The following is a 115,343-nucleotide window of genomic DNA, read 5'->3' as shown; positions in this document are numbered from 1 at the left end:
GAGAAGAAGCCGCTAAAACTCAGGCAAAAAAAAGCGGCTGTCGATCAAGACAGCCGCTTCGTAGACATTCAGCCCTACTTACGGCTGGATCTTTCCATCATGCGGTTGGCACGCTGGTCGGCCTGTTCTGCCGCGCGCTGGGCAGCCACTGCTGCGGCCATGGCTTCTTCAGCTTTCTTGTAAGCTTCATCGGCACGCTTCTGCGCCTTGTCAGCTTTGCTGGATGCAGTATCAGCAGTGGACTGCGCGCTCTCGGCAGTTTGCATGGCTGAACCGCCTGCTGTTTCTTCGTCAGGTGTGCTGGCACAACCAACCAGTGCCAGTGAGCCGATCATCAGACTGGAAGCTAGAAATCTATTCATGAAGTATCCCCGTTATTTAGATTTTGAATTGGTGCTATTGAACTGTTCGAGAATGATACGTCGCTAACCCAGCAATGTATTATCGATCGATCCAGTTCAAGTTTAGACTGTTTTAACAGGATTTAAAGATAGTGAACAGGCGTTTTTATTGCGTAGGTATAAAGACTTAGGTAAAGCGGGTGAGCAGGATAGTGGGCGGGGGTAAGCGATTCAGGGACAGGATCGAGGATGATCCTGTCCGCTGTGGTCTTATGTCAGGCAACACCCTGATTCAGGGCTTTTCTGGGGGCCACTGCCTTTGGCAGCACTGGCCGGTCGCTATGGAAGGCTTCGTTATTCAGAGACCAGTGAAAGGTCGTCTGCAGGATACGAGCTTCCGAACTGGCACGCTGGCGGGTGAAGCCAAGCATTTGTCGAACCCGACGGGCAGTGGCAGGCCAGATATCTTTCTGACGAGTGGTGAGCATTGAGGCGAGGTCTACCACGTCAAACTCACGACGGATATCAGCTGCATCGAAGATCATGTCCAGCCAGGCCTTGTGTTGTGCCAGCTGCTCGCTATACAGGGTAAGACCGGAAAATCGGCGATTGAGGCCCTCGGCCACCGCTTCGACATTGACGCCGTGACGATCGATCAGTCCGGGTGAAATATAATGGACGTTGGATGCAGACTCAGGCAGCTGCTTCCAGCCTTTGCAAGGCTGGATAAGTGCACAGAAGGCATCGCCGTCAGAGCGCATGACTCCGATTTCCACCGGGTAACTGTCGTCAATATTCTCGCCAGGCAGAGCGCATAGGTCAGCGTCCTTCCGATCCTGTAAACAGCCATACATGACCAGAATCGAGGGTAAGTCACTCGCCATTTCATCGCCAAACAACGTCGTGTTCATTATAAACCTCAGCTGTACATGATGTGTCCGACATTTGCCGTGTGCCGTCAGGACGCGCTACAACTATAGAGAATGCCATCCGGATGGGATACGTAAATGTACTCTAAGGCCAGCATCTCTGAATTAAGACCACTTGGCAAGTTAAACCGGCATGATCTGTTCACCACATAAATCGGTGTCCAGAGAGTCCGCGGGATACAGCATCGGCAACCGGGCGAACAGGTGTAATTTCACGAAGGCGGACTCCGGCGTCATCAGGCCTGCAGACACTATCCCAAGCTCTCTCAGGGCGTGGCCCGTCTCATAATTCCCGCCAACGCCGCCGGCCAGGCACTGGGTGGTGTTGAGCATGAGCAGACCGCGTTGTCGTAGCCGGCTGAGGTGGCTAAGGAAAGCTGTATCAGTCGATGGAATGTTACCGCTGCCATAGCTCAGCAGCAGGAGTGCCCGGCAATCCGGCCAGAGTGCAGCGTCCAACTGCAGGGCGGCGGCGCCAGGCAGCAGGAAGCAGCTTGCGACGGCTGGCTGGTTCCAGGTGGCAGCGCTGTCGAGTGCTGCCATACGAGACTCGAGCGAGGCGCTGGGGAGGCTGCGGACAAACTCTGGATTGTCGCGATACAGCAAGGTCTGCTCAAGCTTCACCTGGCCATCGATAAGCTGTCCCACAGGCGGAAGGTTTGGGCTCTGAAAGGCTCGAAGGCGCGCTGAGTCGACCTTGCGTGCACAATTTCCGCGCAGCAGTAGACTGTCAAAGGCCAGAAACACACAGCTGAGAAAGATGTTTGGACGATTCAGGTCGCCGAGCGCGAAGCAGTACTGCAGCGCTGAGCTGACATTGCTCACGGCATCGGTGGGCTCGATCGGTTTTTTGGGTCTTGCCGGGCCAAGGGGGCGCTGGGCTCCGGTCAGCACAACTGGCAGCTCAAGGCCTGCTAACAGAAAGCTGAGCGCAGAGGCGGTATGAGCCATGGTATCCGTCCCGGTCAGCACCACAAAGCCCGCGAAATGCTGCCGATTCTGGTAGATGAGCTGAGCGAGGAGGCGCCAGTCGTCTGGCTGTGCATTACTGCTGTCCATCAAGGGAATGCTGGCATCAAGACGCTCGAATGCGGGGCAGTCCGACGGCAGACGCGCCCGCAGTCGTGCTTCGAAGTCGGCTGCATCAGCAGTGATGGCGAGCCCGCGCTCGCCAGGCTCCATGCCGATTGTGCCGCCGGTGTACAGTAGGCCGAGTGGCAGACGTTCAGAGTTCATCGAGAAAGCGCTTCACAATGCCGCTGAACAGATCGGGCTTTTCAGCATGTAGCCAGTGGCTGGCGCCGGGCATGATGCGGACCTGGGCGGCCGGAAACATTGTGTTGATCGTCGCCTGATGCTTTTTTTGAATATAGGCGGACTCTCCACCCTTGATGAACAGGGTTGGTCCGGTATACGGCGCTGCATAGACTGGCGCTTCCGCGAGCCGATCATAGCCGGCAATGATGGCGTCGAGATTGAGCCGCCATTCATAGCGAGGGGGTTGTCCGTCGGCGTCTTCGCTCAGCCTGAGATTCTTGAGCAGGAACTGACGTACGGCCAGGTTGGGCTCAAAAGCGCTCAGTGCCGCATCTGCGTCGCGTCGGCTACTGATATCGCTGAGTCTGATAGCCTTGAGCCCATCAAGAATCGCATTATGATGAGGCGGATAGGTCACGGGTGAGATATCGGCGACAATCAGGGCTTTTACCCGCTCTGGATGATCCAGAGCCAGCTGCATCATGACCTTTCCGCCCATTGAATGACCCAACACGAAAACGCGGTCCAGAGCCTGCTCATCCAGATACTGGAGTACATCATCAGCCATGGCCGGATAGCCCATGTCGTTGCAATGCGGCGACTGGCCATGGTTGCGGAGGTCGAGCAGGTGGATGTGAAAGTCTTCGCTCAGCTTGCGAGCGGGGGCGAGCAGATTTTCCAGTGAGCCAAAGAGACCATGGGCCATGAGCAGATCAGGCGCTGCCGCACTGCCCATTCTACGTGCATTCAGGGGGATCGACATGAACCAGTGGTGTCCTGTGCTGTTCGATTCGAAGGCACCTTATGGAAGGTGCGCTACTTCACATTCTGCATGAGATCGTCTTACGCCAATTAGACGGCTATCGGTACACAGACTATAACATTGAGTGCAGTCTGCCTATTGAATCGCTGACAGGTCGGATGATCGATAAGGGCAGTCCACCGAGTGGTTCAAGCGGTCTCTGAACCCCAACCCGCCGCCTGGCGTAGAACAGAACATTGACGAAGGAGATCGATTTGACTCAGGTAACGCCATCAGAGGGGAAAGAACGTCGCCGAACCTATCGCTATCCCTCTGCCGAGCTCCGAACGAAACTCCGGACCAAGCGCGGGCTCTTTGGTGAGTCCTGGGATGAGGTCTCCAGCAAGGACTTCAACCATCAGGGTATCTCGATCATTTCTCCAGATGTTCTGAAGGAAGGCGCTTCGATATTGCTCAGTATCGAGCTCGTCATGGAAATGGGTTCAGTCACTATCCCGAAGCTCAGCGGTATAGTTCGGCACGTGAAAACCGTGGGTCGGCAATATCGCTACGGCATCGAATTTGACAGTTCACAGAAAGGTCAGGGCAGCGAATCACTGCAGGCCCAGTTGCTGCGAATCGAGGAGCTTGTCGACCGCGCACAAAGCGTGGCGAAACGCATTCAGCAGAGAAACAGTTCAGACAGCTGATTCGGCCAGTTGATACAGTCAGGATAGTACATTGCCGCGAAGGCGCGTTGCGGGATAACCTGTGGGCAAACGAACAACAAGTTAGCCCAGGATACAGCTTATGCCCGCAACACATTTCAGAACCTGTACGCTTTGTGAAGCCATGTGCGGAATCAGGATCGAGACTGACGGTGACGCCGTCGTCAGTATCAAAGGTGACGACCAGGACAGCTTCAGCAAAGGTTTTATCTGCCCCAAAGCCATTGCACTCCAGGATTTGCAGCAGGATCCAGACCGGCTTCGTCAGCCGGTTCGCCGAACAGCCTCAGGCTGGGAGAAGATCAGCTGGGAAGCGGCCTATGATGAGGTGGCGAAGCGGCTCAATCGAATCAGCGATCAGCACGGCAGCAAGGCGCTGGGCGTCTATCTTGGAAACCCTAACGTCCATAATCATGGCAACATCCTCTTCTCGCTGCCTTTGCTGCGAGCATTGAAGACCCGCAAACGCTTCTCGGCGACTTCGCTGGATCAGCTGCCTCATATGCTGGCCAATCTCAAGATGTTCGGGCATCAGGCCATGTTTCCCGTCTCTGACATCGACAGAACCGATCTCTTCATCTGTATCGGCGGCAACCCCGCCGCGTCCAACGGCAGTCTCATGACTGCGCCGGGCATGCCGCACCGTTTGAAGGCCATCACTGCCCGCGGTGGACGGGTCGTCACCATTGATCCTCGACGCACAGAAACTTCGGCACTGGCGTCGGAGCATATCTTCATCAAGCCGGGCACCGACGTACTGTTTTTGCTGGCCATGCTCAACGTGATTTTTGAAGAAGGGCTGGACAATTCGGGGCATCTGAAAAAACATATCGAAGACCTCGATCTGGTGAAGCTGGCCTGTCACAGCTATACACCGGAAGTCGTTGAGGGGCCGACTGGCGTGCATGCCCACGACATTCGCAAACTCGCGGCAGAGTTCGCCAACACGCCTGAGGCCGTGCTCTATTCCAGAATCGGCACCAGCGTGCAGGCCTACGGGGCGCTGTGCACCTGGCTGGTGTACTGCCTCAATATAGTCACCGGTCACTTCGATCGCCGAGGTGGCATGATGTTTACCTTGCCGGCTGTGGACATGGTGGCTTTCGGCGCTATGGCTGGCCAGAGCGGGCACTTCGACAAGTACAAATCTGTGGTCAGAGCCTTACCCGAGTTCGGTGGCGAACTGCCGTCATCGACCATGGCCGAGGAAATCATGGATGCGGGAGACAAGCGTATCCGCGCCATGGTCATGATCGCGGGCAATCCGGTACTGTCGTCGCCGAACGGGCAGCAACTCGACAAGGCGCTTGCCAGTCTCGATTTCATGGTCAGCATCGATATGTATGTCACGGAAACATCGAGGCATGCGGACATCATTCTGCCGCCTACAGGGCCTCTGGAGCGCAGTCACATCGACGTCGTCTTTCCCATGGTGGCCGTGCGCAATATCGTGAAGTATGCAGGCCCCGTATTCGAGCCAGCTGAAGGCAGCCAGCATGACTGGGAAATCTTCCTCAATCTGGCGCGACGTCTTGAGTCCAGGGATGTGGCGAGCTCAGTCATGGCCAGGGCGAGATTCGAACTGATGCATCGACTGACTCCCGATGGGATGGTCGACCTGTTTCTGCAGTTAGGACCCTATGGGCGTTTGCCGCCGGGCAGCAAGCTGTGGGGCAATGCCGCCGGCAAACTTCTCGACTTGTTGGGCAAACGCACGCCCTTACGCAAGCTGCTGGAAACCGGTCCGCTGCTGCGCCGCAACAACAACGCCGAAAAGAATCTCTCGCTCAACAGGCTTCGTAATGAACCCCATGGGCTCGATCTTGGTCCACTGAAGCCGTGTCTGCCCGAGCGCCTGTATACGAAAGGCAAGAAGATCCGTCTCGCGCCACGGCTCTATTTGCAGGATCTGCCTCGCGTGGCCGATCTCCTCAAATCGTATGAGTCGCATGCGCGGGAGCCGCTGGATAATAGCTTCCTCCTGATTGGCAGGCGACACGTTCGCAGTAATAACAGCTGGATGCATAACAGCTATCGGCTGGTTAAGGGCAAGAATCGCTGCACGGCCATGATTCATCCAGAGGACGCTGAAAGGCTTGGTGTGGAAGATGGTCAGAGTGTCACAGTCACATCGGCTGTGGGACGGGTGGACATCCCTGCTGAAGTCACCGACACCATCATGCCGGGTGTGATCAGCATCCCCCATGGCTGGGGACATGCCAGGTCCGGCATCTCGCAGAAGACGGCACAGGCACACGCAGGCGTCAGTGTGAATGATCTGACCGACGAAATGCAGGTGGACCCGCTATGCGGCACAGCCGTGCTGAATGCCGTGCCGGTAACGCTAATGCCGACGGATAAGCGCCGCGTCAAGGCGGCTTGAGGCGTCATCAATAATGTCAGGAGTTCGGACATGATCAAGGTAGATGTTGTCGTTATCGGTGCAGGCACAGCGGGTCTGTCCGCTTATCGCCGTGTGGCCGCAAAGACTGACTCCGTCCGCCTGATTGAAGCCCATGCCTACGGGACCACCTGTGCCCGGGATGGGTGCATGCCCAGCAAGCTGCTGATCGCAGCGGCTGAGGCGGCGCATGCCATCGATGCGAGCCCGCTGTTCGGCATACGTGATGTGAACTATTCGGTCGATGGTCGTGCTGTCATGCAACGTGTTCGCAGCGAGCGCAATCGCTTCGTCTCTTCAGTGCTCGAGTCGATGGTGGATTTTCCGGAAGCGCATAAGCTGCTTGGCAGGGCCCGCTTTCTCGATGCCAATACCGTGGAAGTAGTGCCTGATGGTCAGCCTGCAGAGCCAGCGGTCATTCGCGCCGAACGCTTCATCATCGCGATTGGGGCGGCCCCTTATATTCCCGATATGCTCAAGCCGGCAGGTGATCGGCTGATCACTAATGAACATGTCTTCGAGCTGGAAACGCTGCCTGCCTCAGTAGCTGTTTTCGGTGCTGGCATTATTGGTCTGGAGCTGGGGCAGGCTCTACACAGGCTCGGTGTGCGCGTCAGAATATTCGGTCGTGGCGGAGGGATCGGCGGGATCGAGGATGAGCAGATCAGATGCAATGCCGCGAAGGTGTTCGCCAGCGCTGGGCTTCAGTTGCATCCGGCAGCAGAGGTCGCCGGGCTCGAGCGGGTGGATGAGGGAGTGAGTATCCGGTTCCGGGCCTTCGAGTCAGCGCCTGAACAGACCGAAACTTTCGACTATGTACTGGCGGCCACGGGTCGCCGTCCAGCCATGACGGCGTTGAACCCGGCCGCCGCCGGTATTGAACTTGATGAGCGAGGCCAGCCGGTATTCTGTCGCTACACGATGCAGACCTCGCAAGAGCATATCTTTATCGCTGGCGATGCCAGCACAGACATCCCATTGCTGCATGAGGCAGCAGACATGGGCCGAATTGCGGGTCGCAACGCCGCTGCATGGCCTTCAGTTCGGGCCGGCAAGCGCCGCACACCGCTTTCGGTGGTGTATTGCGATCCACAGATCGCCAGGGTCGGATCAGCCAAAAGCGAGTTCAGCCCTCTTGCGCCTAATGGCTATGCAGTCGGGCGGGCATCATTTGAGAATCAGGGCCGGTCCAGAGTACTTGGGCGAAATCAAGGCGAGCTCATAGTCTATGGCGCTTTCGGTTCAGGAAAATTTCTTGGCGCGGAGATTTTCGGCCCATCAGCCGAACATCTTGCGCATACCCTGGCCTGGGTACTACAGCAGGACATCACAGTCGACAATATGCTCGAATTGCCTTTCTACCATCCCACGCTCGAGGAGATTCTGCGTACAGCGCTTCGTGATCTAGACAGAGCGCTGCTCTCAGGTCCGGCTGTCGTCGTGGAGGAGAATATTGACTGCGGGCCAGGCTCATGAGTTTATTGCAACACACGGCTGACTGTTAGCCACTACCCCCGCCCTCACTATAAGGATTTCAGTTATGGATACTTCTACCCACCACACCATCAATGGTCTGTTCGAGCAACTGGGACTGGATAGCAGCGATGCGGCCATCGAGGCTTTCATCAAGGAGAAGCGCCCCCTGGACAAGAATCTGAAACTGGCTGATGCAGAATTCTGGAGCAAGTCTCAGGCAGCCTTTCTGAGCCAGTCCTGGCAGGACGACGCAGAATGGGCTGTAGCCATGGATGAGCTGAGCACCCGTCTCAGAGCCTAGGCCCAGCCAGGATGCAGGCCGGTGTCAGGCTTCGATGAAGCCACTGGTCTGCAAGGTCGAGGCGTGATTGCTCTCGATCTGTTTCAGCACACGCTGCAGGGCCGAATCGTCCTCATCGTCTGCCTCCGCCATGATGAGGACTTTACCCGCCTCCACAGCTGAGTCGACTTCCTCCAGTACCGGGCTCTGTTCGCTTACACCAATCATGGTGGCCGACCAGGTGCCAACGCCTGCACCAGCCGCCGTTATTCCAGCCAGGGCCGCACCCCCCAGCGCTATACCTGCGGGCGGAAAGGCGACCGCCGCCAGCCCTGCGAGAAGGCCTGTAGCGCCACCAACTGCCGCTCCACGCTTGGCTGCATCACCCACCTGACTTGTCTGTGTGATATCCGCGTCTGGAAGATTGCTCTCGGTCACGCTCTCATTCTTGCACACGACACCGATCTGCTCGTCGCTGAACCCTGCGTCACGAAGAGTGGCGACTACCGGTGCTGCTTCATCAAGTGTGGCTACGACTGCATATATTTTATTACTCATGATCCTCTGCCTCTTTATCGCTGTTGTTATGGTCTGGTGTCGAGAAAGTGTCCTACCTACCAGGTAAGTACGATCAAGAAGCGAATGGCGGTGCAGAGCAGCGGCACGGGATTTGCCCCATCTCATTGTATTTTCTACACGAATTGCTCGCCATTTCGCCAATTTGGCGAAAAGGTCTGATCTGGCTAGCTCGTAAGCAACTGATTTATATCGCGTAATAATTGGCTCGAAAAGTGCTACTCCCTTTCTGATGAGTTCGCCGTCAGGGCGCAAGGAATAATTCCAACAATTGGAGATCAGCTATGACCGCTGTTTCAGACGACACTTCAACTACCGAGTCCACACGAGCCGCTCGCCGGGATCTATTCGGCGAGGATCGCGACCGCCGGGCGACCGACGAGCAGGCTGCTTCAGATGGGACGGAACGCAAGGACTATGATTACATGAGGCATCTCAATCCCGTCGATCTGGTCCGTACCCTGAGTTCTGATGCCACTGCTTTGCTTGTCGATGAAATTACGCTGGCCAAGAAGGAAGGTTTGCAGGCTATCAGCGATGTCAAGAAGAGTATTATTGCCGTTATCGTGGCGGGTATTACGCTGTTTGCAGGTACGCTGTTCCTCATGCAGTCAGCCACCTATGGATTAGCGGAGACCATGCCGTTCTGGATGTCTTCATTGATTGTCGGAGGCGCGGTCACACTGCTTGGTCTGATTCTGGTGTTCTGGGCCAAGAGCCTGTCATCAGCGAAAAATCTGAAGCCGAGCAATACGGCTGACACCTTGAAGAAAGACAAGAATATGCTGGCCGATCACGTGAGCTAAGTGGCCGTCGCTAAAACACCAAGGAGAATCTGAATGAACGACCAACTGGACCAAGAGAATTTTGATCCCGAAACGGCGTCGATCGAAGAGTTGCGCGAGCATATTGCGCGCAAGCGATCGGCCATCGATGCCAACCTGGGCGAGCTTGAGCGTCGGGTTCAGCCTGACTACATCGCTGAACACCTGGTGGATCGGGGGCGGGAGCTGCTGACGGGACAGAGCGGTTCTTTCGCGCGGGAGTTTGGCCACATTGCCAGGGAAAATCCCTTGGGCACGGCCTTGACCTGCTTCGGTCTTGCCTTGCTAGCCAAGGGTTATCTGGATGCCAATTCCGGCTCTCGGACCGACAACAGCTCTGAATCACACGCGCAGCGCAGCACCGCTCTGGACGAGACGAGCCGCGACTCCGGGCTTGATTCAGGTATGCAAACCGACCAGTCAGCGATCAGGCGGCAGCTGAAGAACGAGCACCATTATGTACCGGCCTATTCACACTTGAACGGCGTTAACCGGTCATCTGACGATGACCATATGGATACGATGTTCAAGGGCGCTGCGATCGCGGCTGGCATCGGTGTGGCGGTCGGTGGCTACGTGGCGTATACCCGCCGGGAGTCAGAGCCGGTCGAATGACCGGTTTTGCCCAATATCTTCAGGGATTCGGCAGAATAAGGGCAATAGCGAAATAGCGAACTGCCTTGCCGGCAAAAGTCAGGCAATAGAACTCCCAGAATTTCACCTTCATGATGCCAGCCACCAGGGTGATGGCATCACCCCCCAATGGGCTCCAGGACAATAGCAGAGTCCATTTTCCGTATTTCTCGAACCAGCGCTGCGCCGGTTTCAAGTGCTTTTCCTTGAGTGGAAACCAGCGACGATCCTGATAGTGCAGCATGTACTTGCCCAGCCACCAGTTGACGCAGGCACCCATTGTGTTGCCGAAAGTGGCCATCAATGTGAGCCCTAACCAATGATCAGGATAGGCAGTCAGCATCTTGAGTAGCAAGAGCTCAGAGTAGAACGGCAGGATGGTGGCCGCTGCAAAAGCCCCTAGCCAGAGTAGCCCGTAATCGCCTAGAAGCGAGCCGGTAGTGAGGCTCTCGGACAGGCTGCTCAGGGTCGCAGTAAACGAATCATACACTGGTCAGTGCATCCTCCCGCCCCAGCCTGAATTCAGCCGCCGAGCTGATCAGATTGCGGAACAAACGTCGATGAGGACGCAGATAGGGAAGGTATTCGGGATGCCATTGCACGCCGATGATGAATTGCTCCGCATTCGATTCAACAGCCTGCACGAGCTGGTCCAGATCCCGCCCCGCGACCTCCAGCTGATTGCCGAGCTGATCAATTGCCTGGTGGTGCAGGCTGTTGATGCGGATCCGGTTCTCATAAGCGTGCACATCAATGATGCGTCCCAGTCGCGACTTAGGCTGAATCAGCGCCGTTTTCAGAGGAAAGGGCGTGCGCCGGTTCGAGGTGATCGCCCGCATGGGACGGATATCCGGAAACAGCGTACCACCCAAGACTACATTGATCAGCTGCATGCCCCGGCAGATGCCCATTAATGGCGTCTTACGTTCGATAGCCTGGCGGATCATTTCCACTTCGAAGGCATCGCGCTGAGTGTCAATCTTGGCCAGCTCGGACTCATCATCCCCGTAGAGCTGAGGATCGATGTCATCACCACCGCCAATGATGACGCCATCGAACTGATCTACCGCAGCTGGGTGTCTCGGCGTAAGCCTGACCGGACTACCACCCAGCAGCCGAAGGCAGATGGAGGTGGCCCACCAGGCGATCGGATAGCGGGTGTCGGGGCCGGTGACTGCAATTATCGGACGTCGAGCCATTTAACAATCTGCTCCTTCCATGGTTTGATGAAGTCCGGGGTAAAGCTGTCCAGATGCTCGAGATAGGCGTCGCAGGCCTCGCGAAGCCGTATCGGGTCTGCAGCCAGTGACTCGACCATTACCCAATCGTTCCAGGGCTCCCACAGGCCCCAGGCTGGATTGTCGATATCACAGTTGGGGAGCCTGTAGTGGAAGGTAGGTCGGGGCTTGACCAGAGGATCTGTGATCGTCCCCCTTACACGTTCCTTGTCGATATGGAGAAACATGGGCAGCATGTCCAGTGCCCTGTTTCGCGTTGGATTGAAGCGCATGTAATCATCGATCAGGGTATCCATGTCCGGTGTGTAGTCTTCACGCAGGATAAACTCGACATAGTCAGTTTCGAATGGATTGATATATGGCGTCACCCGACGGCTGATATCCACATCTCCATGTTCGACAAGCCAGTCGTGCACACACACGTAGGCCTGCAGATGATGCAAAATGGTTTTTGCATCCAGGGCGACGATTTCGGGATTGAAATGCAGTCCGAAGGCGTTCCAGATTGAGTCCTTGGTACCTTTGCCACCACGCTCCCTGACCAGGTCTATCAGCTTGTCCATGCGATCGATTTCATCGATTGGCAGCGGGGGCGTGACGATTTCGCAAGGCACCCAGCCCTTGGTAATGGAGCCAAGGGTGCTGGAAGTCAGTTCGTCAATCATGTTGCCAGTATCTTCATATTCTCGCGCGATTCGCTTGAGCAGCTGCGAATCGACCTCGACGGTAAAAGTGCCGTAGTCCTCGCTATGCAATAGCCATTCGCGTTCAGACAGACGCTCCATCTTACCGTCGAACACCTGCGCAACAAGTTCCACGAGATCCTTGACCTCGGGTCCGCTGAGCTCGACTTCGATACCGACCCTGCGGCGCTCTCCCTTTTCATTGTCGATGGATGGGGGCAGGAGATACTGCCCTTTCGACCGCAATTCGTTGCTTCTCTCGGACGGGTCCTTCAGCTCACTCTTGTTCATGACATTCACCTTTGCACATTCCCTTGATAGCGTTTCTTGATCTAGCTACGCCGTTTTGCTGGACTACGATTCAGATCGCTGTCTGAGCACAGTATGAGATGGAATCGTCGCAATCTGCCCACATGACCGCAGGTGACCGCAATGACCAGCAGCGTTGGCACTGCAATAAACAGGCCCGCCACGCCCCAGATCCAGCTCCAGAAGATAATGGATCCAAAAATGACGATGGGATTCAGTTCGAACTTGCGGGCATGGACCATGGGATCTATGAAGTTCCCACAGATGAACATGAGCACCGCAGTGATGGCCGGCGCAGCGATGAGCGGGCCTACCTCGAGGTTGGCCGTCGCCACTGCGGCAGTGACCGCGATCAACGACAATACGTTGCCAACATAAGGTATGTATCGCATGAGGCCTACGAGTATGCCCCACAGCATGGCGTATTCGGCCCCAAAAACCCAGAGCACAAGACCAATGACGACGCCGAACGACAGGTTCACGCACATGGTCACGAAGATATACTGCGCAAGACTACTGCGAAGTTTACGCATCAGTTTCAGCGCGGACACCCGTTGCGATCGGTGCCTGAAGGTCATCGAAATATTTCGTGCCAGTGGATCCCCGCCAACAAGGAAAAAATAGCACAGGATAAGCGTGACCGAAAGCGCCCACACGAAACTGGTGATCTTCGAAAACACCGTCTCACGCCAGTCATCATTTGGCTGATCGATCACTATGGTATCAGCTTCGACCTTGGAGTTTTCCGAGGGGATGGCACCGTCGACAATGTTCTCGACTTCACTGGTGCGGCTCTCCATCTCGTCGAGCGTTTCCTGAAGCCCGGGCGTCTGCGACTTGAGCTTCTGCATCACCGCAGGGGCCGTCTGAATCCAGCTGGTAGCGGGCTCCTTCAACAGAAGAAGGCCGCCGACCATAGTACCGAACACTGCCAGTACCAATATGAGCGCACCGATAGCCTGGGGGATGAACAGCCTGCTGAGCCAGATCATCGGCGCATACAAGAGTACGGACAGATAGAAGCCGAACAGTATGGGAATGAGCACCGAACTGGCAAAGACGAGTAGGTGCACGCCAGTGGTAGCAATAATCAATAACAGCGCGGCGGTGAGCAGCCAGGAGCGGCTCAGTTGCTGCCAGTCGGCCAGGGCAATCCCGGCCTCTCCTGGCCTTTTTTCATTATGCGTCAAACAGCAGTCTCCAGATAATCAGTCTTATACGGCGGCGGGGGTGGGTCAGACTCCACCGACCTGCGGCAGAGGCGTAGTTCAAGGTCGGCTCATCTGCAAGCTGGTCTGTAGCGTACCAGATTCCTGACCATCTTCTTCCCTGTCTTCGCTTACACACACTTCGGCAGCATTCTGCATGCCGGATCAAGCGCCCTGACTCTGGAGACAAGAATGACGCAATCAACTCACGAAGGCACCAACAACAAGCAGGTGCCTACCGGCAAGGGTGGCGAAATCCACCAACAGGCCGGTGGCAAGAATCCGACCATGACCACCGCACAGGGTGCGCCGGTCGCCGACGACCAGAATTCGCTGAAAGCTGGCGCAAGAGGGCCGACGCTGCTCGAAGATCAGATCATGCGCGAAAAGATCTTTCATTTCGATCATGAGCGCATTCCCGAGCGCGTCGTGCACGCAAGAGGCTACGGTGCTCGAGGATATTTCGAAAGCTATGATCCCATACCCGAGCTGACCAAGGCTGATCTGTTCCAGCGCAAGGGTGAAAAGACCCCCGCTTTCGTTCGCTTCTCGACGGTAGCCGGCAACAAGGGTTCATTCGATCTGGCGAGGGACGTTCGCGGTTTTGCAGTGAAGCTGTACACGCAGGAAGGCAACTGGGACATCGTCGGCAACAATATCCCGGTGTTTTTCATTCAGGATGCGATGAAATTCCCCGATCTGGTCCACGCCGTGAAAGAGGCGCCAGACCGTGCCTTTCCGCAGGCGCAGTCGGCTCATGATAACTTCTGGGACTTTATTTCATTCATGCCTGAAGCCATGCACATGGTGATGTGGCAAATGTCGGACCGCACCATTCCTCGGTCCTTCCGTTTCATGGAAGGCTTTGGCGTGCATACCTTCAGGATGGTGAATACAGAAGGGCAATCCGTGTTCGTCAAATTCCACTGGAAGCCCAAGCTTGGCATGCAGTCGGTCGTGTGGAACGAAGCACTGAAGATCAATGGTGCTGACCCGGATTTCCATCGGCGGGATCTTTGGAATGCCATAGAATCAGGCGATTTCCCTGAGTGGGAATTGGGCTTGCAGGTCTTTGATGAAGACTTCGCAGAAAAATTTGAATTTGATGTGCTGGATTCGACGAAGCTGATTCCCGAGGAGCAGGTGCCCATCCGCAAGGTCGGTCGGCTGGTTCTGAACGAGCGCGTTGATAACTTCTTCGCTGAAACCGAGCAGGTAGCGTTCTGCACCCAGAACATCGTGCCCGGTATCGACTTCAGTAACGATCCGCTCCTGCAGGGCAGGAATTTTTCGTATCTCGATACCCAAACCAAGCGTCTTGGCGGGCCGAACTTCACCCATATTCCTGTGAATGCGCCAAAATGCCCCTTCGCCCATTTCCAGCAGGACGGGCACATGGCCATGCACAATCCGAAGGGTCGGGCCAACTACGAACCCAACGGCTGGGGCGACAACGGTGGGCCAAGGGCGGATGCGAGAAAAGGCTTTACCAGTGTGCCGGTCGAAGAAGGTGGCGTGAAGCAGCGTTCACGTTCTGAGACTTTTGCGGACCATTACAGTCAGGCGCGACAGTTTTACATGAGCCAGACTGAAGTGGAGCAAATGCACCTGGCGGATGCCCTGATATTTGAACTGAGCAAGGTCGAGACGCCGGCCATACGAGTGCGAATGGTCGCCCACCTCCTTAACGTGGATAAGGGGCTGGCCGAAAAAGTAGCCAAGGGGCTGCGCATACCCGATATGCCAGCGCCTGCCGAAGCAGCCATGCCGACACGGGATGATCTGCCAGTGTCTGATGCGCTCAGCATTCTCAAGAATGCGCCCGGCACCTTCGCCGGGCGAAAGATCGGTGTGCTTATGGCCGATGGCAGCGACGCAGCCATCTTCAATGCACTCAAAGCTGCGGCCAAAAAGGAGAAGGCCATGCTGGCTGTGATTGCGCCGGAGATCGGAGGTGTCACGCTGAGCGATGGCAGTGTTGCGGAAGTGCAGGAGAAAATCGATGGCGGACCATCAGTGCTGTTCGATGCGGTGTGTCTCCTGCTGACGGCGGAGGGGGCTGAGCAACTCAGAGCCATGCCACCAGCACGTGACTTCGTGGCCGATGCCTTTGCTCACATGAAGTTCATTGGCTACACCAAGGCTTCTGCACCCCTGCTGAAGAAGGCTGGCGTGGACCAGACCGACGGCGGCTGTGTAGAAATGAACGCGGAGGCTGATGCCGAGACACTCATCCAGACTTGTCGCGCGCTGCGTTTCTGGAAGCGGGTGCCTTGATCAGCGTTTCTATTCAATGACCAGCAGTGGCGGGATCTTCCGCCCGTCCTGCGGCACATGAAGATAGAAGCCCTGAACGAAGTCACAGTTTCGCTCTCGTAGACACTCGAGCTGCTGTGTATTTTCAACGCCCTCGGCAATCACCTTGATGCCGAGGGCGTGGGCCATGGCAATGATGGCGGTGATAATGGCGCCGGTATCGCTGGTAGTCGATAGTTCATTCACGAAGCCCCGGTCGATCTTCAGAATATCGATGGGAAATTGACGCAAGTAGTTGAGCGAGGAAAAGCCCTTGCCGAAGTCGTCGAGCGCAATCAGCACCCCCAGTTCCCGAATTTCCTCGAGTACCACATCGATTCGGTCGATGTGTTCCATGAACGATGTTTCAGTAATTTCCAGACAGAGATGCGCCGGGTCCAACCCGGTTCGCGCTAATGTGTTCCGCACGACCTCCTGAAAATTGCCTTTTGCGAATTGAACGGCAGACACATTGACAGCCACCTTGATTGGATAGTCGGTTTCATCCAGCCACGCCACGGCCTGCTTGCAGGCCTGCTCCAGAACCCAGGTCCCGATTTCGACAATGAGTCCATTTTCCTCAGCAAAGGGAATGAAGGTTGATGGCGATATCATGCCCAATTCCGGATCCTTCCATCGCACCAGTGCTTCAACACCGATGACTTCTCCCGTTCTCAAATCAGCCTGCGGTTGATACAGCAGGAACAGGCGATTATCGCGAATGGCTTCGCGCAGCTTCGACTCCATGTTGGCACGCTCGACCATGGCACTGTTCATCGAGTCGCGGTAGTACTGGAAATTGTTTCGACCTTCACCCTTGGCGTGATACATCGCGATGTCGGCATATTTGATCAGCAGATCAGGCGACTGGCCATCGTCAGGGTAGATGGTGATACCCAGGCTGGCACTGACATAGCACTCATTGTTATCGACTGGTATGGGCTGGGAGATCGAATCCACAATTCGCTCGGCGATGATGCCTGGCAACAGCAGGTCGGGAATATCCTGCAACAGCAAAAGGAATTCATCGCCGCCAATCCGGGCCAGTATGCCGGGGCTGCTGTCGTGGTTTTCCTCGCCGTCGGAACGGGCGATGAAGTCACTCTCCCGCATGCAGTGCGCCAGCCGTTCGGCCACGATACTCAGTAGCTGGTCGCCAGCACGGTGACCGAGGGTATCGTTGACCCGTTTGAAGTGATCGAGATCCAGGTACAGCACAGCAAACCTCGCCCCTGTCCTTTTCGCCGTCGCAATTGCGCCAGACAGATGCTCGTAGAACATGAGTCGGTTGGGCAGCGCTGTGAGCGTGTCATGGTAGGCCAGAAAACGCACTTGTTCGTGCGACTTCTGCAGGCTCGAGCTCATGGCATTGATGGACTCGGCCAGTGCACCCACTTCGTCGTTGCCCTTGATGTGAATCTTCTTCAGCAAATGTCCCCTGCCAATAGCTTCCGTAGCCCGCTGAAGATGTCTGATGGGGCGGATGATGAGCATGTTCAGCTGAACGTAGAGAACGAATGAAATGACGAAGACCGATGCCAGGCAGATCAGCATGATGAACAGTGCCAGCTCACTCGAGCGCTTGATGAGTTCTCGGGCTGGCAACCAGGCGGCAAGACGATATGACTCAGCCACGGGGCGCGACCAGAGATAGCCGTCCTGCCCATTCAGGTTTATGGTGCTGAAATCCTGTACTGGTACACCGGCTAGCAAGGTTTCAAGCATGGTTCGCGAGGGGTGTGCCGCGGGTAGCTTCGAGTGGAGTTGCTCGGTAGCGTGGATGAAGTCGGTATTGCCGGAGTGAGTAAAGACCTTACCAGAGGCATCGGTGAGCATGAGCACAGCACCAGTCTCTGTACTCGCTTCGTCCATCTTGTCCTGCAGCCATTGCAATGATACAGCCACTGACAGATAGGCACGTAGAGTGGGCTTGGCATCAAAGGCTTCACGGGTATTGTCGCGAACCAGCAAGGGCTTGGTGAAATAGAAGGCTACCTGGTCGGTGTCAGGGTTCATTTCGAAGAACGAAGAGTCAAGTTCGCCAGCCGCAAGAATGCGTTCGAAAATGGGACTATTCGCCTCGTATTCTGTGGTGTTGATGATGTCGAGACTACTGAGCCGGACATCCTCAAACCCATTCGGCATCAGTATCCGAATTTCGAAGTAGGCTGGGTAAGCTTTCTGATAGCTGCTGAGCAGTCGCAGCAGGGCGGTCAGCAGAAGGTCGTAACGCGACTCTTCATCGGTCAGCACATACCGCTGTAGCAGGGTATCGGCAGCGAACAAATCCAGGTTGGAGTGGGTATTGGACTGGGTGGCGAGAATGCTTGAACGCAGGTCGAGCAGCGCCGCATCCACCTGCCTTCTGCTGTTGTCGAGCGAGGCTTCACTTAACTGGCTGTGCGCGAACCAGCCGGTACAGCCGATCGCGACGACCAGAAGCGGCAGGATAATCAGCAGAATTTTGGCATTGAGCTTCAATCAGGCGCTACCGTTCGTTCAGCAACGTTGGCGAAAAGCTGTTTCCGCAGCCGTGCCGCCCTCGGACTCAGCCTGGTAAAACGTTCCGCTTCCAGCAGGACTTCGGGCGGAGGGTAGACAATGGGGTTTTCCAGTATAGCTTCTGGCAACAACTTTTCCGCCGCCGCGTTGGGGGAGGCGTAATTGACGTAACTGGTGAGTCTCGCAGCCACTTCCGGCTCATTGATGAAGTTCAGGAATTGGTGCGCGAGCGCCTTCTCCCGGCTGTAAGTAGACACGACGAGATAGTCTACCCATAAGCCCGTACCCTCTTTCGGTAGCACGAATTCGATGGCGGGATGATGTTGCTGCAGCGTCAATGCATCGCCGCTATAGATCATCGCCATCACGATCTCTCCGGACACCAGCGCAGATTGCTCGTCGATGACCGGATAGGAGTAGTCCCTCACGAAAGGTCGCTGGGCGACCAGTACGGGCGCGACCTGGTGTATCTCTTCGACGCTTTCGCTATTCATGGAATAGCCAAGCATCTTGAGGGCCATCCCGACGGTATCCCGGCTGCTGCGGATCATGGCTATCTTTCCCTCCAGCGCAGGATCCGGCCGGTACAAGGCTGCCCAGCTATCAACCGCTTTCGGGTAAAGATCCTTGCGATAGGCGATACCGACGGTGCCCCATGTATAGGGCACCGCATAACTTCCGGACTCGGGAAAATAGTCATACCACTGGGGTGCGATCAGATCGCGGTTGGGCACTTCACGAGCAGAAATAGGGGCTAGCCAGCCTTCGCGAACATACTTGCCGACGGCTGTGCCATTGGCAACGATGAGATCGAAGCCGCGGCCGTCTGTTTCCAGCATGAGTTCATCGCGCCCATCATCGGTTTCGAAATGAATGAGACGAATGCGCGCCTTATAAGTCTTTTCAAATTCTGAGATGACAGCTGGATCGAAATAGTGCGACCAGGTGAGCAGTACGAGTTCTGCAGACAACTCCCTGGCGCGAAGAATCGGGCTCGCCAGGATGACTGCAAGGATGGTCGCAGTGAAGAGGACACAGATCGGTCTTAGTCGCTTCATCACCTTGGCCCGGGTTTACTGCATGAAGAATGGAAGCTGATATTACAAAGCTAGTCTGGCGGGGGCCGGATTACAAACGACCTTCGCTAGGCATTCAGACGCTATTATGCCTTGAGTAGCCTAGTTTCTGCCATAGAGGCGGGGGCGCTTGTAGCGAAAGAAGCCGATGGCCTCTTCCTTGGCGATGGTTGGGGCCTCGGCCCCGAAGGCTTCTTCGCGAAGATCGGCCAGCGCGGTGGCGAGCTGCTCGCCCTCCAGACGCGCTTCAAGGTCCTGACGGCGGGACATGTATGACAGCCCCTTGTCCCAGCGCTCATTGCGTTTGGCATCGGATTCACCCAGTTTCCGGGCTTCAGCCTCGGTGAAACCCATGCTCATACGCAGTTCGCGGATCTTGTCCTGACGTTCTTCATTGGGCATCTCATGCAGCACGCTCTGCACTGAGTCGAGATCGAAGTAAACCTGCGCAGTCTGCGCAGGTCCGATCGGTGCATGCGACTGAAGATCGCCGTAGGTGTCCTCCAGAGCCGTTTCCAGCTGATACACCTTTTCTTCCAGCGACGTGTCGTAAGCCTTGTCCAGGCGAGCTATGGTCGTCTGTATCTGTCGTTGCTGCTGCGCAGCCTGTTCACGCTCAGCTGTCCAGATTCGTTCAGCGGCATCGCCAAACAGTTCGCGGCGTCTGGTCCAGAGCATGGCATCCTGCTGCAACTGATCAAGCGCAACAAGTTCCGGTTGAACCTCGTAGAGCCAGTCCCGGTAGGTCGCCATTTTGCTGACGGATTCTGCGATTTCAGTGGCGAGATCGGGGAAGGCCAATTGAAGGATAGTGTCGAAGCGGGCAAGACCATTCTGCGGATCCTTGCGCAACAGGGCTTCGCGCAGTCTCAGCAAGCTCACCTGTACTGCAGGGTCGGAGATGCTGTCGCCATAGTTGTCGACCAGCTCCTGGGCAAGTCGACGGTTTTCGTGATCTATGGCATCAGCGGGTAAATTCGGTGTGGTCTGATCGATATCGACCGTGACGAGTCGTTCCGGGGCGTCGGCCACCGGCAAACTACCTGGTAGTGCCGGGTCCGGCGTGGGTAGCAGCAGGACCAGCAGTAATACTGTAGCGAGCACTGCGAGCGCAGCGATGAGGAAAATGCGTGCTTTCATACCCGTGTTTTCATTCTCTTTGTGCGCTCGCAGTCAAGGCAGGGTCAGGACCTACAACAGAGGCTGGAGCTTTGGCCAGATCAGGTCGGCCAGAATCCTCGAGCCTTCAGCAGTAGGGTGAATGCCGTCAATGATGATATTCCTGTCGCGAATCGACGAGCGGGGATCGACGAACTGACAGTCTATCGTACTGAAATTGCAAGCCTGGTTCAGCCGCAGATCACCGTAATCCACCGCTTCTTCCATACTGTCGAGCAGGAAAATGCCGTTCTTGGTGTAGTAGTAACCCAGGTAGATGACGTTGTCGATGCCATCTGCATCCATCTGGTTGAGCAGATTCACGCCATCGACATACACATCATCGATAAAGCGCTGGCACTTGGCGCTCAGACGACCGAACTCGTACCACTGAGTTTTACAATCATTCGGGTCGAAGGCGATGGCTGGAATCAGGATATCGTTGCCTCCGCCATTCATCACGATGGTGTCGATATCTGAATTGTCTGTCAGCGCGCGCTGATACTGATCTTCGATCGACGTGGCAATATTGCCATCGCTCAGCTCGGCGCCAGAGACGGTATAGCGGCGGAAGGTTTCGCCTGCCTTGGCTTCCAGCTCGTCCTGCAGCTTGCCTGACAGCGCGAAGATGGAGTCACCCAGCGTGACGACCTGGTCGTTATCTGCGTCAGCCACTCTGGCATTACTCAGCAGACCGCCGATGCCATCACAGCCAGCCAGGAGCGTTGCCATTGAGAGAGCCATGAATGTTCGGAACGAGAGGAGGGATTTGCGCGACAACAGGGTCTGTCGCAGTGCGTCTTTTTTTGTCATGAGTAAATGCTCTGTTGTTATTGAAGTTTTTTATTTGACCGCTCTACGTTAAGGTATAGGCAAGCGCCGAAATGAGAACTGGTTTGCGTTTTTGATGAGGTGTAAGTCGCCTATCGTACAATCGGAAAATTTACGGCACACCATCCAGGGAATTGGAGAGCACCGATATGGAAAAGACTTCTGCATTGGTTGTCGAAGGCGGAGCGATGCGCGGTATCTTTGCCGCCGGGGTGCTCGACGGCTTCATGGCCGCTGAGTTCTGCCCCTTTGCGTATGCCTTTGGTGTGTCTGCTGGCTCCACCAATCTGATGGGCTATCTGTGCAATGAATATGGTCGAAGCCAGAAGATCATCATGGAACACGCCTGCGCGCCGGAGTTCATCAACTGGCGACGCTTCATCAAGGGTGGGCATCTTTGCGACGTTCACTGGCTATGGCATCAGTCCTTCGAAGATGTTCCGCTCAATGTCGAACATTACCTCGAAGGCTCGACCCCATTGTGGGTTGGGGTGACGTCGGTGAATTCCGGTGAGCCGCGCTACATCAGGATTGATCGGGAGAACATGCACTCGGTACTCACCGCATCGTGCTCAATTCCTGTGGCCTATCGAGACTATCCACTGGTAGACGGCGAACCAATGAGCGATGGCGGGCTGATCGATTCGATTCCGGTAGAGCGAGCTTACGAAGAGGGTGCGCGTGATATCACCGTGATCCTGTCCAGGCCGCTGGGCTATCGCAAGAAGCCTTCTCGACTGCCAGCTGTGACCCGCTCGGTATTTCGCGGATACCCCGCGCTGGCCGAGGCGCTATTGTAGCGCCACGAACGCTATAACGCCTCGCTCGGCTTCATGACTCAACCCCCGGCTGATTGCCGCATAAGGATTATCGCACCGCCAGCCGAGTTTCCGGTAGGTCGTCTGACTCGCCAGCCGCAGAGACTGGCAGAAGGCTACAGGGCCGGGCGAGACGCCGCGAAAGCCTATCTGGATGTCGAGATAGCGCCTGAGGCAGTGCTCAGTCCCGCTTGAGCGCGGCCTTCAGTGAGAGCGCCAGCGCAGAGGGGTGCCCACCGTTCTGCTGCTGAGCCGGAGCCTTGCTGCTGCGATTCGAGCTGCCTCGATCCGGCCTGTCACGTCCTGAGTGGCCACGCGCACCCGCCGCCCGATCATCACGCGCGCCGCTTCGCTTGCCGTCGGACTCAGCCTCAATCGGGTCGTTCAGGCGCATGGACAGGCCGATGCGCTTGCGCTGCGTATCCACCTGCATCACCTTGACCTTGACGATGTCGCCAGCTTTCACCACGTCTCGTGGGTCCTTCACATACTGATCGCTCAGGGCGGAAATGTGCACCAGGCCATCCTGATGTACACCGATGTCGACGAAGGCGCCAAAGGCCGTCACGTTGGTCACCTGACCTTCCAGTTGCATACCAGGCCTCAGGTCGCTCAGTTTCTCGACGCCGTCAGCGAAGCGGACGGTCTGGAACTCCGGCCGCGGGTCTCGTCCCGGCTTTTCGAGTTCTGCCAGAATGTCCCTTACCGTCGGTACACCAAAGCGTTCATCAGTAAAGAGCTTCGCATCGAGACTGCGAAGATAGGCACTGTCGCCGATGAGTTCATTGATCGGCCTTCCGGCATGCGCGACGATTCGCTTCACTACCGGATAGGCTTCCGGATGAACCCCAGAGGCATCGAGCGGGTTGCTACTTTTTGGAATGCGCAAAAACCCAGCGGCCTGCTCAAAAGCCTTCGGCCCAAGACGAGGCACTTTCTTGAGTTCCGCGCGAGAGGTGAAGGTACCGTGTTCGTCGCGATAGCCAATAATACTGTCGGCCAGCGAGGATGACAGACCGGCCACGCGGGAAAGCAGTGCCGAGGAGGCGGTGTCGAGATCGACGCCTACGGCATTGACGCAGTCCTCGACCGTGGCTTCAAGACTGCGCCCGAGATCCGCCTGCGAAACATCATGCTGATACTGCCCAACACCAATCGCCTTCGGATCAATTTTCACCAGTTCGGCCAGAGGGTCCTGCAGGCGTCGCGCGATGGAGATCGCGCCGCGGATAGTGACGTCCAGATCAGGGAATTCCTGCTCCGCGAGTGCCGAGGCCGAATAGACCGATGCACCGGCTTCCGACACCATGACCTTGGTCAGGCCCGGTACCTTGGCTGCGTCTATGACTTCAAGCGCGAGCTTCTCCGTCTCCCTGCTCGCCGTGCCGTTACCGACGGCAATCAATTCGATATTATATTTCTGGCACAGCGCGCTGAGCGTGGCGACCGACTGCCGCCACTGATTTTGCGGTTGATGGGGGTAGATGGCTGTGTGGTCCAGTACCTTGCCGCTGGCATCGACGACTGCGACTTTGACACCGGTGCGGAAACCGGGATCGAGACCCAGTGTTGGACGTGGACCAGCGGGTGCAGACAGCAGCAGGTCGCGCAGGTTGGTAGCGAATACGTTGATGGCTTCAGCGTCTGCCCGGGCACGTAAGGCTGCAAACAGTTCTGTTTCCAGGTGTAATGACAGCTTGATGCGCCAGGTTGACTGGATGACCTGCGCGCGCCAGGTATCGGCTGGCTGGTTCCGGTCGGCAAACTTCAGGTGTGAGGCGATAGTCTGAATGAAACCGGCGTCACCATAGCTGGCTTCACCAGCCGCATCCCGCTCCGGAAGCAGGAGCTTCAGCGTGAGAAATCCTTCAGCCCGACCTCTGAACATCGCCATGGCTCGGTGGCCGGGAACCTTTGCGTAGCGCTCCCGATGTTCGAAATAGTCCGAAAACTTCGCGCCTTCGCCCGCTTGTCCCGCCTGCACATTCGCGCAGAGAAAGGCTTCGTCAAGCATCTGCTCTCGCAGTCGCGCGATCAGCGTGGCATCTTCAGCGAAGCGCTCCATCAGAATATAGCGGGCGCCCTCCAAGGCGGCCTTCTCATCATCCACGCCTTTTGCGGGATCGATATAAGTGCCTGCTGTTTTCGATGGATCATGCGAGGGCTGTTCCCACAATGTTTCAGCCAGAGGCTGTAAACCAGCCTCTATGGCGATCTGTCCTTTGGTACGCCGCTTCTTCTTGAAGGGCAGGTAGAGATCTTCAAGTTCGGCCTTGGTCTGGGCTGATTGCAGGCGGCGCTGTAGCTCCGGCTCAAGCTTGCCCTGATCAGCTATTTCCTTGGTAATCGTTTCCCGCCGTAGCTCGAGCGCCCTGAGATACACCAGGCGTTCGTCCAGCAGACGCAATTGCGTATCAGTCAGCCCTCCAGTGATCTCTTTCCGGTACCGTGAGATGAAGGGCACGGTCGCGCCGCCATCGAGCAGTTCGACGGCTGCCACCACCTGATGAACGCCTGCGCCAATGTCTTCGGCTATGCGCTGGTTGATAGTGTTGCTTGTAGCTGTGGTCACGTGGGGTCCTTGTTATCCGGTAAATCGGAGTCAATGGGAGGGGCCGGAGCGGATCATACACGCTTCTCGCAGCGGGGAGCCAATGGGAGGGGTGACTTCAATGGGCAACAGGGCGTGTTATAACGCCAGATCAGGTGGGCCGTCAGCTGACCTGAAAAGCTCAGTCGCTTTGGCGTTCAACGCAAGTCGAATGACGTTCCCACTGCGGCGGCATGCCGACGCCCGGCATCGTGCCAGTGGTCGGACGCATGGCTTGGTAGACTTCACCCTGATGCTTCACGAGCGCGCCTGGACTATATGACTGGCCAAACGAGAATTCATTGATATCAGGGCAGCGGCTTTCAGCAAGCTTTTTGAGGTCTTCTTCCGGCTCGCTGGCGGTGTTGGCTGCAGGTGTGGCGGGTGTTGCTTCCGATGAAGCTTGAGGGGCAGGCGCCGGGCTGCAATCTGGTGCAGCAACGACCTTCCAGCTGAAACCGCTACCAGGCTCATGCCCAGCCTGCCGCTCTCGGGACTGAAACCAGTGGCCATCATGAAAAACGATGTCCCCCTGAGCATAAGGTCGCCCGGAAATCCACTGTTCTGTCTCAGGCGAAGGGCACTCGGCTGCCGCCACTGTTGGGCAGAGAGCTAACGCAAGGACAAGGGCGGATAAGACACGAGGGCGTGCATATGAACTGCTAAGGGTAGAGGCGGTGCGTCGATTCGACATCGGGGCGATCCTGGGTAAACTGGTCAGTACTGAATGTAGCAGGGTGCGGCAGAGGACATAAGAGGAAGATCGTCAAACAAAAGAGGGCACCAAGGGTGCCCAAACACAGCAAGAAGACGCTTGCCTGAACAGGGGAACTATTCGGCGGGCTTTACAAGGACGACTGGCGTCTCCCCACTGTTATCGAAAAAGAAGGCATAGGTGCCCGTTTCCGGGGGTGTGAACATGAAATCCTCAAACACTGCTGAGCAATTAGCCTTGGCGGGTTCACCGAGCTTGATGGTCTTGAATTCTTCCGAGAGGTAGCCGCAGTTGGTGCCTGCACTCCAGGTAGCATTACCGAACTTGAAGCCATACGGTTGGCCGTCCGCTTTCAGCGACACTTCAGTGCGGTACAGATCGTCGCCGACCTTCTTGACCTTGTACTCTGGCGCAATATCCCACCAGTTGAACTGGCCGCGCAGGTAGAGGACTTCGCTGAAGTCACGTTTGCCGCTGGCAGTTTCCGAGGTCTCACTCGTGGTGGCGCAGCCTCCAAGGGCGAGCAGAGCGATGAGAGGAACGAATGCGATTCTGTTCTGCATGATGGGTATCCTTATCATTGTTTTTGGATAGCGCCCGGGGCTGGGTCTGAAAGGCGAGCCCCGGAATCAACTAAAGCTCAGAGTGCCCTACCACCAGGCTTCCATCTGAAGGCCTAGCTGGAGATCGCCGTCTACACCCTCACCACCCCGGGCTGATTCAGCCTGGTCACCGAAGAAGCTGGCGACATAGGCGCGAATGACCGGGCGTGCCCAGTAGCCAGGACCGGCAGACCACTGCTGAGCGATCGCAATTTTCTGAAGCTCGGTTGAATCATCCGAGAATGGCTGGTGCTCGTCGGCATAACCAAGCTCGATGGCTGTGCTGCTGAACGGTGTCCAGTTGAATACCGGGCGAACCACGACGCTCAGACGCTCAGGCGACTCCTGATTGATCACATCATAGGTATCGCCCTGGGCGTAAAGCGCTGAATAGCCGAGATCCCATCCGCCGCCAAGTTTGATGACACCGTGGTCGAGTACTCGCCAGCTTTCTTCAAGAGTTCCCGCGTAATACGGCGCATTCAGACTCACGCCTGCACCATGGTTGGCAAAGGCTGACTCGCCTAGCGAATCAGTGGCGTATTGCACCACAAACTTGTTGAAGCCACCCATGAATTCGGAAGCCAGCTCGGCGCTGAAGAACATGCCGTCTTCATCGTCAATGCCAGCATCTTCCTGCTGGTCGGTCAGATCGGCCATGCCGTAAACGCCGATGAGCGTGAGGTTATTGGAGCCGATAGGGAAGGCGTATCGAATATCAAACTTGTTGTTCTGAACGATATTCGTGTCATCTTCCTTCTTGTCGGAATTAAGCCAGGCCAGCGAGAACCTGCCGGAGCCCATCTGTATATTCTCGACACCACCGCCGTAGCCGGAGTTGTTGACGTAGAAGAGATCGAGCTGGTGTACATCGTGACGCTGGTAGTAGCGCTTGCCCGCCCAGAGGGTGGCGCCGGGCAGTGCATCAATGACGCCTTTACCGGACACATACAGTTGACGAAGTGCAACGTCGCCGCCACCGTAAGGATCGTTGTTGTTTCTAGTGACAGTGGTAACGGGTAAATTTGTGACTGGATCCAGCTCGACGCTGACGCCATTGACGTCGTTAGCGCCGTTAAAGGCCTGGTAGTCGTTACCCTGTCTCTGGGTTTCGTATGAAATCATGGAGTCGATGCGGAATGATTTGCCATCCTGAGCGAACAGCTCTTCCCCGATGCCGATTTCGGCGTACGTATCGCATTCATCTGCCAGTCGGCCGACATAATGTCCGTTTGCACCACTACCGAAACAGGTTTGTTCGCCGCCGCTATTTACGTTAGTGGACAGGCCGGCACGGGCATATCCGAAGAATTCGACAGCCACCGCGGACGATGCAAACGCGGCTGCCGCAACTGCCGCCGCAATGGCTGAAAGTCTTTTAACTTGAAGGTGGTTCATGAGGTGCTTCCTGTGTTTTTGTTGTCTTGTTCGATAGTCATCCAAGCGTCTACTCGCTGCATCATCCACCCCCGTTTTTTTAGGGGAGGGGGAGCAGGTGGGCTTGGGGCGTAGAAGGGTGTGAGTGATGCTCGGCAGATCATTGTTCGTCGTTACGGGAGACGCTGAATTGAATTGACTTCGTACCTGACTGTTCTCCCATCCACCAGAGGATTCTGCCATGTCACGATCTGTTTTCTACCCGATTTTTATTGGCTTTTTCATGAGCGCATCGGCGTCGGCGGCGCCGATTCCGGCGACAGATTTCGATAGTCTGAGCCTAGGCTCCAGAATAGTCGGGCCTGTGGGTCCGGACGTTGAAGTCTCTCTCATTCGGACCAACGGCGACAGCGTTGGAGATCTCAGCAGTAGTGTCAGCTGCCCAGCCGGAGTCACGGAATGCGTGCCGTCCGCCAATCCGTACGGGACGATATACACCTATGCCCATATAGTGACTCCAGGCGTAGATATGCCGAACGATCCGCCTTTTCCTGAGCCGGTGACCGTAGTCGACTTCGATGGTGTCGAGCTGTTCGAGCTTGGCTTCGAGGCCTACGGATTCAACGGTGTCGCTGGCTACGATTTCAGTGAGGCTGACCTGGCGGGCGTTAACTTCTCAATCGATCAAGGCGCCTCTGGATCGCTGGCCTGGATCGCCGATGGGCAGGGATGGGGCACCGGTGAGGCCATCACCTTCTTCTGGCAGTCGACACAGGCCCCGGCGGGACCGGGCGGACTGTATTCCATCTCGAACCCGACGGGCAGTGGTGCTGGGGCAGGGCCTGTGCCAGTAGCGACGGTAGTGCCTGAACCGCTGATGCCAACCCTGCTCATCACGGGGCTGGCAGCAATGGCGTTACGGCGGATGATCGGCTGATTCGATTTATTGTGATTATGGCCATCGGTGAATCCCTGGCTCAGCGAACGGGAAATCGAGTGGGCTGAAGGCTGTCCTTGATCTTTTTGAGATGGCCCTGAAAGTCGCTGCCCCGCTTGAGTGTGACGCCGGTGGTCAGGATATCGACGATCGCGAGGTGAATGATGCGCGAGGTCATTGGGACGTACACGTCGGTGTCTTCCGGAGCGGTGACCTCGAGGGCCACTGTACAGGTGTCGGCCAATGGCGACGCTGGAGCGGTAATACCAATGACAGTAGTGCCATTGCTGCGCGCAAGCTCTGCGATCTCCACCATCTCGCGAGTGCGACCGGTGTAGGAGATGACCACCATCACGTCTCCAGTGCTGGAGCCAGCTGCCACCATACGTGCCATGAGCGCGTCATTGTACGCGACCACGGGAATGTTGAAGCGGAAGAATTTGTGCTGGGCATCCAGTGCCACCGGTGCCGAACCGCCCATGCCGAAAAAGCTGATCTGCTTGGCCTGGATGAGGTAGTCGATCGCGCTGGCCAGCGCCCGGGTGTTCAGGGCCTGGCGGGCATGGTCGAGACTGGCCATCGTGCTGAGTATGATCTTGTCAGTAAAGGCCGCGACATCGTCGTCGATGTCCACATTCTGACCAACGTAGGGTGTGCCGGTCGCGATGCTTTGCGCCAGCCGGATCTTGAAATCTGGAAAACCACTCGCAGAGAAATTCCTGCAAAACCGATTGACTGTAGGCTCGCTCACGTCCGCCGCCTGCGCCAGTGCCGCAATGCTGGATCTCGTCGCTGCTGAGGGGTCCCGGAGGATGGCCTCGGCGACTTTTCTCTCCGACTTGTTCAACTGATCCAGGCGCTCCTGAAGCTGCTTCAGCAGGCTCGATGTCTGGGTGGCGGCAGCATTGGTCATGTGGAGATCCTGGTTCTGAAGTTCAGTAAAGAGTCAGCCTTGCGGGTTCGGCAGTCAAGCGACGGCAGCCAGGCACTATAGCGCCTTTTATCAATGAGCTGCGACCCCATTGGCCAGAATGATGACGGAGGCGGCGCTATCTGTGCCAGCGCTCATCGAGTGCGATACCCCGTGGATCCGTAGTAAAATAATTAACATGCGGCGCTATCATATTGGCATTGCTGCGAGAACGTGCGAATATTGTAGTAAGTTTACTACAATTCAACCGCCAATGTTTCTCTGGTGCCTTCTGATTATGATGAACAAGTCCAAGGTCTGCTGCGATATAGCCATGTTTGGCGCTTTGGGCGACCTCGCGCAGCGCAAGCTTTTCCCTGCCCTCTATCAACTGGATCGTGCAGATCTTCTACCACCCGAGACAAGGGTGCTGGCCCTGGGTCATCAGGACAGTGACACAGACAGAGTGCGAAAGCGTCTGGCAGTAAAGCTGATCGAGCACGTAGCACCGGATGAGCTGAGCGAAGCGGTGGTCGATCGTCTGCTGGCGCGAATCGAATATGTTCGCCTCGATTTCGCCAGCCCCGAGGGCTACGGCAGGATTCGGGAATGGCGTGAAGGCGCCACGGTGCCGCTGATGGTGTATATGGCTACGCCGCCCGCGCTCTATGGCGATATCGGCGGCAATCTTCGCCAGGCTGGTTGTATCGAGCCTTCGACTCGTGTAGTCGTCGAAAAGCCAATCGGGCATGATCTCGAATCGTCCAGAGTCATCAACGATGAACTGGCGGCCGTGTTCGAAGAGTCGCAGTTGTTCCGCATCGATCACTACCTGGGCAAGGAGACGGTGCAGAACCTGATCGCCCTGCGCTTCGCCAACAACCTGTTCGCCACTCAGTGGAATCAGGATCATATCTCCCACGTCGAAATCACCGTCGCTGAGCGTGTCGGTATCGAAGGACGCTGGGGTTATTTCGACAAGGCGGGTCAGCTGCGTGACATGGTGCAGAATCACCTGCTGCAGCTCCTGTGCCTGATCGCCATGGATCCACCTGCAGATCTCAGTGCCGACAGTATTCGCGATGAAAAACTCAAGGTGCTCAAGGCGCTGCGACCGATCACGCGTGATCTGGTCGACAGTCATCTCGTTCGTGGGCAATACACTGAAGGCAGTTGTGGCGGGCAGCCCGTGCCGGGGTATCTCGAGGAAGACGGCGCGGCTGCTGGCAGCAAGACCGAGACCTTCGTGGCCATCAAGGCCGAGATCAACAACTGGCGCTGGGCTGGTGTGCCGTTCTATATGCGCACCGGCAAGCGTCTGCAGGACAAGCTTTCGCAAATCATCATCCACTTCAAGCCTGCGCCCCACTACATCTTCGATCCGGATCAGGCGCACCTCGCCAATAACAGGCTCATCATTCGCCTGCAGCCCGATGAGGGCATGTCGCTGCAGATTCTCACCAAGGATCAGGGGCTGGATAAAGGTATGCGCCTGAGGCAGGGGCCGCTCGAACTGAGTTTCTCCGAAGCCTTCGACAAGGCGCGTATTCCCGATGCCTACGAGCGGCTGCTGTGGGAGGTGATGAAGAACAACCAGTATCTCTTCGTGCGCCGGGATGAAGTGGAAGCCGCCTGGCGCTGGGCGGATCAGGTCATTGCCACCTGGCAGGATCATGGGGGGCTGCCGAAGCGTTATGCGGCCGGCACCTGGGGGCCAATGGCGGCCATTGCCATGATCGCCCGCGACGGCCGCAGCTGGTACGAGGATGGCTGACGCTAGCCTTGCCTCACGACTTCCACATTACGCGCCCCGAACATTCATGCTGACTCACAGCGCCTCGCAAACAAGGAAAATCGACATGTTTCAGTCAAGTCTGCCCCAAGCTCACCGTGCCCAGATTCAGGCGGTGCTCTCATCCTGCCCGCTGGTGCCCGTCATCACTATCGATGATCTGGATCATGCGCTGGCCCTGTGTCGCGCGCTTGTGGCTGGCGGTATCAAAATTCTGGAAATTACGCTCCGTACCGAGCATGGTCTGGCAGCGATTCGTCAGCTGCGTAATGCGCTGCCTGATGTCTGGGTAGGTGCCGGCACGGTGACCACCGTCGAAAGTTACCGTGAAGCCGAAGCCGCTGGTGCCCAGTTCATCATCACGCCCGGCTCGACCCCAGCCCTGCTGGAACATGGTATCAACGCCACCGTGCCCATGTTGCCTGGCGTCTCTACTCTGTCGGAAATGATGGTCGGTTATGGTCTCGGCTACCGCGAGTTCAAGTTCTTCCCTGCTGAAGTGGCTGGCGGTGTCAGGGCGCTGCAGGCCTTCGCTGGTCCGTTCGATGACGTCAGCTTCTGTCCCACGGGTGGTATTCGGCAGGAAACGGCGCGTGACTATCTTGGCTTGGATAATGTCGCTGCGGTCGGCGGCACCTGGCTGACGCCCAAGAAGTTGGTCGATGCCAGTGACTGGGATGGCATTACACGGCTCGCAGCTGAGAGCCTGCAGCGTTGCCGGGGTTAAGTATTCAGTATTGAGGAATCTGATGGCAGGGTCGGGGCCGAGGCCGAGGCCCTGATCCTGCCAGGCGGCGAGCTAGCGAATGCTGTCGCCGACGCTGACGATTTTCAGGGTATTGGTGCCACCCTGGGCATTGGCATAATCGCCCTTGGTGATGATGACCAGGTCGCCATCTTCTACCACCTTGCGGCTGACCAGTTCCTCCACCGCCGCGGCATTGATGCGCTCATTCACCATTTCTTCCGAATCGAACGGCACGGTCTGCACGCCACGATACAGCGCGACCTTGTGCTGTGTGTCATGACGCCGCGACAGCGCGAAGATCGGCAGGCTGGACTTGATGCGGGACATCATCAGGGGCGTCGCGCCGGTTTCCGTCATACAGATCACGGCGGTGATCTGCTTGAGATGATTCGCCGCATACATGGCCGATAAGGCAATCGACTCATCTACCCTTGCCATGCTTTCGTGGATACGATGCTTCGAAGTCTGCGTCGATGGATGCTTTTCCGCACCGATACAGATACGCGCCATGGCTTCGATGGTCTGCACCGGATATTCGCCCACCGCGGTTTCTGCTGACAGCATGACGGCATCGGTATAGTCGAGCACAGCGTTGGCGACGTCAGACACTTCCGCGCGGGTCGGCATCGGGTTGTGAATCATCGACTCCATCATCTGTGTCGCGGTGATGACGATGCGGTTCAGCGTACGCGCTCGGGCAATGATGTGCTTCTGCACGCCGACCAGTTCGGCGTCGCCAATTTCCACTGCCAGATCACCCCTGGCGACCATGACCACTTCTGAAGCTTCGATCACCGCATCCAGTGCGGCTTCATCGTGCACCAGCTCGGCGCGTTCGATCTTCGCGACCAGGCCTGCGTTTGAGCCGCATTCTTTCAGCAGGGCGCGAGCTGTGTGCATGTCCTCGGCCGTGCGCACGAAGGAGACGGCCACGTAGTCCGCGCCTATTCTGGCGGCGGTCTTTATGTCGGCCTTGTCCTTTTCCGTCAGTGCGGGGGCTGACAGTCCGCCACCACGCTTGTTGAGGCCCTTGTTGCTGGAGAGCGGGCCACCGATGAGCACCTTGCAGACGATAGCCCGGTCCTCTATCCGTTCGATCTCGAGCTCGATGCGGCCGTCGTCCAGTACCAGGATGTCGCCGGCGCTGACATCGTCGATCAGCTGTTCGTAATCAATGCCGACCCGCTCAGCTGTGCCGCATTCCTTGTCCATGGCTGCGTCGAGCGTGAACTGCTGGCCAGACTGCAGGGTAATCCTGCCGTCGATAAATCGCGCAATGCGCAGCTTCGGTCCCTGCAGATCGGCGAGGATGGCGACGAATCGGCCCTGTTCCCGGGCTGCAGCACGCACGGCCTCGGCATTGTTGCGATGCTGCTCGGCGCTGCCATGCGAGAAGTTCAGTCGCGCGACATCGACACCGGCACGAATGATGGCGGCAATGGATTCGGGCGAGCTGGTGGCCGGGCCGAGGGTGGCGACGATCTTCGTGCGCCGCAGGGCAGGGGCGCCGCCCTTGACGCTCAGATTGGCGGCGCTCATGAGCGGGCGACCTTCATCAGGGCAATGGCGTTGTCGAGCATGCGATTGGAGAAGCCCCATTCGTTGTCGTACCAGGCCATGACCTTGGCGAGTCGACCAGTCACGCGGGTATGGTTGGCGTCGAAGATGCTGGACCGCGGGTCGTGATTGAAATCGATGCTGACGAGTTTTTCGTCGTTGTAACCAAGAATCGTCGAGCCTTGTGCAGCTTCTTTCAGGAGTGTGTTGATCTCTTCGGCACTGGTGTCGCGGCTGGTCACAAAGCTGAGATCGACCAGTGATACGTTGATGGTGGGCACACGAACGGCCATGCCATCGAGCTTGCCTTTGAGTTCGGGGAGCACCTTGCCAATGGCTGCGGCCGCACCGGTTTTCGTCGGGATCTGTGACTGTGTCGCTGAGCGCGCACGATAGGCGTCGCTGTGATAGACGTCGCTCAGATTCTGGTCGTTGGTGTAGGAGTGAATGGTCGTCATCAAGCCGCTTTCTATACCGATTCCGGCATGCAGGGCCTGAACGACTGGTGCGAGACAGTTGGTGGTGCAGGAGGCGTTGGAAATGATCTCGTGACCAGCGCCGAGCGTGTGGTCGTTGACGCCGTAAACGATCATGGCGTCGGCGTCTTCAGATGGCGCGGAGATGATGACCTTGCGCGCGCCGGCCTTGATGTGGCCAGCGGCTTTCTCGCGGCTGGTGAACAGGCCGGTGCATTCCATGACGACGTCGACGCCAAGCTCACCCCAGGGCAGGGCCTGAGGGTCTCGGATCGCAGTGATGGTGATGCGATCACCGTTGACGGTAATGGAGTCGGCATCACTCTCGACGGTGCCGGCAAATCGTCCGTGAACGCTGTCGTATTTCAGCAGATGGGCATTGCTCTTTGCGTCACCGAGGTCGTTGATCGCGACCACGCGCACCGCCTCCCGGTACTCACCTTCATACAGTGCGCGAAGGACATTGCGCCCTATGCGTCCAAACCCGTTGATAGCTATGCGAATGGTCATGTCGGGCCTCCTCGGCTCATTTGTTCTTGGGTGTGCTGGTTCTATATATAGTAAATATAACAAACAATATTGCGCTTGTTCAGCTTTTTCCGTGGAATGATGCTTAAAATTAAGTAAAATAACCACGAAATCGCACATCTGATGTCCCTGATCAGGCAGTACCCGATCTGCGCCGGGGCCCAACACGAGGAAAACCGTCATGAATCCCACCGTAGCCAAGGTCACCGCGCGCATTATCGAGCGCAGCCGCGCCACCCGTACCGACTATCTCGAGCGCATGGGTCAATTGCGTCAGCAGGGGCCTCTGCGCGGCACACTGTCCTGCGGCAATCTTGCCCATGGCTTCGCCGCCTGCGGCCAGGCCGACAAGAACACGCTCAAACTGGTGAACCGGGCCAACGTCGCCATCGTGTCGGCTTATAACGACATGCTCTCGGCCCACCAGCCCTATGAAGGCTTCCCCGACATCATCCGCAAGGCGGCAAACGGTATGGGATCGGTGGCGCAATTCGCCGGTGGGACCCCGGCCATGTGCGATGGTGTGACCCAGGGGCAGCCCGGGATGGATCTGAGTCTGTTTTCGAGGGATGTGATTGCGATGAGCACGGCCGTGGCGCTCAGTCACAATATGTTCGATGCTGCATTGCTGCTGGGTATCTGCGACAAGATCGTGCCAGGGCTCCTGATCGGCTCGCTCAGTTTCGGTCATCTGCCAGCGATTCTGGTCCCTGCGGGTCCTATGCCCTCGGGTCTGCCGAACAAGGAAAAGCAGCGAATTCGTCAGCTCCATGCCGAAGGCAAGATTGGCAAGGACGAGCTGCTCGAAGCCGAAAGCCAGTCCTATCACAGCCCGGGTACCTGCACCTTCTATGGCACTGCCAACAGTAACCAGATGCTGGTGGAAGTCATGGGGCTGCACCTGCCTGGCGCCGGTTTCGTTCACCCTGAAACCCCACTGCGAGATGCGCTGACCGTGGCCGCTACTGAACAGGTCATCCGTCTGTCACAGCCTAACGGTGGAACGCAGGGCCTGTGCGACGTGGTGAGCGAAAAGACGATCGTCAACGCGCTGGTGGCCCTGCTCGTGACCGGGGGCTCCACCAACCATACGATCCACTGGATCGCCATTGCGCGGGCTGCAGGCATCATCATCGACTGGTCCGACTATGCCGAGCTGTCTGCCGCCGTGCCCTCACTGACGCGCATTTACCCCAACGGTCAGGCGGATATCAATGCCTTTCACGAGGCGGGTGGCACCGGATTTCTTATTCGCGAACTGCTCGAGGCCGGGCTGTTGCACAATGATGTCGAGACCGTGATCGGGCATGGGCTGGAGCGCTACACGCGCATGCCGAGCCTCGACAACGACCAGCTGATCTGGTCTGCAGCCAATCCATCCAGCGGCGACCCTACCGTGTTGACCACTGCGGCCGAGCCCTTTGCGCCGGAAGGTGGACTGAAACTGCTCGAAGGCAATCTGGGACGTGGCGTGATCAAGGTCTCGGCTGTTGCCGAGGCGCACCAGGTGGTCGAAGCGCCAGCGGTCGTCTTCGACGATCAGAATGATCTCGCGGCTGCTTTCAAATCCGGTGCCCTGGACAAGGATTGCGTGGTCATCGTGCGGTTCCAGGGACCGGTGGCCAACGGCATGCCTGAACTCCATCAGCTGACCCCCTACCTCGGTGTGTTGCAGGACCGTGGCTTCAAGGTGGCCCTGGTGACCGACGGTCGCATGTCCGGTGCGTCGGGCAAGGTGCCTGCGGCCATTCATGTGTATCCGGAGGCGGCCAAGGGCGGTGCGCTGGCGCGAGTGAAGGATGGCGATATCGTTCGCCTCGATGCCCTACGGGGCGAACTGACTGTGCTGCTGAATGAGGCTGCGCTGGCAGAAAGACTCCCAGCCGTAGCGAATCTCCAGCCATCCCGCATCGGCTATGGCCGCGAGATGTTCGGCTGGATGCGTCGTGCTGCCAGCAATCCGGAAGAGGGTGCCTGCTCATTCTGGAATCATGAGTCATGACTTTGACAGAGGAGCTCGCGCTCGTTGGCGATATCGGTGGTACCAACGCCAGGTTGGCCCTGGTAAAGGCCGGCGAGGTCCGGCCTTCAGCGGTGGAAATCCTGCCCTGCAGCGAGTATGAGAATCTGGATGCAGCCGTGGTCGACTATCTGCGTCGCGCGGGCGTTGACCATGTGACCAAGGCCTGTCTGGCGGTGGCCTCCCCCGTACGCGGTGGACAGGTGCGGATGACCAACAATCACTGGCGCTTTACCATCGAAGACACGCGTCAACAGTTCGACTGGCGTGAGTTCAAGGTCATCAACGACTTTACCGCGATGGCCCTGGGAGTGCTGCACGTGAAGCCTGAGCATCAGACCCGGATCTGCGGCGGCAGCGGTGACCCCGCGCGGGCAAAGCTGGTGATCGGGCCTGGCACGGGCCTCGGCGTGTCTGGACTCGTGCCGATCAGAGACGGCTGGGTGCCGCTGATGACAGAGGGCGGCCACGTCGATTTCGCGCCCGTCGATGACAGGGAGATGGCGATTCTGCGAATTCTGCGCGCCCGCTTTGGACGGGTGTCGGTCGAGCGTATTCTCTGCGGGCAGGGGTTGCTCAACCTGTACCAGGCGCATGCTGAAATCGATGGCGTGGCGGCGCCGCTCAATTCACCCGAACTCATTACCGCAGCGGCACTGGAGGCTTCTGACCCACTGGCACGTGGAGCGCTTCGCCACTTCTGCGAAATGCTCGGCCGAGTCGCTGGCAATGCCGCGCTTACCATCGGTGCGCTCGGTGGCGTCTATATATGTGGCGGAATCGTGCCGCGCTTCGTCGAGTTCCTGGCTGAAAGCAATTTTCGCACGGCCTTCGAAGACAAGGGCCGGATGCGACCGCTGATGCAATCGACTCCGGTCTTCGTCGTCACCGAGCCGTACACCGGCTTGCTTGGCGCTGCAGAAGCGCTGGTGAACACGGAAGTCTGACTGGCTCAGGCCACTTCGTGGCCTCGGGCCGCCTCCAGCAGGCTGAACCAGAGCTCTCTTGGTAGCTCAGCATCGTCTACAGCGAAAGCTTCCTGAATTCGCTCAGGTTTCAACGATCCGAGCACAGGGATAGGGGCTCCGGGAATCCGCCCGATCCAGGCAATTGCGAGCGCTGTCGGTGACATCCCGGTCACTGCATGAGCGTCGGCCAGTGCGCGCCCTATCGTCCCCTGCATGAGGCGTCCAGCTGCCAGTGGAGACCACGCCAGCCACTGAAGTCCGTCGCGAAGCTGGGCTTCATGCGTGCCATCGAAGAGCGCCTGGCTGGTCAGCAGCGACAGCTCGCTTTGATGGTAGACAAGCGGTAGCCTGGTATTGTCCTGCAGCCAGCGCCACTGCTCCGGCAGAAAATTGGAGACACCAATTCGGCTGATCTTGCCTGCGCTGACCGCATCTTCCAGTGCCTGCGCCAGATCTTCAGTATCGGCGAGCGGATCTGGGCGATGAAGCAGAAACGTGTCGATCTGGTCAACCTTGAGCCTGGTCAGCGCATCATCAATGACTCGTCGAAGATGAAAGCCGGTACCCCGGTAGTGTTTGATACGCCAGGGTGAGCTGTCCTGATTGGGCAGTATGATCGAAGCCTTGGTGATGATTCGAACCTGTTGCTGCAAAGCAGCATCGCTCTGCAGAGCGGCGCCGAACAGCAGCTCACAGCGTCCATCACCGTAGATGTCAGCGTGATCGAAGGTGTCCAGTCCCTCGTCGAGTCGGGCGTGGATCCATCTGGCCAGAGCCGCCGGTGATGTGAGTTCCGGATAGTCGAACAGTCTCATCATGCCCAGGATCAGTTTGGGCAGGGGTGGGCCTGAGATGACAGTTCGTCTGGTAGGCGTCATTTCTGATCCTGCGCAAAGGCCACGATAACTCTATCGGTGCCCCTGTCAGTCTCTAATGTGCGAGCAAAGGTGTAAGGCTGTTGATCGAGCATCTGATGTACGCCAGCACCGATTGCCGGATGTCGATCGCGGAACTGACCGAGCTTGCGCCAGTGTTCCAGCATCTCGACCTTGTCACCAGCTTCGATGGCTGCCCAGTTCATGTCCGAACGCGTGCCCTGGTGGGGATCGGACCCGGTCGGTCCGAACTCTCGCCCGCTTTCATCGCCGTAGTAAATCTGCACCGTGCCCGGCAATAACAGCAGGGTGGACGCAGCGCGTTTCTGCAGCTGAGGATCGTCATGCATCTGGCTGAACAGGCGCGTGTCATGAGAGGACAGGTAGCTCATGACATTGAAGGGCTGGTCGCCGTGCAACTTCTGCGCATAATCGGCAAAGACCGGCTCCAGATTCGACAGACATCTGGCGCCATCACGCGCGCTCTCGCTCTGGAAGTCGAAATTGATGACGGCGTCGAAGCCACTCTGAAAGTATTCGCTGCGGGTGACTGAGTGCGGAAACACCTCGGCGACCATCCAGAAGTCTTCGGCCGGCAGCGGCTGATCCGGGTTGGCAGCTCTATACTCGTCGAGCGCCTTCTGACCAGCTGCCTTGAGGCCTTGCCAGGCTTCAGGCTCGACGTGCTTGGCGGTATCCACGCGGAAGCCATCGATGCCATAACGGCGCACCCAGTCGGTCAGCCAGGTAGTCAGGTAGTCGCGGACCGTGGCGTCCTCCAGGTTTTGAGCGCCCGTATCAGTCTTGTCCTGCAGGAAGACCGGCAGGTCGACAGGCTTGTCCGCCTCGGTCTTGAAGTCAGGCAGGAAAGCGAGCGAGCCGCGACGCTCGTCCATGCGCACCGTTGGTGGGTTGTCGTAGTCAGCGATGCCGGCCCGAACCCAGTCCTTGCCCCACCACTTGCTCCAGTCGGCATGATCGTAATCGAGCAGGGCATGGTAGGCGTGGTAATTTTCGTAGGATTCTGGTGCCCAGTCGCCCCAGTTTTCGGGCAGGTGCTGTGCGAAGCCGTCCTGTAGGCCGCCGTAATTGAAGGTTTGCATGTCCTGGAGTGTGCTGTAGCCCGGGTGATTCATGACCACATCCACGAGTACACGGATATCGCGGCTGTGCGCTTCCTGAATGAGCGTCTTGAGCTCTGCCTCGGTGCCAAAATTCTCGTCCAGCCGGGTAAAGTCGAGGCCATAGTAGCCATGGTAGGCATAGTGCTTGAAGTCACCACGGTCGCCGCCGCCGACCCAACCGTGGATCTGCTCGAAAGGCGGTGTGATCCAGACGGCATTGACGCCGAGTGCTTTCAGATAATCGAGTTTCTGTGTCAATCCCACTAGATCGCCGCCATGAAAGGTGCCGATCTCTTCCTCGCCGTCTGGTTTGCGGCCATAGCTATTGTCGTTGTCCGTTCGTCCATTGGCGAAGCGGTCTGTGACGACGAAATACACGGTTGCACCTTTCCAGGTGAAGGATGCTGTGGTGTTTTCGACAGGTTCGAGCAGGAGCAGGCCTTCTGCCGTAGCGGCTGGTGTCATGGTGACTTCGCCGTCAACGACCTCAGCCCGCATGCCGGAATAGAAGTCCCGGACCCACTCGCCGTCCTTGAACACCTCGCCTACCGACACGGTGACCGGGCCCTCACTGGCAAGGCAGATACCGTCTGCTTCGACTGGACTGTCGGTCGGCGGTGCGGGTGTCGCCACCGTCTTCGCTGGCGCTGGCGTCACACGGAAATGGGGGGCATCACCCTGATCAAGGCGAATCTGATAGCGGCCATCACGCGGCAAGGTCATGGTGTAGCGACCGTCGAGCGTCTCGATGGGGACCTTCACGAAAGGCTTTACTGGCTGCGCCGAGGCCTGGCTATCGCCCCCGAAATCCAGCGTCAGCGTACCGGCTGAAAAGCTGCCTGTCGCTCGTCGAGACTCGTTGTCACCGTCCGTATACTCGAGTTCGACCTCCCCCTGATCGGTGCTGGCGCTCACCCATTGGTTGGGGTAAGGGCCCGTACTGGCGCAGCCGAGCAGGGCGCTGAGTACGACGACCATCAATACGAGAAAGGGGTACTTGAATGCGGACGACAGCATGGGGCACGGGCTCCGGTTTATTATGGTTATGTCTGCCCTGATACCGTAAATACTGGGTGGGGGCAAATGGATGCAGCCTCCATCAGAACAAAAAAACCGGGTATTGAGTAGGTGGAAATCACGCTCAACCCTACTCCCCCAATCTACGCCTCGGGTATTAAAATCAGGGCTGATGCAGTCTCGGCGCTTTTCGCGGAGCATTCGGGGTATTCGCAGCAAATTTAAGCGTTCTGACCGGCATTGAATCAGACCAGCGATTGTTTGGCACTGGCACAGGCCGAAAACAAGAATAAGCACTCATCAGAGGTAAAGCCACATGACTCCACGTTATTTCATCTGCAACACTATCGCCGCTTCATTGCTCACACTGGGCGCCATCGCCCCCGTCCATGCCGAGATCGAAGAAGGCAAGCTGGTCGTCTGGATCAATGGCGACAAGGGCTATAACGGCCTGCAGGAAGTCGGTGAGTGGTTCACCAAGGAAACCGGTATTCCTGTCGAAGTCGCGCATCCCGACAGTGCAACCGACAAATTCCAGCAGTCAGCCGCTACGGGGAACGGCCCCGATATCTTTATCTGGGCGCACGACCGTCTGGGCGAATGGGCCAAGAGTGGTCTGATTGCACCGCTGAGCCCTTCGAAAGCCGTCAAGGACCAGATCTTCGATTTCACCTGGGATGCCGTCTCCATCGATGGCAAGGTCTACGGCTACCCAATGGCGGTCGAGTCGATCGGCCTGATCTACAACAAGAAGCTGGTCGCCGAAGCGCCCAAGACCTTCGAAGAAATTCCAGCGCTGGACGAGAAGCTCGCAAAGGAAGGCAAGAAGGCCATTCTGTGGGACTACAACAACACCTATTTCACCTGGCCGCTGTTGGCCGCCAATGGCGGTTACATCTTCAAGGACACCGATAAGGGCTATGACGTCAAGGACACGGGCGTCAATAACGAGGGTGCAAAAGCCGGCGCGAAGGTCTTGGCCGATCTGATCGAAAAGGGTGTGATGCCCCGTGGCGCAGATTATGGTGCGATGGATTCACGCTTCAACAAGGGTGAGCTCGCGCTGATGATCAGCGGTCCCTGGGCCTGGGCCAACCTCGAGAAGAGTAACATCGACTTTGGCGTCACGACGCTGCCAACCATTAACGGCAAGGCACCCAAGCCCATGGTCGGAGTCATGGCGGCTACGCTCAATGCAGCGAGTCCGAACCGCGATCTGGCCATCGAATTCCTCGAGAACTATGCGCTCTCTGTCAAGGGCCTGAAAATGGTCAACGATGATGTGCCACTGGGCGCTGTCGCCAACAAGGCTTTGATGGAAGAGCTGTCCAGTAATCCTCACATCAAGGCGACCTTCGAAAACGCCCAGCTTGGCGAACCCATGCCCAACGTGCCTGCAATGGGCGCGTTCTGGTCATCGATGGGACCTGCGCTGCAGAACATCACCGCCGGACGCCAGTCTGTCGATGATGCGCTCGATACCGCGGCCAAGCGCATTACCCGCTAGGCCACGTGCCAGCGCTCTGTAGATGAGGGAGACAGCTTGCGCGGGTTGGTGCGCGAGTCTGTCGACGATCCAGCCAGAACACCATTCTTCCCTGTTTCCTGCCGATGCCTGCAAGGCAAGAGGCAGGGCCGGTTCGGATACATCAAGCTCCCGCATCAGCCGTTAACAACGTACACTCAGTGGAGCAGTGCCTCACCATGTCTACTCAAGCGCTTTCCCATTCGGACTTTGCCAGCAGGCCGACCATGAAGCGAAGCATCATCAAGTTTGGTATCGCAGCCCTTATCATTGGGCTGGCGCTCTATCTGATCCTGGCCCTCTATGCCCAGGGTGAGTTCGTGTTCGCACTCTTGTTCCTGGTGCTGACCGGCTTCGCCGTCTTCGTCTTTTTTGACAAACGGCTCTATGCTCATCGCTATATCTATCCGTCCCTGGCGGGGATGACGCTGTTCGTCATCTTTCCGCTGCTGTACACCGTGGGTATTGGCTTCACCAACTACAGTGCGGATAACCTGCTCAGCTACGAGCGCGTGCAGCAGAACCTGCTCAGCCGAAGCTATGAGTCCGGATCCACTCGATACCAATATCAGCTTTTCGAACAGCCCGAAGGCTATGTCGTCTATCTCGAAGGCCCCACTGAGACCTTGCGATCGGCGCCGTTTTCACTGGACGCTACCGAGCCATCCGATCCCGTTCCTGTTACTTCGACTACCGATGCGCCGCTGGGTGAACCGCTGGCACTGCGTGATATTATCCAGTTGCGAAGTGCGCTAGGCGAGCTCGTGCTGGCCACCGAAGACGGCAGCGAGCTGCGACAGGCCAACTTGCGTGCCTTTGCTGCAGTGCACCCGCTGTACAGCTTTGGTCCGGACCAACAGCTGGTGAACAATCAGACTGGTATCAGCTATATCCCGAACCACGACACGGGGTTTTACGAAAGCGCAGAAGGCGAGCGTCTGGCACCAGGCTGGTCCGTTACCATCGGCTTTGGCAACTACCTCCAGGTGCTCACTGATCCGGGCATCCGTGACCCCTTCCTGCAGATTTTCCTCTGGACGATCGTCTTCGCGGTAGCCACCGTTATCTTCACTCTGGTGCTTGGGCTGCTGCTGGCAAACCTGCTGCAGTGGGATCAGATCAAGGGTAAAGCCTTCTATCGCACCATGTTCATACTGCCGTATGCCGTGCCAGCGTTCATCTCGATTCTCGTGTTCAAAGGTCTCTTCAACCAGAACTTCGGTGAAATCAACCTGATACTGGAGAACGTGTTCGGCATCCGTCCGGACTGGTTCAGCGATCCGGCGCTCGCCAGAACGATGATCCTCATCGTCAACACCTGGCTGGGTTATCCCTACATGATGCTGCTGACGATGGGTCTGCTGCAGGCTATACCGCGTGACCTTTATGAAGCGTCTGCGATGGATGGGGCAGGGCCAATCAGCAATCTGCTTAATGTGACTTTTCCGCTCATCATCAAGCCGCTGGTGCCTTTGCTGGTCGCGAGCTTTGCGTTCAACTTCAACAACTTCGTGCTGATCGCCCTGTTGACTGGTGGTGCGCCGGACATCATCGGCGCGGGTACACCGGCTGGTACGACCGACCTGCTGGTGAGCTATACCTACCGCATTGCCTTCCAGGATTCAGGGCAGAACTTCGGCCTGGCTGCAGCGATTGCAACGATCATCTTCCTGCTGGTGGGCGCCTTATCGCTGCTCAACCTCAAACTGTCCAAGATCAAGGTATAAGGAGACCACTATGGCCATGGTTCAACCCCCATCGACCAAATACCGTGTGTGGGCCTCCCACCTCGGCATGCTGTGTTTTATCGCCATCATCCTGTTTCCGCTGTTGATGGTCATCTCGATCTCGTTCCGCAGCGGTAACTTCGCGACGGGTAGCCTGTTGCCGGAGAATCCGTCGCTGGAACACTGGTCACTCGCGCTGGGCATCCCCTATACCGAAGCTGATGGTACCGTGCGTCAGCCACCATTCCCTGTGCTTCTGTGGCTGTGGAACTCGATCAAGATCGCGGTCGTGTCGTCGATACTGATCCTGTTGCTGTCCACCACGAGCGCCTACGCCTTTGCGCGCATGCGCTTCGGTGGCAAGAGCTTCATCCTCAAGTCCATGCTGATCCTGCAGATGTTTCCGCCGGTGCTCACGCTGGTCGCGCTGTATGCCCTGTTCAACCAGATCGGTAATCACGTCAGCTGGCTGGGCCTGAATACGCATGGCGCCGTTATCGTGGCATCGCTCGGTGGCATGGCCCTGCATATCTGGACCATCAAGGGCTATTTCGACTCGGTCGATCGTTCACTGGAGGAAGCTGCTGTGGTCGATGGCGCGACGCCCTGGCAGGCCTTCCGTTACATCCTGCTGCCCCTGTCGGTGCCTATCCTGATGGTCGTGTTTATCCTCGCCTTTATCATGACCATCATGGAATACCCCATGGCATCTATCCTGCTGGTGGATACCAACAAGCTCACCCTGGCGGTCGGGGCGCAGCAGTACCTCTATGAGCAGAACTATTTGTGGGGCGATTTCGCGGCGGCTGCCGTGTTGTCAGGTTTGCCGATCACGTTGGTGTTTCTCTACTGCCAGAAGTGGATAGTCGGCGGACTTACCGCGGGTGGGGTGAAGGGCTAACTGCCTAAGCCAGGCAAGCATTACAGGCGGCTCAGGCCGCCTTTTCAATCCCCGCGTTTCATCTCCCGCTTACCCCTCTCTGACATCACCAAATCACAGGCAAAAAAAGGTGATGATCATCAGACCATCACCACAAGCTCATCCCGCCTGAACAAGCTAAAACTTAAAGATCTACGCAGGGCTCCTTGTACAGACGGTGACAGGCGTCACCGTTCTCACGGAACAGATGACACTGGCGGGCGCTGAGGCCAAGCGCCAGGCTTTCACCTTCCTGTACCGGATTGCCACCGCTCGTACGCATTGTGAGCACCGAATCGACACCCTCCACATCCAGATGCACCAGCGTCTGGTAGCCCAGTCGCTCAACTACGGTCACCATGCCGTTGAATACCAGCTCGGCCTCGTCAGCAGAAGTGAAATGCTCAGGACGAATGCCCAGCGTGAGCTTTTCACCCGCGGTCACTTCCGAGCCATTTACGGCCAGCTTCAGGCTCATACCACCCGGCAGGTTCACCGTGACATGCTGGCTATCGCTGTCGAGCGCTGTGCAGGGAATGAAATTCATATTGGGCGAGCCGATGAAGCCAGCTACAAAGCGTGTAGCCGGGTAGTGATACAGTTCGAGCGGCTTGCCAATCTGCGCGATACTGCCCTGATCCAGCGCGACGATCTTGTCGGCCATGGTCATGGCCTCTACCTGATCGTGGGTCACGTAGATCATGGTTGCGCCGAGGCGCTTGTGTAGCTTCGAGATCTCGATACGCATCTGCACACGCAGTGAGGCATCAAGGTTCGACAGCGGCTCGTCGAAGAGGAAGACCTTGGGCTCGCGCACGATAGTGCGGCCGATGGCCACACGCTGGCGCTGACCGCCGGAGAGGTCCTTTGGCTTGCGCTCGAGCAGCGGCTCCAACTGCAGCAACCTGGCTGCCTCCGTAACCCGACGATTGATTTCCTTCTTGTCAGTCTTCGCCAGCTTCAGACCGAAAGCCATGTTCTCCGCGACGTTCATGTGCGGGTACAGGGCGTAGGACTGAAACACCATGCCCACTTCCCGATCCTTGGGCGCGAGGTGATTGACCTTCTGATCACCGATGAAGAGGTCGCCTTCGCTGATCTCCTCGAGGCCGGCGATCATTCTCAAGAGGGTGGACTTACCACAGCCTGAGGGACCGACGAAGACGACGAATTCGCCGTCTTTCACGTCCATGCTCACATTCCGTGTGACTTCGGCATCGCCGTAGCACTTGTAGATATTTCTAAGGGTGACGCTGGCCATATCCTGATTCTCGCTGTCTTGTTCTTATCTAGGCTCAGTTATCGCCAACTGTAGCGATACCGGCGCCGTACGCTGGTAAACGAACCTGACCCTGCTGCCATTCGCCGGACTCGACGCCTGGGCCATCGGTCACTGTGCTGACCTTCTGGCTAATCGGTATGGTGACCGGTTTGGCAGTCATGTTCAGCGCGATCAACAGATGTTGGTCGCCCATTGTACGGCTGTAGAGCAGCGTATCGGCAGGGCTATCGTGAAACTCGATGTCGCCCTGTGTCAGCGCTGGCTGACGGCTTCGCCAGGCCATGAACTCGCGGTAAGCCTGCAGTACCGAGGTCTCAGCGGCCTCCTGAACATCCACAGCCACGTTGTAATGCGCATGATGCACTGGCAGCCACGGCTTGTTGTTGGAGAACCCGGCATTGATGAGGTCCGGTTGCCAGGCCATCGGCGTGCGGCAGCCATCGCGGCCCTTGAACTCAGGCCAGAAGTTGATGCCGTAGGGGTCGACGAGATCCTTGAATGTGAGCTCGGCCTCGGTCAGTCCCAGCTCTTCTCCCTGGTAAATGCAGACGCTGCCACGCAGTGTCAGCAGCAGGGTCATGTACAGCTTGATATGCGCGTCAGACTGCGCCTGCCAGCGTGAAGCCACTCGCTCGACATCGTGGTTGCCAATGGCCCAGCATGGCCAGCCATCGGTCATCTTTGCTTCGATGCTCTCGACGGTTTTGCGGATGAACTCGGCGCTGTGCTGCTCGGTCAACAAATCGAACGAGTAGGCCATGTGGAGCTTGTCGCCACCAGCGGTGTAATCAGCCATGACCTGCAGCGAGTTGTCGTCACCGATCTCACCCACGGTCGTCGTGCCCGGATACTCTTCCAGCAGCGCGCGAAAACGCTTCAGGAAGTTCAGGTTTTCAGGACGGGTCTTGTCGTAGACGTGGCTCTGGTAGGCGTAGGGATTCTCTTTGCGCACGCCCATCGAGCCATCTTTGGCTTCCTCACGGGCTGGGTTGTCGCGTAGCTTCTGGTCGTGGAAGCAGAAGTTGATGGCGTCGAGACGGAAGCCATCGACGCCGCGGTCCAGCCAGTAGCGGACGTCCGCCAGCACCTGCTCGACGACTTCCGGATTATGGAAGTTCAGGTCAGGCTGACTGGCGAGGAAGTTGTGCAGGTAATACTGCTTGCGACGGCTGTCCCAGGCCCAGGCAGAACCACCGAATACGGAGAGCCAGTTGTTCGGTGGCGAACCATCGGCTTTAGGGTCCGCCCAGACATACCAGTCGGCTTTCGGGTTGGTGCGATTCAGGCGGCTCTCGGCAAACCAGTGATGCTGATCGGACGAATGGCTCAGCACCTGGTCGATCATGATCTTGAGGCCGCGCTTGTGCGCTTCAGCGAGCAGTGTGTCGAAGTCTTCCAGGGTACCGAAAATTGGATCGACACCGCGATAGTCGGAGACGTCGTAACCGAAGTCCTTCATCGGGGAGGTAAAAAAGGGCGACAGCCAGATGGCGTCGACATTGAGGCTGGCAATATAGTCCAGCTTCGCCGTGACACCTGGCAGGTCGCCAATACCATCACCATTGGAATCGTAATAACTTCGGGGATACACCTGGTAAATAACCGCGCCGCGCCACCAGTTGGGATTCTTTTGCATCTTGCCTCTCTTGTCCCGCGCCGGAAGCGACAGGCTTGTTTTTATGAGTGCTTTGATGGTGACGGCTGGCGGGTCTGAGTTCATCCTCCTGCCGTGGATTTTGCTGGCGTAGAGGGGGGGAGGGTGAGGGGGTAGGTGTTACTCCCCCTGAATCTTGCTCAACAGATCACGCGCCAGTTCGATGGCCTCCGAGCGCTTGGTGATGTTCTGCTTCTGATACAGGCTGCGGATATGCGTTTTCACGGTGGTGCCAGCCACCTTCAACTGTTCCGCAATCTGGTCGTTCGATAGCCCGGCGTGGATCAGACTGAGAATCTGCCATTCACGACGGGTGAGCGGCGAGGTGCGGATCAGCTCGGGAACGTCAGGCCGGTTGATGATGTCCTGGATGATGGCTTCATCCAGGGTGATGCGGATGGACTTGCTGAAGTCGCGCTGTTGCTTGGCGAGCTGAATGAGCCGTTCAGCCCGCTGCAGTTCCATGCCTTCGATGCGCTGCTCATTGATGAGCGCTTTCAGGATCACGATGAGCACCTTGCCCATGCGCAGGAAGCTGCCGACGGCACCGGTGGTGCTGGCAAGTCTCAAGGCTCGAGCAAGATGGTACTGGGCCTGCTCGCGGTCTTCCTTTTGCCAGTGCAGCTGCGCCAGTGCGATGTGATTGCGGTTGAGATCGGTTTGCAGTCCGAAGCGTTCAGCTACCGTCTGCAGGCCTTCCAGAATCGGCTGTGCCTTCTCGAGTTGCCTCAGGCTGATATAAGCCCGCGCCCAGTTGCGCGCGTTGCACTGCTGGAAGTGGTTGGTAGCCGTTTCGACGGTATACGCTGGTGCGATGGTGAGCCAGCGCTGGACAGACTCGGTGTCCCTGACAGCCTCCCAGTACGCCAGCATGGTGGTGTGGGCGTTGGCGAGCCAGTCGAGATGATAGTCCCCGCAGGCGAGCATCTTCTGGATCTTCTGCACATAGTCGGCTGAAAGACTCTGACGGCCGCGAGACTGAGCCACCTTGGCCAGTGAAATATAGCTCTGCACGTACCAGCGTTCACCCTGCGCTTCGAGGATTTCAATGCCCTTGAGCGCGCAGGTTTCAGCGTTGTCCAGCAGGTGCCATTCCCACATGATCTGGCTACGGATACGGTGCAGGAACTCGAGAATCGGCAGCTGGTACAGCTGATAGTCCTCGACATACTGGAAGGCACGATCCTGGATGTTGTAGGCCTTCTGCAGGAAGCCCTGGGCCACACTGATCTCGGATTGCTGGCACAGTGCCCAGAGCACGTTCTGATGCGCCCCGTGAGCCCGTGCCATCTGCTCGGTTTCCTGCATCCGTACCAGGGCATCCTTCAGATGGCCCTGCACAAACAGGGCTTCGCCCATCACTGAAGCCGCGGCCACCTTTGAGGTCGGGAGATAGCGGGCTTCATGATCCAGCGCCTCGTTCGCCAGCGCGAGGGCACGGGAGGAATCGCCATAGTTCATCGCGACTTGTGCCCGCACGGCACTGAACTCACTGTGCATGGTGCGCAAATCGTCTGCACTAAGGTTCTCTTCAAGTTTGGCCTCGGCTGCGGCCAGCCAGGCTTCCACTTCGTCAAACTTGTACTGGCTCTGTGCCACCCAAGCCCTCAACAGAGTCAGGATGGGTTCATTGGCGACTATGCTGCGATCGAGTGCGTCCAGACAGCGTTGTAGCATGGTGAACTGGCCCTGGGTAAAGAAGGCACGCCCCTGATCCAGCAGTATGTGCGTGATACGACCCGCATCGCCAGCAATAACGGCATGTCTTGCGGCGTCTTCATATTGCTCTAGTTCGAGCCAGGCATCACTCGCGCGCTGATGCAGGTGTAACACCTGCTCATGTGTTGAACAGCTCAGCAGATGCCGGAGATAGGTCGCGAAGAGGGGGTGGTAGCGGAACCAGAGCCCACTGCTATCCAGCGGAATCACGAACAGTCCGAGATTGAGCAAACTGCTGAGCAGCGCCTGGCCATCGCTGTCGTCAGTGACGCGCATGACCATGAAGGCATTGAAGCGATCGAGAATGCTGGTCCGCAGCAGGAAGGTGCGTTGTTCTGGCGTCAGACTGGAACGCAGCAGTTCGTCGAAATAATCGAACAGGTGCTGGGAGCCCTCCTGCAATTGCTCGACAAAGTTGTTGAAGTCGATACTCGTCGGGGCGCTGCTAGCCAGTAACTGGAGAGCAGACACCCAGCCTTCGACTCGTCTCACCGCACGTTCGATGCTTTCCCGTGAGACCTCGTAGCGCAGACGCTGCTCGAAATAGATCTGGGCCTCATCGGCGGAAAAGGCGAGATCCCTGGCGTTCAGTTCCAGCATGCGGCCCTGCATGCGCAACTGAGCGGTGCCAATCGGTGGCAGGGTTCTCGTCAGCAGCACCAGTGTAACGTAGGGCGGCAGGTGACGCAGGAGGAAGCGGACTGCCTGGTGAATCTCCTGGTTGCTGATGAGGTGATAGTCATCCAACACCAGATACAGGGGCGCACTGTCGAGCGGCAGTTCCGCGAGCAATTCGGTGAGGAAGTTCTGAATGCTGTCGAAGCCGGTGGAGGCCAGGGCGTCCAGCGTGGACTGACAAATCCCGGGCCTGCATCTATCCAGCGCCTGGGCCAGATAGGCTGCGAACTGAGCGACATTGTTGTCCTGTGCATCCAGCCGATACCAGGCGGCGTCCGCCTGGAGTGCAGCGATTCGTTCAGCCATGGTCGTCGTCTTGCCATAGCCCGAAGGTGCATGCACGAGCAGTAGCCCGACAGGCTCCGTTTCATGCAACTGGTCGCTGAATTTCTCCCGCGCCAGCAGTCCGGTGGGGGGTGTTGGCGGTGAAATTTTGGCGCCGATCAAGGTACGGCGACCTGGCTGGATTATTGTTGTCATAAGTACATCACAGTAAATCATGTTGTAAACTTTATTAAATAAAGTCTATTATCCCGCACAGATTGCACGAATATTGGTAAGTTTACTACGCGGATTGTTAGACACATCTGTCAAGCTAGCCTAAATGGATGCGCTTGAGAATGCGCATCGTCTGAAGATGGGAGCTCTGGCACATCGACAACAACAATTCCGCTGAAGCCTGGATCGTCATCGTGACTGGTCGGGCCACATGACGAAACGGAATGGAGGAAGAACAGCGGATGCATCATGATACTGACCCTACGGAAACCCGTGAATGGCTTGAATCACTCGACTCGGTCATGGGTGCCGAGGGCGTGGAACGCGCGGCCTATCTGCTGGAGCGCATGGCAGAACAGGCAAGCCGCGAAGGCACCGCCCTCCCTTACAGCGTCAATACCCCCTATCGCAATACCATACCGGCGAGCCGCGAAGCCAGAATGCCAGGCGATCTGTTCATGGAGCGTCGAATTCGTTCCCTGATTCGCTGGAACGCCTTGGTCATGGTGATACGCGCGAACCGACGTGAAGGTGATCTGGGGGGACATATCTCGTCATTTTCCTCCATCGCCACCCTGCTCGATGTTGGCTTCAACTACTTCTTCCGTGGCAGCGACGACAAACGTGAGGGCGACCTGATTTACTTTCAGGGCCACTCTTCTCCCGGACTGTACGCCCGTTCCTTCCTCGAAGGCAATCTCACTGAAACCCAGATGGACAATTTTCGGCGGGAGGTCGACGGCAACGGCCTGTCCTCCTATCCGCACCCGTGGCTGATGCCGGACTATTGGCAGTTTCCCACCGTTTCCATGGGGCTGGGGCCGATCCAGGCTATCTATCAGGCGCACGTCATGAAGTACCTCGACAGCCGCGAACTGGTGCCGAGGGAAGAGCGCAAGGTCTGGTGCTATGTCGGCGATGGCGAGTGTGATGAGCCGGAGTCACTGGGTGCGATTGGTCTGGCTGGTCGTGAGAAACTCGACAACCTGATCTTCGTCGTCAACTGCAACCTGCAGCGGCTGGACGGTCCGGTGCGCGGCAATGGCAAGATCATCCAGGAGCTAGAAGGCGTGTTCCGTGGCGCCGGCTGGAACGTGATCAAGGTCGTCTGGGGTCGGCTCTGGGATCCATTGTTCGACACCGATACCGAAGGTCGGATGCAGCGTCTCATGGATGAAACCGTCGACGGCCAGATGCAGAACTTCAAGTCCAACGGCGGCGCCTTCGTTCGCAAGCACTTCTTCGGGCAGGATCCTGAGGTGCTGAAGATGATCGAGCATCTGTCTGATGAGGACATCTATAACCTCAACCGTGGTGGCCACGATCCGTACAAGGTCTACGCAGCCTATCATGCTGCTGTGAATCACAAGGGTCAGCCTACAGTCATTCTTGCGCATACCATCAAAGGTTATGGCTTCGGCGATCAAGGCCAGGCGCAGAACACTTCGCACCAGTTGAAGAAGCTCGATATCGAAGGCATCAAGGCTTTCCGTGATCGCTTCGGCGTGCCGGTGCCGGATGAGGATCTGGAATCGCTGCCGTACTATCGGCCAGCGTCCGACTCACCCGAAATGCGCTACATGCGCCAGAAGCGTGATGCTTTGGGTGGCAGTGTGCCGCGCCGCCGCAAGGACAGTCAGCCGCTGGCTATTCCGCCGCTGTCCACGTTCAAGGCTCAACTCGAAGGCAGTGGTGATCGTGAGCTATCCACCACCATGGCCTTCGTGCGCCAGCTCGGTACCCTGGTGAAGGATAAGCAGATCGGCCGGCGGGTGGTGCCCATTGTGCCGGACGAGGCTCGCACTTTCGGCATGGACGGCATGTTCAGACAGCTAGGCATCTATACCGCCGAAGGGCAGAAATACACGCCCAACGACCACAGTCAGCTGATGTATTACAAGGAAAGCAAGCAGGGGCAGATTCTGGAGGAGGGTATCAACGAAGCGGGTGCCATGTCCGCCTGGATCGCTGCAGCGACCTCATACAGTACCAACGACTATCCGTTGATCCCGTTCTACATCTTCTATTCGATGTTCGGCTTCCAGCGGGTCGGCGATCTCTGCTGGGCTGCCGGCGACATGCGCTCACGTGGCTTCCTGCTGGGCGGCACCGCCGGGCGAACCACACTGAACGGTGAAGGCCTGCAGCATCAGGACGGTCACAGTCATCTGCTATCCGCCACCGTGCCCAACTGCGTCTCCTACGATCCGACCTTTGGTTATGAGGTGGCGGTGATCGTGCATCATGGGCTGAAGCGGATGTATCAGGACAATGAGAGCGTCTACTACTACATCACCCTGATGAATGAAAACTACATCCATCCGGCCATGCCCGAAGGTGTGGAGGACGGCATCATCAAGGGTATCTATCGGCTGGAAAGCCATGAGGCCGAGTCAGGTGAGAAAGCGCCACGCGTTCAGCTGTTAGGCAGCGGCACGATTCTCAACGAAGTCAGGGCAGCTGCGATTCTTCTCAAGGAAGAGCATGGCGTTGCAAGTGATGTCTGGAGCGTGACCAGCTTTACAGAACTGGCGCGGGACGGTCAGCACACCGAGCGCTGGAACCGTTTGCATCCCCAGGCCCAGCCTCGGGTGAGCTATCTCACCAGCTGCCTGGATAACTACGATGGCCCCGTGATCGCTTCGACGGACTACATGCGACTGTATGCGGATCAGGTGCGCTCACTGATTCCGGCGGACTATACCGTGCTCGGCACCGATGGCTTCGGCCGCAGCGACACCCGCGAAAAATTGCGCAGTCACTTCGAAGTCGATCGCTTCCATGTCGTGGTCGCGGCGCTGGGTGCGCTGGCCCGGCAGGGCAAGCTCAAGACCTCGGTCGTGAGCGAAGCCATCACCAGCTACGGCATCGACGCCGACAGACCCAACCCAGCCATCAGCTGAACCGAGGAGTGTAAGGATGAACACAGAAAGTATTCGCGTACCCGACCTCGGTGGTGCCGCTGAGGTCGAAATCATCGAGATCAGCGTCAAGGCTGGCGACACGATTGAAGCAGAGGATTCCATTCTCGTACTGGAATCCGACAAGGCGACGATGGAGCTGCCATCGCCCATGGCGGGGAAGATTGTCGAGCTGACGGTGTCCGTTGGCGACAAGGTCAGTGAAGGTGATGTGATTGGATCGATGGAGGCTGGTGGTGCTGGCCAGGCCGACGACGGAGAGGCGAAAGATGGACAGTCCAAGGGTGAAGAAGACAGTAGTCGTGAAGCAGCTGCCAGATCCGAAGCTGAACCGGGTACGAAATCAGGGGCGCAATCCGGATCCGGTGTGGAGCCGAAAGCTGAAGCCGAACCGAAGCCCGGCAGCAAGGCCGAGACACACACCGCGCCTGTAAGCGCAGAGTCCAATGCGAGGCATACGCCAGCTGCCGCGACGCCTGCCGATCAGGAAGCTGGCAGCGCACAGGTTCATGCTGGACCGGCCGTGCGGAAGCTGGCCAGGGAACTCGGCGTCGAGCTACACCGGGTAATAGGCTCCGGCCCCAAGAATCGTATCACCAAGGATGACCTGCAGGGCTACATCAAGCAGCAACTGCAGAACGCACAGGGTGGTGCTGCGACTGGTGGCGGTGCGCTGCCCGCGGTGAAGTTACCGGACTTCAGCCAGTTCGGCGACGTCGAGCGCAGCGCCATGAGCCGCCTGCAGAACCTCACTGCAGAGAGCATGCAGCGCAGCTGGCTCAACGTGCCGCACGTGACGCAGTTCGACGAGGCAGACATCACAGATCTCGAAGATTTCCGAAAGTCCCAGAAGGCTGTGGGAGAGGCGAAGGGCCTCAAGCTTACGCCGCTACCGTTCATACTGAAGGCTTGCGCCTACGCCCTGAAGGCGCAGCCGGCTTTCAACGTATCGCTGGATATGGACAGGCGAGAAGTGGTGCAGAAGCACTACATTCACATTGGTCTGGCCGTCGATACACCCGCTGGTCTGGTCGTGCCCGTCATCCGCGACGTCGATCGCAAGGGCATCTGGGAGCTGGCCCGTGAGGCACAGGAGCTGGCCGCCAAGGCGCGTGACAAGCAATTAAAGCCGGCGGAGATGCAGGGTGGCTGCTTTACCATCACCAGTCTCGGTGGGATCGGAGGAACGGCGTTTACACCTATCGTCAATACACCGGAAGTGGCGATTCTCGGGGTATCACGTGCGGCGATGAAACCAGTCTGGGACGGCAAAGCCTTCCAGCCTCGGCTAATGCTGCCTTTGTCGCTGTCTTATGATCACCGGGCGGTGAACGGGGCTGATGCTGCGAAATTTACGACGCTGCTGAGTCGATTGCTGGGGGATTTGAGAGAGTTTATGTTGTAGGGCGAGAAAAGGCAGTCGGATAATGAATCTCCTTGCAGATAACGGTTAATGGTAAAGGAGCATGTCACTTTTAGGCGACAGCCCGATCTTTATCGACCACACTGAACTGAGATTGTCTGCGAATAGAGGGGCGCTGTTATGACTCCAAGCGCGCCAGCCGTCAGGAGCCAATATGAAAGTACTGCTGAGCGTATTGTTCTGTGTGGCACTCATCTCACCAGCGGCCCAGGCAGAGAACGAGAAAGTCCGTGTTGGGTTCGTGAACGCCCTGGCGCCATGGGTGATCCCGGAGAGCAACAGCGGCATTCTGGTGGAGCTGTTAGAGCAGACTCTGCAGGCAGCGGGTTATGGCATTTCCCGTAATTACTATCCCTACGCCCGCCGAATTGTCGAATACAAACTTGGCCGACTCGATGTTATCTGCGATATTAATCAGGTCATCATCGACTCAGAGAAGCTGGATGGCTTTTACTCAGGCGATGTCTATGCCTATCAGAACTTTGCCTTTGCCCTGAAAGACAGAGGCTTTGATTTCAAGCAGGTGAGTGACCTGACAGGCGTCAGCCTCATGTCGTGGCAAGGCGCCACGGTGCGGCTTGGCGATGAGTACGCAAAGATGGCAAAGCAGAATCTACGATATCAGGAAGTCGCCGATCAGGCACTTCAAGTGAAGATGCTGCTGGGCCGGGTCGAAGTTGTGCAGATGGATCTTGAGATCTTCAAATATTACCTTGCTGAAGTTGGAGCCCTCGGCCGCTTCGACGCCGCGCGTGAGGTAGAGCGCTTTCCGCTCTTCGGAAAGAGCCGTAACGGCTTTATGTTTCGCAAGCGCGAACATCGGACGCCTTTCTCGCTCAGCTGAAGCGCCTCCAGGCGGAACGGCGGTTTCAGGAGCTGGTCGCACCGAACCCATAGCCAGCAGAACAGACCCTTGTAGCGCTTTGCGCACTCGAGCAACAGCGTACAGACCAAGCAGTCCAAAAAGCAGGCTATTGATCAACAAATCTCTGCTTTGGTTAAGCGCTCCCAGCCGGTCGAGCATTCGAATCAACACAAAATTATACATCTATTCGGTAGCCGAATTGTCCCTGACGCACTAGATTGACCTCTATATGTAGTATTTTTTCAGCTGTCGAGGACTCTGTGTGTTGAATGCTGACCTTCGCTCTGATTCTGTTGCATCTCACCAAAATAGTGATCATACATTGCGTCAGCAGACAGTCAGTAGCGACTATGACTTTTGTGCCAGATGGCCTGATGACATCGTGCGAGCTAGACCTTCTGGGCAGGGGTTCTGAGTGTGATTGAGCCTGAATTCACAGTGGCAGCACTGCCCGCCGATGAGCAGCTCCGGCTCGAGGACCTGTACAGTCTCGGTATACTCGATTCCGCAGCGGAAGAGCGGTTTGATCAGCTGACCCGGCTTGCACAGTCGGTGTTCGATGTGCCGATCGTACTGATCAGTATTATTGATACCAATAGACAATGGTTTAAATCCTGCCAGGGACTGGATGTGAGCCAGACGGGTCGTGATGAATCATTCTGCAGCCATGCCATTCTGGAAACTGACATACTTGTTGTCGAAGATGTCATGCAGGATAGTCGCTTTCGGTTCAATCCACTGGTCCAGGGAGGGCCCCATATCCGCTTCTATGCCGGTGCGGTACTCAGGGGCCGACAAGGCCACGCACTTGGAACCCTTTGTCTTATAGATAGACAGTCACGAACTTTTGACAGCCAGCAACGTGAGTTACTCCTCCAGCTATCCAAAATCGTCGAGCGTGAACTTAATCACGACATTCGGATCGGCGAATACCGCGATCTGATCTCGCGCCAGGCATTGTTTGATCCTGCTACTGGCTTGCCGAACAGGCGCCTCTTCATCGAAAGAGCCGGCCATGTTCTCGCTAAGCACGAAGCTGCGGCTGTAGTGGTGCTCGGGCTAGACGAATATACTGGGGCGGTGCTGAGTCTCAGCCCTGTAGACCAGACGCAAATGGATGCTGATCTGGCTGAGCGAGTGGAGCAGGTGTTTCATGCCGCATCCCATGTCGCATCGCTTGGAGAAGGTCGTTTCGCCGCTATATATCCAAGTTTTTCGTCCGAACAGATGGAAGGATTTACGCCATCAGCCCTTCGAAATGTGTTCGCGCGTCCCCTTGCACATACCCACCATAGATTACGCCCAACGGCAGGGATCAACATCGCTACAGCTGAAGCTCACGATATTGCTCAAATGCTTACCAGAGCTGAGCTGGCTCGCCCACGCAATATTAACTCCTATGAGCAGGCATTAGCCATTTACTCTTCCGACATGGGGGCCAGCCTGCAACGGACTTTCCTGCTTGGTACCCGTTTGCGCAGTGCACTGGAGGAAAGTGCCCTGCGGCTGGTGTATCAGCCGAAGATTGACCTGACCACGGGACATCTAGCTGGTTACGAAGCGTTACTTCGTTGGACGGATGGCCAACTAGGTGAAGTGTCGCCAGCTGAATTTGTGCCCGTGGCGGAGCGCTCAGAACTCATTCTGGAGCTGACCGACTGGGTCATGCGCGAGGCCGGTCGCCAGCTGAACGAATGGCGGGCACAGGACATGCCTTCCTATCCCATAGCAGTCAATCTCACGGCACACGATCTGCTCAGACCTGACTTTTCTTCCTGGCTACAGCACATCGTTGCGGACACGGGTGTCGCGCCTGCGGATCTGATCCTCGAGATCACCGAACGTAGTCTGGTCGATGATGTCGAGCTCGCAGCCGAGCACATGTTGGAAGCTTGCAGATTGGGCTTCGCCTTCCATGTCGATGATTTCGGCACGGGTTATTCTTCGCTGAACCAGCTCCACCGTTTACCGCTGAGCGCACTCAAGGTGGATCGTTCATTCGTCAACGAACTAGGCTGTGGCACCGGTGGCGAGACCGTCTGCCGCAGCATCATAGCCCTGGCGAAGAGTCTCGGTTTCAAAGTGATTGCGGAGGGTATTGAAACTGAGCAGCAACTGGCGGAGCTGCGTGCACTCAATTGTGACATGGGGCAGGGTTATCTATTCTGTCGACCATTGGAAGTCGATTCGGTTGAGGCGTTTCTAGCCCGATCTGACGCGACTGTCCGGCAGTGATAACCAGGCCGCAGGCCGCGGCTGGAAAGATGCTCGTGAGGGTTAATCTGCCAGCCAATAGCCATCGCGACCCTTCGCCTTCGCCTGATACAAGGCTTCGTCGGCACGCGCTACCAGCGTAGCTTCATCGATATCCGGGCCCGAGGCGACGGCGATGCCAATGCTGGTTGTAACTACAGTGCTCTGCCCTAGCACATCGAAGGGCTCACGCATGGCCACGACAATTTTTTCGGCGACGCGGGTGGCATCAGACGGGGGCTCAACATTCTCGAGGATGATCGTAAACTCGTCTCCCGCGAACCTGGCCACCGTGTCAGTTGCCCGTACTGACGCTTTCAGGCGTCGCGCAAATTCGGTCAACACAGCATCGCCGCCACTATGGCCGAGGCTGTCATTAATGCGCTTGAAATAATCGACATCGAGTATTATCAATACCAGCGGCGTGCCCGAGCGAGCAGCACGCAGACTGGCAGTATTGAAAGCCTCTCTGAATGCTCTCCGGTTCGGCAAGCCCGTCAGCGTATCCTCCCTTGCCAGGGCTTGGAGCTGCTGCTCATGGACCTTTTCGGAAGTGATATCAGTGGTCATCACATAGACACCGCGCACGCTACCGTCCTTGAAGTCAGGAATGCCCACGATTCTGGCATGACGACGTTCTCCATCGACCTCCATTTCGGTATCGAAACGAACATGTTCGCCGGCCAGGTTGCTATGCAGCTGCTCGCGTCCTGCTTCATACGCTTCGGGGCTCATTATCTCGCTCACACGCTTTCCGATGACCTCATTGGGCGAGATGCCAAACCAGAGTTTGTAAGTGGCGTTGGCAAAGCGGTGAACCTCATCGCGGTCAATATAGGCGATGAGGACCGGAAGATTATCGGTGATTGTGCGCAGACGTTCTTCGCTTTCAGCGAGTCGTAGCTCTCCCATCTTGCGATCGGTCATATCGAAGGCAAGGGCGTAGAAACCATCAGGCTCGCCGGACGGGCCGAGCTGTGGAATATACATGCACTGAAAGTGCCGGACAGACTCTTTCGTTTTGATCGTGTCGTCGAATACCACCTTCTTGCCCGAGCGCGCGGTTGCAATATGATGCGCAAAATTCCCGTAGTTGTCCGGACCATAAGCTTGGGCCACGGTTTCTCCGAGCAGTGCCTGTGGCGCCCGACCGAACAGAGCGGCGCCTTTTGAATTGAGGAAGGTGAATCGTTCGTCCCTGTCCACCTGTGCGATCAGCGCAGGGATGTTCTCGGTAATAGCACGCAGGCGTTCTTCGTTGCTGGCCAGCTGCCGGGCACTCTCCTTGAGAACCGTGATGTCCTGCATGGCCACCACGGCGCCGAGTGGCTCCCCGGTATCGGTCTGCATGGCCCGTGCGCTGGCCAGGAGAAATCGTGCAGGCTGATCCGGGTCTACCTTGACGGCCATCTCCTCCGATTGCACGATCTCGCCCTTGAGCGCCCTGTACAGGGGAATGTCATCCTTCTCCAAAAGCGTTTTGGCATCAGCACCATAAAGGCGGAACTCACGTGCCCACTCGTTGTCTGGCACGTTATGCGCATTCTGGCCATGGAGATTTCTCGCGGCGCGGTTGAACAGCACCAGCTCACCAGCCGAGTTACAAGCCACCACACCCACTTCGATAGTGTCGAGCACGGTATTCAATAGTGAACGCTCGCGGGCCAACGCATCCTCGGCTTGCTTTCGCGCAGAGATGTCCTGAATGAAGGTACCAAAGCTGTGCTGTCTGGCGGATTCAATCAGGCCAATGGTCATTTCAACCGGAAACTCTTCGCCATTGCGTCGCAAAGCGAAGAGTTGAAGCCGCTTACCTATGACGCCGGATTCAGAGGCGGGCGAGAAATGCTTCATGCCCCGCGCGTGGGCCTCACGGAATCGCGGTGGAATGATTGAGGAAGACACCGGTGCCCCCAAGATCTCCGCCTTGCTCCACCCGAACATGGTTTCAGCCTGTTTGTTCCAGTCAGTGATGTTGCCTTCGCTGTCGACCCCAACGAAGGCATCGAGGGCGGTATCGATCACTGCACGAATATGAGTCTCACTTTCGGTGAGTGCCTCTACCATTTCTCCCAACTCGGTAGTTCGTTGTTGGACTCTATGCTCGAGCGTGGCATTCAGCTCCAGCTGCTGTTGCTCCTTGTGAGTCAGTCTTTCGAGCAAACCGTTGAGCGCTGCTGTCAGGGTGGTGATTTCATGCGAGCTGTGCTGGACGCTGGTAATCGTTTTCGCCTGGCCCGCTTCTATGGCTTTGGCAGATAGAGCAATCTTTCGGAGTGGTCTGGTCAGACGCCTTGCGACCAACAAGACAAGTATGGAGAACACCAGCGCTGCCATCAGCCCACCGGTCAGGAGTGAGCGCTGCAATTCGGAGACCGGTGCGTAGGCCGTATCCTGCAGCTGCCGCACCAGCACGATCCAGCCAAAGCCAGGGTAGTTACGATATCCCTGGCTTTCGCTATAGCCCACCACATAGCGCTGGCCATCAGGCCAATTCTCGCTGACGAATCCGCCTTCGCCTGACCGCGCGCCCCTCACGCTGGATAGAGGCAACTGTGACCCCATCAGGTTTTTCGGGCCGAGTAGCACCTCTCCCTCGTTGGTCAGGATGAGCGCCTCACTGTCGTGCCGGGCGCGCAGTGTGCGCAATACCGACTCTTCGACCTCTTTGGCCCATTGCCAGCTCAGGTGGGCGCCCAGAACCCCTCGAGGCTGGCCAGAGGCATCCTGCAAGGGAAAGGCGACATCAAAAAAGCGTTTCGGTTCGTTCGTCGGGTTGGGAAGCAATTTAGCGAGTAGTACAGCGTCGTGTACATCCGAGAGATAGATGCCTTTGAACGCGTTCGAGAACCACGGTCGGGCAGACACATCAGCGCCTTGCAGAATGCCTGAGGTCGACGCCAGCACCCACCCCTCCAGGTCGGTGATGCCAAGCCAGGCATAGAATGGATATGTCTCCTGCAGCATATCCAGAACGGCCTGAAGGGACTTCGGGTCCATGTCCACCCCAGGCTGTGATAATCGCTCAGCCAATAACTGTATTTCGCGATAGCGCTCAAACATGCCACGGTCCAGCTTGTCAGTGGTCTGATGAGCCAGTTCGTACAGTTGAGCGCCGACGTTTTCCCGCGCGCGCTCGAGCGTAGCACCACCCACGAAGTGAACGAGTACCAGGGTGAACAGTAAAGTGAGTCCGGCCGTGAGCACCGCAAGCTGCTGACCCAATCCGAATCTTCCGGACGCATTCAATGGTTTGGAGTCTCCTGAAAAACGAATTGTAGTGTGTTATCAGGGTAGCAGAGTCTTTTCAGGAGGGGTGGGATGTGCCGTGCTGGGAACCGCCCTGCTGACTGGCTGTATCAGTGCTTGCACTAGCCCTGTCACGTTGAAGGCAGAGGCTCCATACCGGGGAGGGGGTTGTGGGCAGCTAGCCCTTAGAAGCTATCGTCGATCGGAGAGCAAGGTTCGTGACGTTCGGATTGCTGACGATTCTTTGGCATACAGACTGGCCAGGGCATCCATTCCCTTATCCTTCAGCAACCTGAGGCCAAGGCCCACGAGTTGATGCTGGCCCGATGTAAATGCCAGATGTGGTGCAGGCTCATCGTCATATCCAATCGCATCCGTAGGCTCGTACCACTCGTCGACCTCTGAGCGCTCAGCCAAGCGTTCCATGCGATCGATCACATACACTGCGATCGCGCCGGCAACCGCGCCCTTGATGACATTTGCCAACAGGCTGTTGGTGCCCCGGAGGCGTGACTGAGTCTGTTGCATATAAATCCCCACTGGGCGTGTCGTTCGAAATGCAGATACGATCAGGCGTAACTTCTGCACGGTATACTGGCAAGATACGATGCAGTCAGTGAATGAGGCTCAATGAGTACAATACTGCCTATATGGTTTTTGCCCGGAATAGTGGCTTTGGCCTACCTGATTCTGTTCCTGGTAGAGCGCTTCAACCCGCTACGTGTGCCGACGCGTGCGCTCTGGCCGCGTGTGGTCGTGAATATTGTCATTACAGCCGTGGCGCTCGGGGTGGCGGCCATAACGGTTCGACCAGCTGTCGAACATTTGCTGGCTTTGTCGCCAGAGCTATCATTTGGTTTACTGGCCATGATGGAGCTGCCTCTGGCGCTCGAATTTGTGATCGCATTCCTGCTGTTCGACTGGTCTTTCTATTGGTGGCATCGTGCCAACCATCGGCTGCCGCTGTTGTGGCGTTTTCACAACGTGCACCATGCCGACCCGGATCTGGATGTCAGCACTGCATTCCGTTTTCACGGCGTTGAGATCGCCTATTCAGCAGTGTTTCGTGTCGCCCAGATTGTGCTCATCGGCCCCGCCGCCTGGATGTATGTCATGTATGAACTGGTCTTTCAGGTCAACACGCTGTTTCATCACAGTAACGTCAGACTTCCGCTGCGCCCCGAGCGAATACTGAACCGCTTGCTCGTGACACCACGCATGCACGGCATTCATCATTCCAACTTCCACCACGAAACAGATTCCAACTACTCTACCGTGTTCTCCTGGTGGGATCGTCTGCATCGAACGATCCGTCTCGATGTGCCGCAGCAGGCCGTCACCATTGGCGTGCCGGGCTATTCACTTCCGGAGGATAATCGCGCTGCCAAGCTTCTGGGACTGCCTTTCCAGCGTCAGCGAGCGTATTGGCGGCGGTTGGATGGCCGGGCGATGGAGACCCGGAGCGATTCTGTTGACACAGGGCCGGTTGGTCGAATGCTGGAGTAGGTGTTTGAAAATACAGAGAACGAAAAGCGATGCCTGAACTCAGCCTCATCAAGACTTTGCTGGCAACGCTTCCACAGGTTGGCCGGGTTACCTGGATCGGCATTCGACCATCACGTGGCGCCCCTATGGTCGAGCTGAATCAGGCGGCCATCAAGCCTGGAACAGGCCTTGAGGGCGACCGCTTCCAGGGCCGCGCCGAAAGCCGCCGACAAGTCACGCTGATCCAGCACGAACACCTGCCAGTCATCGCTGCCTGCCTGCATCTCGAGCGGGTGGAACCAGCCTTGCTTCGCCGAAATATCGTGGTATCAGGTATCAATTTGCTGGCCCTGAAAGACAAGCGTTTCCGCGTTGGTGACGTGTTGCTCGAATACACCGGACTCTGTCATCCATGTAGCAAAATGGAGCAGCTACTGGGGCCGGGAGGATACAACGCTTTGCGAGGGCATGGTGGGATTACTGCTCGTGTGATCGAGGCGGGTGAGGTCAAGCGTGGCGATGACGTTGATGTTGGCGAAATTCAGACGAGGGGTAGCAATTGAGAGGCTGCTGAGTTGGACGTTAAATGGTCAATGCATAAGGTTGGAGCATTGCAAAAGTCTTCGGCAGTTTCTGTCGTTGCAATAGGTTCAGATACTCAGTTGCAGAGAATGGCGGATTTTTTAGGCTACTTCTATGCCTCCTGGCGGCCTCAATGACGGCACTCGCATTGAGGTTGAATAGATCGGATATGAACTCATCTGGGTGGATTGCGTTTAGGCCATACTGCGCGAGAGCAGTACTGGGAAAATCCTTCAGGTTGAACGTTACAATGGCCTCTGCTCGAGTCTGAATGGCAGCTGCAACTACATGCCGGTCTTCTGGGTCTGGAAGACTGATGCCACCAATCAAGCCTTCGAAGCCGGCGACGAGTGACCCAGGAACATGCTGATTCATGAGGTCGCGAACCTTGTTCAGCTTTGCGCGCTCCAGATCTGGTCTCTGGCTGAGCAGGTTGCGGATCCACTCATCATGAATGAGATCTGACCAGCGGGCTCGGAATTCACCGGAGAGCGCCAGGTACATCAGGAAACTTCGTAGGGGAGCAGGGTATAGCACGTTCGCATCGAAAATTACGGTGTAATTCGAGCTCATTCGTAGCCGAGCCCTAATTCCTGATCCAATGCGCTCAACTCCTCAAGTGTTGCTAGCCGCTGTGCCTCAAGATGCTCCTGATAATGGCGAACATCGGCAAATCGCACTTTTCGGCGATTCCCCGCATAGCTGAAAGGGATCTTTCCTTCATCAAGCAGTTTCACAAAGGTCGGGCGAGAGATATTCAGCAGGTCGGCGCCCTCTTGAGTGGTTAATTCAGAGTGCACCGGCACGAGTTTGACTGTATGACCGTCACCTAGCTCGGTGAGCACATTTACGAGCAGACGAAGAGCAGAGACAGGCATATTAACGAGATGTGCTACTCCCTCTGCATCAGTAATGGAAAGAGTCTGGGTGACGGCTTTAGTGGAAATGAAGGCCGACAACTCCTGACTGGAAACCTTGGCAATTGACGCTTCTTCTGCCGAAGGTAACATCGTTTGAAGTAGGTTCATTTTGGAATCCTGCAGAACATGAGAGCTCAAATATTATTCGAAATATTCGAAAATTGCAATATTCGCGATATCTGAAAGTGTCCTGGGAGTATGTATTTCATCGTGTAGTCAGATTGTTGGGGCAGTTCGAACTCGCTCGTCTGAACTCAGTCCTTATCCCCATCGGATTCTTTCAACAGGATAAAATGCTCGATCAACCGAATCATCAGCGTTTTCTGATCCGGCATGCTTTCAGCGACGAGCAGTGCTAATGCCACCAAAGTATTGTCGTTGATAAGTCGTTCTACCGGCCTGGCCAACAAACCTTCGTTTCGGCGCAGGTACCACAAGAACAGAAATGAACCGCAGCGCTTGTTGCCATCCGCCAGCGGGTGATTCTTGATGACGAAGTAGAGCAGGTGAGCTGCACGGGCGGCGATGTTCGGATAGAACAGATCGTCGCCAAAGCCCTGTTCTATGGTCGCAAGTGCAGAGGTCAGACCATCGCCTCGTAACTGCCCAAAAAGCTCAGTAGCCTCGCCCTTGGCAATCAGGGTCTGCTTCAACTCGCCAATAGCTTTCAAGGCTTCGTCCAGCGCCAGCGGCTGCATACCCGGTTGTTGGATGCCCACCTCCGCCAGCTTTTGATCATCGTAGCCCTGCAGGAGACTCCATGAGCGGGCGTAATCGCTAATGACCCGTGCGACAGCTTCGCCTTCTGTTGAGACCAGACCTTGGTTTGTGAGGGTGCGGCTGAGCAGGCTCACAGCTTGGTCGAATTCGATGCCGCGCTCAGTCAAGCGGCGTTGGTTGAGGGTATAGCCCTCCACCAGATGGTCTTTAAGAACCCGAGTTGCCCACTGTCGAAACAGTACACCTCGCTGTGATTTAACGCGGTAACCCACAGAGATAATAACGTCCAGTGAATAGCGGGTTACTGGTTTGTCTGAACGAGCAATATGCATTTTTTGCATATTGCTAACTTCGGGCAGCTCGCCATCTTTGAACACATTACGAACGTGCCGCGAAATGACTGACTGATCGCGGCCAAACAGCTCACACAGCTGTGCCTGGTCGAGCCAGACGGTCTCTCGATCTAGTGCCACCTCAAGGTGGGATTTACCATCCTGGCTGGTAAAAATCTGTACCTGTTTTTCGGTCATGACGCTGTCTCATCCAAATAATTATCCTGTGATTCCACAAAATGCTCAAACGCCGGATCGGCAAAACGCCAGACGCCGTGCTCACTGCTAAAGATGGCGTTCACCGGATGGTTTTTGAGCCGGTTGACTGCGTTCTGGACAGCTGAATTCTTGGCAGGGTCGAATTCCGGCCAGAGCGCTTTCAGCTTCGCCTTGTACTCATCACTGTAAAGGCCCGTGTGTTCGCCCCGAGAGATCATGATCAGCAAAGCTTTATCCATTGGGTGCATGCTTTCCCACAGCGTCATGAACTGTTGATTGTCTTCTTCGATAATGGCATCGGAAAAGCGAGTGACGCCTTCGTCAATATCGTGAATCTCTTCGAGCACCATCCTTTTGAGCAGATCGGTGAATCTTCCGGGTGCCCGAGCCATTGCCTTGAAAACTTCGTTGGCTTTCGTTTCATCAAGTCGTGCTCCACCAGTCACTCGACTAAAGACATCCAGCTCAAAGGTAACAAAAGCTTCGTCCAAATCGGGAAATTCGATGGTCGAGCTGGCGTTGTAGAAGGGGGCTTTCGTTCGCTTGAACAGCTGGGCAAGTCCTTCCTGACTAGAGCCGGTGAAGATACCCTTGACCTTGTGATCTGACCTGGCAGTCATGAAACTTCGGAGTGCGGCGGTAAAATCGCTGAAGTCGGGATCAGTGGCAAGGTGCTGTACTTCATCCAGCAAAAACAGTACCGGCTTGTCGGTGCTTTCAAGCTCGTCAAAAGCAGCTTCGACTATCTTCTTTTCTGCATGCTTTTTCTGTTGCGACACTTCAAGGGCGAGATTGCCTCCGAGCAGGTTTAAACTGGCTTTCAGGTTGGAATTGCTCAGTAGCCCTTTGAACCAGCTTTCCTGTTCCCGCCGGGCTGTCATGACGGCTGTGGCGAGCGCCGTTGCCGGGGAGGCCTTATCCCGCCAGAAATCGACATAGACGACGAGAATGCCTTGGGCTTTAGCCATAGGCGCAATATCGCGCTGAACGAATTCGGTTTTGCCGCGCCTCCGGGGCGCGAAGATAGTTACGCGTTCGGCCAGACCTTCTCTGAAGCTTTTCAAGATCCTTTCCGCAAGTTTGGTGCGGGGGAAGTGCCAGTTGGTATGCGACGAGGATGCCATGATATGCCCGGTTCGAGGATCAGTTTATTAGGAGTTAGTATCGCATATACTAATTAGTAAATTCAGTACTAATTGATAATAATCGTCTCGCCAGCGATGACGATGGCCAGATATCGTGCTGGACGCAGATGGCGACGTGCTCGCCGTTTGATCGCAGCAGCAAGCCTCTACCTACAGCATCTGGCGTGCATTACAGTGCTGTCTCTGAGGCCCGGGTGCCAGCCTTACTCGTCGAGACCGATGATTCAGGCTAGGCCCATTCGGTTAAGATAGCTTCCAAAGCTGCCGAGAGTGCGCATGCACTGTGGCGACAGACGCAGGGTGCAGAAACAAGTATCTGGAGCAGCCGCTACAATTGTCTCAATGAGCTGCGGGAAATCGCGCAGTTAGCTGAATCAGCTACCGGCTCTACTGTTATCAAGAGGTTGCAGTCGCTGCGGACGGCAACGCCACAGTCATCTGGCAGCAGAATGATATCGGCGGCAGTAGTATCTGGGCGAATCGGTACAACGGTTCAACAGTTTTCTGGGAGCCGCCATACAAGCTATCAACGATTGAGGAGCATCCGAAAGTGTCGGTCGCCGCCGCTGGTAACGTACTTGCGGTCTGGCAGCTGGAAAGCGACGTAGCTTCTACGCTGACGTCTGGAGCGCTCGCTACAGCGATGCGTTTGGCACGTGGAGCACGGCGGTGAAATTAGCCTGTGATGCCGGAAGTGGTGCTGAGCCAGAAATATTCAGTGATCCTGCCGGCAACGGCCTCACAATTTTCAAGGATCAAAACGCTAGACTCTCTATCTCGGGTGTACGCTTTGGCTGGATAGTGGCCCGGCCTTACAAGACGGACTTGTTATGAAGAAAGTTACATCGAAAACGTTAAACAAGATGATCGTGGCTTATCTTCTAGAGAGATATGCTCCATTAAATTTTAAAAAGAAGAGCGGGCTCGACTCACTCTATAGGTGGGAAGGCCAGGCTTATACTTGGCTGTGTCCTTTAACTCACCCAAGCTGGAGCAAAGAGCGTAGCGAAGAGTGCATTGAGATTATTCCATCAAGCCAGTTCGGCTTTATGATCCCGACGCAGATCTATCGGCACTTCATGCTCGATGAAGACCTGTTAGTTAAACCAGAATCTGCAGGTGGGATTAGACTTAATTATCCGTATCTATCGAACGGGGCGTTAACTCGTTTAGAATTTTTTCCGGAAACTTCGCAAGAGGAATTTCTCAACATAATCGGATCAGTGTTTGACAAAATTCTTGCCCGTCTTGCAGAGATCCGGAAGCCGACTGACGTATTAGCGATCTACCTCAATCGTAACGCGCATGGTAGCGCGGAATATGATTTGGCACATTGGAACGATTACACTGGGATACTGACAGGCCTGAACTATGCAGCCCTATACGGCCCCGAACATTACCTGATGCTTAAAAAGCGCCACTTGCCTTTCTTCAATCAATTTGATGATACCCTGGATATGAAAGTGCGTGCTTTGAAGATGATAGCGTACCTTGATGCAGTCGTTGCCGGAACCGAAACGCCACCTGCATGAGCTTTGTCTTACATCTTACTCGTCGACAGCCTCCATCTAAAACAGACCCCTGGGTCTGGCTGTGGAAGCTCATCGAGGCGCAAGAGCACAAGAATGAAACCTCCGCAGAGCTGACAGCAGTGCACGACGCACTTATGGTGGAGGCGGCAGCTCTTGTAGCTGCGACAGATGAAGTCGATGAAGCGACAATATGGAGAGATGGTCCGACTCAGCATACGAACTATCATGCTGAACACGCAATTATCAGCCCGGATGATGACTTCGTCCAAGAAATTCTCGACGCTGCTGTTCGCGCAGGCGCGCAGTATGGGGTCACGGTATGGGATATGCAGGAGGGCGTAATATATTTGCCCAATGGCCGACGAGTTACTGAAAATTGCTAAGCAGATGAGAGGAGCAGGCTTGAGCTAAGCGTAGCTTAACACTTGATCAGTGCGCCCAGCGTGTACGCATGGACCTTTGTAAAGCGCCCATTTACATAAGTTTCTATCTCCTCAGACTTCAGAGGCCCGTCGTAGTTAATGGACGCCTTAGACGGCCCGCAAACGTCTTCGGCCTTGGCACCAATGGCCTCGCGTAGTTGATTATTCCTCTGAAACGCGCTGCCATGTGCAATGATGCGATAGAGTTTTACTTCTTGATCCAACTTTTCTACAGAAGTCACGGCGCCGCAACCGGACAGGGGCACCGCCGCCAGCAGGCCCTTCAGGGCCGCTCCCAATATTTTCACTTTCATCACCCCCCGCCAAAATGATTCGTTCGAAGACTATCGTCGCCTATGTCGGAGAACCAACCGCAGCTCCTTTGATCGGGGCACGGTCCGATACGCCTACACGGCCGCACCGATAGTATTGGGCTCCATAGTTTCTCATTATCTCGAAGCTTAATCTCGACTCGGCAGTTTTGTATATCTCAGGCGAGGTGTGAGATGGCTTTTGCTTTGCACAAGAGATAAGAAGTGCTGCATTGGAAAGTAGTTGAAGAGCTCCGTGTCTGATCAGATAAAGATCACCGTCGGCTGTTTTCGTAAATTCAGTGAGGGGAAAAATGGTGGGCCCACCAGGACTTGAACCTGGGACCTGCCGATTATGAGTCGGACGCTCTAACCAACTGAGCTATGGGCCCTGAGACGCTGTCGTCACCCGATAAAGAGAGTAACCGCGTTTTGAGGAGGGCGGCATTATACCTGCTCATTCCCTCCACGACCAGTAGGCGCGCTTGTTCATTATTCCACCCGAAAGCGTCGATCACCGCACGTTTCCATGAAGTTTCCGCCCCGCCTCGTCGATATCGACGATCAGTCATGCATATGCCCTATGCTACGTTGCCCGCACTTCAATCGTCATACAATTTAACAAGAGAGCGATGGAATGCGTTTACTTACTCCAGTAAAGATCATGGCCGCCAGTCTGTTTCTACTCAGCCTGAGCCTCGCCGCCCACGCGGGGTTCACCGTTTCGGGTAGCCGACTGGTCGATGGCAATGGCAACAGCTTCATCATGCGCGGCGTCAATGTCGCCCACGCCTGGTACCCACAACACACTAATCAGTCATTTGCGAACATCGCTGGTCGCGGTGCCAACACCGTCCGCGTCGTCCTCGCCAATGGCGTGCTCTGGTCTCGAACGCCTGAGTCGCAGGTGCGTGACATTATCGCCCAGGCAAAATCCCGGGGTCTTATCGCGGTCCTCGAAGTTCACGACACCACAGGCTATGGCGAACAGTCCGCCAGCACCATCGGTCAGGCCGTCGACTACTGGATCTCGATCAGGAACGCGCTGGTCGGCCAGGAAGACTACGTCATCATCAACGTAGCCAACGAGCCCTATGGCAACAACCAGCCTGCCAGCGCCTGGGTCAACGGCCACACCAGCGCCATCAAGCGCCTGCGTGACGCTGGCCTCAACCACACCATCATGGTCGACGCCGCAAACTGGGGGCAGGACTGGCAGAACATCATGCGTGACAACGCGCAGACCGTCTTCAACAGCGATCCACGCCGCAACACCATTTTCAGCGTCCACATGTACGACGTGTACCAGAGTGACCAGAGCGTCAGCAGTTACCTCGACAGCTTCAAGTCCAAGGGCCTTCATCTGGTTGTAGGCGAGTTCGCGGCCGATCACTTCGGTAAATATGTCGCCGCTAACTCGATCATGTACCACACCCGCCGCCACGGCTATGGCTACATCGGCTGGTCCTGGTCCGGCAACAGCAGCGACCTGCGTTCGCTCGACATCGTCAGCAATTTCAGTAACAACCTGAGGTCCTGGGGCAACATGCTGTTTAACGACGCGGAGAACGGCATCGCGAAAACTTCGCGAAAGGCCTCAGTCTTCACCAAAACGCCTACGAATCCCCCAACACCAACCGGCTCTCTGGCTGGTCGCTATACCCTGCAGGCCATGCACAGTGGCAAGTGTCTGGACGTCTTTGCGGGCAGCCAGGACGCCGGCGCGAACCTCCATCAGTGGGATTGCCACTGGGGTGGTAATCAACAGTTCGATATCACCAATCTTGGCGACGGCAGCTACGCCTTGCGAGCCGCTCACAGTGGCAAGGTCGTCGATCTCGATTGGGGCCGGACTATCAATGGCACCAATATCCTGCAGTGGAACTGGACCGGGGCGAACAACCAGCGCTGGATCATCCGCGACGAAGGCAACGGCTATTACAGCCTGCGAGCGAAGAACAACAGCAATAGCTGCATGGACGTGATCGGCGGCTATCAGAGCAACGGCGCCAACGTCCATCTCTGGGCTTGTAACGGCAACCCCCAGCAGCGCTGGAAGCTATTCAAGAGATAAGACACCTCCCAGTGTCCCTTTTGGTTGCACGGACGTCCCCTTGGTTCGTGCAGCCACTTTTAGCGTAGTCATCCCTCCCCAGAATTCGCCTCGGCCATCCAGCAGTGTGCGGATGATCAGGAAAGTTGTATCCTCCCTTGAAATGCCTGCCTGTCCGGCAATCCTCAACAGTATCAAGTGGAGCCACAATGCCTAGTCTCACCAGAACCCTGTCCGCCTTTCTCGTCACCTTGACCTTGCTGTTGGCCGGTTGCGCCACCTCCGGTGGTGACAGTGCCAACAAAAGCGGCAAGCCTGACCTGAGCCAGACCATGTACCTGCGTGGCATGTTCACCTGGTGGGATGCTGATGATGCTTACAGGCTCAAGCGTGTGGGTGAAGACCTGTACATGGCTGAAGCCAAGCTCGAAGCCGATGGCCAGCCTTATGAATTCAAGTTCGCGGATGCCTCATGGACCCCTGGCACCAACTGTGGCTATCTGAACCCCGAGGAGAAAGATGTCGAGCTGGGCAAGAAGCTGATGGCGAACTGTTCTTCGAAGTTCGAGAACTTCTTCTTCATCCCGGAGGACACAGCCACCTACGAGTTCTACTTCGACGACTCTGGCGAAACGCCAGTCATCTACGTTCAGAAAGCCGAGTCGTAACAAGCAGGCGGAGTGACCCCCTTGAAAGATATACAGGCGTCGCTGGACACCGATCTCGCGCTCTTTGGTGCCGGCGGCGACCTGTCGCTACGCAAGCTCATGCCGGCGCTGTATCAGCTGGATGCCCAGGGCCTGCTCACGCCGCAGACCCGTATCATCGCCATTGCTCGCGAGCCCTACACCACGGATAGCTTCATCGAAAAGGTCAGCGAAAAGCTGAAGATGGGTAGCGATGCGCCATCCGATGAGGTATTCGAGCGCTTTACTGCGCGCATCACTTATCTGCAGATGGACCTGGCTGACGCCGCGAACTATACGACGCTTAACCAGCAACTGAACGAGCGACCGACGAACCGGCTTGTCGCCTATTACGCCTTGCCGGCCTCGCTGTTCGAAATCGTATCGCAGCATCTCAAGACCAGCGGCTGTGCCGACGCCAATACACGCATCGTGGCAGAAAAGCCCATAGGCCATGATCTCGAGTCGTCCTCCGAGGTCAACGATGCCCTGGCCGCCTGCTTTGATGAAAGCCAGATCTATCGCATCGATCATTACCTCGGCAAGGACACCGTGCAGAACCTGATTGCACTGCGTTTTGCGAATTCGCTATTCGGTAATATCTGGGACGAACGCTCGGTGTCACATGTCGAAATCACCGTGGCAGAGGAAGTCGGCATCGAAGGGCGCTGGGGCTATTTCGACAAGGCTGGCCAGTTGCGGGACATGGTGCAGAACCACATGCTCCAGCTGCTGTGTCTGGTGGCGATGGATCCACCGGCCGATCTTTCGGCGCAGGCTATTCGTGATGAAAAGGTGCGTGTGCTCAAGGCACTCGGCGAAGTCGATATCAGTACGGATGTCGTTCGCGGCCAGTATGGGGCAGGGACCAGCGGCGGTCAGCAGGTGCCGGGTTATCTGCAGGAAGAGGGCGCCAACAAGACCAGCAGCACGGAAACCTTCGTCGCCATCAAGGCGCGGGTGAACAACTGGCGCTGGTCCGGTGTGCCGTTCTATCTGCGCACCGGCAAGCGTCTGCCTGAAAAACTCTCGCAGATTGTCGTTCATCTAAAACCGGCGCCACACTATATTTTCGATGCGGCACAGGCCCATCTGGCGGGGAACCGTCTGGTCATTCGCATTCAGCCTGATGAAGGCATTCAGTTGCAGGTCCTGCTGAAAGACCAGGGCCTGGAGAAGGATCGTCGCCTCCGGGAAGGCCCGCTTGATTTCAGCTTCCGTGAAGAACACGGTGCGGCTCGCATTCCTGATGCCTACGAGCGACTGTTATGGGAGGTGCTGCAGGGCAAGCAATCGCTCTTCGTCCGCCGCGATGAAATTGAGCACGCCTGGCGTTGGTGCGATCGTCTGAATGAAGCCTGGGCTGACGCGGATGAGCCACCGAAGAAATATGCCGCCGGTAGCTGGGGGCCCTCAGCCGCCGTCGCACTGATCAGCCGTGATGGCTTCAGCTGGCATGATATGGAGTAGTCGAAGGCATGAGTTCATACGCACTGGTTGGTGACATCGGCGGCACCAACGCCCGTTTTGCCTTGATTGATCAACAGTTCGACCAGGAGGCCGATGCGCCACTGGCCGGCTCGGATCTGCACGGCGTGGCCACCTTGCCCTGCGCTGATTACGACAATATTGATGAAGCCATTCGCAGCTATCTGAAAGACCATTCAATCGATGGCGTGGCCCAGGCCAGCCTGGCCTTCGCCTGTCCGGTCAACAAGCCAGACATCGTCATGACCAACAATCACTGGCGTTTCAACAAGCAGGCCATGCGTAAATCGCTGGGCTTCGAGCGCTTTGCCATCGTCAACGACTTCACCGCCATGGCACTCGGCGTGAGCGTGGTCCGACAGCTGGGCGGTGATCTGCTGCGGCAGGTCGGTAGTGTCGACGAAGCGGCTGTTTCGCAGTCAGCGCCGCAACTTGTGATTGGTCCTGGTACGGGGCTCGGCGTCTCCGCGCTTATCAAGGTCAACGATCAATGGCTGCCGCTCGCCACCGAAGGCGGTCACACCAGCTTCGCGCCGACCACAGATCACGAAGTGGCGATGCTGAAAATCCTGTTGAGAAAATACGGCAGGGTCTCCATTGAGCGCCTGGTCTCTGGCAGCGGATTGCTGAATATCTACGAATGCCATGCCGAGCTGGCCGGTGAGCCTGTGCGTTATCATTCGCCGGCGGACGTGACTGCCGCAGCGCTAGGCACAGATCGTACGCCCAACCCTCTGGCGCTCGCCGCACTCAATCATTTCTGCGAATTGCTCGGCCGTGTCGCCGGGGATGCCGTCCTCACGATTGGCGCATTCGGTGGCGTGTATATCTGCGGCGGCATCGTTCCACGCATCATCGATTTCTTCACTGCCAGCCAGTTCAGAGCAGCCTTCGAAGACAAGGGCCGCATGACACACCTGCTCAAAGCCACGCCGACTTATGTCGTCATGGACGGGCTCGCCGGCCTCCGAGGCGCCGCCGCGGCGCTGAGCAATCCGTTTATCCGAAGTGACAGTCAGGTCCAGCCCTGACTGTCACTTCGTACCAGCCTGTATCGGGCTGTTTCCGCGGCCCTTATACGGCGCAGGCCTTTTCGGGCGAAGGCGACGATGGAGCGGAGAGTTATGGACCAGGACTGGTGGCGAGGCGCTGTAATCTATCAGGTCTACCCACGGAGTTTTTTCGATAGCAACGGCGACGGCATCGGCGATCTGCCCGGCGTCACCCTGCAGCTTGATTACATCCGCTCCCTGAATGTCGATGCCATCTGGCTCTCGCCCTTCTTCACTTCTCCCATGAAAGACTTCGGCTACGACATTGCCGACTACCGTGATGTCGACCCGATATTCGGCACACTCGCGGACTTCGATACCTTGCTCGCCGCGGCCCATGAACGAGGCCTCAAGATCTTCATCGATCAGGTACTCAGCCACACGTCAGACCAGCACGCCTGGTTCAAGGAAAGCCGCCAGAGTCGAGAAAATCCGAAAGCCGACTGGTACGTGTGGGCGGACCCAAAGCCCGACGGTACGCCACCAAATAACTGGCTGTCAGTCTTCGGTGGCCCCGCCTGGACCTGGGACACTCGCCGTAAGCAGTACTACCTCCGCAATTTTCTCAGTAGCCAGCCGGATCTCAACTATCACAACCCAGCGGTCGTTAATCAGATTCTGGAAGAGGTAAAGTTCTGGTTGGAGAAGGGGGTGGACGGCTTCCGCTTCGACGCCATCAACTATTGCTTTCATGACAAGCAGCTCAGGGACAATCCACCCAACACCAGGATTGTCACTGGGTCCATCGGCGTGCGGCCAGATAATCCCTACGCCTGGCAGAAGCACGAACACTGCAAGAGCCAGCCTGAAAACCTGGAGTTCTTACAGCGCCTTCGTCAGCTGCTAGACAAATATCCCGGTACCGCCTCACTCGGCGAAATCGGCTGCGATGACTCGGTCACGCGTATGGCTGAATACACCTCGGGCGGTAACAAGCTCAACATGGCGTACTCGTTCGACTTGCTCACCGAGGCGAAAAGCGCCAGCTTCCTGCGCGAGACTGTCGAAAAAATTGAGGCAGCCATCGACGACGGCTGGCCTTGCTGGGCCATTGGCAATCACGATGTACCGCGGGTGGGTAGCCGATGGGCCGACTTGTTGCCGGTGGAAGCGCCTGGTGGGGAAATGCACACGCGACAAATACTGGCTTGGCTATTCATGCTCACCACGCTGCGTGGCAGCGCTTGTATTTACCAGGGTGAAGAGCTCGGTCTTACCGAAGCCGAACTCGACTTCGAAGACCTGGTCGACCCCTACGGTATTACCTTCTGGCCCGAGTACAAGGGCCGGGATGGCTGTCGTACGCCTATGCCTTGGGATAGTGCCGCGCCCAATGCCGGTTTTACCGCCGGTCCGCCCTGGCTGCCAATTCCGGAACAACACCGTCGAGTGGCGGTGTCTGAGCAGACAGAGCGTGCCTCATCCGTGCTCAATGGCTATCGGCAATGGTTACAAGCCAGACGAGGTTTTCCTGCGCTCCAGCGAGGCGCTATCCGCTTTCATGATGGTCCCCCCGATAGCCTGTTCTTCGAGCGTGAGCACGATGGCAGCCGTTTGTTTGTGGCCATCAACCTGAGCAGAGAGCCTATTCAGACGTCCTTTCCCCTTACAGTCGAGCCTGCCGAAGCGCTGCCAGCGTTCGTCACGGCGACCTATGATCGGGATAAAGTGATGCTGCCGCCTTACGGTGTCGGTTTGGCAAAAATAAGCGCATGATTCCAATGAAGACTCGCTACAGCACAACAATGTATTCAGGAGGCAGAGAGCAGTGACTACGTCATCTTCCAGCTCGGCCCAGGCGCCCTCTAAAGCGCTCGCCGAGATTACCGCACGCATCGCAGAGCGCAGTCGCCCGCACCGTCAGGCCTATCTGTCTCGCATGCGACATTCACGTGATACCTTCGAGCGGCGCGAGAAACTCTCCTGTGGCAATTTTGCGCACGGTATAGCCGCCTGCAGCACCGAAGAGAAGAACACGCTCGTCATGGCAAATGCCGCCAACGTCGGTATCGTCACGGCCTACAACGACATGCTCTCCGCACACCAGCCCTACGAGCATTATCCGGAGCTCGTCAGACAGGCGGCCCGCGGCATGGGCTGCACCGCCCAGGTCGCTGGCGGCGTGCCCGCCATGTGCGATGGCGTGACCCAGGGTCAGGCCGGTATGGATCTCTCGCTACTGAGCCGCGACCTCATCGCCATGACCGCAGCGATTGCGCTATCCCATAACATGTTCGACAGCGTCGTCTGTCTCGGCATCTGCGACAAGATCGTACCGGGGCTCTTCATCGGCTCACTGGCTTTTGGCTATCTGCCGACTGTCTTCATTCCTGCCGGCCCGATGCCGAGTGGCATATCCAATAACGAAAAAGGCCGCATCCGGCAGCTCTATGCCGAAGGTCGGGTAGGGCGCGAGGAACTGCTCAAGGCCGAGATGGGTTCTTACCATACGGCTGGCACCTGCACCTTCTACGGCACCGCCAATACCAACCAGATGATGATGGAATTCATGGGCCTGCAGCTACCCGGCGGTTCCTTCGTCAATCCGGGCACGCCGCTGCGTCGTGCGCTGACCATCTTCGGAGTAGAACAGGCCATCCGCAACTCCGACAAGGGCACGACCTATCGCCCGATGATGGATGTGGTCGGGGTCGACAGTATCGTCAACGCCATGGTCGGCCTGCTCGCAACCGGTGGATCCACCAACCACACCATTCACCTGGTAGCGATGGCCCAGGCGGCTGGCGTGCTGATCGACTGGCAGGATTTCTCCGATCTCAGCAAGATCATCCCACTGATGGCGCGTGTCTATCCAAACGGCGATGCCGATGTGAACCACTTCCATGCTGCGGGTGGTGTCGTATTCATGATCCGCGAACTGCTCGAGCATGGCCTGCTGCACGATGATGTCGACACCATGCTCGGGCGCGGCCTCTACGACAATTACACCAAAGAGCCTTTCCTAGAGAAAAACTCGGCTATTCGCTGGGAGCCAGGTTCTCGACAGTCCGGCGATAAGGATATTCTCAAAACCGTTGCCGACCCTTTTCAGAAGGAGGGAGGTCTGGAGCTGCTCAAAGGCAATCTGGGCAACAGCATCATCAAAGTCTCTGCCGTGGCCGACAAGCACCGCCATGTTTGTGCGCCAGCCAGGGTCTTCCACAGTCAACACGACGCGGTGGATGCCTACACCGCGGGACAGCTGAATCAGGATGTTGTGGTCGTGCTCAACTATCAGGGCCCGAAAGCCTGCGGTATGCCTGAGCTTCACAAGCTGACGCCGCCGCTATCCAGCTTGCAAAGCAAGGGCTTCGCAGTTGCCCTGGTGACCGACGGTCGCATGTCCGGCGCTTCCGGCAAGGTGCCAGCGGCTATCCATGTGTCGCCCGAGGCGCTTGATGGGGGCCCCATAAGCCTGGTCCGAGATGGTGATATGATTGAGGTTGATTCATTGAACGGCAGGCTTATCCTCGAGGTGAGTGACGCTGAGCTCGAAAAGCGCAGGGCCGACGTCGTTTTGCCCGATCTGAGCGCCAACGAGTGGGGCTTGGGCCGCGAACTCTTCGCGCCAATGCGCGCAGCCATGAGCAGGGCTGAATCCGGTGCCAGTTTCTTCACCCAGACCTGGACTGACCTGACCGAAAAGACCCAGGAGATGGATCATGAGTGAACTTTTCTCAGCCCAGTTCAAACCCACTGAGGCACTGTTCAATCGCTCACCCATCATCGCTGTCGTCAGCATCGATAAGGCCGAGAATGCCGTCGCCATCGCACGCGCGCTGGCCGAGGGTGGGGTCGATGTAATCGAAGTGACCCTCAGAACGCCCTCAGCCCTCAAGGCCATCGAACTCATTGCTCGGGATGTGCCGGATGTGGCAGTAGGGGCTGGCACGGTCTGCGAACGCTCACAACAGCAGCCAGTGCTGGACGCCGGTGCCCAGTTCGCCTTCAGCCCCGGCGCCACCCTGGAATTGCTGGAAGCTTATCAGGATTCGCCAATTCCCTTCGTACCAGGTGTCGCCTCTGCCACCGAAGTGCTGACCGCGAAGTCCTACGGCTACAGTCATATGAAATTGTTCCCTGCAGAAGTCGTTGGCGGACGGGCGCTGCTGAAGGCGCTCGGCGCCCCCATGCCGGACATCCGCTTCTGTCCCACCGGTGGCGTCCGAATGGAGACCGCCGCGGATTATCTCGAGCTGCCCAACGTTAGCTGCGTCGGTGGTTCCTGGCTCCTGCCCGCCGAGGTCCAAAGCAGCGGTAACTGGGCAGAAGTCACCAGGATTGCAAAAGCATCGCTGGAACTATTAAGGCGCGGCTAAATTGCAGACATAAAAAAGCCGCTATCCAGCGGCCCTTGTAAGACAGGCAGCCAATGGAATGGCTGCCGCTGCCCGAATGCAAGCTCCTCGACCGTTCTACTCGTCGATAAAGCTGCGCAGGTGATCCGAACGGCTCGGGTGACGCAGCTTGCGCAGCGCCTTGGCTTCGATCTGCCTGATCCGCTCTCTGGTGACATCGAACTGCTTGCCGACTTCTTCCAGCGTGTGGTCAGTGTTCATCTCGATACCGAAACGCATCCGCAATACCTTCGACTCACGGGCAGTCAGACCAGCCAGAACGCGGCGTGTCGCTTCACGCAGGCCCTCGCCAGTAGCCGAGTCAATTGGTGACTCTGCCTGTCCGTCCTCGATGAAGTCACCCAGATGCGAGTCTTCATCATCACCGATAGGCGTCTCCATGGAGATCGGCTCTTTCGCGATCTTCAGCACCTTGCGAACCTTGTCTTCCGGCATATCCATGCGGTAGGCCAGCTCTTCCGGCGTCGGCTCACGACCCATCTCCTGCAGCATCTGCCGTGAAATACGGTTCAGCTTGTTGATGGTTTCGATCATGTGCACCGGAATACGGATAGTGCGTGCCTGATCCGCAATCGAACGCGTGATCGCCTGTCTGATCCACCAGGTCGCATAGGTCGAGAACTTGTAACCTCGACGGTATTCGAACTTGTCGACAGCCTTCATCAAACCGATGTTGCCTTCCTGAATGAGATCAAGGAACTGCAAACCACGGTTGGTGTACTTTTTGGCAATCGAGATCACCAGGCGCAGGTTCGCCTCGACCATTTCTTTCTTGGCGCGACGTGCCTTGGCTTCACCGATGGATACCCGGCGGTGAATTTCCTTCACATAAGGAATGTCCATCTCCAGCTGATCGCGCACGAAGGCGATGCGGCGCTGGCGACGCACGATTTCGTCTTTCTTCTCGATAATTGCAGCGGCCCAGGCACTGTTGTTGCTCTTGAAGGAGTCAACCCAGGTCAGGTCCTGCTCATTGCTTGGGAAAGTCTTGATGAAATCAGACTTCGGCATACGGCATTCGCGAATACAGATGCGCATGATCTCGCGCTCGTTCTGACGAACGGCTTCATTCGAGATCCGTACACGATGTACCAGCGCGTCATACTGCTTCTGGGCGAGCTTGAGCCGGGTGAACTGCTCACTCAGCGTTTCCAGTGCCGCCTGCGTATTCTTGTGATCACGCCCGTGCTTCTCGATCATCTTCTGAGCAGTCGAATAGCTCGCTGCCAGCGCTTCGAAGTGCAGCCGGGCTACCTCGGGATCAGGGCCGCTCTCGACTTCCGTCTCGTCATCGGAGTCGTCATCGGAGTCGTCATCTGTGTCGTCAGCCTCTTCGGCCGCCGCATCTTTCTTGCCGCCGTCCTTCTTGCCCTTGCCGCCAGCTTTCACAGTGTCGTCAAGGTCGTCCTTGTCTGCGGCCGGGGCGGGTGTCTGGTTGTCGATGGTGTCGTCGAGAAAGCCGATGATGATCTCATTCAGACGCGGCCCTTCTTCTTCCTGGCTCGCAGCGTAAGCGCTCAAGACGCGCTCCATGGTGCCTGGGAAGTAGACGAGGGCGGCCATGACATCGCTGATGCCTTCCTCGATGCGCTTCGCAATGACGATTTCGCCTTCGCGGGTCAGCAGTTCTACAGTGCCCATTTCACGCATGTACATGCGGACGGGGTCGGTGGTGCGGCCTGCGTCGCTTTCGACCGAGGCCAGGGCTGCAGCAGCCTCTGCAGCGGCAGAGTCATCAGCAGCGTCGCCATCGCTCATCAGCAGCGATTCGGCATCGGGCGTCTCCTCGCAGACGAGAATGCCCATGTCGTTGATCATGCGGATGATGTCTTCAACCTGATCAGGATCGGCTATGTCTTCCGGCAGGTGGTCGTTGACCTCTGCATAAGTGAGATAGCCCTGCTCCTTGCCACGAGCGATCAGCTCTTTCAAACGAGACTTGCGGGTGTTTACCGACATATGAACCCTATTCAATTGGATGTACGCGGACTGCCGTCCACCGCGCCAGAGCAGAACCTAACAACACTTGAACAAACTGATCAAACCGATCAATATAAGGCTGTAAAACCTGTGCTTTGTTGCCAAGGTTGTCGTCAGGAGCGCTTCAGTCGCTGCAATTCGGACAGTCTTTTCTTGCTTACGTATACCCGTGTGTGTGTGCGAGCAAAAATTAGCCGGGCATTATACCGCCGACCGTGTCTGTACTCCAGTAACTTATTCTGTTACCAGTTTCTCTGCTCCTGATCCTTACGTTCCATCTATGCCTCAGGTTCAGGCACATCAAAGGCTTATTTCGATATCCCAGTTATGGGTCCGGCCTTTGATTAATTCAACCGCGAGGCGTCATAGTTCTGCAATAAGCCGCTTGTATTGAGCCTTGAGCTCGGCATCCGCCGGATCCAGCCGCATGGCCTGCTCAACTCTGAGCAGCGTGCTACGAGTATAGCTACGTTTCATTTGAGCAAGCGTATCCTGCAGCTGCTGTTCGAGCATGCTGCCTTCCGGCAGGCTTGAGCCGGTGTCCAGCGCGGGCAGGTCAAACAGGTAATGCAGTCGCTCCGCCAGGTCAGGGTTGCAGCCCAGCGCGTAGAGAAGGTCTGCCGTACTGCCGATTTCCATGTCTCTCAGCCATTGCGCGAAACCCAAAGCATCCCGTTCAGCTGCCTCTTCTACATCGAAGTCGGCCATGGTGCCGGCACGGGCCGCGCACGCAGGATCCTGCAGAAGACAAGACACCAGGGAGCGGGCCATTGGTGTTGCCCTGTTGGTCCGCGATCCCTCCATCAACTGGCTGAAACTCAGCGTGGGCGCCTGTGGGCGTCGCTTGAACCGATCGTAGCCACCTCCGCCATGGCCGCTATTGCCGCCGCCCCCGTTTCCTCTGCCTTTATAGGCGCTCTTACCGCCTGCGCCCTGATACCCATGTTGATCCCTCGTGGCTTTCCAGAGGTCCTCGCGCAGACTGTTATGCAGGGTCGGTGCGGTCTGACGGTTGATCAGATTCAGCATTTCGGTGCCGCGCTTGTACAACAGGCTCTTGCTCTCCGCGAGCGAAAGATCAAGATTCTGTCCTAGTACACGAAACAGGAAGAGCGAGAGCGGCAGGGCTTCGTCAAGGGCCTCAGCCATGGCTTCACCGCCGATCCGGCGTACATGGGTGTCAGGGTCTTCACCTTCGGGCAACAGCATGAAGGCCACCCGCTGGCCATCGTGCAGTAGGGGCAGGATCTTCTCCATGGCCTTCTTGGCGGCGCTGACGCCAGCGTTATCGCCATCGAAGCAGAACACGACCTCCTCCGACAGCGTCAGCAGGCGCTGCAGGCTGTCTTCGTTCGTGGCGGTGCCCATCGTTGCGACGGCGCCAGGGATACCGTGCTGCGTCAGGGCGATCACATCGAGATAGCCCTCCACCACGACGAGCCGCTCGACTTTGCCGAAATGCTGCTTGCTCTCCCACAGTCCGTATACGACCTGACTTTTCTTGAACAGCTCGGACTCGACGCTATTGATGTACTTGGCCTTATCGTCACCAAGCGTGCGGCCACCAAAGCCGATGGTTCGGCCTCGATGATCACGAATGGGAAATATCAGGCGGTTGCGGAACTGGTCGTAGGCAGCGTTGGTGTCGCCACGAAGCAGGCCGAGGCTGTGCAGAGCTGGCCGCAGCTTCTCTGTGGCACTGGCCTGAGCTAGCAGTTTGCCGGCTGAGGGCGCATAACCAATCCCATAGAGGGCCTGCATGCGCTGGTCGACACCGCGCTCCTGCAGGTAGTTCGTGGCGAGAGAGGCGCCACGCTGCAGTTCTGCCTGATAGAGTTCCGTCGCCAGGCTGGCTGCTGAATAACTGCTCTTGAGCTCATCATAGCGCTCACGATCCTGTTGTTCGCGGGGAACTTCCAGGCCGAGCCGTCCAGCCAGGTTTTCTACGGCCGAGACAAAATCGAGGTTGTCTATGCTGGTGAGAAAGCTGAGTGTATTGCCGTGGGCTTCGCAGCCATAGCAGTGGTAGTGAGGGAAGTCGCCAGTCTCATAGACGTGGAATGAGGGCGTTTTTTCATCATGGAAGGGGCAGCGTCCTGTCCAGGAGCCGCCAGCTTTCTTGAGATCCACCCGATCGCGAACAATGCCTACGAGGTCGGCACGCCGGTTTATTTCATCGATGAATGCGTCAGGTATTCGTCCAGCCATTGGCTTGAGGTTTCTCCAGACCAAACGAGCGCAAAAAAGGACAGCGCAAGGAGAAAGTCTATAGCAACGAGCGCAGGTGGACTAGGCGAGGGCGCCTTTGATTCGTTGGCTGACCTGACCCATATCTGCACGACCCTGAGCCTGACCTTTAACGATCGCGACCACTTTGCCCATATCTTTCATGGAGCTGGCGCCAGTCTGCTCGATAGCATCCTTGATGATGGCATCAAGCTCATCGTCTGACAGCTGCTCGGGCAGGAAATCAGCAATGACATCAAGTTCGAACTGCTCCCGCTCGACCAGATCGTCTCGTCCAGCCTTCTCGAACTGCGAGATGGAGTCGTAACGCTGCTTTTTCATCTTGTCGAGAATGACCAGCATGCGCTCGTCCTCGACTTCGATGCGCTCATCGACTTCGATGCGTTTGACATCGGCGAGGATCAGGCGGATGGCATTGAGCCTTTCCTGATCACGGGCGCGCATGGCGTCCTTCATTGCAGCCGTTAGTGACGCTTTGATAGACATCTTCAGTTCCGTATCGACTTGGACATCAGCGAAGGTGCTGACAGAAAGTACCGAGTGAAATTCAGCCCACAAGAAAACGAACAGCCATGGTAGTAGCTGTTGGAGCGGTTCTTCAGATTATCGGTCTGGCCTGAGGCCAGCAAATCTGCCGGCAGTGAGCCAGCGGATCAGCAATCAGTACAGGCGTTCGAAGCGACGCTGTTCGCGCTGAACTTTCTTGGCATGACGCTTGACAGCGGCGGCCAGCTTGCGCTTACGCTCTGCAGTAGGCTTTTCGTAGAATTCACGACGACGAACTTCAGACAGGACGCCAGCCTTTTCACAGGAGCGCTTGAATCGACGCAGGGCGATATCGAACGGCTCGTTTTCTTTCAATTTAACTGAAGGCATTTACACCACTCATGTTTCAATATTGGTTACAATTCAATTCCACGGAATGCTGCTGACCTCTCGGGTCTGTCCTCATTCCTGTACCCTGTTTCAGGGGCAGGAGGATTCTGGACGAACGAAAATCCATACAGTTTCTCGCAAGGGCGCGCATTGTAAACGCTGCAGGCACAAACTGTAAAGCTGCCGTGAAAAATTGATCAGAGTCAGAGACAGGGGAAAACATGAATCACGAGACCACCACGCAGCCAGAGACGCCCTGTTCATGAGGGTTCTGGGCATAGAAACCTCCTGTGATGAAACCGCGCTGGCCATCTACGGCCATCCGCCCGGCGAGGACAGGCAGACGGCCAGACTGTATGGCCATGTACTCCACAGTCAGATTGCCATGCATGCCGATTACGGCGGCGTAGTGCCCGAGCTGGCGTCACGCGACCATGTTCAAAAGATCTGGCCCCTGCTGGATACATTGCTCGACGAGTGCGAGCTCTCTGCAGGAGACATCGATGCCGTCGCCTATACCGCAGGCCCCGGTCTCGTCGGAGCGCTCATGGTAGGCGCCTGTTTCGCCACGGCCTTTGCCTGGGCCAGGCATCTGCCGGTCGTTCGCGTTCACCATATGGAAGGCCACCTGCTGGCGCCCATGCTGGACGATCCAGAATTGAAGCCGCCATTTGTTGCGCTGCTCGTGTCCGGCGGACACAGTCAGCTCGTGGCGGTGCATCAGGCGGGAGAGTACGAGTTGCTCGGTGAGTCGCTGGACGATGCTGCGGGTGAAGCCTTCGATAAGGTCGCCAAGATGCTGGAACTGGATTATCCGGGCGGCCCAAATGTGGCGAAGCTGGCTGATACCGGTGACAGAACGGCCTTGCGCTTTCCCCGTCCGATGACCGACAGGCCGGGTCTTGACATGAGCTTCAGCGGCCTCAAGACTTTTACCCGTAACGTGCTCGCAGAAGGCAAGGCGAGTCATGCCGACATTGCTGCGGCCTTTCAGGAAGCTGTGGTCGATAGTCTTGTCATCAAGTCCAGACGGGCCATCGAAGCCACTGGCTATCGCCAGTTAGTAGTGGCAGGCGGTGTGAGTGCAAACCGGCGGCTGCGCACTGTGATGGATGCGGCGGGGCGTAAGGCGGGCTTCGGCATTGCCTATCCGCGAGCCGAATTCTGCACCGACAATGGCGCCATGATCGCCCTGGCCGGCTATAGGCGGGCAATTGAAGGCGAGGGAAGGCACAATCTTGAAGTGCTGGTAACGCCCCGCTGGCCTCTGGCATCACTCATGGCTGACAGTCAAACCTGAAGAGGAGCTAGAGCGACTGTTCCTTGCCCTTTGCCAGCGCAATGATATTGTCCCGATGTCGAATGACCAGCACCAGCGAGAGTACAACGAAGAAGAGGGTGAACTCCGGATTGAAGAAATAGGCCACCCAGGGCGCCAGGCCGGCTGCGGCGAGCGAAGCCAGCGAGGAAATCCGTTTCCACAGCAATAGGGTCCACCACACTATCGCGAGAATCAGCGAAGTTGAAAAAGCCAGCGCGAGACCAGTGCCCAGCATGGTAGCCACACCTTTGCCACCCTGGAATTTGTGATAGATTGGAAGAATGTGTCCGAGTACTGCAGCAATAGCGACAAGTCCAAGGTACTCGGCCTCGAGCCCGGCCAGGCGGCCGATACCAACCGCGAGGGCCCCTTTCCCGGCATCCCAGAGGAGGGTCAGCGCGGCGGGAAGCAGGCCGCCGAGCCGATAAACGTTAGTCGCACCAGGATTGCGCGAGCCGCTTTCGCTGGGTGACGGTAATCCGAACATGGCACACACGAGATAGGCACCCATGGATGATCCCAGCAGGTAGGCCAGTGGAAGACAGATCATGAAACCGGTAGATACCATCGGCGCCTCTATACCGCTGCGTCAGAGCGTTGTTATTCAGGCCCTGGAACTCGACTGCGTGATTGGAGTATACGACTTCGAGCGTCGCTTCGAACAGCGGCTGCTGCTCGACCTCACCATGAGTACCGACTTCAGCGAAGCCATGAAGACTGATCGCCTGGATCAGACGCTGAATTATGCGGCCATCTGCGAGCGGCTCCAGTGTATTGCCCGGGCATCATCGTTCGCGCTATTGGAGAGGCTGATGGGTGACTTGGTCCGCTGTCTGCAGGACGAGTTCGGCATCGACCATTTTCATATGCGATTACGCAAGCCAGGCGCTGTGGCTGGTACAGCCTATGTGGGTATCGAGATTGACACCAGACCAGTCTGAAGCCGACATGATGTCAGCGGCTCGAACGAAGGTACTGACGGGATTCGGTATCGGTAGCAATATCGAGCCTGAACGCAATGTGCAAACAGCGCTCGCCGCACTTCGATATGAGTTTCCGGATCTGCTAGTTTCTCCGGTGTACCGATGTAAGGCCGTAGGCTTTGATGGCGATCCCTTTCTGAATCTTGTGGTGGCCACCGAAACTTCTCAAGCCTTGCCTGAACTGCAGGCAATGGTCAAGAGCCTGGAGGCAGCCAGCGGACGCAGTGGACAGGAGTCGAAATACTCCGGCAGGACGCTCGATATCGATATTCTCTTTTATGGTGGACTCGTGTGTAGGACTGAGCAGATTCAGCTGCCGCGAAAGGATGTGGTAAAATACCCCTATGTGCTCAAGCCGCTGACCGACATCCTGCCAGACTGGGTGCATCCCGAGCGTCTTTGCACAGCTGCCGAGCTATGGCAAGGCCTGGTCGACGCCGCCGAAAGCGAGCAGCGGCTGCTGCATAAACACGGTGTTGAGTTAACCGACATGCGGTTCGACCGAAGCTCGGGGTCGTTCTAGCGATTTGCCTCAAGCGCAGCCTGGACCAGCTGTGCCGTCGAGGGATCGAGCGCCAACTCGCTGGCGTCAGTTCCGCCTTCAAGTAACGGAAGGATGCTTGAGCACATCTGCTTACCGAGCTCGACACCCCACTGGTCGAAGGAATTGAGATTCCAGACCACACCCTGTACGAAGATCCGCTGTTCATACATGGCTATGAGCTGCCCAACAGTAAAGGCGTCCACCTCAGGTACTGTGATCGTGGTGCTGGGCTTGTTGCCCTGAATCACCTTGTGCGGCGCCAGCTGCTCGGCTTCAGATTCATTCATGCCCGCATTCAGACATTCCTGTCGGGCTTGCTCGAGGGACTTGCCGGTGAGCATGGCCTGACTCTGCGCCAGACAATTCGAGATCAGCATCCTGTGATGTTTCTGAATCTGCTCGATACCAATCCGCTCAGAAAGAGGTCGGCCGGTTTGCCGTGAACGCAATGGCAGAATGAAGTCGACCGGTACGACCCGCGTGCCCTGGTGAATAAGCTGATGGTAGGCATGCTGACCATTGGTGCCCGCGCCACCCCATACAATTGTGCCGGTCTGGGAAAAGACGGGCTTGCCATCACGCTGAACAGACTTGCCATTGCTTTCCATGTCCACCTGCTGCAGGTGGGCAGCCAGATCGTTGAGACCCTGATCGTAGGGAATGATGGCGTAGTTGCCGATGTTTTTGAAGTTGTTGTACCAGATGCCAATCATCGCCAGCAGGGCTGGCAGATTCTCTTCAAGCGGGGCTGTCAGGAAGTGCTCGTCCATCGCTGCGGCGCCCTGCAGCAGCTTGCGGAACAAGGGCATGCCGATCTGGCATGCGATGGGTAAGCCAATCGCCGACCACAGAGAATAGCGCCCGCCTACCCAGTCCCACATGGGCAGGATGTTCTCTGGATCGATACCGAAGGCCTGCGCCTTCTCAACGTTACTGGACACAGCGATGAAGTGTTTACCCAGTGCTTCCGCACTATCGTCGAGCGCCCCAACTGATGCATCACCAAGGAACCAGGCCCGCGCCGTAAGCGCATTGGTCAGTGTCTCCTGGGTAGTAAATGACTTCGACTGGATGATAAACAGCGTGTTGCTGGCCTTGAGTCCTTCCAGTGTGTTCAGGATGTCTGCCGCGTCGACATTGGCCACGAAGTGAACGCGAATGCCATCGTGCCAGTCAGGGCGGAGCGCCTCCACGACTACTTCGGGGCCCAGAAAGGAGCCGCCTATGCCAATGCTGACCACATCCGTAATCGGCTGCCCATCAAAGCCTGTCCAGCTGCCTGAATGCAGGCGTTGAACCACTCGCGTCATGCTATCGAGCGCAGCATCCACTTCACCAATGATATCGCCAAGCCCGCTCGCCGTCGGTCTGGCGCTGCCGCGCAGGGCAGCATGCAGTACCGCCCGCTGTTCGGTGTTATTCAATAGCTCGCCACCAAACATGGCCTTGCGAGCAGCATCAAGCCCGCTGTGCTTCAGCAGCGCCAGCAGTTCGTCGCGCACTTTCAGGCTCATCGCGCTCCGCGAGTAGTCCAGTGTGAGATCGCCGCAGCTGGCGGTCATATCACCGAGCCGGCCAGGCTCGGAGCTGAAATAATCGAGAATGCGGTCGGACACGGTGTTGTCAGCCTGTTGCTTCAGCGCCTCCCAGGCCTTCATGAATTCACGGTCCTGTTCTGGCGTTCTGAACGACGAGTCCATATCTGCTTATCCTTAAACGGCTAATCGTGACTTCGAATAATACGAATGTTATCAATGAGACGGGTCTGTCCAAGCCGCGCAGCGACCAGCACGACGATATCCTCATCACGCTCACTGGCGACGTCGAGGGTATCGGCGCGAACAATGTTGAGATATTCGGTCCTGAAGCCCTTCCGCGACAGGTTCTCCAGCCCTTCAGTCTGTAGCTGAAGGAAGTTCTTTTCCCCGTCTTCAATTCTGCTGGCTATGTGCTGCAGCGTTCGGTAGAGCTCGGCAGCCACCGGCCTGTCTTCCGCAGACAGGTACTGATTACGCGAACTCATCGCCAGGCCGTCGTCCTCCCGTCTCGTAGCGCCAGATACGATCTCGACAGGCATCTGCAGGTCAAAGACCAGTTTGCGAATCACAGCCACCTGCTGAAAATCCTTTTCACCGAAGAAAGCTACAGCCGGTTGAACGATATTCAGCAGAACATTGACGATTGTTGAGACGCCATCGAAGTGGCCTGGCCGATGGGCGCCGCAGTGATGACGAGTGACTTCGGGGACGGTAACCTTGGTATGGGCTTCAAGACCCCTTGGATACAACTGGTCGGTCGATGGCGTGAACAGTAGATTGCAGCCCGCTTCGACCAGCTTGGACTGATCATCAGCTAGGGTCCTGGGATAGGTATCGAAATCTTCGCCAGCGCCAAATTGCAGCGGATTGACGAAGATGGACGCCACCGTGAAATCGCATCGGCTGACCGATTGCTCGATGAGGCTGATGTGCCCGGCGTGAAGATTGCCCATGGTTGGCACAAAGCCGATTCTTGCGCCTTTTTGCCGAAATCGATCAAGGGTTGCCCGTAGGCCGGCAATATCTGCAGAGGTCTCCATGCTCAATGCCCTGACTCCACCGCTGCAAAGCAGTGTTCCGCAGCGGGAAAGCTCCCGTCCTTGACCGCCTGCACGTAGCGTTCGATGGCCTGTTGAATGGACTCGCTGCCATTCATGAAATTTCTGACGAACTTGGCTGGTTTACGTTCGCCCAGGCCGAGCATGTCATGCATGACTAGTACCTGAGCGTCAGTATCAGCGCCCGCGCCTATCCCGACGACCGGCACGGCCACGGATTCGGTAATTCTGCGGGCGAGGTCTGGTGGTACGCATTCGAGCAGCAGCATGTCTGCTCCGGCATCAACCAGGGCGTAGGCGTCTTTGAGCATGATCTCGGCGGCTTCGGCTGTCTTGCCCTGAACCTTGTAGCCCCCGAACTTGTGCACCGATTGCGGCGTCAGACCGAGATGCGCGCAAACCGGGACGCCCTGGCGGGAGAGCTGGGCGATAACGTCGGCCAGCCATCCGGTACCTTCCAGCTTCACCATGTGGGCGCCTGCGCGCATCAGGGTGGCCGCATCGCGGCAGGCCATCGCTGTATCGTTGTATGTCATGAAGGGCATGTCAGCCATGATGAAGGCGGTCTGGCTGCCTCGCGCCACGCACTCGGTATGGTAGGCGATCTCCGCCGTCGTCACCGGCACCGTGCTCTCTTTCCCCTGCAGCACCATGCCGAGCGAATCGCCAATCAGCAATACTTCGACACCTGCCAGCTCAGCCGTTCGCGCGAACATTGCGTCATAGGCTGTAAGGACCGCTATTCGTTCCTTGTCTGCCGCCATTTTCTTCAGCCTGGACAGGGTTATCCTCGGTCCGCTCATGTATTCTCCCCATTCATCCGGTAGGTGATCACCTCTAGACTAATGCCAATTCCTTGCATGTAAAGCGCTTTATGAGCGCCAGACCTGATCTGTCCTGTGCGGCCGGCAGCTCGGCAATGGCACGGCCATCAACGAAGTGTAGGTCAGGCTGGATTTCAAGTAAGGGTATGAGCACGAAATTGCGCTCTAGCATGGCATAGTGTGGGATGGTGAGTTCGGGCGTGTCCAATTGCCTGGCATCGAAAAGCAGCAGGTCGAGATCCAGCGTTCTGGCAGCCCATCGATGGCCTGAGCGTACTCTGCCAAAGGTCTGTTCGATGCCCTGCAGCGCCAGTAGCAATGCTTCAGGTGTCAGGGTAGTTGAGATGGAACAGACGGCATTGGCGTAGCGTGACTGGGGTGTACCGCTCCCGGGAAGCGGCTCGCTTTCGTAGGTAGAGGACCAGTCGGTGAGTTCAGCGTCGGGCATTGCCGCAATGCAATGCAGGGCCTGCTGCAGGATCTCGACCGGACTGCCGATACCCTGCATGGGAAGATTGCTGCCCAGCCCTATGTACACGCGGCTGGCGGTATTTGCTTCAGTGCGTTCGGTGTGGTGCACAGGCGCAGGTCAGGCTGGCTGACTAGCCATTATTCTGCGGCTTCCGTCCACGCCGTCGACGCGGTCGCTTGCGGCCATCGCCGTCATCCCGTCCTCCAGAGGCTTCGCGGCGTTCATTGCGCTGCTGGGCATGTTTTTCCTGAGCTTCATCGTGCAACATTTTGCCTTCATCAGACGAAATATAGTCCGTCCACCACTGACCTGCGCCTTCGGTATCTTCTCCAGCAGCTTCACGCAAAAGCAGGAAGTCGTAGGCAGCGCGAAACCTGGGGTGAAACAGGCAGGATTTGACGTTGCGCTTGCTATGACGCTCGAGTCTTGATTGCAGGCCCCATACTTCCTTCATGGGCAAGGTGAAGCGCTTGGGAATACTCGTAGTCATTAACTGCCTGGCTACTGTCGAATCGGCAGCAGCGAAAAAAGCATCCTGCGGCGCCACATCGGTGGCGAGCATTTTCCGATGCGCCTTCGAGAACGCTTCCCATAAAAATGCTGCATAAATGAATGCTGGCGTTACCGGCTTGTCTGCCGCCACTCGGCTATCGGTGCTGGCCAGTGCCAACAAAGCGAGTTTTAGGCCAGTGGGCGCTTGTGGCCCCTCTGCCAACAGATACTGCAGCAGGTTGAAGTGCTCGAGCTGTTTCCAGGATGCCTGGCCATAGCCAGACATGAACAGCTTCAGCGCTTCGTCAAAAAGTCTTGCGGAAGGCACGCCAGCCAGTAGCTCGCCCAACTCATAAATCGCGTCAGAAGCCGCCTTGTCGACAGTGAAGCCAAGCTTGGCTGCGAAGCGGGCAGCACGCAGCATGCGGACCGGATCCTCGCGATATCGCACGGCAGGATCGCCAATGAGTCGCAAGACCTTGTTGTTCAGATCCTCCAGACCATTTGCGTAGGCGTGGATGCTGAAGTCGGAGATATCGTAGTAGAGCGCGTTGACGGAAAAGTCGCGTCGCGCCGCGTCTTCATCCTGATTGCCGTAGGTGTTGTCTCTCAGAATCCGTCCGGTTTCTTCGTGGAGGTGTTCATCATCGAGATCGGCAGAAGCGCGAAACGTCGCTACTTCGATGATTTCACGACCAAAGCGAACATGGACAAGCTTGAAGCGACGACCAATCAGGCGGGCATTTGAAAACAGCCCATCGACAATTTCAGGGTGTGCATCTGTGGCGATATCAAAATCTTTCGGATGGCCGCCAAGCAGCAGGTCGCGAACACCTCCGCCGACGAGATAGGCCTGATAGCCTGACGCGTTCAGGCGATAGAGCACTTTGAGTGCGGCACTACTGATCTGCTTGCGCGAGACTGAATGCTGGTCGCGGGGAATGATCTGTTTATCTATGCCATGGGAAGCAGGCATGGCAGCCTGTGGGATAGCGGCCTGTGGCTGCGGTGCAGCAATACGGCGAGCGAATCCTAGAAGTTTTCGGAGCATGAAGGAGGTCTGTTTTTGTGCGTAAGAATGCCAGGACGCATAGTAAAGCAAAAAGCAAGCGGACACGAAGGAAAAACATGAAGGCCGCTCGAGGCAGCCCCATTGAAAGTGACCTTGTAGGTCGGAGAGAACAGCACCAAACCGGCTGTCATATCAATTTACAAGCAAAAGGCTTTGAACACATCGAGCAGTAAAACTCTTGGAGCAGGGAATTCGGTTTCTGTGCCGTTCTTGTTTTTGTTGAGGCTTTTCTTATTCCGAAACTGCTTCAGGAGCAATCAATCTGCTAGAAGGCCAGCATTCAAAACTTTCAGCTCGTGCCCGTTTATTATTGTTGGAGGGGCGTAAGACTCAAGTGAGTCATGTCTAAGTGCGTTGTTGTTTTTATTGGTGCGGAGTACATATTGTTTTTGTTTTACAATTCATTACATAGCAGTAACCAAGCCAACTTATAAATATCGTTGTAAAACAATTAGTTGAATAATATTGATTGTAAGTGCGTGGTAGGTCGATGTCCGAAGTGTTACCTATGTCCGCGGTTTATGTGTCTCCACTGTGTTCGCAGGTAACAAAGCGGGTTACCCCGATTTTTTGGGGCGAGGAATACTGAGACGCTGACGGCGCTCCCAGAGGTTTTTTCTGCTGATGCCCAGCTTTTTGGCTAACTCGGTTTCGCTCATCGTGTCCTGGTTTTCGAGGACGAAGTGCTGAAAATAGTCTTCCAGGGAAAGATCGCTACTCTTGGCAGTATCAATTTCCTTGGGCATGTCGCTGCCGGTGGCCAATACCTCGAGATAACTGTTCTGGCTATCGTTGAAATCGATATCGAGCAGGTCGGGGGTGATACCTGGCGCTTCGGTCACGATGATCGCGCGCTCCAGCGCATTTTCCAGCTCTCGCACGTTGCCTGGCCAATCGTATGCTGCGATGGCCTGGCGAGCAGCCTGGGTCAGAGAGATCCCTGGTTTATCCATGCGCTTGAGAAGTTTTTGCAGCAGCTTGTCTGCCAGCAGGAGAATATCGTCGCCTCGGTCTCTGAGCGGAGGGATCTTCAGAGGCATCACATTCAGACGATAAAACAGATCCTCACGGAACTCATTGTTGCGCGTCATCGCCTTGAGATTCCGGTGGGTCGCTGCCAGGAGCCGAACGTCGACCTGCCTCGACTGCGTTGAGCCCACCCGTCTGATTTCACCTTCCTGCAACACTCGTAATAGCCGCGCCTGAGCTTCGAGCGGAAGCTCGCCAATTTCATCGAGAAACAGGGTGCCTCCATCTGCTGCTTCGATGAGACCACGCCTCGCGCTGGCCGCGCCGGTAAAGGCGCCCTTTTCATGGCCAAACAGTTCGGATTCGATCAGCGTTTCGGGAATGGCGGCACAGTTCACCGAAATCAGCGTCTGATCGTGTCGGCGACTCAGCGCATGCAGGGCCTTCGCCGCGAGCTCCTTGCCTGTGCCTGATTCGCCCTGAATGAGCACGGTTGAATCCGTAGGCGCGACCTTCTCTATGAGGGTGAACAGCTTCAGCATCTGCTCACAGTCGCCGTACATGAAGGATTTCACGCTGGCGCGTGGCGAGCCACCAGTGCTGGTGTCGTCATTCTCAACCGCTTCAGACGATACCGCTGAACCGGTACCGTTATGAGCAAGCTGGCTGCGCTGCCGCTGCCTGATCAAAATGGATTCAATAGCAGACAGCATTTCGTCATGATCGAAGGGCTTGGCAAGGTAGTCCACTGCACCTCGCTTCATGGCGTTTACGGCCGAGCGCATACTGGCATAGCTCGTCATCACCAGGACTGGGATGTCCTTGGCTTCCTCGATCAGACTCGTGCCTTCTCCGCCAGGCAAACGCACATCAGTAATGATGAGATCGAGCCGTTCACTCCGAATAGCCTCGAGCGCTTCGTCAAAATTGCCGGCTTCACTGACCGTGTAATCGTTGTACTCGAGCAGTTGCTTGAGTGCCGAGCGGATGACCTGCTCGTCTTCGACAATGAGAATGTTTGCCATAAAAACAGGTTACCGCTGTTCGCGTGCAGTTATATCAGCAAGAGGAAGCCGAATCTCGACCCTTGTGCCTCGCTGAAGACTGGAGAAACCAACCGAGGCTGGATCAGTGTTCGCTGGCGATCCACCGACACTTGATGACTCGGCGGATGGCGTGCTGACCCGTGTATCATCAGCAGGATATAGAGGGCTATGGTAACTGATCTTTCCGGAATGTTCTTCGATGATACGGTGAACAAGTGTCAGGCCCAGTCCTGTGCCCTTGTCGGGTCCCTTAGTGGTAAAGAACGGGTCGAAAGCGTGCAGCAATACCTGATCGCTCATACCCTCGCCAGGATCATTGATATGAATCACACTGGTGTCCGCCGTTCGTTCATGTTCGAGAATCGTGATTCGACTGTCGAGCCCCTCCAGACTGGCTTTCACACAAGCGTCCCGGGCATTTGACAAGAGGTTGATGAAAACCTGAGTGAGCAGTTGCTCGTCGCCTGCGACAATGCAGTCTCGCGGCAGACGGTTGTCGAAACTGACCCGGCCATCGATGCGGGATAACGACAACAGGTGAATGGCCTCTTCAACCCTGTCAGTCAGTACAACAGCGCCATTGTGGCAGAACTCCGGCGCATGTCCGCTGCGCGCAAAATTCATCAGTGAGTCGAGAATGTTCGAGATCCGACCCGTTTGCTGTCGTATCTGTGTAGCCACCTTGAGGACTTCCTCTTCGTCAGTGACCAGTCGCAGATTCTGGGCCAGGCAATCGATGCCAGTAGCGGGATTGCCAATTTCGTGCGCAACGCCAGCAGCCAGCTTCCCAATGGAGGCGAGGCGCTCACTATGTCGTACTTCGGCCTCAAGGCGCTTCACTTCAGTCAGATCCTCCACGACGATGACCTGTCCAAGGTCAGTTGTGTCGGCTCCGCCGATAGCGTTCTTGTAAACGCTCACCCAACACTGTCTGTCAGGCAACGACAGCATCTGCGCGTTCGCAGCACTTCTAGGCTCTTCGATGACACCGGTCAGCAACCCGCTCCACGGCTCAGGCAGGGCACTCAGATGAGAGCCGATCAGTGACTTTGCACTCAAGCCCGAGAGCGTTTCGAAGGCCGTGTTCCAGATGAGAATCTCGTTTTCTTCAGACACGGTACAGGCTGCGATAGGCAGGTTCAGGAGTATCTGCCGATGATAGCGCCGCAGGCGGTCCAGTTCGCCAGCCAGCCCGGTCAGGCGGTCGTGATAGCGCTCGAGTTTATTTTCGACGAAGGTGATGTCGGGTGCTGTTGGCAGATTGTTTGCGAAGGGTGGCGCTTCGCCGGTCAACAGGAGCTCGGGGTGCTGGCTGAGGGAAGTCTTGATGATGTCGCGTGCCAGCGCCGGCCCCAATAGTCCCGACAGGTTGGCCTCGAGCCGGTCCCTGAGCCGGCGCAGGGCGTAGGGCCTGCTTTCTTCGGCAGAGAGACCCAGCTCTCTGCAGGCTCGGCGAACCTCTCGGGCTGCTGTCATTTCGCCGAGCTGCGAGGCCAGCGCCGTAGAAAATTCTGCTACTGAACGTACGCTCAGGCTGCGGGGATTGCCGTGGGTAAAGCTGGTGAACGAGCAAGCCTGGGCGGCGCTGAGCTCGGCTTTCGTGCTGCGAAAAATCAGGGAGATAGACACAAAGATCGTAATATTGATGCCAAGCGCCAGCATGATGGCAACGTGCCAGTGCTCCTTAATATTGGCCACTACCGGATACAGCGTGTCTGAAAAGCGCAACCACTCGAATATACCAGCATAAGGCAGTGCGACGAGTGCGGCCCAGCTCATGATGCCTGCGATGAGGCTGAATATGATGCCGAGCCTGTTGGCAGTCGGCCAGTAGGTGACAGCCAGCATGCCCGGTAGCAGTTGCAGACTGGCAGAGAAAGACAGCAGGCCGAGCGTGGATAGCGTGACTGACTCCGGCATCAGTGTAGCCAGCACGGCCACCGAGATCATGAGGCAAATCGCGAGAATCTGCCGCCCTGTCGTGAGCCAACGATACAGGTTCTCCTGACTCAGCATACGGCTGGAGACGGGTTGGTAGGTGGGTAGAACCACATGGTTGAGTAGCATGCTGGACAGTGCGACAACGGTCACGAGAACGACCCCGCCAACAGCAGCCAGAACGACGAGCACTGTGAGCACCGTAACCAGTGGCGACTGCATCACCACGCCCAGCGCAAGCAGAAAGAACTCCGGTTCCGTGGGCAGGGCGAGCTTGATGCCAGCCCAGAGTACGACAGGAATCGGCAGTGCCAGAACCAGCAGCAGAGCCGGGAATAGCCAGCTCGCCCTGAACAGGGCCCGGCCGCTGGATGGGCCCATCAGTAGCATGTGAAACATGTGAGGCGTAGTAAGAGCCGCCCCAAAGAAAATCAGCAGTAGCGTGCGCCACGGTCCCTCTTCGAGGTGACGATCAATTGAACTGATGCGCTGTGCGCTATCTTCCAACCAGCTATCAAGCCCGGCGAAACCATCGAAAACCTGATAAAGCGTTAATAGACCGATCGTGGTAAAGCCCAGCAGTTTTACGAGCATTTCAAAGCTGAGGAGGGTGCTGAGCGCCATATCTGGCTTGCCCGTCTGCAGCTTGTTCCTGGCAATCACGATGACCAGAATGGTCAGACCAGACCAATAGGCCAGCATGAGCGCCCAGGCCTGCGTGGACGACTGCAGCAAATAACCAAAAAGCTCTTCGAGCGCCCGGAATTGCAGTACAAGCAGTGGCAAGGACACGAGCGCCAGAAAAACAGAGATGAGTGATCCGCTCCCCTGACTCCTATAGCGGAAGGTAAACAGGTCCGCGATACTCGTGAGCTGATAGGTCCTGCAGATTTCGAGTAGCGGCGTCAGCAAGACCGGTGCGAGCAGATAGCACCCGCTGATCCCCAGGTAAATGGCAAGGAAGCCGTAGCCAGATTCATAGGCAGTGCCCACCGCTCCCAAAAAAGCCCATGCACTGGCATAGACGCCGAGAGGAAGAACAAACAATAGGGAAGAGACGACGCCTCGGCCCTGAATTCGCGGCCAACCCCTTCCCCCCGCAACGCCAACGAAGCCGACGCAGGAGAGATAAGCCGTGACCAGTATGGTCAACCACAGGGGATCAAAAATCATCTGTGCTTTTCCTGCTTTCAAGCAGGGCGGCAACGATGATCACGGCTGCCCAGATGAGATAAGGTCGGTACCAGCTGCTACCGGGTGCCAACCACCAGTCCATGACAATAGGCGACAGCAGGTAGATGCCGAAGACGAGCAGAAAAACGAGCCGGTAAATATACATGAATGCACTCTACTACGAGGTCGGCGGCTTCGCCATGAGCTGACGTACCCCCTGAAGCGCCCCAGGTTGCCAGGCTGCTATCGCCTGGCGTAGCAATGAACCCGGGTCATCACCAATCGAACTGTCAGCCAGTGCTCCCATACCCAGGAATTTCATACAGAACAACAGGTTCTGCATGACCCTGCGATCGTCAAGTGGCGGCGCTTTCGATTGCTTGCTCAGCTTCTGGCCTTGCTCGTCCACGATAATAGGGAAATGGGCGAAACTGGGCGGAGCCCATTGCAGAACCTGATAGAGCGCCTGCTGGGCAAAAGTCTCGCTGAGCAGATCCGTGCCTCTCACCACATCGGTAATGCCTGTATCGTGGTCATCGACGACCACAGCGAGTTGATAGGCAAACACGCCATCACGTCTCAGGAGCACCGGCTCCTCAACGATCGGCATCAGGGACGCACTCTGGAAGCCTTGAATCCGATCGGTAAAGTGAATTTCGCGGTTGGCCACACGAAAACGCCAGCTCACATCGGCTGACTGCCGACAGGGCTGATCACAGCGCGAGCAAGGTAAACATGAGGCCAGTCGAATGTCTTTCCGGCTACAGACACAGGCAAACACCGCACCGAGAGACTGGAGATCGTTGCATATCGCTTTATAACGAGTAATACGAGCTGACTGATAGACGATTGGACCGTCCCAGGTCAGGCCATGAGATTCAAGTGAATTGAGTATACTGGTGATATGTAACTGGCGACTACGGAGGGGATCGATGTCCTCGATTCGTACTTGCCAATCACCGCCCCGGGCCTTGGCGTCCAGGAAGCTGGCGACTGCTGCAATCAATGAGCCGAGATGCAGGGGGCCGGTAGGAGAGGGCGCAAAACGCCCTCGCGCTGCAGACAGGGCTTATATCCCTGTCTGACGTTCCTTGATTTCTGCAAGCGTCTTGCAATCAATGCACTGAGTGGCGGTGGGACGTGCTTCCAGTCGACGAATACCAATTTCGACACCACAGCTTTCGCAGAAGCCGTAATCATCACGATCAATGTTGTCGAGGGTTTTGTCGATCTTCTTGATCAGTTTTCGCTCGCGGTCACGTGTTCGCAGCTCAAGACTGAATTCTTCTTCCTGAGTGGCGCGGTCGCTCGGATCAGCATAGTTGGCCGCGTCCTCCTGCATATGATGCATGGTGCGGTCGACCTCTTCCATCAGTTCCTGCTTCCAGTTCAGCAGCATCTGGCGAAAGTGATCGAGCTGGCTGGAGCTCATGTACTCTTCGCCTTTCTTCGGCTCGTAGGGCGTGAAGTCGGTGAAGCCTTCACTGGCAGCCTGCTTGTTGGCCTTTTTAGTAGGCGCTTTCTTAGCGCGGGTCTTGCTGGTATCAGTGCTGTCAGTATTCTTTGCAGATGCTGGCATAAACTGCCTCACTAGATGCTGTGACCAAAAATAGCTGTGAACAGTACCCAAGGTATAAAAGTTTATCTTTCTCGCAGATGATATACCTGCGAATAGGATAGCCTCAAACCACCGGATTCAGGGGGCGCAAAATACCAGAAATCCCCCCAGGGGCCAACTGTTGTTACGTCGTGTACGTGCGACCAACCACTTTAGTCTAAGTCGAGGTGAGTAGCCAATCGCTTTGCAAGGCAGTCAATTTCGAGTAAGTGATCGCTACAAACGCTGATGACGGTGCTTTGCTCAGCTTCGGTGAACGGCTCCAGCGCCTTGATTTGTCGCTCCAGAATGGAAATATCAGCTTCTGCTGCATCCTTGCCCTGTCTCTTTCTGGCCTGTACTCGCTCACGCAGAATATTTTCTTCCGCCTGACACGACATGATGGCGAAGGGGACGCCATTCAGTTCGGCTACCCGCCTCATCTGACCCCTTTGCACTTCTTTGAGGAAGGTGGCGTCGAGAATGACCGAACGCCCTGCTTTCAATAACAGGTCGGCTGTGTCGGCAAGATGCGTGTATGTCTGCTCAGTCGATTCAGCTGCATAAATGCCAGCATCAGCGGAAGATTTCGTATTGTCGAGTGGCTTGAAACCATGCAGTCGCTTGCGCTCGACATCAGATCGCACACGAACCGCTTTCAAATGCTCGAGCAAATGGGTGCTGACGGTAGTCTTGCCCGATCCCGAAAGCCCCTGCGATATGATCAGAAACTGCCGGGGAATACTCATATAGCGTTCGGCGAGTCGCAGGTACTGCCGGGCCTTGCCGAGCTGTCGATCGCGCTCAGCAGCGTCTATGCCCTCGTTGCCGGCTGTGAAGAGCGCGATCTTGCATCGAACCATGGCGCGGTAGGATTTGTAGAAGTTGAGCAGGCGCACGCCTTCGAAATCACCCGTATCCTCGAGGTAGATGTTCAGTACACGGTAGGCCAGGTGATCCAGCCCGCGGTCCTGTAAATCCATGAGGAGGAAAGCGAGATCATTGATGGTATCGATCCAGCGGAAATCTTCATTGAACTCGATGCAATCAAACAGTGACGGCTTGCCGTTGATTATGGCGACATTGCCGAGGTGCATGTCGCCATGACATTCCCGTACATACCCCTTCTCCCTGCGGGACGCCAGTAGCGGCGTCAGGCGCTTGAACTCGCTGCCAGCCCATTGCTCGACAAGCTTGAGCAGTGCCTTGTCGGCGCCATCTTCGAGCATCGGTTCTATCTGTTCGAAGTTCTGCGCCATCGGCGCGAACACTTGCTCGGGCTTGCCAAAATCACGATCATCAGCCGCTATGGCACAATCGTTGGTGTGAAAATCGGCGATCTGGTGGGCAAGTTGTTTCATGTAGATCGGCAGTGCTTCATCTGCTGGATCCAGCTGGTCGAGCACTGAGGACGGGTCAAACTGACGCATCTGCACGGCGTATTCGATGGCTTCGCCGGAGGTATTCATTTCAGGTGAGTCTTCCGAGCCGCCAATGGCCACCACTTTGAGGTAGACTGATTCAAGAAGTCGGCGATTAAGTCTCAGTTCCTCTTCACAGAAGTGGCGACGTTGCGCCAGAGTAGAGAAATCCAGAAAGCCAAAGTTCATCGGCTTCTTGATTTTATAAACGAATTCCCCGGTCAACAGTACCCACGAAATATGTGTTTCCAACAATTGAAAATTGGCAACCGGATGATCGTATAATTCCGGATTCTGTAGCGCCTTGACCAGTGCTTCGCTCATAAATTCTGCTTGTCCGCTGTCTTGTAAGGTTCGAGTTCGCAGCGCAGAAGAGTAAACGATCGGTCTCTGCTTGCCTACCTCCCCGCATTTTCCCGTCCATCAAATGGAAAGCCCTTTCAATGGCAGAACGTAAAAAGACCGGCTCCAATGGCGGCAACAAGAAACGCGCCAAGGCTGGCGGAAAGTCCAGTGCAGTAGCCAAACGCTCCTGGACAAGACGGCTCTTGGGGCCGCTACTGAAATTGATGATCGTTGCCTTCGTTGGCCTGGCTGTATGGAGTCTCTATCTCGATATTCAGGTTCGCGAGCGTTTTGAGGGCAAGAAATGGCAGATTCCCGCGGCGGTCTATGCCGCGCCCCTCGAACTGTATGCGGGCGCTCAGATGTCCTTGGACGTGCTCGTAGGAGAACTGAACGCCTTGGGCTATCGAAAGGTGAGCCGGAGCCCTTCGCTCGGCCAGTATAGTGCTTCTGCCAGTCGGGTGAGCTTCGTGCCGAGGCATTTTGACTTCCCCGATGAGGTAGTTGCCCCAGAAGCGGAGCCCGCCACGGGACCTCAGTCGCTCACCGTGAGCTTTAGCAGCGGGTCGATTTCTGCCCTGGAGACCACGGCAGAGGGTCGTCCCGTCAGCTGGTTCAGACTGGAGCCCAGAAAAATTGCGGGTATTTATCCAAGCACGCAGGAAGAGCGCACCCTGGTCCAGCTCGCCGAAGTGCCGGATTTACTGATTCAGGCGCTGCTGGCTGTTGAAGATCGAGATTTTCGTGACCATGTTGGGGTCGCGCCGCTATCCATCATTCGTGCCATGTTCGCAAATCTTTCCGCAGGCAGGGTAGTGCAGGGGGGAAGTACCCTTACCCAGCAGCTGGTGAAAAATTTCTATCTCACGAGTGACCGCACCCTCACGCGGAAGCTGAACGAAGCGCTTATGGCACTGCTGCTCGAGCTTCACTATAGTAAGGATGAAATTCTCGAGACCTATATCAACGAGATCTTTCTGGGCCAGCACGGCGCTTATTCCATTCATGGTTTTGCGACCGCCAGCCGCTTCTACTTTGCCCAGCCGCTGAACGAGTTGCAGCCACACCAGCTCGCGTTGCTGGTCGGCCTCGTCAAGGGCGCCTCCTACTACAACCCTCGTCGCAGTCCCGCCAGATCGAAACAGCGCAGGGATCTGGTGCTGAAAGTGCTGGCCGACCAGGGTGTTCTCACACCCGAAGAACTCGTGAAGTGGCAGGGTATGCCGCTGGGTGTGCGAAAGGAGCCCGGCCGCATCACCAGCGTTTTCCCCGCGTTCGTCGATCTCGTTCGGCAACAGCTCAATGAGGAGTATCCCGAGGAAGTTCTGCAAAGCGAGGGCTTGAAGATATTCACTACTCTGAGACCTGAGGTTCAGCAGTCCGCCCAGCGTGCGCTGAGCAGTACAATCAAACAGAAATCCGCAGCGCTCAAACAGCCCGAGCTTCAGGGAGCGGTCATCGTTACTGACAAGAACAGTGGGGAAATCGTTGCCCTCACCGGCGATCGATCTGCGGAGGCTATAGGATTCAACCGAGCGCTAAAGGCGAAGCGTCAGGTCGGCTCACTGCTCAAGCCCTTCGTGGCTTTGACCGCGCTTGAGCAGCAGCCGACATTGTCTCTGGCCAGTCGGGTAAAGGACGAGCCCATCACACTGCGCTTCAAAGACGACTCGACCTGGACGCCGGCAAATTTTGACTCGACGAGTCACGGTGAGGTCTTGCTGCGCGAGGCGTTCATTCGCTCGTACAACCAGGCCTTCGTGCATCTGGGTTTGAATGTGGGGCTGAAGCCGATCATTGAAACACTGCATCGCTTCGGCGCCACCGAAAAGATGAATGCCTATCCAAGTCTGATCCTCGGCGCTGTGAATATGACGCCGCTGGAGATGACACAGATGTATCAGAATCTGGCTTCAGGCGGATTTTCTACCCCCATGCGAAGTATCCGGGTGGTCACAGATAGTGAGAACAAGGTGCGATCACGCTATCCCTACCAGGCCACCCGCCTGGTCGAAGACGATGTCGCCTATATCATTCAGTACGCGATGATCGATGTGGTTCGCTCGGGAACAGGGCGCTCACTGTACTCGGCATTTCCAGAGGACTATCAGGTGGCTGGCAAGACTGGCACGACCAATGATTTGCGAGACAGTTGGTACGTCGGCTTCAACGGCGATTATCTCTCAACGGTATGGTTGGGCAACGATAACAATAGCAACACCGGGCTGACAGGCTCGTCCGGAGCGCTACAGGTCTGGAAAGCACTCTACAAGGATTTACCGCTGACCTCGCTGATGCCCACGAAACCCGACACGGTGGAGTGGCACTGGATCAGTCCTGATGGCAAACTCAGTGCCGAGCGTTGCGCAGACAGTATTCCATTGCCATTCCGAGCTCAGTCGGTACCTGTTGAAGAGGCCGATTGTGGCAACGTGGGCGATGCGATCAATCGTTTCTGGCGCCGACTCGTGTCTCCACTAACCGATGAGTAAATTGCATTCATGAGCTTCCAGCCTTCACAAGAAATCTCTCGCATGTCCGCTACGACGTGGCGAATGACCAATCGCGCTGGCGTATTGAGTGTGCTGCTGGTGTTCCTGATATCGGGCTGCAGCTCATTCCAGGACACCTATGGGCGAAAACCGCCTCAACCAGCGCCCGAGCAACAGCCCGGCGTCGAGAAACCGCCTCGAGACGAGTCCGGTGTTTCACGCGCGCCTGAAGCGGAGCAGCCTGCAGAGCAGCCGCGCCGTTCGCGGCCCAGTGTGCAGATCGCTCGCGCAGAGCCGCTCCCGGCCGCGAACCATTTCATTCAGCAGGCGCGCACAGCTTCGGACCAGGGCAATTATTCACAGGCGCTGTCGCTGTTGGAGCGCGCTCGTCGAATCTCACCAGGCGCCGGCGAGGTCTATCTGGAAATAGCCGAAGTGCATATGAATATGGGCGACAGCGACCAGGCCAGACGGTTCTGCGACAAGGCCCAGTCGCTGTCGGGTGACGATGCCGAATTCAAGGCGCGAATCCGGCGAGTACTCAACCAGCTAGGCTCTGCATAGCCTTTTCTGCAGCGGCGATGGTCTCCTCAATGTCTGCATCGCTATGCGCTGAGGACAGGAAGCCAGCTTCATAACAGGAGGGCGCCAGATAGATGCCTGAGTCGAGCATGCTGTGAAAGAACTTCTTGAAGCGCGGCAGATCGCTCTGAACCACTTCTGAATAGCGGGTAACCGGCTTTGCCGCATTGAAAAAGAACCCGAACATTCCGCCCCGATAGTCGGTTGAGAAATCAATGTCGTAGCGGTCCGCTGCGGCCTGGAAGCCGTTCATGAGTGTCTGGCAGCCCTGTTCGAGCTTCTCGTAGAACCCATCTGCTGTCAGGTGCCTGATATTTGCCAGTCCGCAGGCCATGGCCAATGGATTACCTGACAAGGTGCCCGCCTGGTAGACAGGACCGATTGGTGCCAGGTGCGACATGATGTCTCTTCGTCCGCCAAACGCGCCTACAGGTAAACCGCCTCCGATGACCTTGCCTAAAGCCGTCAAATCAGGCGTTATCCCGTATGCGGCCTGAGCGCCGCCTTTGGCCACACGAAATCCAGTCATCACTTCATCAAATATAAGCACGGCACCGTGCTTTGTGCATACCTCCCGCAGTGTCTGGAGAAACCCATCCACCGGCTGGATGAAGTTCATGTTGCCAGCAATCGGCTCGACTATGATGGCAGCAATGTCGTCCCCGTACTCGGCCATAGCCGCAATCACCTGTTCGGTGTTGTTGTATTCCAGCGTGATGGTGTGCTTCGCCACGTCGGCGGGCACCCCAGGTGAGTTAGGCACGCCCAGTGTGAGTGCACCAGAGCCTGCCTTCACCAGCAGCGAGTCCGCATGGCCGTGATAGCAGCCTTCGAACTTTATGATCTTGTCCCGTCCAGTGAAGCCCCGCGCGAGTCTGATTGCACTCATCGTAGCCTCTGTGCCGGAATTGACCATGCGTACCATGTCGATTGAGGGCATGAGACTGCAGATCAGTTCGGCCATTTCAATTTCAATCTCAGTGGGCGCCCCGAAACTGAGCCCGTCTTCCAGCTTGTCCCGAAGAGCCGACAGCACATCAGGATGAGCGTGACCGAGAATCATCGGGCCCCACGAGCCGATATAGTCGATATAGCGCTTGCCATCTTCATCATAGACATAAGCCCCCTTACCCTTCTTGAAAAAAACAGGGCTGCCGCCAACGCCGTTGAATGCCCGTACTGGACTGTTTACGCCGCCCGGAATACAACGCTGTGCGCGCTCGAAAAGTTCTTCTGAATGACTCATGGGTTCTCCGTCTAAAAGTTATTAATCGAAAAGCGCGAGCAGCTCGGCCGCCGCGTCATGAACGCCTTCAAGTGAGTCCTGGCCGAAGACGCTGCCCACGACTGCGAGCCAGTCAGCACCTGCTTCGATCAAGGGGGTGGCATTGGCTGCCGTAATGCCGCCAATCGCAACGAGGGGGCAGTCAAACCGCACTCTGGCCTCTTGCAGCAGAGACACACTGGTCTCCACCGCGGATGGCTTGGTTGAAGAGCTAAAGAATCGCCCGAACGCCAGGTAGTGGGCACCCTTGGCATGGCGCTCGGCAGCACGCTCGAGCGAGTTATAGCAGGATGCGCCATAGAGCAACGATCGGTCGCCCATCTCCGTAGTCAGGGCCTGGTCACTTTGCCAATCCTCATCACGACCAAGGTGAACACCATCTGCATCGCAAGCCCTGGCTAGCTCCACATCATCATTGACGACGAAGCAGGCAGCTTTCTCCCTGCACAAGACGGCCAGTTCGCGCGCCTCAGCTATCCGCTCGACCAAGGGATAGGCTTCTTGCGACGCCTTGTTACGGTACTGCACGATACGGGCGCCGCCGTTGATGGCCGCTTCAACCCGGCGGGCCAGACTGGGGTCCCGAGCAGGTCCAATATCCGTAATGACATACAATCCACGGCCACCCATGATGGTCCTCACATGCGACCCTATTCCGATGTCGGGCAAACTGCTATGGGCACTCAAAAGGGCTTCACCACCACCAATATCACGACGGCTATCAGAATCAACACCGGAAACTCGTTGAACCAGCGGTAAAAGGTATGCGTCCTGACATTCTGATCTGCGGCAAATTTTCTCATAAGGCTGCCGCAGGCGAGGTGATAGCCAATCAGTATGACGATCAGCATCAGCTTTGCATGCATCCAGCCCATCTTCATGACAGCCGCGTTCTGGGACATGAGTGCAAAACCGAAGACCAGAGTCGCCACCATCGCAGGCGTGGCGATGCCGCGATAGAGTTTGCGCTCCATGACCTTGAAGCGTTCACTGCCCAGGGTATCTGCTGTCTCTGCGTGGTAAACGAAGAGGCGGGGAAGGTAAAATAGGGCAGCGAACCACGACACCATGGAAATGATATGGAAAGCCTTGAGCCAGAGATAGGTCATGTTCTGTCCTTTGCTTTATTTCGAAGAGTAGTAATTGACGATATCGGCATGCGTCACGATACCGATAATCGGCTTGATGAGCGGCGCAGAAGTTCGTTGCACATAGAGGGCTTCGACATTGGACGCGCGCAACACGGCCAAGGCCTCCTCGAGTGTCGCCTGAATATGAAGCGGCGCGAGATCTCTGCGCTGAGCTGGAATCTTGAGCAGGTTCACCCTGAGTCTGACCTGACCGGCCTCAGTATCCATGGTCTCTGAGGAGGGCTGCAAGTCCGACGCCTCGCTTGCTGGCACATCCACTTCGGTGCCCTCGAGATCCTCTGCCAGCAACGCCTCGGCAGAGCGCTGACTGTCTTCCTCCAACAGCTCGAGATACCGCGACAGGTCCACTGCCGGCATCAGTGATACGGGCCCACTCTGGTCCTCGATGAGAATCCACACCGGTGAGTTCTTCAGCAAGGCCCGAGCCTCCTCGATGGTGTGCTCGGCCTTTGTCCGAATGAATCTGCGCTCCATAATGGCCGCAACAGATATCCGTCTCAGCGCTTGCGTCAGTGGTTCAAAACTGTAGTCGAGACCCTGAGCCTGGAGCAGGGCGATGAACACCGGTTTCTGACGAAATAGATTTCGCGTCAGCAGTCCGGTCACAATGATGATGGTCATCGCAGGAAGCATGATATTCGACGTTCGCGTGAGTTCGATAATAGCGATGATCGCGGCAAGTGGCGCTTGCAGAACAGCCCCCATCATCGCTCCCATGCCGAGCAATGCATAAAAGCCTGCATCCGAGGCCGCTTCCGGCATGATCGCCTGGGCCACCATTCCTAAAGCCCCTCCGAGACACGCACCTATAAACAGCGTAGGACCAATAATCCCGCTCGGCATGCCCAGACCAATTGCTATTGAGGTCACGAACAATTTGGCCAGGCCGAGCGTCAGCAGAACAGGCGCCGCATAACCACCGAGCAGCGCTATATTGACCGAGTCATAACCCACCCCCATGATTTCCGGGTAAGCCACGCCCGCCAGACCAGTTAGCAGTCCTGCCAGCATCAGCCGACTCAGGATGGGCCCCTGGAAGCGTCGGCTCGTTGTGAGAATTGTCTGGTTGAAAATGAAGGCTGCCAGCGCCATCGGCACAGTGGCCGCGAGAATGAGCGGTAGCTCAGCAAGCGACTGAAAGGCGATGTCCGGCACCAGAAAGGCCGGTTCATTGCCGTAGAAAAGCTGCGTGACTACGGCAGCACTGACCGCTGCGAGTATGATGGGCGTGAAGCCGACAATCGTGTACTCCATCAACACGACCTCCATCGCGAAGATGATACCTGCGAGCGGAGTATTGAACGAGGCCGATATGGCCGCTGCAGTGCCACAGCCCACCAGCATCCGGATCGAATTGTTCGGTAGGGCTGCCCACTGTCCAAGCAGGCTTGACACCGTTGCACCCAGATGCACGGCTGGCCCTTCACGACCAGCACTTTGTCCCGACACGACGGTAGCTGCACCGACAACGAATTGAAGTAGCCCATTGCGCCAGGAGATGTGGCCCTGATGATAGCCCAGGCGCTCCAGCACATGAGTCACGCCAACCTTTCTCAGGTGCACTTTCAGCCTGAAAAGCAGCATTCCGATGAAGAATGCGCCGCACAGCGGAAAGGTAAGACGTGCAATGGCAGAGAGCCCTTCGAAGTTTTCCGAACTGCCGGCAGGCAACATCAACGACAGGGGCACTTCGATAGCCAGACGGAACAATACGATGACCAGTCCGGTGACGATCCCCGATATGAGGCCGAGGATGGCCAGCTGGGGAACTGCATCGAAGCCTGCCAGCTGCCGCCGAAACGGCGTGAACATCAAATCGAGCCGCGTTTTCAGCCCGATGTTCATCTGACGACCCCGGCGGGTCAGTTGAGCGAAAAATGGCAAAGTGTCTTGTCAGCCCGATTCTAGAGAGTTGAGTACTGTGCTGGTACTATGGCGTCATTGGATTCTACACAGTCTCGAGGGAAAACATGAAGCGTAGCAAGGTCGGTATCGTTGGCGGCACAGGTTATACGGGCGCAGAGCTGCTCAGACTCCTGCTCGTGCACCCCCATGTCGAGGTGGCCGCCATCACTTCACGCTCTGAAGCTGGTCAGAAGGTTGGCGATTATTTTCCCTCGTTGCGAGGACGGACCGACCTTGCGTTCAGTGATCCTGAGTCGGGTGACCTCGATCAGTGCGAGATCGTTTTCTTCGCTACCCCCCATACCGTCGCGGCTTCGCAGGTAGGCGCGCTCCTCGCAAAGGGAATCCGCGTCATAGATCTTTCGGCGGATTTCCGCCTCGCCGATAAGGACCAGTGGGAGCAGTGGTATAAAGTGACCCATCCTGCACCTGGGCTTTTTGGCGAGGCAGTGTATGGCTTGCCTGAAGTCCATCGTGAAGCCATTGCCTCGGCAAGGCTAGTGGCTTGCCCAGGCTGCTACCCGACCGCCATACTGCTCGGTCTCCTGCCACTACTCGACCAGGATTTCGTCGACCTGACCAGCATAATCGCCGACGCCAAGTCCGGTGTCAGCGGCGCAGGTCGAGCGGCTGCCGTGGGTACGCTCCTGTGCGAAACCAGCGAGAACTTCAAGACTTACGCGGCGAATGGGCACAGGCACCTGCCAGAACTCATTCAGCATGCCACCTCGAGCGCAGGCGGCAGACCGTTGGGCCTGACCTTCGTGCCGCACCTCGTTCCAATGATGCGCGGGATGGAAGCCACGCTCTATATTCGTCGGGCACCATCCGGAACATCTGAATCGGGCAATGACGCTGGCGATCCACTGTCGCCACAAGCGGTACATGACCTGTTTTCCAGATATTTCGAGAGCGAGCCCTTTGTCGATGTCCTCCCCTTGGGACAACATCCCGAGACCCGCTCCGTAAAAGGTACCAATATTTGCAGGATCGGTATTTTCAGACAGCCAGGTGATGGCCCTATCATCATTTCCTCGGTCATCGACAATGTCGTAAAAGGTGCGTCGGGGCAGGCGGTACAGAATATGAACCTAATGCTCGGTCTGCCGGAAATCGCCGGCCTGGACTACACCGCATTACTGCCTGGATGATCCACGTTGCCGCAATCAATACTGGAGCTTCGTGAAAGATCGTAAGGCCCTGGCTAAAGAGAAGCTCGTTGTCGCCCCGCAGCGACCGGAGAACCGTCTCAGAAACAGAGTGTTCAGCTGGCTTGCCATTTCGATCGCGCTGGGTGGTGGGCTGTTGGTCGGCTGGATGACAGCTGCCAGCACCTTCCAGTATTCCGAGACCACAGCCGCCAGAGCGCTCGACTCTCTGCAAGACGCACAGGCCCGAATTCTTGAGCTGACTCAGACTTACGAAGCCATGAATCGAAGTGCGGAAATAGACAGAATTACGGCAGCTGAGAGTCGGGCAGTGATTGCCAGGCTCGAAGACAGACTCGATCAGCTTACGGAAGATGTGACTTTCTACAAAAGTATCATGGCCCCTTCAGATACCAACAAGGGGCTGCAGGTGAAGGATTTTTCGCTCAAACCCACTGGCGAACCACGAACATTCACTTATAGACTCGTGCTCACCCAGGTCGCAGACAACGAGCGCTATGCCGAAGGTGTCGTGGCCGTGAGCATACAGGGCACGCGTGATGTGACCAGGCGACCTTCACGGCCGAGCCGAAAACCTGCTGCCATCAAAGGCGCTACCAATGCTGGGAGTCCGAGTGACGAGGAAATCCTGTCATTGCGTGATCTGACGGGCTCTGAGGAGCTTGGCATTCGCTTCAAGTTCCGTTATTTCCAGAACATCGAAGGCAAATTCGTGCTGCCTGAGCATTTCGAGCCTGAGCAGGTTCAGGTCGTGGCTCAGGCCAAGGGCGCGCGAGCATCGAAAGCAGAGCAAACCTTCCCATGGAATCCTGGAGCCTGATGCGTATGTGGGGAAAACGGAAAAAAGCCCGGCTGCCTGCCGAGACTCAGTTCGACAGTCTTATTTCAGAAAAAATGCAGATTCAGGGCCGGCTGGAGTTCAGTGGTGGTATCCATCTGGATGGTACGGTGATTGGAGACGTCTCAGCCCTGCCCGCTGCAAATGGCGCGACGCTGCTCAGAATCAGCCGGCAGGGTGAGGTGCGCGGAAACATCCATGCGCCGAACGTCGTGATCAACGGACGCGTAGATGGTGATGTCTATGCGTCCAATTTTGTAGAGCTAGCCGAAAATGCCTGTATTAACGGCAACGTCTACTATCGGTTCATCGAAATGGCTGTCGGTGCGGAAGTAAATGGCAGTCTGGTACATCAGCCAGAGGTCTCGACTGGAGCTGAATCGGACAGCAAGAACAGCACCGCCGCTGATGTCTCTCCATCATTTACCGAAGCTTAAATTGACTCCTGTCGGATTCAACGGATAATGAGCATACATGCAGTCAAATGAGCGAGTAACCCAGCCATGAGTATAGAACAGTCGTTCGATCCGTCGGTTCAGGCCCCGCCACTCCATTTTTCAGAGTCTGCGGCGAAGAAAGTGAAGTTGTTGATAGAAGATGAAGGGAATGACGAGCTCGCACTACGAGTGTTTGTGACCGGCGGAGGTTGCTCCGGCTTCCAGTATGGATTTTCTTTCGATGAGTCTACCCAGGAAGACGACACTATCGTCGAGCGCGAAGGTGTGCGCCTGCTCGTTGATTCGATGAGTTATCCTTACCTCGTCGGCTCGGAGGTGGACTACAAGGAAGGTCTTGAAGGGGCCCAGTTCACCATCAAAAATCCCAACGCCCAGACCACCTGTGGCTGTGGCAGCTCCTTCAGTATCTAATCAGACCAGATCCAGTTCAGGCCGGGTAGATGCAGCCAAGCACCCTGGCGCCACTGCTGCCTGTCACCGATTGGCATTCCACTGGACGACGTTCAAGACATTGCTGCGCTAACCAGGCAAAGGCCGTCGCCTCTATCATGTCACCGTCGAGTCCCAGATTGTCGCTCGTCTCAAGCCGAATGCGTTCAGCTTCGCCTGACACTCTGGCAAATGCCGACTTCAGTCGCTCTATCAGAAACAGGTTGTGAACTCCACCGCCGTAGGCAATGACTCGACGACAGCGCGGTACAAAGCGCCACACCTGTTCCGCAATGCTTCGGGCACTCAATTCAGTCAGCGTGGCTAACAGATCTTGGCCCAAGCCCGCCTCTGGGGCTGAAGGCGTGAAATAATCTGGCGCCATACGTTGAATCCACTCAAGACTGAATAGCTCTGGCCCGGTGCTTTTCGGTGGTGCCAGTGCGAAGTACGCATCAGAAAGCAGACTGCTGAGTAGCCGCTCATCTACGGCGCCGCTTTGGGCGCGTACGCCTTCAGCGTCATATCCGGTATTAAAAAACAGGCGACTGCAGTGGTTGAGCAGGGTAGAGGCAGGGCCTGTGTCAAAGCCCCGCAAGCTGCCACTTGAATCCCGGTAACAGATGTTCGCGATGCCGCCAAGATTAAGGAAACAGGCCGTCTCATCCAGCACTTGTTCAAACGCTGCGGCCAGAAATGCAGGTAGTAGCGGTGCGCCCTGTCCGCCCGCGGCGATATCTCGGCTCCGAAAATCACAGACCGTCGATATCCCGGTTTTTTCAGCAACCAGGGCGCCGTCCAGAAGCTGGTGCGTAAGCACCTGAGGACTTGTCTGATGTCGTATGGTCTGGCCGTGACAGCCTATGGCGGCAATCTTATCCGGCGCAATACCGGACTCGGCGAGCAGTTGCTGGATACACGAGGCACTCAACAGGGTGTAGCTATGCTCGATCGCCAGGTAATCAGAAACCGGCCAGCTGGATTCGCTCGCCAGACGGCGCAGTGCGGAAACAAGCTGATCATCGAAGGGGAGATAATGTCGGTGAAGGATGCGTGGAGGCGCACTGGGCGCCAGCTCAACTACGACAGTGTCCAGTCCGTCCAGGCTGGTACCGGACATCTGTCCTATATAGAGGGCCATTTCGAAAGCGTTACAGGTCTGACCTTTGCGACGACTTGCCACTGTTCATGACCAGTTGGTGCGCATTGGCCTCCTGATTCAGCTGAGTCACCAGGCTAGAAGCGATATCAGCAAACTGTGGCCGTTCCTGCTTTGGTACAGGTTTCGCCATAGGCAGCGCAACAGTGACCGGGTTTTTAGGCGCGCCGTTGACCCTGAACTCGAAGTGCAGGTGAGGACCGGTAGCCAGACCAGTGCTGCCGACATAACCAATCACATCACCCTGACGAACCTTCGCGCCAACACGAATACCTTTCCTGAAATTCTGCATGTGAGCATACAGCGTAGTGATCCCTGCGCCGTGCTGAACCACAACTACATTGCCATAGCCCCTCTGTCTCTCAACCACCACGACGCTGCCGTCACCTGTAGCCTTGATTGGCGTGCCACGCGCAGCCGCATAATCGGTGCCATTGTGCGCTCGGATCTTGTGCAGTATCGGATGCCGACGCTGCAGATTGAAAGGCGACGAAATTCGTGCGAAATCTACCGGTGAACGAAGAAAAGCCTTTTTCACGCTGGCACCGTCAGGCGTGTAGTAGTCAACCTGACCAGTCGCGCTCTTGTACCGGACAGCCGCGTAACTTTTACCCTGGTTTATGAATTCAGCCGCAAGAATAGGTCCATCGGCAATATGCTTGCCGTCAAGAAACTGTTTCTCATACATCACGCGAAAGCTGTCGCCTTTGCGGATGTCCAGCACAAAATCCACGTCCCAGCCAAACAGATTGGCCAGTTCCATGATCAACTTGTCAGACAGGCCGGCTGTCTTGCCATCCAGAAACAACGACGAATTTATCTGCCCTTCCGCATAGGTGACCATGCTGTCCGGCTCTACCACTATTTTCTCGAGGGCGAACTGCTTGTGAACATCTTCCTTGATCAACCAGGTCTCGAGCTTGGATCTGCGAAGCTGGAGCGCGATGAAGTTATTATCGGCGTCGAAGGCAAAATCCAGCTCCTCGCCGGGGTAGAGTCGTGTCCAGGCCTTGTTGCTGACATTGTCGAGCATACGCTTGAGTGTCTTGCCATCAACACCTGCACGGGAAAAGATGCGAGACATGCTATCGCCACTCTGCACCTGAAAGCTTCGCCACTCTGCTGCATTAGCAACAATAGGCTCAGCCTCCACCTCAGGCGACTCCAGTATGTCGACTGGGCTCAAAATCGCCTCTGGACCTGGCACGGTATCGATGAAATCATCTTCGCTCGCAGAGCGGCGATGCTGAAGTACGCTGCCAACGCTGTAGTTGGAAGCCAGCACCGGAGATGTGCTCCTCAATGCCTGCGGCACAAGCAGAGATGCCTCTTTCGGCGCTGAAAGTCTGCCGTCCAGCATGGGGTAGAGCGGGGTGCTAGCATCCACTGGGCCTACGCTAACTCTGTTCGCCTCGGCCGTTTCACTCGGGCTTAACAACAGGGCGCCTGCAAGCATGCACACCCCTACCGACGCTGCCAGCATATGAGGTCTTGAAAGATCTGGGAGTAATTTGTCAGTTTTCATCGATAGTTGTGTCAGACTTTGGTGAATCAACATTAAGAGGCAAGTATAAGCATAAAAACTGATATCTGCCCACGTTAGGCGTCCATCTTTATCCGCTGCCGGCTGTATTCCTGTGCTGCGAAGCTGGACACATGCATCCTTACCGTCAGGACCCCGTAATCTTCGATCCCGCTCCTGGCTTTCATATCTGTTCAGCCACGTGTTCTAAACGTAGCATCTGTAAGCATTTTTTTGCAGGGGAATTTCGGAATGTTTGGTAGTGATTAGTGAGTAGCTGTAATGACTGTTACCTGACGTCACGCAGAGCTCAGCCTATGTAACATCAGGCCACCGATTCCACTCTCACGCCCGAAAAGTAGCTTTCATTTGCTTACAGTGCCAGTCAGATGTCTCTTTTCAAACTTTCCCCTGCAATGAAGTCATCAGCTTTTTTGTGCCACCAACCCCGCCGCCGTATACTGCAGCAAATCTCCACCCTTCAGGAAAACAGGCGGGTATGTCGGAAAGACCAGAGCACCACAACGCACTGCCACAACAGCAGGAACGTTCCCTCGAAAACGATCTCAGCCTCATACGCAGAGGCACGGACGAAATCATTCCGTCCGAGTCGTTGTACGACAAGCTGAAATCAAGACGTAAATTGCGCATCAAGGCCGGTTTCGATCCCACGGCGCCAGATCTCCATTTCGGCCATACCGTACTGCTGAACAAGATGCGGCAATTCCAGGATCTCGGCCACGAAGTCATCTTCCTCATTGGCGACTTCACCGGTCTCATTGGGGATCCAACCGGTAAAAGTGCAACCCGTCCGCCCTTGAGTGTCGCCGACGTCCAACGCAACGCCGAGACCTATCGCCAGCAAGTCTTCAAGATTCTTGATCCCGACAAGACCATTGTGCGCTTCAATAGCGAGTGGATGGGCAAGATGACCGCTGCCGACATGATCCAACTCGCTGGCCAGCAGACTGTCGCCCGCATGCTCGAGCGCGACGACTTCGCAAAGCGTTATAGAGCAGAGCAGCCGATTTCCATACACGAGTTTCTCTATCCGCTGGTGCAGGGATACGATTCGGTCGCTCTTGAAGCGGATATCGAACTCGGTGGCACCGATCAGAAGTTCAACTTATTGATGGGACGGACGCTGCAGAAGTTTTATGGACAGGAACCACAGGTCATTCTCACCATGCCTTTGCTTGAGGGTCTGGACGGCGTCAACAAGATGTCGAAGTCACTCAACAACTATATAGGTGTGAACGATCTGCCAGGCGAGATGTATACCAAGTTGTTGTCGATGCCTGATGAACTGCTCTGGCGATACTTCGAGCTCCTTAGCTTCAAGCCAATGGAGCAGATCAACGATTTCAGGTCCCAGGTCGAGGCGGGCGACAATCCCCAAACCTACAAGAAGATCCTGGCAGAGGAACTGATTACCCGTTTTCACGGCGCCGCCGCCGCTGAAAGCGCCCCCAGGTCGGCAGGTAATCGTGTCAGCCATGGAGAGATACCCGAGAATCTGCCTGAGGTAGAAGTGTCCCTGGACGGCCAGACGGCCATGCCGTTACCGACACTCCTTCGGCTGGCTGGTCTAGTAAAAAACGGCGCCGCCGCCAAGGACATCATTGGTCGGGGAGCTGTCTTTGTAGATGGAGCAGCGGCAGAGATGGGATTGACCTTCATGGCCGGTGCCAGCCATGTTGTGCAGGCGGGTAAAAAGAAGGTGGCAAGAGTGTTTATCGTCGACTGAGGCCCTTGAATTTGTCTGGTGCTCTCCGTAAGTCATTGATAACTTGCGATTAAGATAGGTTTTTCTATTTTATTTCAGTTTATTCACATTAAACCCTTGATCCGCCGAGTTAGCTGCGTATAATGCGCACTCCTTCGGGGCAAACAGCAAA

Annotated in this window: 96 protein-coding genes, 1 tRNA gene and 1 pseudogene (1 of these 98 running past the window's edge); 43 read left to right on the top strand and 55 right to left on the bottom strand. The window is 56.6% G+C overall.

Going from position 1 to position 115,343, the window contains the following annotated elements; all coding sequences use genetic code 11:
* Positions 1–16: the 3' portion of a L,D-transpeptidase family protein gene (locus tag ABD735_RS09185; RefSeq protein WP_344805590.1), read on the top strand. The gene continues 890 nt to the left of window position 1, outside the view; only the last 16 of its 906 coding nucleotides appear in the window; its start codon lies beyond the left edge, outside the window; the stop codon is at positions 14–16.
* Between the two features lie 58 nt (positions 17–74).
* Here the strand turns inward: ABD735_RS09185 and ABD735_RS09180 are convergent, their stop codons facing one another.
* From ABD735_RS09180 to ABD735_RS09165, 4 genes are all read right to left on the bottom strand, one after another.
* Positions 75–362 (bottom strand): Lpp/OprI family alanine-zipper lipoprotein, encoded by a 288-nt coding sequence (locus ABD735_RS09180; protein ID WP_344805588.1) that lies wholly within the window; start codon positions 360–362, stop codon positions 75–77.
* A 254-nt stretch (positions 363–616) separates the two neighbouring features.
* The gene (locus ABD735_RS09175; protein ID WP_344805586.1) at positions 617–1,252 is read right to left on the bottom strand and encodes a hypothetical protein; all 636 of its coding nucleotides are present in this window, start codon (positions 1,250–1,252) and stop codon (positions 617–619) included.
* A 141-nt stretch (positions 1,253–1,393) separates the two neighbouring features.
* A complete protein-coding gene (locus tag ABD735_RS09170) occupies positions 1,394–2,506 on the bottom strand; it encodes an asparaginase (protein WP_344805584.1) in 1,113 nt (370 codons plus the stop codon).
* Positions 2,496–3,290, bottom strand: coding sequence for an alpha/beta fold hydrolase (locus ABD735_RS09165; RefSeq protein ID WP_344805583.1), 795 nt, complete (start codon positions 3,288–3,290; stop codon positions 2,496–2,498). Before ABD735_RS09165 ends, ABD735_RS09170 begins: the two co-directional genes overlap by 11 nt.
* Positions 3,291–3,544: 254 nt before the next feature.
* On the opposite strand from ABD735_RS09165, the gene ABD735_RS09160 reads away from it, so the two are divergent.
* The 4 genes from ABD735_RS09160 to ABD735_RS09145 all read left to right on the top strand — a co-directional run bounded on the left by ABD735_RS09160 (position 3,545) and on the right by ABD735_RS09145 (position 8,175).
* Complete coding sequence (locus tag ABD735_RS09160) at positions 3,545–3,979, top strand: PilZ domain-containing protein (protein ID WP_344805581.1); 435 nt, start codon at positions 3,545–3,547, stop codon at positions 3,977–3,979.
* Between the two features lie 100 nt (positions 3,980–4,079).
* Complete coding sequence (locus ABD735_RS09155; protein WP_344805579.1) at positions 4,080–6,380, top strand: molybdopterin oxidoreductase family protein; 2,301 nt, start codon at positions 4,080–4,082, stop codon at positions 6,378–6,380.
* Positions 6,381–6,410: 30 nt separating this feature from the next.
* Positions 6,411–7,874 carry a dihydrolipoyl dehydrogenase gene (locus ABD735_RS09150; RefSeq protein WP_344805578.1) on the top strand — a complete coding sequence of 488 codons (1,464 nt, stop codon included), beginning with the start codon at positions 6,411–6,413 and terminating at the stop codon, positions 7,872–7,874.
* Between the two features lie 64 nt (positions 7,875–7,938).
* Entirely contained in the window at positions 7,939–8,175 is a 237-nt protein-coding gene (locus tag ABD735_RS09145; RefSeq protein WP_344805576.1) for a DUF2789 family protein, read from the top strand.
* Positions 8,176–8,199: 24 nt separating this feature from the next.
* Here ABD735_RS09145 and ABD735_RS09140 read toward each other — a convergent pair whose 3' ends face one another.
* Entirely contained in the window at positions 8,200–8,712 is a 513-nt protein-coding gene (locus ABD735_RS09140; RefSeq protein ID WP_344805574.1) for a hypothetical protein, read from the bottom strand.
* 302 nt (positions 8,713–9,014) lie between these two features.
* Here ABD735_RS09140 and ABD735_RS09135 point away from each other — a divergent pair, with 302 nt between their 5' ends.
* Positions 9,015–9,536: a phage holin family protein gene (locus tag ABD735_RS09135; protein ID WP_344805573.1), complete on the top strand. Its 522-nt coding sequence runs from the start codon at positions 9,015–9,017 to the stop codon at positions 9,534–9,536.
* 33 nt (positions 9,537–9,569) lie between these two features.
* A complete protein-coding gene (locus ABD735_RS09130; protein ID WP_344805571.1) occupies positions 9,570–10,169 on the top strand; it encodes a hypothetical protein in 600 nt (199 codons plus the stop codon).
* A 19-nt stretch (positions 10,170–10,188) separates the two neighbouring features.
* On the opposite strand, the gene ABD735_RS09125 is transcribed toward ABD735_RS09130, so the two are convergent.
* From ABD735_RS09125 to ABD735_RS09110, 4 genes are read right to left on the bottom strand one after another with little or no spacing between them, the layout of a single operon-like run.
* A complete protein-coding gene (locus tag ABD735_RS09125) occupies positions 10,189–10,677 on the bottom strand; it encodes a YqaA family protein (protein WP_344805569.1) in 489 nt (162 codons plus the stop codon).
* Positions 10,670–11,386 (bottom strand): gamma-glutamyl-gamma-aminobutyrate hydrolase family protein, encoded by a 717-nt coding sequence (locus ABD735_RS09120; RefSeq protein ID WP_344805567.1) that lies wholly within the window; start codon positions 11,384–11,386, stop codon positions 10,670–10,672. Before ABD735_RS09120 ends, ABD735_RS09125 begins: the two co-directional genes overlap by 8 nt.
* Entirely contained in the window at positions 11,368–12,399 is a 1,032-nt protein-coding gene (locus ABD735_RS09115; protein WP_344805565.1) for an amidoligase family protein, read from the bottom strand. The genes ABD735_RS09120 and ABD735_RS09115 overlap by 19 nt, the downstream gene beginning before the upstream one ends.
* Before the next feature lie 41 nt (positions 12,400–12,440).
* On the bottom strand, positions 12,441–13,607 hold the full coding sequence (locus ABD735_RS09110; protein ID WP_344805564.1) for an AI-2E family transporter: 1,167 nt from the start codon (positions 13,605–13,607) through the stop codon (positions 12,441–12,443).
* Positions 13,608–13,817: 210 nt separating this feature from the next.
* On the opposite strand from ABD735_RS09110, the gene ABD735_RS09105 reads away from it, so the two are divergent.
* Positions 13,818–15,902 carry a catalase gene (locus ABD735_RS09105; RefSeq protein ID WP_344805562.1) on the top strand — a complete coding sequence of 695 codons (2,085 nt, stop codon included), beginning with the start codon at positions 13,818–13,820 and terminating at the stop codon, positions 15,900–15,902.
* A 9-nt stretch (positions 15,903–15,911) separates the two neighbouring features.
* Here ABD735_RS09105 and ABD735_RS09100 read toward each other — a convergent pair whose 3' ends face one another.
* The 4 genes from ABD735_RS09100 to ABD735_RS09085 form a co-directional block, all read right to left on the bottom strand.
* A complete protein-coding gene (locus ABD735_RS09100; RefSeq protein WP_344805560.1) occupies positions 15,912–18,401 on the bottom strand; it encodes a bifunctional diguanylate cyclase/phosphodiesterase in 2,490 nt (829 codons plus the stop codon).
* Complete coding sequence (locus tag ABD735_RS09095; protein ID WP_344805558.1) at positions 18,398–19,480, bottom strand: polyamine ABC transporter substrate-binding protein; 1,083 nt, start codon at positions 19,478–19,480, stop codon at positions 18,398–18,400. Before ABD735_RS09095 ends, ABD735_RS09100 begins: the two co-directional genes overlap by 4 nt.
* A gap of 120 nt (positions 19,481–19,600) precedes the next feature.
* A complete protein-coding gene (locus ABD735_RS09090; protein ID WP_344805557.1) occupies positions 19,601–20,638 on the bottom strand; it encodes a hypothetical protein in 1,038 nt (345 codons plus the stop codon).
* A gap of 51 nt (positions 20,639–20,689) precedes the next feature.
* Positions 20,690–21,469, bottom strand: a complete 780-nt coding sequence (locus ABD735_RS09085; protein WP_344805555.1) for an SGNH/GDSL hydrolase family protein — start codon at positions 21,467–21,469, stop codon at positions 20,690–20,692.
* A 167-nt stretch (positions 21,470–21,636) separates the two neighbouring features.
* Here ABD735_RS09085 and ABD735_RS09080 point away from each other — a divergent pair, with 167 nt between their 5' ends.
* Both ABD735_RS09080 and ABD735_RS09075 read left to right on the top strand, forming a co-directional pair.
* On the top strand, positions 21,637–22,287 hold the full coding sequence (locus ABD735_RS09080; RefSeq protein WP_344805553.1) for a patatin-like phospholipase family protein: 651 nt from the start codon (positions 21,637–21,639) through the stop codon (positions 22,285–22,287).
* Between the two features lie 12 nt (positions 22,288–22,299).
* A pseudogene (locus ABD735_RS09075) lies at positions 22,300–22,500 on the top strand (DUF6363 domain-containing protein); the annotation flags it as partial.
* Here the strand turns inward: ABD735_RS09075 and ABD735_RS09070 are convergent.
* From ABD735_RS09070 to ABD735_RS09055, 4 genes are all read right to left on the bottom strand, one after another.
* A complete protein-coding gene (locus tag ABD735_RS09070) occupies positions 22,487–24,877 on the bottom strand; it encodes a Tex family protein (protein WP_344805551.1) in 2,391 nt (796 codons plus the stop codon). The pseudogene ABD735_RS09075 and the gene ABD735_RS09070 overlap by 14 nt on opposite strands.
* 160 nt (positions 24,878–25,037) lie before the next feature.
* Complete coding sequence (locus ABD735_RS09065; RefSeq protein WP_344805549.1) at positions 25,038–25,493, bottom strand: hypothetical protein; 456 nt, start codon at positions 25,491–25,493, stop codon at positions 25,038–25,040.
* Between the two features lie 233 nt (positions 25,494–25,726).
* Entirely contained in the window at positions 25,727–26,173 is a 447-nt protein-coding gene (locus ABD735_RS09060; protein ID WP_344805547.1) for an early set domain-containing protein, read from the bottom strand.
* A gap of 87 nt (positions 26,174–26,260) precedes the next feature.
* A complete protein-coding gene (locus ABD735_RS09055; RefSeq protein ID WP_344805545.1) occupies positions 26,261–27,610 on the bottom strand; it encodes a carbohydrate porin in 1,350 nt (449 codons plus the stop codon).
* A gap of 220 nt (positions 27,611–27,830) precedes the next feature.
* On the opposite strand from ABD735_RS09055, the gene ABD735_RS09050 reads away from it, so the two are divergent.
* Positions 27,831–28,526: a hypothetical protein gene (locus ABD735_RS09050; RefSeq protein ID WP_344805543.1), complete on the top strand. Its 696-nt coding sequence runs from the start codon at positions 27,831–27,833 to the stop codon at positions 28,524–28,526.
* 40 nt (positions 28,527–28,566) lie between these two features.
* Here the strand turns inward: ABD735_RS09050 and hexR are convergent, their stop codons facing one another.
* Complete coding sequence (gene hexR / locus ABD735_RS09045; RefSeq protein ID WP_344805541.1) at positions 28,567–29,439, bottom strand: transcriptional regulator HexR; 873 nt, start codon at positions 29,437–29,439, stop codon at positions 28,567–28,569.
* 295 nt (positions 29,440–29,734) lie between these two features.
* On the opposite strand from hexR, the gene zwf (ABD735_RS09040) reads away from it, so the two are divergent.
* Both zwf (ABD735_RS09040) and ABD735_RS09035 read left to right on the top strand, forming a co-directional pair.
* A complete protein-coding gene (gene zwf / locus ABD735_RS09040; RefSeq protein WP_344805539.1) occupies positions 29,735–31,210 on the top strand; it encodes a glucose-6-phosphate dehydrogenase in 1,476 nt (491 codons plus the stop codon).
* Between the two features lie 85 nt (positions 31,211–31,295).
* Positions 31,296–31,955 carry a bifunctional 4-hydroxy-2-oxoglutarate aldolase/2-dehydro-3-deoxy-phosphogluconate aldolase gene (locus tag ABD735_RS09035; protein WP_344805537.1) on the top strand — a complete coding sequence of 220 codons (660 nt, stop codon included), beginning with the start codon at positions 31,296–31,298 and terminating at the stop codon, positions 31,953–31,955.
* Between the two features lie 72 nt (positions 31,956–32,027).
* Here ABD735_RS09035 and pyk read toward each other — a convergent pair whose 3' ends face one another.
* Positions 32,028–33,515, bottom strand: coding sequence for a pyruvate kinase (gene pyk, locus ABD735_RS09030; protein ID WP_344805535.1), 1,488 nt, complete (start codon positions 33,513–33,515; stop codon positions 32,028–32,030).
* A complete protein-coding gene (gene gap, locus ABD735_RS09025) occupies positions 33,512–34,519 on the bottom strand; it encodes a type I glyceraldehyde-3-phosphate dehydrogenase (RefSeq protein WP_344805533.1) in 1,008 nt (335 codons plus the stop codon). The genes pyk and gap overlap by 4 nt, the downstream gene beginning before the upstream one ends.
* 199 nt (positions 34,520–34,718) lie before the next feature.
* Between gap and edd (ABD735_RS09020) the strand changes: the two genes are divergently transcribed.
* On the top strand, positions 34,719–36,539 hold the full coding sequence (edd, locus tag ABD735_RS09020) for a phosphogluconate dehydratase (RefSeq protein ID WP_344805531.1): 1,821 nt from the start codon (positions 34,719–34,721) through the stop codon (positions 36,537–36,539).
* Positions 36,536–37,504, top strand: a complete 969-nt coding sequence (locus ABD735_RS09015) for a glucokinase (protein WP_344805529.1) — start codon at positions 36,536–36,538, stop codon at positions 37,502–37,504. Before edd (ABD735_RS09020) ends, ABD735_RS09015 begins: the two co-directional genes overlap by 4 nt.
* A gap of 5 nt (positions 37,505–37,509) precedes the next feature.
* Here the strand turns inward: ABD735_RS09015 and ABD735_RS09010 are convergent, their stop codons facing one another.
* Both ABD735_RS09010 and ABD735_RS09005 read right to left on the bottom strand, forming a co-directional pair.
* Positions 37,510–38,403: an aldo/keto reductase gene (locus ABD735_RS09010; RefSeq protein ID WP_344805527.1), complete on the bottom strand. Its 894-nt coding sequence runs from the start codon at positions 38,401–38,403 to the stop codon at positions 37,510–37,512.
* Complete coding sequence (locus ABD735_RS09005; protein ID WP_344805525.1) at positions 38,400–40,541, bottom strand: alpha-amylase; 2,142 nt, start codon at positions 40,539–40,541, stop codon at positions 38,400–38,402. The genes ABD735_RS09010 and ABD735_RS09005 overlap by 4 nt, the downstream gene beginning before the upstream one ends.
* A 316-nt stretch (positions 40,542–40,857) precedes the next feature.
* Here ABD735_RS09005 and malE point away from each other — a divergent pair, with 316 nt between their 5' ends.
* The 3 genes from malE to malG all read left to right on the top strand — a co-directional run bounded on the left by malE (position 40,858) and on the right by malG (position 44,694).
* On the top strand, positions 40,858–42,048 hold the full coding sequence (gene malE / locus ABD735_RS09000) for a maltose/maltodextrin ABC transporter substrate-binding protein MalE (protein ID WP_344805523.1): 1,191 nt from the start codon (positions 40,858–40,860) through the stop codon (positions 42,046–42,048).
* Between the two features lie 197 nt (positions 42,049–42,245).
* Positions 42,246–43,793, top strand: a complete 1,548-nt coding sequence (gene malF, locus ABD735_RS08995; protein ID WP_344805521.1) for a maltose ABC transporter permease MalF — start codon at positions 42,246–42,248, stop codon at positions 43,791–43,793.
* Positions 43,794–43,803: 10 nt separating this feature from the next.
* The gene (gene malG / locus ABD735_RS08990; RefSeq protein WP_344805519.1) at positions 43,804–44,694 is read left to right on the top strand and encodes a maltose ABC transporter permease MalG; all 891 of its coding nucleotides are present in this window, start codon (positions 43,804–43,806) and stop codon (positions 44,692–44,694) included.
* A gap of 163 nt (positions 44,695–44,857) precedes the next feature.
* On the opposite strand, the gene malK is transcribed toward malG, so the two are convergent.
* The 3 genes from malK to malT form a co-directional block, all read right to left on the bottom strand.
* The gene (gene malK / locus ABD735_RS08985) at positions 44,858–45,973 is read right to left on the bottom strand and encodes a maltose/maltodextrin ABC transporter ATP-binding protein MalK (protein ID WP_344805517.1); all 1,116 of its coding nucleotides are present in this window, start codon (positions 45,971–45,973) and stop codon (positions 44,858–44,860) included.
* A gap of 34 nt (positions 45,974–46,007) precedes the next feature.
* Complete coding sequence (locus ABD735_RS08980) at positions 46,008–47,630, bottom strand: alpha-glucosidase (protein ID WP_344805515.1); 1,623 nt, start codon at positions 47,628–47,630, stop codon at positions 46,008–46,010.
* Positions 47,631–47,768: 138 nt separating this feature from the next.
* Positions 47,769–50,525: an HTH-type transcriptional regulator MalT gene (malT, locus tag ABD735_RS08975; RefSeq protein WP_344805513.1), complete on the bottom strand. Its 2,757-nt coding sequence runs from the start codon at positions 50,523–50,525 to the stop codon at positions 47,769–47,771.
* Between the two features lie 260 nt (positions 50,526–50,785).
* Here malT and aceE point away from each other — a divergent pair, with 260 nt between their 5' ends.
* The 4 genes from aceE (at position 50,786) to ABD735_RS08955 (ending at position 57,987) form a co-directional block, all read left to right on the top strand.
* Entirely contained in the window at positions 50,786–53,446 is a 2,661-nt protein-coding gene (gene aceE, locus ABD735_RS08970; RefSeq protein WP_344805511.1) for a pyruvate dehydrogenase (acetyl-transferring), homodimeric type, read from the top strand.
* 16 nt (positions 53,447–53,462) lie between these two features.
* A complete protein-coding gene (locus ABD735_RS08965; protein WP_344805509.1) occupies positions 53,463–54,869 on the top strand; it encodes a 2-oxo acid dehydrogenase subunit E2 in 1,407 nt (468 codons plus the stop codon).
* A 172-nt stretch (positions 54,870–55,041) separates the two neighbouring features.
* The gene (locus tag ABD735_RS08960; RefSeq protein ID WP_344805507.1) at positions 55,042–55,731 is read left to right on the top strand and encodes a substrate-binding periplasmic protein; all 690 of its coding nucleotides are present in this window, start codon (positions 55,042–55,044) and stop codon (positions 55,729–55,731) included.
* Positions 55,732–56,169: 438 nt separating this feature from the next.
* The gene (locus ABD735_RS08955; RefSeq protein WP_344805505.1) at positions 56,170–57,987 is read left to right on the top strand and encodes a putative bifunctional diguanylate cyclase/phosphodiesterase; all 1,818 of its coding nucleotides are present in this window, start codon (positions 56,170–56,172) and stop codon (positions 57,985–57,987) included.
* A 42-nt stretch (positions 57,988–58,029) separates the two neighbouring features.
* Here the strand turns inward: ABD735_RS08955 and ABD735_RS08950 are convergent, their stop codons facing one another.
* Together ABD735_RS08950 and ABD735_RS08945 are read right to left on the bottom strand one after the other, a co-directional pair.
* Complete coding sequence (locus tag ABD735_RS08950) at positions 58,030–61,230, bottom strand: PAS domain S-box protein (RefSeq protein WP_344805503.1); 3,201 nt, start codon at positions 61,228–61,230, stop codon at positions 58,030–58,032.
* Positions 61,231–61,446: 216 nt separating this feature from the next.
* Positions 61,447–61,782: a hypothetical protein gene (locus tag ABD735_RS08945; protein WP_344805501.1), complete on the bottom strand. Its 336-nt coding sequence runs from the start codon at positions 61,780–61,782 to the stop codon at positions 61,447–61,449.
* A 102-nt stretch (positions 61,783–61,884) separates the two neighbouring features.
* Between ABD735_RS08945 and ABD735_RS08940 the strand changes: the two genes are divergently transcribed.
* Both ABD735_RS08940 and ABD735_RS08935 read left to right on the top strand, forming a co-directional pair.
* A complete protein-coding gene (locus tag ABD735_RS08940; RefSeq protein ID WP_344805499.1) occupies positions 61,885–62,760 on the top strand; it encodes a sterol desaturase family protein in 876 nt (291 codons plus the stop codon).
* 29 nt (positions 62,761–62,789) lie between these two features.
* Positions 62,790–63,302: an MOSC domain-containing protein gene (locus ABD735_RS08935; protein WP_344805497.1), complete on the top strand. Its 513-nt coding sequence runs from the start codon at positions 62,790–62,792 to the stop codon at positions 63,300–63,302.
* A gap of 19 nt (positions 63,303–63,321) precedes the next feature.
* Here the strand turns inward: ABD735_RS08935 and ABD735_RS08930 are convergent, their stop codons facing one another.
* The 4 genes from ABD735_RS08930 to ABD735_RS08915 all read right to left on the bottom strand — a co-directional run bounded on the left by ABD735_RS08930 (position 63,322) and on the right by ABD735_RS08915 (position 66,576).
* A complete protein-coding gene (locus ABD735_RS08930) occupies positions 63,322–63,894 on the bottom strand; it encodes a PIN domain-containing protein (RefSeq protein ID WP_344805495.1) in 573 nt (190 codons plus the stop codon).
* Positions 63,891–64,349 carry an excisionase family DNA-binding protein gene (locus ABD735_RS08925; RefSeq protein ID WP_344805493.1) on the bottom strand — a complete coding sequence of 153 codons (459 nt, stop codon included), beginning with the start codon at positions 64,347–64,349 and terminating at the stop codon, positions 63,891–63,893. The genes ABD735_RS08930 and ABD735_RS08925 overlap by 4 nt, the downstream gene beginning before the upstream one ends.
* A gap of 146 nt (positions 64,350–64,495) precedes the next feature.
* The gene (locus tag ABD735_RS08920) at positions 64,496–65,491 is read right to left on the bottom strand and encodes a virulence RhuM family protein/type II toxin-antitoxin system death-on-curing family toxin (RefSeq protein WP_344805491.1); all 996 of its coding nucleotides are present in this window, start codon (positions 65,489–65,491) and stop codon (positions 64,496–64,498) included.
* The gene (locus ABD735_RS08915; protein ID WP_344805489.1) at positions 65,488–66,576 is read right to left on the bottom strand and encodes an ATP-binding protein; all 1,089 of its coding nucleotides are present in this window, start codon (positions 66,574–66,576) and stop codon (positions 65,488–65,490) included. Before ABD735_RS08915 ends, ABD735_RS08920 begins: the two co-directional genes overlap by 4 nt.
* A 911-nt stretch (positions 66,577–67,487) precedes the next feature.
* On the opposite strand from ABD735_RS08915, the gene ABD735_RS08910 reads away from it, so the two are divergent.
* Both ABD735_RS08910 and ABD735_RS08905 read left to right on the top strand, forming a co-directional pair.
* On the top strand, positions 67,488–68,189 hold the full coding sequence (locus ABD735_RS08910; RefSeq protein ID WP_344805487.1) for a hypothetical protein: 702 nt from the start codon (positions 67,488–67,490) through the stop codon (positions 68,187–68,189).
* Positions 68,186–68,572 carry an SIMPL domain-containing protein gene (locus ABD735_RS08905; protein WP_344805485.1) on the top strand — a complete coding sequence of 129 codons (387 nt, stop codon included), beginning with the start codon at positions 68,186–68,188 and terminating at the stop codon, positions 68,570–68,572. Before ABD735_RS08910 ends, ABD735_RS08905 begins: the two co-directional genes overlap by 4 nt.
* A 35-nt stretch (positions 68,573–68,607) precedes the next feature.
* Here the strand turns inward: ABD735_RS08905 and ABD735_RS08900 are convergent, their stop codons facing one another.
* Together ABD735_RS08900 and ABD735_RS08895 are read right to left on the bottom strand one after the other, a co-directional pair.
* Positions 68,608–68,925: a hypothetical protein gene (locus ABD735_RS08900; protein ID WP_344805483.1), complete on the bottom strand. Its 318-nt coding sequence runs from the start codon at positions 68,923–68,925 to the stop codon at positions 68,608–68,610.
* Between the two features lie 312 nt (positions 68,926–69,237).
* A tRNA-Ile gene (locus ABD735_RS08895) sits at positions 69,238–69,314 on the bottom strand.
* Positions 69,315–69,559: 245 nt separating this feature from the next.
* Between ABD735_RS08895 and ABD735_RS08890 the strand changes: the two genes are divergently transcribed.
* The 7 genes from ABD735_RS08890 to eda all read left to right on the top strand — a co-directional run bounded on the left by ABD735_RS08890 (position 69,560) and on the right by eda (position 78,520).
* Positions 69,560–70,996, top strand: a complete 1,437-nt coding sequence (locus ABD735_RS08890) for an RICIN domain-containing protein (protein ID WP_344805481.1) — start codon at positions 69,560–69,562, stop codon at positions 70,994–70,996.
* Positions 70,997–71,184: 188 nt separating this feature from the next.
* Positions 71,185–71,643, top strand: a complete 459-nt coding sequence (locus tag ABD735_RS08885; RefSeq protein ID WP_344805479.1) for an early set domain-containing protein — start codon at positions 71,185–71,187, stop codon at positions 71,641–71,643.
* Between the two features lie 21 nt (positions 71,644–71,664).
* The gene (gene zwf, locus ABD735_RS08880) at positions 71,665–73,131 is read left to right on the top strand and encodes a glucose-6-phosphate dehydrogenase (protein WP_344805477.1); all 1,467 of its coding nucleotides are present in this window, start codon (positions 71,665–71,667) and stop codon (positions 73,129–73,131) included.
* Positions 73,132–73,139: 8 nt separating this feature from the next.
* A complete protein-coding gene (gene glk, locus ABD735_RS08875; RefSeq protein ID WP_344805475.1) occupies positions 73,140–74,180 on the top strand; it encodes a glucokinase in 1,041 nt (346 codons plus the stop codon).
* 93 nt (positions 74,181–74,273) lie between these two features.
* A complete protein-coding gene (locus ABD735_RS08870; protein ID WP_425548596.1) occupies positions 74,274–75,917 on the top strand; it encodes an alpha-amylase family glycosyl hydrolase in 1,644 nt (547 codons plus the stop codon).
* 52 nt (positions 75,918–75,969) lie between these two features.
* Positions 75,970–77,871: a phosphogluconate dehydratase gene (gene edd, locus ABD735_RS08865; RefSeq protein ID WP_344805471.1), complete on the top strand. Its 1,902-nt coding sequence runs from the start codon at positions 75,970–75,972 to the stop codon at positions 77,869–77,871.
* Complete coding sequence (gene eda / locus ABD735_RS08860) at positions 77,864–78,520, top strand: bifunctional 4-hydroxy-2-oxoglutarate aldolase/2-dehydro-3-deoxy-phosphogluconate aldolase (protein ID WP_344805469.1); 657 nt, start codon at positions 77,864–77,866, stop codon at positions 78,518–78,520. Before edd (ABD735_RS08865) ends, eda begins: the two co-directional genes overlap by 8 nt.
* A gap of 96 nt (positions 78,521–78,616) precedes the next feature.
* Here the strand turns inward: eda and rpoD are convergent, their stop codons facing one another.
* The 4 genes from rpoD to rpsU form a co-directional block, all read right to left on the bottom strand.
* A complete protein-coding gene (gene rpoD / locus ABD735_RS08855) occupies positions 78,617–80,518 on the bottom strand; it encodes an RNA polymerase sigma factor RpoD (protein WP_344805467.1) in 1,902 nt (633 codons plus the stop codon).
* A gap of 384 nt (positions 80,519–80,902) precedes the next feature.
* On the bottom strand, positions 80,903–82,747 hold the full coding sequence (gene dnaG / locus ABD735_RS08850; protein WP_344805465.1) for a DNA primase: 1,845 nt from the start codon (positions 82,745–82,747) through the stop codon (positions 80,903–80,905).
* Positions 82,748–82,828: 81 nt separating this feature from the next.
* Positions 82,829–83,272 carry a GatB/YqeY domain-containing protein gene (locus ABD735_RS08845; protein WP_344805463.1) on the bottom strand — a complete coding sequence of 148 codons (444 nt, stop codon included), beginning with the start codon at positions 83,270–83,272 and terminating at the stop codon, positions 82,829–82,831.
* A 174-nt stretch (positions 83,273–83,446) separates the two neighbouring features.
* Positions 83,447–83,662 carry a 30S ribosomal protein S21 gene (rpsU, locus tag ABD735_RS08840; RefSeq protein WP_344805461.1) on the bottom strand — a complete coding sequence of 72 codons (216 nt, stop codon included), beginning with the start codon at positions 83,660–83,662 and terminating at the stop codon, positions 83,447–83,449.
* Between the two features lie 262 nt (positions 83,663–83,924).
* Here rpsU and tsaD point away from each other — a divergent pair, with 262 nt between their 5' ends.
* Positions 83,925–84,962: a tRNA (adenosine(37)-N6)-threonylcarbamoyltransferase complex transferase subunit TsaD gene (tsaD, locus tag ABD735_RS08835; RefSeq protein ID WP_344805459.1), complete on the top strand. Its 1,038-nt coding sequence runs from the start codon at positions 83,925–83,927 to the stop codon at positions 84,960–84,962.
* A 7-nt stretch (positions 84,963–84,969) separates the two neighbouring features.
* On the opposite strand, the gene plsY is transcribed toward tsaD, so the two are convergent.
* Positions 84,970–85,551, bottom strand: a complete 582-nt coding sequence (gene plsY / locus ABD735_RS08830) for a glycerol-3-phosphate 1-O-acyltransferase PlsY (protein WP_344805458.1) — start codon at positions 85,549–85,551, stop codon at positions 84,970–84,972.
* On the opposite strand from plsY, the gene folB reads away from it, so the two are divergent.
* Positions 85,532–85,924 (top strand): dihydroneopterin aldolase, encoded by a 393-nt coding sequence (gene folB / locus ABD735_RS08825; protein ID WP_344805456.1) that lies wholly within the window; start codon positions 85,532–85,534, stop codon positions 85,922–85,924. The two genes, plsY and folB, sit on opposite strands and share 20 nt — an antisense overlap.
* Positions 85,905–86,489: a 2-amino-4-hydroxy-6-hydroxymethyldihydropteridine diphosphokinase gene (folK, locus tag ABD735_RS08820; protein ID WP_344805454.1), complete on the top strand. Its 585-nt coding sequence runs from the start codon at positions 85,905–85,907 to the stop codon at positions 86,487–86,489. The genes folB and folK (ABD735_RS08820) overlap by 20 nt, the downstream gene beginning before the upstream one ends.
* Here folK (ABD735_RS08820) and pgi read toward each other — a convergent pair.
* From pgi to ABD735_RS08765, 11 genes are all read right to left on the bottom strand, one after another.
* Positions 86,486–88,210, bottom strand: a complete 1,725-nt coding sequence (pgi, locus tag ABD735_RS08815; protein WP_344805452.1) for a glucose-6-phosphate isomerase — start codon at positions 88,208–88,210, stop codon at positions 86,486–86,488. The two genes, folK (ABD735_RS08820) and pgi, sit on opposite strands and share 4 nt — an antisense overlap.
* Positions 88,211–88,230: 20 nt before the next feature.
* Positions 88,231–89,088 carry a pantoate--beta-alanine ligase gene (gene panC / locus ABD735_RS08810; RefSeq protein WP_344806337.1) on the bottom strand — a complete coding sequence of 286 codons (858 nt, stop codon included), beginning with the start codon at positions 89,086–89,088 and terminating at the stop codon, positions 88,231–88,233.
* 2 nt (positions 89,089–89,090) lie between these two features.
* Entirely contained in the window at positions 89,091–89,909 is an 819-nt protein-coding gene (gene panB, locus ABD735_RS08805) for a 3-methyl-2-oxobutanoate hydroxymethyltransferase (RefSeq protein ID WP_344805450.1), read from the bottom strand.
* Positions 89,910–89,943: 34 nt separating this feature from the next.
* On the bottom strand, positions 89,944–90,468 hold the full coding sequence (folK, locus tag ABD735_RS08800) for a 2-amino-4-hydroxy-6-hydroxymethyldihydropteridine diphosphokinase (protein WP_344806335.1): 525 nt from the start codon (positions 90,466–90,468) through the stop codon (positions 89,944–89,946).
* Positions 90,469–90,532: 64 nt separating this feature from the next.
* Complete coding sequence (gene pcnB, locus ABD735_RS08795; RefSeq protein ID WP_344805448.1) at positions 90,533–91,945, bottom strand: polynucleotide adenylyltransferase PcnB; 1,413 nt, start codon at positions 91,943–91,945, stop codon at positions 90,533–90,535.
* Positions 91,946–92,523: 578 nt separating this feature from the next.
* The gene (locus ABD735_RS08790; protein ID WP_344805445.1) at positions 92,524–93,960 is read right to left on the bottom strand and encodes a sigma-54-dependent transcriptional regulator; all 1,437 of its coding nucleotides are present in this window, start codon (positions 93,958–93,960) and stop codon (positions 92,524–92,526) included.
* 9 nt (positions 93,961–93,969) lie between these two features.
* A complete protein-coding gene (locus ABD735_RS08785) occupies positions 93,970–97,092 on the bottom strand; it encodes an ATP-binding protein (RefSeq protein ID WP_344805443.1) in 3,123 nt (1,040 codons plus the stop codon).
* Positions 97,082–97,258, bottom strand: coding sequence for a hypothetical protein (locus ABD735_RS08780; RefSeq protein WP_344805441.1), 177 nt, complete (start codon positions 97,256–97,258; stop codon positions 97,082–97,084). The genes ABD735_RS08785 and ABD735_RS08780 overlap by 11 nt, the downstream gene beginning before the upstream one ends.
* A 12-nt stretch (positions 97,259–97,270) precedes the next feature.
* Positions 97,271–98,158, bottom strand: coding sequence for a tRNA glutamyl-Q(34) synthetase GluQRS (gluQRS, locus tag ABD735_RS08775; protein WP_344806333.1), 888 nt, complete (start codon positions 98,156–98,158; stop codon positions 97,271–97,273).
* Between the two features lie 3 nt (positions 98,159–98,161).
* Complete coding sequence (gene dksA, locus ABD735_RS08770; RefSeq protein WP_344806331.1) at positions 98,162–98,524, bottom strand: RNA polymerase-binding protein DksA; 363 nt, start codon at positions 98,522–98,524, stop codon at positions 98,162–98,164.
* A gap of 338 nt (positions 98,525–98,862) precedes the next feature.
* Positions 98,863–100,434 (bottom strand): bifunctional aminoglycoside phosphotransferase/ATP-binding protein, encoded by a 1,572-nt coding sequence (locus tag ABD735_RS08765; protein WP_344805439.1) that lies wholly within the window; start codon positions 100,432–100,434, stop codon positions 98,863–98,865.
* A 119-nt stretch (positions 100,435–100,553) separates the two neighbouring features.
* On the opposite strand from ABD735_RS08765, the gene mrcB reads away from it, so the two are divergent.
* Both mrcB and ABD735_RS08755 read left to right on the top strand, forming a co-directional pair.
* A complete protein-coding gene (mrcB, locus tag ABD735_RS08760) occupies positions 100,554–102,947 on the top strand; it encodes a penicillin-binding protein 1B (RefSeq protein ID WP_344805437.1) in 2,394 nt (797 codons plus the stop codon).
* Between the two features lie 42 nt (positions 102,948–102,989).
* Positions 102,990–103,511, top strand: coding sequence for a tetratricopeptide repeat protein (locus ABD735_RS08755; RefSeq protein WP_344805435.1), 522 nt, complete (start codon positions 102,990–102,992; stop codon positions 103,509–103,511).
* Here the strand turns inward: ABD735_RS08755 and hemL are convergent.
* The 4 genes from hemL to ABD735_RS08735 are packed head-to-tail and all read right to left on the bottom strand — an operon-like array spanning position 103,489 to position 107,810.
* Positions 103,489–104,775 carry a glutamate-1-semialdehyde 2,1-aminomutase gene (gene hemL, locus ABD735_RS08750; RefSeq protein ID WP_344805433.1) on the bottom strand — a complete coding sequence of 429 codons (1,287 nt, stop codon included), beginning with the start codon at positions 104,773–104,775 and terminating at the stop codon, positions 103,489–103,491. The genes ABD735_RS08755 and hemL overlap by 23 nt on opposite strands.
* A gap of 21 nt (positions 104,776–104,796) precedes the next feature.
* Entirely contained in the window at positions 104,797–105,501 is a 705-nt protein-coding gene (gene thiE / locus ABD735_RS08745) for a thiamine phosphate synthase (RefSeq protein WP_344805431.1), read from the bottom strand.
* The gene (hemJ, locus tag ABD735_RS08740; protein WP_344805429.1) at positions 105,498–105,923 is read right to left on the bottom strand and encodes a protoporphyrinogen oxidase HemJ; all 426 of its coding nucleotides are present in this window, start codon (positions 105,921–105,923) and stop codon (positions 105,498–105,500) included. Before hemJ ends, thiE begins: the two co-directional genes overlap by 4 nt.
* A 15-nt stretch (positions 105,924–105,938) precedes the next feature.
* A complete protein-coding gene (locus ABD735_RS08735; RefSeq protein WP_344805427.1) occupies positions 105,939–107,810 on the bottom strand; it encodes a chloride channel protein in 1,872 nt (623 codons plus the stop codon).
* Positions 107,811–107,935: 125 nt separating this feature from the next.
* On the opposite strand from ABD735_RS08735, the gene argC reads away from it, so the two are divergent.
* The 4 genes from argC to erpA all read left to right on the top strand — a co-directional run bounded on the left by argC (position 107,936) and on the right by erpA (position 110,746).
* Positions 107,936–109,021 (top strand): N-acetyl-gamma-glutamyl-phosphate reductase, encoded by a 1,086-nt coding sequence (argC, locus tag ABD735_RS08730; RefSeq protein WP_344805425.1) that lies wholly within the window; start codon positions 107,936–107,938, stop codon positions 109,019–109,021.
* Positions 109,022–109,052: 31 nt separating this feature from the next.
* The gene (locus tag ABD735_RS08725; protein ID WP_344805423.1) at positions 109,053–109,859 is read left to right on the top strand and encodes a DUF6776 family protein; all 807 of its coding nucleotides are present in this window, start codon (positions 109,053–109,055) and stop codon (positions 109,857–109,859) included.
* Positions 109,841–110,314, top strand: coding sequence for a bactofilin family protein (locus tag ABD735_RS08720; RefSeq protein WP_344805421.1), 474 nt, complete (start codon positions 109,841–109,843; stop codon positions 110,312–110,314). Before ABD735_RS08725 ends, ABD735_RS08720 begins: the two co-directional genes overlap by 19 nt.
* A gap of 66 nt (positions 110,315–110,380) precedes the next feature.
* Positions 110,381–110,746 carry an iron-sulfur cluster insertion protein ErpA gene (gene erpA, locus ABD735_RS08715; protein ID WP_344805419.1) on the top strand — a complete coding sequence of 122 codons (366 nt, stop codon included), beginning with the start codon at positions 110,381–110,383 and terminating at the stop codon, positions 110,744–110,746.
* Between the two features lie 16 nt (positions 110,747–110,762).
* Here erpA and ABD735_RS08710 read toward each other — a convergent pair whose 3' ends face one another.
* The gene (locus ABD735_RS08710) at positions 110,763–111,947 is read right to left on the bottom strand and encodes an anhydro-N-acetylmuramic acid kinase (RefSeq protein ID WP_344805417.1); all 1,185 of its coding nucleotides are present in this window, start codon (positions 111,945–111,947) and stop codon (positions 110,763–110,765) included.
* Positions 111,916–113,406, bottom strand: coding sequence for a M23 family metallopeptidase (locus ABD735_RS08705; protein ID WP_344805415.1), 1,491 nt, complete (start codon positions 113,404–113,406; stop codon positions 111,916–111,918). Before ABD735_RS08705 ends, ABD735_RS08710 begins: the two co-directional genes overlap by 32 nt.
* A gap of 538 nt (positions 113,407–113,944) precedes the next feature.
* Here ABD735_RS08705 and tyrS point away from each other — a divergent pair.
* Positions 113,945–115,192, top strand: coding sequence for a tyrosine--tRNA ligase (tyrS, locus tag ABD735_RS08700; RefSeq protein WP_344805413.1), 1,248 nt, complete (start codon positions 113,945–113,947; stop codon positions 115,190–115,192).
* Positions 115,193–115,343 lie beyond the last annotated feature (151 nt).

The sequence above is a fragment of the Allohahella marinimesophila genome, assembly GCF_039538005.1.
GTDB classification, from domain to species: Bacteria; Pseudomonadota; Gammaproteobacteria; order Pseudomonadales; family Oleiphilaceae; genus Allohahella; species Allohahella marinimesophila.
The sequence above is the reverse complement of the archived record's forward strand: the minus strand, read 5'-3'. Positions and strand labels throughout refer to the sequence as shown.

Coding starts and splice junctions, on each gene's coding strand:
- ABD735_RS09180 (WP_344805588.1), bottom strand. CDS start 362: ATGAATAGATTTCTAGCTTCCAGTCTGATGATCGGCTCACTGGCACTG.
- ABD735_RS09175 (WP_344805586.1), bottom strand. CDS start 1,252: ATGAACACGACGTTGTTTGGCGATGAAATGGCGAGTGACTTACCCTCG.
- ABD735_RS09170 (WP_344805584.1), bottom strand. CDS start 2,506: ATGAACTCTGAACGTCTGCCACTCGGCCTACTGTACACCGGCGGCACA.
- ABD735_RS09165 (WP_344805583.1), bottom strand. CDS start 3,290: ATGTCGATCCCCCTGAATGCACGTAGAATGGGCAGTGCGGCAGCGCCT.
- ABD735_RS09155 (WP_344805579.1), top strand. CDS start 4,080: ATGCCCGCAACACATTTCAGAACCTGTACGCTTTGTGAAGCCATGTGC.
- ABD735_RS09150 (WP_344805578.1), top strand. CDS start 6,411: ATGATCAAGGTAGATGTTGTCGTTATCGGTGCAGGCACAGCGGGTCTG.
- ABD735_RS09145 (WP_344805576.1), top strand. CDS start 7,939: ATGGATACTTCTACCCACCACACCATCAATGGTCTGTTCGAGCAACTG.
- ABD735_RS09140 (WP_344805574.1), bottom strand. CDS start 8,712: ATGAGTAATAAAATATATGCAGTCGTAGCCACACTTGATGAAGCAGCA.
- ABD735_RS09135 (WP_344805573.1), top strand. CDS start 9,015: ATGACCGCTGTTTCAGACGACACTTCAACTACCGAGTCCACACGAGCC.
- ABD735_RS09130 (WP_344805571.1), top strand. CDS start 9,570: ATGAACGACCAACTGGACCAAGAGAATTTTGATCCCGAAACGGCGTCG.
- ABD735_RS09120 (WP_344805567.1), bottom strand. CDS start 11,386: ATGGCTCGACGTCCGATAATTGCAGTCACCGGCCCCGACACCCGCTAT.
- ABD735_RS09115 (WP_344805565.1), bottom strand. CDS start 12,399: ATGAACAAGAGTGAGCTGAAGGACCCGTCCGAGAGAAGCAACGAATTG.
- ABD735_RS09105 (WP_344805562.1), top strand. CDS start 13,818: ATGACGCAATCAACTCACGAAGGCACCAACAACAAGCAGGTGCCTACC.
- ABD735_RS09095 (WP_344805558.1), bottom strand. CDS start 19,480: ATGAAGCGACTAAGACCGATCTGTGTCCTCTTCACTGCGACCATCCTT.
- ABD735_RS09090 (WP_344805557.1), bottom strand. CDS start 20,638: ATGAAAGCACGCATTTTCCTCATCGCTGCGCTCGCAGTGCTCGCTACA.
- ABD735_RS09085 (WP_344805555.1), bottom strand. CDS start 21,469: ATGACAAAAAAAGACGCACTGCGACAGACCCTGTTGTCGCGCAAATCC.
- ABD735_RS09080 (WP_344805553.1), top strand. CDS start 21,637: ATGGAAAAGACTTCTGCATTGGTTGTCGAAGGCGGAGCGATGCGCGGT.
- ABD735_RS09060 (WP_344805547.1), bottom strand. CDS start 26,173: ATGCAGAACAGAATCGCATTCGTTCCTCTCATCGCTCTGCTCGCCCTT.
- ABD735_RS09055 (WP_344805545.1), bottom strand. CDS start 27,610: ATGAACCACCTTCAAGTTAAAAGACTTTCAGCCATTGCGGCGGCAGTT.
- ABD735_RS09050 (WP_344805543.1), top strand. CDS start 27,831: ATGTCACGATCTGTTTTCTACCCGATTTTTATTGGCTTTTTCATGAGC.
- hexR (WP_344805541.1), bottom strand. CDS start 29,439: ATGACCAATGCTGCCGCCACCCAGACATCGAGCCTGCTGAAGCAGCTT.
- zwf (WP_344805539.1), top strand. CDS start 29,735: ATGATGAACAAGTCCAAGGTCTGCTGCGATATAGCCATGTTTGGCGCT.
- ABD735_RS09035 (WP_344805537.1), top strand. CDS start 31,296: ATGTTTCAGTCAAGTCTGCCCCAAGCTCACCGTGCCCAGATTCAGGCG.
- pyk (WP_344805535.1), bottom strand. CDS start 33,515: ATGAGCGCCGCCAATCTGAGCGTCAAGGGCGGCGCCCCTGCCCTGCGG.
- gap (WP_344805533.1), bottom strand. CDS start 34,519: ATGACCATTCGCATAGCTATCAACGGGTTTGGACGCATAGGGCGCAAT.
- edd (WP_344805531.1), top strand. CDS start 34,719: ATGAATCCCACCGTAGCCAAGGTCACCGCGCGCATTATCGAGCGCAGC.
- ABD735_RS09015 (WP_344805529.1), top strand. CDS start 36,536: ATGACTTTGACAGAGGAGCTCGCGCTCGTTGGCGATATCGGTGGTACC.
- ABD735_RS09010 (WP_344805527.1), bottom strand. CDS start 38,403: ATGACGCCTACCAGACGAACTGTCATCTCAGGCCCACCCCTGCCCAAA.
- ABD735_RS09005 (WP_344805525.1), bottom strand. CDS start 40,541: ATGCTGTCGTCCGCATTCAAGTACCCCTTTCTCGTATTGATGGTCGTC.
- malE (WP_344805523.1), top strand. CDS start 40,858: ATGACTCCACGTTATTTCATCTGCAACACTATCGCCGCTTCATTGCTC.
- malF (WP_344805521.1), top strand. CDS start 42,246: ATGTCTACTCAAGCGCTTTCCCATTCGGACTTTGCCAGCAGGCCGACC.
- malG (WP_344805519.1), top strand. CDS start 43,804: ATGGCCATGGTTCAACCCCCATCGACCAAATACCGTGTGTGGGCCTCC.
- malK (WP_344805517.1), bottom strand. CDS start 45,973: ATGGCCAGCGTCACCCTTAGAAATATCTACAAGTGCTACGGCGATGCC.
- ABD735_RS08980 (WP_344805515.1), bottom strand. CDS start 47,630: ATGCAAAAGAATCCCAACTGGTGGCGCGGCGCGGTTATTTACCAGGTG.
- malT (WP_344805513.1), bottom strand. CDS start 50,525: ATGACAACAATAATCCAGCCAGGTCGCCGTACCTTGATCGGCGCCAAA.
- aceE (WP_344805511.1), top strand. CDS start 50,786: ATGCATCATGATACTGACCCTACGGAAACCCGTGAATGGCTTGAATCA.
- ABD735_RS08965 (WP_344805509.1), top strand. CDS start 53,463: ATGAACACAGAAAGTATTCGCGTACCCGACCTCGGTGGTGCCGCTGAG.
- ABD735_RS08960 (WP_344805507.1), top strand. CDS start 55,042: ATGAAAGTACTGCTGAGCGTATTGTTCTGTGTGGCACTCATCTCACCA.
- ABD735_RS08945 (WP_344805501.1), bottom strand. CDS start 61,782: ATGCAACAGACTCAGTCACGCCTCCGGGGCACCAACAGCCTGTTGGCA.
- ABD735_RS08940 (WP_344805499.1), top strand. CDS start 61,885: ATGAGTACAATACTGCCTATATGGTTTTTGCCCGGAATAGTGGCTTTG.
- ABD735_RS08935 (WP_344805497.1), top strand. CDS start 62,790: ATGCCTGAACTCAGCCTCATCAAGACTTTGCTGGCAACGCTTCCACAG.
- ABD735_RS08930 (WP_344805495.1), bottom strand. CDS start 63,894: ATGAGCTCGAATTACACCGTAATTTTCGATGCGAACGTGCTATACCCT.
- ABD735_RS08925 (WP_344805493.1), bottom strand. CDS start 64,349: ATGAACCTACTTCAAACGATGTTACCTTCGGCAGAAGAAGCGTCAATT.
- ABD735_RS08920 (WP_344805491.1), bottom strand. CDS start 65,491: ATGACCGAAAAACAGGTACAGATTTTTACCAGCCAGGATGGTAAATCC.
- ABD735_RS08910 (WP_344805487.1), top strand. CDS start 67,488: ATGAAGAAAGTTACATCGAAAACGTTAAACAAGATGATCGTGGCTTAT.
- ABD735_RS08905 (WP_344805485.1), top strand. CDS start 68,186: ATGAGCTTTGTCTTACATCTTACTCGTCGACAGCCTCCATCTAAAACA.
- ABD735_RS08900 (WP_344805483.1), bottom strand. CDS start 68,925: ATGAAAGTGAAAATATTGGGAGCGGCCCTGAAGGGCCTGCTGGCGGCG.
- ABD735_RS08890 (WP_344805481.1), top strand. CDS start 69,560: ATGCGTTTACTTACTCCAGTAAAGATCATGGCCGCCAGTCTGTTTCTA.
- ABD735_RS08885 (WP_344805479.1), top strand. CDS start 71,185: ATGCCTAGTCTCACCAGAACCCTGTCCGCCTTTCTCGTCACCTTGACC.
- glk (WP_344805475.1), top strand. CDS start 73,140: ATGAGTTCATACGCACTGGTTGGTGACATCGGCGGCACCAACGCCCGT.
- ABD735_RS08870 (WP_425548596.1), top strand. CDS start 74,274: ATGGACCAGGACTGGTGGCGAGGCGCTGTAATCTATCAGGTCTACCCA.
- eda (WP_344805469.1), top strand. CDS start 77,864: ATGAGTGAACTTTTCTCAGCCCAGTTCAAACCCACTGAGGCACTGTTC.
- rpoD (WP_344805467.1), bottom strand. CDS start 80,518: ATGTCGGTAAACACCCGCAAGTCTCGTTTGAAAGAGCTGATCGCTCGT.
- dnaG (WP_344805465.1), bottom strand. CDS start 82,747: ATGGCTGGACGAATACCTGACGCATTCATCGATGAAATAAACCGGCGT.
- ABD735_RS08845 (WP_344805463.1), bottom strand. CDS start 83,272: ATGTCTATCAAAGCGTCACTAACGGCTGCAATGAAGGACGCCATGCGC.
- rpsU (WP_344805461.1), bottom strand. CDS start 83,662: ATGCCTTCAGTTAAATTGAAAGAAAACGAGCCGTTCGATATCGCCCTG.
- tsaD (WP_344805459.1), top strand. CDS start 83,925: ATGAGGGTTCTGGGCATAGAAACCTCCTGTGATGAAACCGCGCTGGCC.
- folB (WP_344805456.1), top strand. CDS start 85,532: ATGAAACCGGTAGATACCATCGGCGCCTCTATACCGCTGCGTCAGAGC.
- plsY (WP_344805458.1), bottom strand. CDS start 85,551: ATGGTATCTACCGGTTTCATGATCTGTCTTCCACTGGCCTACCTGCTG.
- pgi (WP_344805452.1), bottom strand. CDS start 88,210: ATGGACTCGTCGTTCAGAACGCCAGAACAGGACCGTGAATTCATGAAG.
- panC (WP_344806337.1), bottom strand. CDS start 89,088: ATGGAGACCTCTGCAGATATTGCCGGCCTACGGGCAACCCTTGATCGA.
- panB (WP_344805450.1), bottom strand. CDS start 89,909: ATGAGCGGACCGAGGATAACCCTGTCCAGGCTGAAGAAAATGGCGGCA.
- pcnB (WP_344805448.1), bottom strand. CDS start 91,945: ATGCTCCGAAAACTTCTAGGATTCGCTCGCCGTATTGCTGCACCGCAG.
- ABD735_RS08790 (WP_344805445.1), bottom strand. CDS start 93,960: ATGGCAAACATTCTCATTGTCGAAGACGAGCAGGTCATCCGCTCGGCA.
- ABD735_RS08785 (WP_344805443.1), bottom strand. CDS start 97,092: ATGATTTTTGATCCCCTGTGGTTGACCATACTGGTCACGGCTTATCTC.
- ABD735_RS08780 (WP_344805441.1), bottom strand. CDS start 97,258: ATGTATATTTACCGGCTCGTTTTTCTGCTCGTCTTCGGCATCTACCTG.
- dksA (WP_344806331.1), bottom strand. CDS start 98,524: ATGAGCTCCAGCCAGCTCGATCACTTTCGCCAGATGCTGCTGAACTGG.
- ABD735_RS08765 (WP_344805439.1), bottom strand. CDS start 100,434: ATGAGCGAAGCACTGGTCAAGGCGCTACAGAATCCGGAATTATACGAT.
- mrcB (WP_344805437.1), top strand. CDS start 100,554: ATGGCAGAACGTAAAAAGACCGGCTCCAATGGCGGCAACAAGAAACGC.
- ABD735_RS08755 (WP_344805435.1), top strand. CDS start 102,990: ATGTCCGCTACGACGTGGCGAATGACCAATCGCGCTGGCGTATTGAGT.
- hemL (WP_344805433.1), bottom strand. CDS start 104,775: ATGAGTCATTCAGAAGAACTTTTCGAGCGCGCACAGCGTTGTATTCCG.
- hemJ (WP_344805429.1), bottom strand. CDS start 105,923: ATGACCTATCTCTGGCTCAAGGCTTTCCATATCATTTCCATGGTGTCG.
- ABD735_RS08735 (WP_344805427.1), bottom strand. CDS start 107,810: ATGAACATCGGGCTGAAAACGCGGCTCGATTTGATGTTCACGCCGTTT.
- argC (WP_344805425.1), top strand. CDS start 107,936: ATGAAGCGTAGCAAGGTCGGTATCGTTGGCGGCACAGGTTATACGGGC.
- ABD735_RS08720 (WP_344805421.1), top strand. CDS start 109,841: ATGGAATCCTGGAGCCTGATGCGTATGTGGGGAAAACGGAAAAAAGCC.
- erpA (WP_344805419.1), top strand. CDS start 110,381: ATGAGTATAGAACAGTCGTTCGATCCGTCGGTTCAGGCCCCGCCACTC.
- ABD735_RS08705 (WP_344805415.1), bottom strand. CDS start 113,406: ATGCTGGCAGCGTCGGTAGGGGTGTGCATGCTTGCAGGCGCCCTGTTG.
- tyrS (WP_344805413.1), top strand. CDS start 113,945: ATGTCGGAAAGACCAGAGCACCACAACGCACTGCCACAACAGCAGGAA.